116 protein-coding genes, 3 pseudogenes and 3 riboswitches (1 of these 122 cut by a window edge) are annotated in these 115,343 nt (G+C 43.4%); of the genes and pseudogenes, 84 read left to right on the top strand and 35 right to left on the bottom strand.

What is annotated here, in order from left to right; translation table 11 throughout:
* Positions 1-729: 729 nt before the first annotated feature.
* Entirely contained in the window at positions 730-1,641 is a 912-nt protein-coding gene (locus tag BBH88_RS16335) for a nuclease-related domain-containing protein (RefSeq protein WP_238323345.1), read from the bottom strand.
* Positions 1,642-2,090: 449 nt separating this feature from the next.
* Between BBH88_RS16335 and BBH88_RS16330 the strand changes: the two genes are divergently transcribed.
* Together BBH88_RS16330 and BBH88_RS16325 are read left to right on the top strand one after the other, a co-directional pair.
* Positions 2,091-3,389 carry an NCS2 family permease gene (locus BBH88_RS16330; protein ID WP_065536485.1) on the top strand — a complete coding sequence of 433 codons (1,299 nt, stop codon included), beginning with the start codon at positions 2,091-2,093 and terminating at the stop codon, positions 3,387-3,389.
* A gap of 95 nt (positions 3,390-3,484) precedes the next feature.
* Positions 3,485-3,670 carry a hypothetical protein gene (locus tag BBH88_RS16325; RefSeq protein WP_006831197.1) on the top strand — a complete coding sequence of 62 codons (186 nt, stop codon included), beginning with the start codon at positions 3,485-3,487 and terminating at the stop codon, positions 3,668-3,670.
* Between the two features lie 62 nt (positions 3,671-3,732).
* On the opposite strand, the gene BBH88_RS16320 is transcribed toward BBH88_RS16325, so the two are convergent.
* Positions 3,733-4,620, bottom strand: a complete 888-nt coding sequence (locus BBH88_RS16320) for a MerR family transcriptional regulator (RefSeq protein ID WP_006831196.1) — start codon at positions 4,618-4,620, stop codon at positions 3,733-3,735.
* 135 nt (positions 4,621-4,755) lie between these two features.
* Positions 4,756-5,958 carry an MFS transporter gene (locus BBH88_RS16315; RefSeq protein ID WP_006831195.1) on the bottom strand — a complete coding sequence of 401 codons (1,203 nt, stop codon included), beginning with the start codon at positions 5,956-5,958 and terminating at the stop codon, positions 4,756-4,758.
* Between the two features lie 409 nt (positions 5,959-6,367).
* On the opposite strand from BBH88_RS16315, the gene BBH88_RS16310 reads away from it, so the two are divergent.
* Together BBH88_RS16310 and BBH88_RS16305 are read left to right on the top strand one after the other, a co-directional pair.
* Positions 6,368-7,870 carry a succinyl-CoA:acetate CoA-transferase ScpC gene (locus BBH88_RS16310; protein WP_065536486.1) on the top strand — a complete coding sequence of 501 codons (1,503 nt, stop codon included), beginning with the start codon at positions 6,368-6,370 and terminating at the stop codon, positions 7,868-7,870.
* A gap of 97 nt (positions 7,871-7,967) precedes the next feature.
* The gene (locus tag BBH88_RS16305; RefSeq protein WP_006831193.1) at positions 7,968-8,612 is read left to right on the top strand and encodes a LytTR family DNA-binding domain-containing protein; all 645 of its coding nucleotides are present in this window, start codon (positions 7,968-7,970) and stop codon (positions 8,610-8,612) included.
* A 16-nt stretch (positions 8,613-8,628) separates the two neighbouring features.
* Here BBH88_RS16305 and BBH88_RS16300 read toward each other — a convergent pair whose 3' ends face one another.
* Complete coding sequence (locus tag BBH88_RS16300; protein ID WP_154669176.1) at positions 8,629-8,889, bottom strand: hypothetical protein; 261 nt, start codon at positions 8,887-8,889, stop codon at positions 8,629-8,631.
* Between the two features lie 180 nt (positions 8,890-9,069).
* On the opposite strand from BBH88_RS16300, the gene BBH88_RS16295 reads away from it, so the two are divergent.
* Positions 9,070-10,584 carry a succinyl-CoA:acetate CoA-transferase ScpC gene (locus tag BBH88_RS16295; RefSeq protein ID WP_065536488.1) on the top strand — a complete coding sequence of 505 codons (1,515 nt, stop codon included), beginning with the start codon at positions 9,070-9,072 and terminating at the stop codon, positions 10,582-10,584.
* A 456-nt stretch (positions 10,585-11,040) separates the two neighbouring features.
* Here BBH88_RS16295 and BBH88_RS16290 read toward each other — a convergent pair whose 3' ends face one another.
* Entirely contained in the window at positions 11,041-11,511 is a 471-nt protein-coding gene (locus BBH88_RS16290; RefSeq protein ID WP_006831713.1) for a VOC family protein, read from the bottom strand.
* A 156-nt stretch (positions 11,512-11,667) separates the two neighbouring features.
* On the opposite strand from BBH88_RS16290, the gene rlmN reads away from it, so the two are divergent.
* From rlmN to BBH88_RS16250, 9 genes and pseudogenes are all read left to right on the top strand, one after another.
* Positions 11,668-12,741 (top strand): dual-specificity RNA methyltransferase RlmN, encoded by a 1,074-nt coding sequence (gene rlmN / locus BBH88_RS16285; RefSeq protein ID WP_065536489.1) that lies wholly within the window; start codon positions 11,668-11,670, stop codon positions 12,739-12,741.
* Between the two features lie 145 nt (positions 12,742-12,886).
* Positions 12,887-13,057: pseudogene (locus BBH88_RS19705) on the top strand (IS1595 family transposase); the annotation flags it as partial.
* Positions 13,058-13,143: 86 nt separating this feature from the next.
* Positions 13,144-13,701 (top strand): hypothetical protein, encoded by a 558-nt coding sequence (locus tag BBH88_RS16280; protein ID WP_006831711.1) that lies wholly within the window; start codon positions 13,144-13,146, stop codon positions 13,699-13,701.
* 274 nt (positions 13,702-13,975) lie between these two features.
* Positions 13,976-14,079: riboswitch (TPP riboswitch) on the top strand.
* A gap of 414 nt (positions 14,080-14,493) precedes the next feature.
* Positions 14,494-15,177: a thiaminase II gene (tenA, locus tag BBH88_RS16275; RefSeq protein WP_065536490.1), complete on the top strand. Its 684-nt coding sequence runs from the start codon at positions 14,494-14,496 to the stop codon at positions 15,175-15,177.
* Between the two features lies 1 nt (position 15,178).
* Positions 15,179-15,964, top strand: coding sequence for a hydroxyethylthiazole kinase (thiM, locus tag BBH88_RS16270; RefSeq protein WP_065536491.1), 786 nt, complete (start codon positions 15,179-15,181; stop codon positions 15,962-15,964).
* Positions 15,961-16,806 carry a bifunctional hydroxymethylpyrimidine kinase/phosphomethylpyrimidine kinase gene (gene thiD / locus BBH88_RS16265; RefSeq protein ID WP_065536492.1) on the top strand — a complete coding sequence of 282 codons (846 nt, stop codon included), beginning with the start codon at positions 15,961-15,963 and terminating at the stop codon, positions 16,804-16,806. Before thiM ends, thiD begins: the two co-directional genes overlap by 4 nt.
* Positions 16,790-17,443, top strand: coding sequence for a thiamine phosphate synthase (gene thiE, locus BBH88_RS16260; RefSeq protein WP_269148238.1), 654 nt, complete (start codon positions 16,790-16,792; stop codon positions 17,441-17,443). Before thiD ends, thiE begins: the two co-directional genes overlap by 17 nt.
* Positions 17,440-17,928, top strand: a complete 489-nt coding sequence (thiW, locus tag BBH88_RS16255) for an energy coupling factor transporter S component ThiW (protein ID WP_006831685.1) — start codon at positions 17,440-17,442, stop codon at positions 17,926-17,928. The genes thiE and thiW overlap by 4 nt, the downstream gene beginning before the upstream one ends.
* A gap of 88 nt (positions 17,929-18,016) precedes the next feature.
* Complete coding sequence (locus BBH88_RS16250; RefSeq protein WP_006831686.1) at positions 18,017-18,826, top strand: YkuS family protein; 810 nt, start codon at positions 18,017-18,019, stop codon at positions 18,824-18,826.
* 1,301 nt (positions 18,827-20,127) lie between these two features.
* On the opposite strand, the gene BBH88_RS16245 is transcribed toward BBH88_RS16250, so the two are convergent.
* Entirely contained in the window at positions 20,128-21,405 is a 1,278-nt protein-coding gene (locus tag BBH88_RS16245) for an MFS transporter (protein WP_065536493.1), read from the bottom strand.
* A 422-nt stretch (positions 21,406-21,827) separates the two neighbouring features.
* On the opposite strand from BBH88_RS16245, the gene BBH88_RS16240 reads away from it, so the two are divergent.
* Positions 21,828-22,583 (top strand): exodeoxyribonuclease III, encoded by a 756-nt coding sequence (locus tag BBH88_RS16240; RefSeq protein WP_006829128.1) that lies wholly within the window; start codon positions 21,828-21,830, stop codon positions 22,581-22,583.
* A gap of 69 nt (positions 22,584-22,652) precedes the next feature.
* Here the strand turns inward: BBH88_RS16240 and BBH88_RS16235 are convergent, their stop codons facing one another.
* Positions 22,653-23,840 (bottom strand): CDP-glycerol--glycerophosphate glycerophosphotransferase, encoded by a 1,188-nt coding sequence (locus tag BBH88_RS16235; RefSeq protein ID WP_006829127.1) that lies wholly within the window; start codon positions 23,838-23,840, stop codon positions 22,653-22,655.
* A gap of 106 nt (positions 23,841-23,946) precedes the next feature.
* On the opposite strand from BBH88_RS16235, the pseudogene BBH88_RS16230 reads away from it, so the two are divergent.
* Positions 23,947-24,219 (top strand): annotated as a pseudogene (locus BBH88_RS16230) (catalase-related domain-containing protein); the annotation flags it as partial.
* A 106-nt stretch (positions 24,220-24,325) separates the two neighbouring features.
* On the opposite strand, the gene BBH88_RS16225 reads toward BBH88_RS16230, so the two are convergent.
* From BBH88_RS16225 to BBH88_RS16180, 10 genes are all read right to left on the bottom strand, one after another.
* A complete protein-coding gene (locus BBH88_RS16225; RefSeq protein WP_065536495.1) occupies positions 24,326-25,018 on the bottom strand; it encodes a P-II family nitrogen regulator in 693 nt (230 codons plus the stop codon).
* On the bottom strand, positions 25,008-25,745 hold the full coding sequence (locus BBH88_RS16220) for a DUF1538 domain-containing protein (RefSeq protein ID WP_006829125.1): 738 nt from the start codon (positions 25,743-25,745) through the stop codon (positions 25,008-25,010). The genes BBH88_RS16225 and BBH88_RS16220 overlap by 11 nt, the downstream gene beginning before the upstream one ends.
* Complete coding sequence (locus BBH88_RS16215; RefSeq protein WP_006829124.1) at positions 25,742-26,437, bottom strand: DUF1538 domain-containing protein; 696 nt, start codon at positions 26,435-26,437, stop codon at positions 25,742-25,744. Before BBH88_RS16215 ends, BBH88_RS16220 begins: the two co-directional genes overlap by 4 nt.
* A gap of 171 nt (positions 26,438-26,608) precedes the next feature.
* Positions 26,609-26,959, bottom strand: coding sequence for a Na+/H+ antiporter subunit G (locus tag BBH88_RS16210; protein ID WP_006829123.1), 351 nt, complete (start codon positions 26,957-26,959; stop codon positions 26,609-26,611).
* Positions 26,937-27,221 carry a Na(+)/H(+) antiporter subunit F1 gene (locus tag BBH88_RS16205; RefSeq protein WP_006829122.1) on the bottom strand — a complete coding sequence of 95 codons (285 nt, stop codon included), beginning with the start codon at positions 27,219-27,221 and terminating at the stop codon, positions 26,937-26,939. Before BBH88_RS16205 ends, BBH88_RS16210 begins: the two co-directional genes overlap by 23 nt.
* A complete protein-coding gene (locus BBH88_RS16200) occupies positions 27,218-27,703 on the bottom strand; it encodes a Na+/H+ antiporter subunit E (RefSeq protein WP_006829121.1) in 486 nt (161 codons plus the stop codon). Before BBH88_RS16200 ends, BBH88_RS16205 begins: the two co-directional genes overlap by 4 nt.
* 31 nt (positions 27,704-27,734) lie before the next feature.
* The gene (locus BBH88_RS16195; RefSeq protein ID WP_040852024.1) at positions 27,735-29,219 is read right to left on the bottom strand and encodes a Na+/H+ antiporter subunit D; all 1,485 of its coding nucleotides are present in this window, start codon (positions 29,217-29,219) and stop codon (positions 27,735-27,737) included.
* Positions 29,212-29,550, bottom strand: coding sequence for a Na(+)/H(+) antiporter subunit C (locus BBH88_RS16190; RefSeq protein WP_006829119.1), 339 nt, complete (start codon positions 29,548-29,550; stop codon positions 29,212-29,214). The genes BBH88_RS16195 and BBH88_RS16190 overlap by 8 nt, the downstream gene beginning before the upstream one ends.
* 3 nt (positions 29,551-29,553) lie before the next feature.
* A complete protein-coding gene (locus tag BBH88_RS16185; RefSeq protein ID WP_006829118.1) occupies positions 29,554-29,976 on the bottom strand; it encodes a Na(+)/H(+) antiporter subunit B in 423 nt (140 codons plus the stop codon).
* On the bottom strand, positions 29,963-32,365 hold the full coding sequence (locus tag BBH88_RS16180) for a Na+/H+ antiporter subunit A (protein ID WP_065536496.1): 2,403 nt from the start codon (positions 32,363-32,365) through the stop codon (positions 29,963-29,965). Before BBH88_RS16180 ends, BBH88_RS16185 begins: the two co-directional genes overlap by 14 nt.
* Before the next feature lie 319 nt (positions 32,366-32,684).
* Between BBH88_RS16180 and BBH88_RS16175 the strand changes: the two genes are divergently transcribed.
* Together BBH88_RS16175 and BBH88_RS16170 are read left to right on the top strand one after the other, a co-directional pair.
* A complete protein-coding gene (locus BBH88_RS16175) occupies positions 32,685-33,374 on the top strand; it encodes a universal stress protein (protein WP_006829116.1) in 690 nt (229 codons plus the stop codon).
* Between the two features lie 71 nt (positions 33,375-33,445).
* Positions 33,446-34,087 (top strand): pentapeptide repeat-containing protein, encoded by a 642-nt coding sequence (locus BBH88_RS16170; RefSeq protein ID WP_065536497.1) that lies wholly within the window; start codon positions 33,446-33,448, stop codon positions 34,085-34,087.
* Positions 34,088-34,540: 453 nt separating this feature from the next.
* Here BBH88_RS16170 and BBH88_RS16165 read toward each other — a convergent pair whose 3' ends face one another.
* Positions 34,541-36,037 carry a peptide MFS transporter gene (locus tag BBH88_RS16165; protein WP_006829114.1) on the bottom strand — a complete coding sequence of 499 codons (1,497 nt, stop codon included), beginning with the start codon at positions 36,035-36,037 and terminating at the stop codon, positions 34,541-34,543.
* A 433-nt stretch (positions 36,038-36,470) separates the two neighbouring features.
* On the opposite strand from BBH88_RS16165, the gene BBH88_RS16160 reads away from it, so the two are divergent.
* From BBH88_RS16160 to BBH88_RS16090, 15 genes are all read left to right on the top strand, one after another.
* Positions 36,471-36,827, top strand: coding sequence for a helix-turn-helix domain-containing protein (locus BBH88_RS16160; RefSeq protein ID WP_006829113.1), 357 nt, complete (start codon positions 36,471-36,473; stop codon positions 36,825-36,827).
* 181 nt (positions 36,828-37,008) lie between these two features.
* Positions 37,009-37,794, top strand: a complete 786-nt coding sequence (locus BBH88_RS16155) for an SDR family oxidoreductase (RefSeq protein ID WP_006829112.1) — start codon at positions 37,009-37,011, stop codon at positions 37,792-37,794.
* A 206-nt stretch (positions 37,795-38,000) separates the two neighbouring features.
* Complete coding sequence (recQ, locus tag BBH88_RS16150; protein ID WP_006829111.1) at positions 38,001-39,773, top strand: DNA helicase RecQ; 1,773 nt, start codon at positions 38,001-38,003, stop codon at positions 39,771-39,773.
* Positions 39,774-40,027: 254 nt separating this feature from the next.
* Positions 40,028-44,614 carry a glutamate synthase large subunit gene (gltB, locus tag BBH88_RS16145; protein ID WP_006829110.1) on the top strand — a complete coding sequence of 1,529 codons (4,587 nt, stop codon included), beginning with the start codon at positions 40,028-40,030 and terminating at the stop codon, positions 44,612-44,614.
* Positions 44,615-44,802: 188 nt separating this feature from the next.
* Positions 44,803-46,290, top strand: coding sequence for a glutamate synthase subunit beta (locus BBH88_RS16140; protein ID WP_006829109.1), 1,488 nt, complete (start codon positions 44,803-44,805; stop codon positions 46,288-46,290).
* Positions 46,291-46,654: 364 nt separating this feature from the next.
* Positions 46,655-47,116, top strand: coding sequence for a hypothetical protein (locus BBH88_RS16135; RefSeq protein WP_006829108.1), 462 nt, complete (start codon positions 46,655-46,657; stop codon positions 47,114-47,116).
* A 91-nt stretch (positions 47,117-47,207) separates the two neighbouring features.
* On the top strand, positions 47,208-48,116 hold the full coding sequence (locus BBH88_RS16130; RefSeq protein ID WP_065536498.1) for an HD-GYP domain-containing protein: 909 nt from the start codon (positions 47,208-47,210) through the stop codon (positions 48,114-48,116).
* 124 nt (positions 48,117-48,240) lie between these two features.
* Positions 48,241-48,891 carry a hypothetical protein gene (locus BBH88_RS16125; RefSeq protein WP_065536499.1) on the top strand — a complete coding sequence of 217 codons (651 nt, stop codon included), beginning with the start codon at positions 48,241-48,243 and terminating at the stop codon, positions 48,889-48,891.
* A 110-nt stretch (positions 48,892-49,001) separates the two neighbouring features.
* Complete coding sequence (locus BBH88_RS16120; RefSeq protein WP_197684177.1) at positions 49,002-50,459, top strand: circularly permuted type 2 ATP-grasp protein; 1,458 nt, start codon at positions 49,002-49,004, stop codon at positions 50,457-50,459.
* Complete coding sequence (locus BBH88_RS16115; protein ID WP_006829104.1) at positions 50,459-52,330, top strand: alpha-E domain-containing protein; 1,872 nt, start codon at positions 50,459-50,461, stop codon at positions 52,328-52,330. Before BBH88_RS16120 ends, BBH88_RS16115 begins: the two co-directional genes overlap by 1 nt.
* Positions 52,331-52,476: 146 nt before the next feature.
* Positions 52,477-53,922, top strand: coding sequence for a DEAD/DEAH box helicase (locus BBH88_RS16110; RefSeq protein WP_006829103.1), 1,446 nt, complete (start codon positions 52,477-52,479; stop codon positions 53,920-53,922).
* A 247-nt stretch (positions 53,923-54,169) separates the two neighbouring features.
* Complete coding sequence (locus BBH88_RS16105) at positions 54,170-54,736, top strand: 3D domain-containing protein (RefSeq protein WP_006829102.1); 567 nt, start codon at positions 54,170-54,172, stop codon at positions 54,734-54,736.
* A 260-nt stretch (positions 54,737-54,996) separates the two neighbouring features.
* Positions 54,997-56,523 (top strand): phytoene desaturase family protein, encoded by a 1,527-nt coding sequence (locus BBH88_RS16100; RefSeq protein WP_006829101.1) that lies wholly within the window; start codon positions 54,997-54,999, stop codon positions 56,521-56,523.
* A complete protein-coding gene (locus BBH88_RS16095; protein ID WP_006829100.1) occupies positions 56,520-57,977 on the top strand; it encodes a phytoene desaturase family protein in 1,458 nt (485 codons plus the stop codon). The genes BBH88_RS16100 and BBH88_RS16095 overlap by 4 nt, the downstream gene beginning before the upstream one ends.
* On the top strand, positions 57,974-58,807 hold the full coding sequence (locus BBH88_RS16090; RefSeq protein ID WP_040852020.1) for a phytoene/squalene synthase family protein: 834 nt from the start codon (positions 57,974-57,976) through the stop codon (positions 58,805-58,807). The genes BBH88_RS16095 and BBH88_RS16090 overlap by 4 nt, the downstream gene beginning before the upstream one ends.
* Positions 58,808-58,944: 137 nt before the next feature.
* Here the strand turns inward: BBH88_RS16090 and BBH88_RS16085 are convergent, their stop codons facing one another.
* The 4 genes from BBH88_RS16085 to BBH88_RS16070 are packed head-to-tail and all read right to left on the bottom strand — an operon-like array spanning position 58,945 to position 62,958.
* Positions 58,945-60,438, bottom strand: coding sequence for a phytoene desaturase family protein (locus tag BBH88_RS16085; protein ID WP_006829098.1), 1,494 nt, complete (start codon positions 60,436-60,438; stop codon positions 58,945-58,947).
* On the bottom strand, positions 60,435-61,535 hold the full coding sequence (locus BBH88_RS16080) for a glycosyltransferase family 2 protein (protein ID WP_154669175.1): 1,101 nt from the start codon (positions 61,533-61,535) through the stop codon (positions 60,435-60,437). Before BBH88_RS16080 ends, BBH88_RS16085 begins: the two co-directional genes overlap by 4 nt.
* A 2-nt stretch (positions 61,536-61,537) precedes the next feature.
* On the bottom strand, positions 61,538-62,212 hold the full coding sequence (locus BBH88_RS16075; RefSeq protein ID WP_065536501.1) for a lysophospholipid acyltransferase family protein: 675 nt from the start codon (positions 62,210-62,212) through the stop codon (positions 61,538-61,540).
* A complete protein-coding gene (locus BBH88_RS16070) occupies positions 62,209-62,958 on the bottom strand; it encodes a carotenoid biosynthesis protein (RefSeq protein ID WP_006829095.1) in 750 nt (249 codons plus the stop codon). The genes BBH88_RS16075 and BBH88_RS16070 overlap by 4 nt, the downstream gene beginning before the upstream one ends.
* A gap of 424 nt (positions 62,959-63,382) precedes the next feature.
* Here BBH88_RS16070 and BBH88_RS16065 point away from each other — a divergent pair, with 424 nt between their 5' ends.
* The 5 genes from BBH88_RS16065 to BBH88_RS16045 all read left to right on the top strand — a co-directional run bounded on the left by BBH88_RS16065 (position 63,383) and on the right by BBH88_RS16045 (position 67,142).
* Positions 63,383-64,225 (top strand): MurR/RpiR family transcriptional regulator, encoded by an 843-nt coding sequence (locus BBH88_RS16065; protein WP_006829094.1) that lies wholly within the window; start codon positions 63,383-63,385, stop codon positions 64,223-64,225.
* Positions 64,226-64,300: 75 nt separating this feature from the next.
* Positions 64,301-65,140, top strand: coding sequence for a transporter substrate-binding domain-containing protein (locus tag BBH88_RS16060; RefSeq protein WP_006829093.1), 840 nt, complete (start codon positions 64,301-64,303; stop codon positions 65,138-65,140).
* 29 nt (positions 65,141-65,169) lie between these two features.
* Positions 65,170-65,838, top strand: a complete 669-nt coding sequence (locus BBH88_RS16055) for an amino acid ABC transporter permease (RefSeq protein ID WP_006829092.1) — start codon at positions 65,170-65,172, stop codon at positions 65,836-65,838.
* A gap of 12 nt (positions 65,839-65,850) precedes the next feature.
* Positions 65,851-66,573 (top strand): amino acid ABC transporter ATP-binding protein, encoded by a 723-nt coding sequence (locus BBH88_RS16050; protein ID WP_006829091.1) that lies wholly within the window; start codon positions 65,851-65,853, stop codon positions 66,571-66,573.
* Positions 66,574-66,725: 152 nt separating this feature from the next.
* Positions 66,726-67,142, top strand: coding sequence for a CBS domain-containing protein (locus BBH88_RS16045; RefSeq protein ID WP_006829090.1), 417 nt, complete (start codon positions 66,726-66,728; stop codon positions 67,140-67,142).
* Between the two features lie 57 nt (positions 67,143-67,199).
* Here BBH88_RS16045 and BBH88_RS16040 read toward each other — a convergent pair whose 3' ends face one another.
* The 3 genes from BBH88_RS16040 to BBH88_RS16030 form a co-directional block, all read right to left on the bottom strand.
* On the bottom strand, positions 67,200-67,616 hold the full coding sequence (locus tag BBH88_RS16040; protein ID WP_065536502.1) for a hypothetical protein: 417 nt from the start codon (positions 67,614-67,616) through the stop codon (positions 67,200-67,202).
* 773 nt (positions 67,617-68,389) lie between these two features.
* The gene (locus BBH88_RS16035; protein WP_065536503.1) at positions 68,390-69,106 is read right to left on the bottom strand and encodes a DUF6904 family protein; all 717 of its coding nucleotides are present in this window, start codon (positions 69,104-69,106) and stop codon (positions 68,390-68,392) included.
* A gap of 12 nt (positions 69,107-69,118) precedes the next feature.
* Entirely contained in the window at positions 69,119-69,826 is a 708-nt protein-coding gene (locus BBH88_RS16030) for a pseudouridine synthase (RefSeq protein ID WP_006829087.1), read from the bottom strand.
* 209 nt (positions 69,827-70,035) lie between these two features.
* Between BBH88_RS16030 and adh the strand changes: the two genes are divergently transcribed.
* The 4 genes from adh to BBH88_RS16010 all read left to right on the top strand — a co-directional run bounded on the left by adh (position 70,036) and on the right by BBH88_RS16010 (position 72,886).
* Complete coding sequence (adh, locus tag BBH88_RS16025) at positions 70,036-71,556, top strand: aldehyde dehydrogenase (RefSeq protein ID WP_006829086.1); 1,521 nt, start codon at positions 70,036-70,038, stop codon at positions 71,554-71,556.
* A 52-nt stretch (positions 71,557-71,608) separates the two neighbouring features.
* Complete coding sequence (locus BBH88_RS16020; protein ID WP_006829085.1) at positions 71,609-71,971, top strand: DUF779 domain-containing protein; 363 nt, start codon at positions 71,609-71,611, stop codon at positions 71,969-71,971.
* Between the two features lie 143 nt (positions 71,972-72,114).
* The gene (locus BBH88_RS16015; protein WP_006829084.1) at positions 72,115-72,303 is read left to right on the top strand and encodes a hypothetical protein; all 189 of its coding nucleotides are present in this window, start codon (positions 72,115-72,117) and stop codon (positions 72,301-72,303) included.
* Complete coding sequence (locus BBH88_RS16010; RefSeq protein WP_065536504.1) at positions 72,296-72,886, top strand: Fic/DOC family protein; 591 nt, start codon at positions 72,296-72,298, stop codon at positions 72,884-72,886. Before BBH88_RS16015 ends, BBH88_RS16010 begins: the two co-directional genes overlap by 8 nt.
* A 41-nt stretch (positions 72,887-72,927) precedes the next feature.
* Here the strand turns inward: BBH88_RS16010 and BBH88_RS16005 are convergent, their stop codons facing one another.
* Entirely contained in the window at positions 72,928-73,731 is an 804-nt protein-coding gene (locus tag BBH88_RS16005) for an AAC(3) family N-acetyltransferase (RefSeq protein WP_065536505.1), read from the bottom strand.
* Between the two features lie 94 nt (positions 73,732-73,825).
* On the opposite strand from BBH88_RS16005, the gene BBH88_RS16000 reads away from it, so the two are divergent.
* Positions 73,826-74,302, top strand: coding sequence for an acyl-CoA thioesterase (locus tag BBH88_RS16000; protein ID WP_040852038.1), 477 nt, complete (start codon positions 73,826-73,828; stop codon positions 74,300-74,302).
* A gap of 51 nt (positions 74,303-74,353) precedes the next feature.
* On the opposite strand, the gene BBH88_RS15995 is transcribed toward BBH88_RS16000, so the two are convergent.
* On the bottom strand, positions 74,354-74,869 hold the full coding sequence (locus tag BBH88_RS15995) for a DUF421 domain-containing protein (protein ID WP_006829080.1): 516 nt from the start codon (positions 74,867-74,869) through the stop codon (positions 74,354-74,356).
* A gap of 433 nt (positions 74,870-75,302) precedes the next feature.
* On the opposite strand from BBH88_RS15995, the gene BBH88_RS15990 reads away from it, so the two are divergent.
* Positions 75,303-75,524, top strand: a complete 222-nt coding sequence (locus tag BBH88_RS15990; protein WP_065536506.1) for a hypothetical protein — start codon at positions 75,303-75,305, stop codon at positions 75,522-75,524.
* Between the two features lie 68 nt (positions 75,525-75,592).
* Here BBH88_RS15990 and BBH88_RS15985 read toward each other — a convergent pair whose 3' ends face one another.
* Positions 75,593-76,612: an SEC-C domain-containing protein gene (locus BBH88_RS15985; RefSeq protein ID WP_065536507.1), complete on the bottom strand. Its 1,020-nt coding sequence runs from the start codon at positions 76,610-76,612 to the stop codon at positions 75,593-75,595.
* Between the two features lie 272 nt (positions 76,613-76,884).
* Here BBH88_RS15985 and lepB point away from each other — a divergent pair, with 272 nt between their 5' ends.
* Entirely contained in the window at positions 76,885-77,418 is a 534-nt protein-coding gene (gene lepB, locus BBH88_RS15980; RefSeq protein ID WP_083387803.1) for a signal peptidase I, read from the top strand.
* A gap of 74 nt (positions 77,419-77,492) precedes the next feature.
* Here lepB and BBH88_RS15975 read toward each other — a convergent pair whose 3' ends face one another.
* Entirely contained in the window at positions 77,493-78,656 is a 1,164-nt protein-coding gene (locus BBH88_RS15975) for a pyridoxal phosphate-dependent aminotransferase (RefSeq protein WP_065536508.1), read from the bottom strand.
* Between the two features lie 85 nt (positions 78,657-78,741).
* Here BBH88_RS15975 and BBH88_RS15970 point away from each other — a divergent pair, with 85 nt between their 5' ends.
* The 4 genes from BBH88_RS15970 to BBH88_RS15955 all read left to right on the top strand — a co-directional run bounded on the left by BBH88_RS15970 (position 78,742) and on the right by BBH88_RS15955 (position 82,269).
* Positions 78,742-79,548: a carbon-nitrogen family hydrolase gene (locus tag BBH88_RS15970; RefSeq protein WP_065536509.1), complete on the top strand. Its 807-nt coding sequence runs from the start codon at positions 78,742-78,744 to the stop codon at positions 79,546-79,548.
* Between the two features lie 33 nt (positions 79,549-79,581).
* Positions 79,582-79,686: riboswitch (SAM riboswitch) on the top strand.
* Positions 79,687-79,754: 68 nt separating this feature from the next.
* A complete protein-coding gene (locus BBH88_RS15965; protein ID WP_065536510.1) occupies positions 79,755-80,768 on the top strand; it encodes a methionine ABC transporter ATP-binding protein in 1,014 nt (337 codons plus the stop codon).
* Positions 80,758-81,429, top strand: a complete 672-nt coding sequence (locus BBH88_RS15960; protein WP_006829073.1) for a methionine ABC transporter permease — start codon at positions 80,758-80,760, stop codon at positions 81,427-81,429. Before BBH88_RS15965 ends, BBH88_RS15960 begins: the two co-directional genes overlap by 11 nt.
* Positions 81,430-81,441: 12 nt before the next feature.
* Complete coding sequence (locus tag BBH88_RS15955; RefSeq protein WP_065536511.1) at positions 81,442-82,269, top strand: MetQ/NlpA family ABC transporter substrate-binding protein; 828 nt, start codon at positions 81,442-81,444, stop codon at positions 82,267-82,269.
* A 191-nt stretch (positions 82,270-82,460) separates the two neighbouring features.
* Here the strand turns inward: BBH88_RS15955 and BBH88_RS15950 are convergent, their stop codons facing one another.
* A complete protein-coding gene (locus BBH88_RS15950) occupies positions 82,461-83,024 on the bottom strand; it encodes a GNAT family N-acetyltransferase (RefSeq protein ID WP_065536512.1) in 564 nt (187 codons plus the stop codon).
* 93 nt (positions 83,025-83,117) lie between these two features.
* Here BBH88_RS15950 and BBH88_RS15945 point away from each other — a divergent pair, with 93 nt between their 5' ends.
* From BBH88_RS15945 to BBH88_RS15865, 18 genes are all read left to right on the top strand, one after another.
* On the top strand, positions 83,118-84,077 hold the full coding sequence (locus BBH88_RS15945) for a carbohydrate kinase family protein (RefSeq protein ID WP_065536513.1): 960 nt from the start codon (positions 83,118-83,120) through the stop codon (positions 84,075-84,077).
* The gene (locus BBH88_RS15940) at positions 84,074-84,523 is read left to right on the top strand and encodes an OsmC family protein (protein ID WP_006829069.1); all 450 of its coding nucleotides are present in this window, start codon (positions 84,074-84,076) and stop codon (positions 84,521-84,523) included. Before BBH88_RS15945 ends, BBH88_RS15940 begins: the two co-directional genes overlap by 4 nt.
* A 135-nt stretch (positions 84,524-84,658) precedes the next feature.
* Positions 84,659-86,233, top strand: coding sequence for an ATP-binding protein (locus BBH88_RS15935; RefSeq protein WP_065536514.1), 1,575 nt, complete (start codon positions 84,659-84,661; stop codon positions 86,231-86,233).
* Between the two features lie 18 nt (positions 86,234-86,251).
* Positions 86,252-86,926, top strand: a complete 675-nt coding sequence (locus BBH88_RS15930; protein ID WP_006829067.1) for a response regulator — start codon at positions 86,252-86,254, stop codon at positions 86,924-86,926.
* Positions 86,927-87,070: 144 nt separating this feature from the next.
* A complete protein-coding gene (locus BBH88_RS15925; protein WP_006829066.1) occupies positions 87,071-88,081 on the top strand; it encodes a tripartite tricarboxylate transporter substrate binding protein in 1,011 nt (336 codons plus the stop codon).
* A gap of 65 nt (positions 88,082-88,146) precedes the next feature.
* Complete coding sequence (locus tag BBH88_RS15920) at positions 88,147-88,605, top strand: tripartite tricarboxylate transporter TctB family protein (protein WP_006829065.1); 459 nt, start codon at positions 88,147-88,149, stop codon at positions 88,603-88,605.
* Positions 88,606-88,619: 14 nt separating this feature from the next.
* Positions 88,620-90,119, top strand: a complete 1,500-nt coding sequence (locus BBH88_RS15915) for a tripartite tricarboxylate transporter permease (RefSeq protein ID WP_065536515.1) — start codon at positions 88,620-88,622, stop codon at positions 90,117-90,119.
* 12 nt (positions 90,120-90,131) lie between these two features.
* Positions 90,132-91,124 (top strand): anion permease, encoded by a 993-nt coding sequence (locus BBH88_RS15910; protein ID WP_083387802.1) that lies wholly within the window; start codon positions 90,132-90,134, stop codon positions 91,122-91,124.
* A 27-nt stretch (positions 91,125-91,151) separates the two neighbouring features.
* The gene (locus tag BBH88_RS19700) at positions 91,152-91,514 is read left to right on the top strand and encodes a hypothetical protein (RefSeq protein ID WP_083387801.1); all 363 of its coding nucleotides are present in this window, start codon (positions 91,152-91,154) and stop codon (positions 91,512-91,514) included.
* 274 nt (positions 91,515-91,788) lie between these two features.
* Entirely contained in the window at positions 91,789-92,172 is a 384-nt protein-coding gene (locus BBH88_RS15905; RefSeq protein WP_006829061.1) for a DUF302 domain-containing protein, read from the top strand.
* A 148-nt stretch (positions 92,173-92,320) separates the two neighbouring features.
* Entirely contained in the window at positions 92,321-92,581 is a 261-nt protein-coding gene (locus BBH88_RS15900; protein ID WP_006829060.1) for a metal-sensitive transcriptional regulator, read from the top strand.
* Between the two features lie 140 nt (positions 92,582-92,721).
* Positions 92,722-93,204: a DsrE/DsrF/DrsH-like family protein gene (locus tag BBH88_RS15895; protein WP_006829059.1), complete on the top strand. Its 483-nt coding sequence runs from the start codon at positions 92,722-92,724 to the stop codon at positions 93,202-93,204.
* 31 nt (positions 93,205-93,235) lie between these two features.
* Positions 93,236-93,601 carry a rhodanese-like domain-containing protein gene (locus BBH88_RS15890; protein ID WP_006829058.1) on the top strand — a complete coding sequence of 122 codons (366 nt, stop codon included), beginning with the start codon at positions 93,236-93,238 and terminating at the stop codon, positions 93,599-93,601.
* Between the two features lie 14 nt (positions 93,602-93,615).
* Positions 93,616-93,912: a rhodanese-like domain-containing protein gene (locus BBH88_RS15885; RefSeq protein ID WP_065536516.1), complete on the top strand. Its 297-nt coding sequence runs from the start codon at positions 93,616-93,618 to the stop codon at positions 93,910-93,912.
* 42 nt (positions 93,913-93,954) lie between these two features.
* The gene (locus tag BBH88_RS15880; RefSeq protein ID WP_006829056.1) at positions 93,955-94,512 is read left to right on the top strand and encodes a sulfurtransferase TusA family protein; all 558 of its coding nucleotides are present in this window, start codon (positions 93,955-93,957) and stop codon (positions 94,510-94,512) included.
* Positions 94,513-94,551: 39 nt separating this feature from the next.
* Entirely contained in the window at positions 94,552-95,679 is a 1,128-nt protein-coding gene (locus BBH88_RS15875; RefSeq protein WP_006829055.1) for an MBL fold metallo-hydrolase, read from the top strand.
* 178 nt (positions 95,680-95,857) lie between these two features.
* Complete coding sequence (locus BBH88_RS15870) at positions 95,858-96,085, top strand: sulfurtransferase TusA family protein (protein ID WP_006829054.1); 228 nt, start codon at positions 95,858-95,860, stop codon at positions 96,083-96,085.
* Positions 96,086-96,144: 59 nt separating this feature from the next.
* Positions 96,145-96,921: a sulfite exporter TauE/SafE family protein gene (locus tag BBH88_RS15865; protein ID WP_040852012.1), complete on the top strand. Its 777-nt coding sequence runs from the start codon at positions 96,145-96,147 to the stop codon at positions 96,919-96,921.
* A 41-nt stretch (positions 96,922-96,962) separates the two neighbouring features.
* Here BBH88_RS15865 and BBH88_RS15860 read toward each other — a convergent pair whose 3' ends face one another.
* A complete protein-coding gene (locus tag BBH88_RS15860) occupies positions 96,963-97,640 on the bottom strand; it encodes an oxidoreductase (RefSeq protein ID WP_006829052.1) in 678 nt (225 codons plus the stop codon).
* Positions 97,641-97,777: 137 nt separating this feature from the next.
* Here BBH88_RS15860 and topB point away from each other — a divergent pair, with 137 nt between their 5' ends.
* The 3 genes from topB (at position 97,778) to BBH88_RS19450 (ending at position 101,897) form a co-directional block, all read left to right on the top strand.
* Positions 97,778-99,886 (top strand): type IA DNA topoisomerase, encoded by a 2,109-nt coding sequence (topB, locus tag BBH88_RS15855; protein WP_006829051.1) that lies wholly within the window; start codon positions 97,778-97,780, stop codon positions 99,884-99,886.
* 319 nt (positions 99,887-100,205) lie between these two features.
* Positions 100,206-101,429: a MalY/PatB family protein gene (locus BBH88_RS15850; protein ID WP_006829050.1), complete on the top strand. Its 1,224-nt coding sequence runs from the start codon at positions 100,206-100,208 to the stop codon at positions 101,427-101,429.
* A 270-nt stretch (positions 101,430-101,699) separates the two neighbouring features.
* Positions 101,700-101,897, top strand: a complete 198-nt coding sequence (locus BBH88_RS19450; RefSeq protein WP_006829049.1) for a hypothetical protein — start codon at positions 101,700-101,702, stop codon at positions 101,895-101,897.
* A 129-nt stretch (positions 101,898-102,026) separates the two neighbouring features.
* Here the strand turns inward: BBH88_RS19450 and BBH88_RS15840 are convergent, their stop codons facing one another.
* A complete protein-coding gene (locus BBH88_RS15840) occupies positions 102,027-102,722 on the bottom strand; it encodes a Na-translocating system protein MpsC family protein (RefSeq protein WP_006829048.1) in 696 nt (231 codons plus the stop codon).
* A gap of 629 nt (positions 102,723-103,351) precedes the next feature.
* Between BBH88_RS15840 and BBH88_RS15835 the strand changes: the two genes are divergently transcribed.
* A complete protein-coding gene (locus BBH88_RS15835; RefSeq protein ID WP_006829047.1) occupies positions 103,352-103,870 on the top strand; it encodes a DUF2243 domain-containing protein in 519 nt (172 codons plus the stop codon).
* A 55-nt stretch (positions 103,871-103,925) separates the two neighbouring features.
* Here BBH88_RS15835 and BBH88_RS15830 read toward each other — a convergent pair whose 3' ends face one another.
* On the bottom strand, positions 103,926-104,510 hold the full coding sequence (locus BBH88_RS15830; RefSeq protein ID WP_006829046.1) for a protein-L-isoaspartate(D-aspartate) O-methyltransferase: 585 nt from the start codon (positions 104,508-104,510) through the stop codon (positions 103,926-103,928).
* A gap of 172 nt (positions 104,511-104,682) precedes the next feature.
* On the opposite strand from BBH88_RS15830, the gene msrA reads away from it, so the two are divergent.
* The 7 genes from msrA to BBH88_RS15795 all read left to right on the top strand — a co-directional run bounded on the left by msrA (position 104,683) and on the right by BBH88_RS15795 (position 109,812).
* Positions 104,683-105,348 (top strand): peptide-methionine (S)-S-oxide reductase MsrA, encoded by a 666-nt coding sequence (gene msrA, locus BBH88_RS15825; protein WP_050977224.1) that lies wholly within the window; start codon positions 104,683-104,685, stop codon positions 105,346-105,348.
* 259 nt (positions 105,349-105,607) lie between these two features.
* Positions 105,608-105,802 (top strand): PLD nuclease N-terminal domain-containing protein, encoded by a 195-nt coding sequence (locus BBH88_RS15820; protein ID WP_006829044.1) that lies wholly within the window; start codon positions 105,608-105,610, stop codon positions 105,800-105,802.
* A complete protein-coding gene (locus tag BBH88_RS15815; protein WP_006829043.1) occupies positions 105,799-106,680 on the top strand; it encodes an ABC transporter ATP-binding protein in 882 nt (293 codons plus the stop codon). Before BBH88_RS15820 ends, BBH88_RS15815 begins: the two co-directional genes overlap by 4 nt.
* Entirely contained in the window at positions 106,677-107,462 is a 786-nt protein-coding gene (locus BBH88_RS15810) for an ABC transporter permease (protein ID WP_006829042.1), read from the top strand. Before BBH88_RS15815 ends, BBH88_RS15810 begins: the two co-directional genes overlap by 4 nt.
* A 167-nt stretch (positions 107,463-107,629) precedes the next feature.
* A complete protein-coding gene (locus tag BBH88_RS15805) occupies positions 107,630-108,046 on the top strand; it encodes a VOC family protein (RefSeq protein WP_006829041.1) in 417 nt (138 codons plus the stop codon).
* Positions 108,047-108,142: 96 nt separating this feature from the next.
* Complete coding sequence (locus tag BBH88_RS15800) at positions 108,143-108,967, top strand: metallophosphoesterase (protein ID WP_006829040.1); 825 nt, start codon at positions 108,143-108,145, stop codon at positions 108,965-108,967.
* A gap of 356 nt (positions 108,968-109,323) precedes the next feature.
* The gene (locus BBH88_RS15795) at positions 109,324-109,812 is read left to right on the top strand and encodes a GNAT family N-acetyltransferase (protein WP_006829039.1); all 489 of its coding nucleotides are present in this window, start codon (positions 109,324-109,326) and stop codon (positions 109,810-109,812) included.
* A gap of 108 nt (positions 109,813-109,920) precedes the next feature.
* Here BBH88_RS15795 and BBH88_RS18965 read toward each other — a convergent pair whose 3' ends face one another.
* Entirely contained in the window at positions 109,921-110,244 is a 324-nt protein-coding gene (locus BBH88_RS18965; protein WP_006829038.1) for a CHY zinc finger protein, read from the bottom strand.
* Positions 110,245-110,642: 398 nt separating this feature from the next.
* Positions 110,643-110,813: riboswitch (FMN riboswitch) on the top strand.
* Between the two features lie 62 nt (positions 110,814-110,875).
* Here BBH88_RS18965 and BBH88_RS15785 point away from each other — a divergent pair.
* From BBH88_RS15785 to BBH88_RS15765, 5 genes and pseudogenes are all read left to right on the top strand, one after another.
* On the top strand, positions 110,876-111,166 hold the full coding sequence (locus BBH88_RS15785; protein ID WP_006829037.1) for a hypothetical protein: 291 nt from the start codon (positions 110,876-110,878) through the stop codon (positions 111,164-111,166).
* Complete coding sequence (ribE, locus tag BBH88_RS15780; RefSeq protein ID WP_006829036.1) at positions 111,151-111,780, top strand: riboflavin synthase; 630 nt, start codon at positions 111,151-111,153, stop codon at positions 111,778-111,780. Before BBH88_RS15785 ends, ribE begins: the two co-directional genes overlap by 16 nt.
* A 17-nt stretch (positions 111,781-111,797) precedes the next feature.
* Positions 111,798-112,403: pseudogene (ribB, locus tag BBH88_RS15775) on the top strand (3,4-dihydroxy-2-butanone-4-phosphate synthase); the annotation flags it as partial.
* A 39-nt stretch (positions 112,404-112,442) separates the two neighbouring features.
* Positions 112,443-112,907, top strand: a complete 465-nt coding sequence (gene ribH, locus BBH88_RS15770) for a 6,7-dimethyl-8-ribityllumazine synthase (RefSeq protein ID WP_006829034.1) — start codon at positions 112,443-112,445, stop codon at positions 112,905-112,907.
* Between the two features lie 173 nt (positions 112,908-113,080).
* On the top strand, positions 113,081-113,611 hold the full coding sequence (locus tag BBH88_RS15765) for a histidine phosphatase family protein (protein ID WP_006829033.1): 531 nt from the start codon (positions 113,081-113,083) through the stop codon (positions 113,609-113,611).
* A gap of 50 nt (positions 113,612-113,661) precedes the next feature.
* On the opposite strand, the gene BBH88_RS15760 is transcribed toward BBH88_RS15765, so the two are convergent.
* Positions 113,662-114,285 (bottom strand): flavodoxin family protein, encoded by a 624-nt coding sequence (locus tag BBH88_RS15760; protein ID WP_006829032.1) that lies wholly within the window; start codon positions 114,283-114,285, stop codon positions 113,662-113,664.
* A gap of 304 nt (positions 114,286-114,589) precedes the next feature.
* Between BBH88_RS15760 and BBH88_RS15755 the strand changes: the two genes are divergently transcribed.
* Positions 114,590-115,343 carry the 5' end (the start) of an LTA synthase family protein gene (locus tag BBH88_RS15755; protein ID WP_006829031.1) on the top strand. The gene runs 1,067 nt beyond the window's last position, so only the first 754 of its 1,821 coding nucleotides appear in the window; the start codon lies at positions 114,590-114,592; its stop codon lies off the right edge, out of view.

The following is a 115,343-nucleotide window of genomic DNA, read 5'->3' as shown; positions in this document are numbered from 1 at the left end:
CGGTTTTTAGTGCTTTTCGCAAGCGAAAAGCGAGGCAACTAAGCCTTTAGTCGAGTGTGGCGGGGCAGAAGGAGCCTAGGAGCGGAGGAGATTGCGACTTACGCACGCTCCGGTTGCAATATGCCCGCTCCAGGAGTGCTATGCACGTTTGAAAAAGCTTATGCACGCTCAGAGAGACTTATGCACGTTCAGAGAAAAATACGCACGATCAGAGCGGAAAATCGGTTTTTAGTGCTTTTCGCAAGCGAAAAGCGAGGCAACTAAGCCTTTAGTCGAGTGTGGCGGGGCAGAAGGAGCCTAGGAGCGGAGGAGATTGCGACTTACGCACGCTCCGGTTGCAATATGCCCGCTCCAGGAGTGTTATGCACGTTTGAAAAAGCTTATGCACGCTCAGAGAGACTTATGCACGTTCAGAGAGACTTATGCACGTTCAGAGAAAAATACGCACGATCAGAGCGGAAAATCGGTTTTTAGTGCTTTTCGCGAGCGAAAAGCGAGGCAACTAAGCCTTTAGTCGAGTGTGGCGGGGCAGAAGGAGCCTAGGGACGGAGGAGATTGCGACTTACGCACGCTCCGGTTGCAATATGCCCGCTCCAGGAGTGTTATGCACGTTTGAAAAAGCTTATGCACGCTCAGAGAGACTTATGCACGTTCAGAGAAAAATACGCACGATCAAGAGCCAATTAGCGACACAAAAAAGCCTCGCACGCCAGTGAGAGGCTTACCGCATTATTCGTGGAAGTGGTAAGAGTAGGCTTTTGATTTTCCGATTCTCTTCAGATCCAGCTGACTCAGTAATCTTGTGGCTACTGCTCTGGATTCAAATCCACAAAACTCGCGAAGTTTTTGATTGGTGATATTTGTTTCAACAAAAGTTAAATACTCCTGGATCGCTAAAATATGCGCAGAAGCGTTGCGTACTCCACATTCAGTACAGATCCAATTTCGTTTGGCACGCTGCATCGTCAGGATTTTGCAATTTGGGCAATAAACCCCTGGATTCAAATCTTTCGGATCAATGAAATAGTATGTGCATAAAGGGGCTTGTTTGTAAGGGGTTTGATTGGTCAAAATCAATTTCTTGATTTTAGACAGTTTGATATTTTCGGCTTCGAGGGGGAAAGCCTGAAGAATTTCCAAAAGGTATTCGATCATTTGGTAGGTCTTGCAGATAGAGACGCCATGCGGTTTGGAGATGAATTCACAGTCCTTTGCGGTAAAGACAATCAAACCGGCTACCGACAAATTGATTTTTTTCATTTTAAAGAAATGTGTTAAAAAACGAATATGCTTATTGAGCTGGATTTTTGGATTTTCCATAACGGTCTTTTCTCCTGTGGGATTAACACGGAAAAATTCTCCTGTCTTTTCATCAAAATGAAGTTGACCACTGATGTTTTTGGACTCAATGATTATCGCGCAGTGCTCAGTCAGCAACAAACCATCCATTTGTACGAACCAGTTGTCGATTTTTAAGTTGACGTTCCACAGTGTATGGAACTCTTCCTCTTGATAAAATTCATTAAATTTCTTTCGAATCCGCTCTTCTCCGCGTTTGCCGGCGGTTTTCCAGTGAAGTTCCCGTTCAAGAAACGGCCGTTGCGGATGTTGATGATCGAGCCTTGCTAGTAGCAGCGCCAAGGCTTCTGTTTGGGGTAATAAACCAATTATTTTCGTTATGTGAATCCCTCCTCCATGTGAATTACTTGAATTATAGCATTCTCCGCTTTCTTGCAAAAGCTTATTTTCGAAACCCTGACTACCAGCTTTTCGCGAGCGAAAAGCGACCAAACCCCAGCTTGTTGTCTTATGCGCGTTCAGTCAGAAATACGCACGTACCAGCGACGTCATGCACGCTCCGAAAGAAATACGCACGTACCAGCGACGTCATGCACGCTCCGAAAGAAATACGCACGTACCGGCGACGTCACGCACGCTCCAGAGAAATACGCCCGTCCGCCACACGCCACTTCCGCCAAGTATATTTCCTTGACAGCGCCATCTTTTTAGATTACACTCCTATCTTGGCTTACCTATTTCGATAGGCAGAGCGGGTAGGGAGAGGGCTAATTTAATAGAAGGTTATGACTATGTTTAATTGGATGGACCAGTTTTTTGGTCTTCAGGAAAACGGTACGACGGTCAAACGTGAAATGACGGCTGGCTTGGTCGGATTTATTACGGTGATTTACATTATCGCCGTCAATTCGCTGATCCTGTCAGAAGCAGGCATGCCGCTTGAAGCGGCAATTGTCGCAACCATTGCGGCGTCGGTGTTTGGCTGTTTGATCATGGGATTTTGGGGCAATGCTCCGATTTTGCTGGTTCCTGGTATGGGAATCAACGCGTTGTTCTCTTACACGATGGTCCAGTCGATGGGCTTGTCGTGGCAGGAGGCGTTGGCGGTTGTTTTTGTTTCCGGCGTCATCTTTGTGGCGGTGGCATTTACGCGTTGTGCAAAAATGGTAAGTGCTGCGGTACCGCATTCACTGAAGGAAGCCATAACGGTGGGACTGGGATTATTCTTGATGCTGATCGGTCTTGAAAAAGGCGGTATCGTTGAGCGTGGGACGAGTTCGATCCTGGCACTTGGTTCGCTTGCAGAAGCGCAGGTGCTGGCGACAGTGCTGACCTTCCTTATCGCAATCGTGCTGTTTATCCGCAACGTACCGGGTAATTTCCTCATCACGATTGTGGTGGGAACGGCCATCGCTTCGTTTTTGGGGTTGATTGATTTCGGCAGTATGAATGAGTCGTCCATCAATGTAGCGGAAGCCTTTGCGGTATTTGGAGCATTGTCCTTTGGGAATATCCTGTCTATGACGTTTTGGGTCGCAGTCTTTTCGCTGACGATGGTGCTTGTGTTTGAAAACATCGGGCTCGTCCACGGGCAAGTGGCGTTCATCGAGCGTCCCGAGAAATTCGGCCGTGCTTTCCAGGCGACTTCTGTATCTGCGATGACTTCCGGCGTTTTCGGAACCAGTCCAACAGTGGCGACGGTCGAAAGCGCAGCTGGTATGACAGCAGGCGGACGGACAGGGCTGACCACCATTACGGCGGGATTATTGTTTTTGATTGCTTCGTTCTTCATTCCGGTTATCAAACTGATTCCCGACAGTGCGATTGCGCCGATCCTGATCATCATCGGAGGCTTGATGCTGCAAAATATCAAGAACCTCGATATGAGTGACTTGACCGAAAGCTTTCCTGCCCTGCTAATTGTGGCGTTGATACCGTTTACCTACAGCATTGCGGACGGCATCGCTATTGGATTCATTTTGTATCCGATTTTGAAAATTTCAACTGGCAGATGGCATGAAGTTTCACCGGTCCTGTATGTGATCGCCGGTTTGTTCTTGGCAAATTTCGTGTTTCACTATTTAGGCTGAAGCCGATAACTAGTAACGCACTCGCTGAGGCGAGTGCGCTTTTTTAGATGGCAGTGTACAATAAAGGCAAGAAGATCCAAAAGGAGCGGATAAAGATGAAATACACCAAATCTAAAATGGAACAGTTGGTCAGCGATCATCCGGAATTGAAAAAGCGGCTGAAAGTGTTGATGAAAGAAATGGAGCTTGAAAAAGGCTTTGCCTTAAAAGCGCTCTACCATTCGGAAGTAACGGACAATGGGCCTTACCAGAAGGATTATCAGGACCTCGACTGGCAATAAGATTATAATAACAGCATACAAAAACGCCCTCAATCTAATATTGAGGGCGTTTTTGTATGCTGTTAAAAATTTTGTTCATCGAGCCATTGCTGCCAGAACTTCACGTCGCTGCCGAGATACCAGCGGTTGCCTTCAATTTGTTCGCAATCAACGCCTTGGCCCCCGAGAATAAAATGCATTTCCGGGTTGGCTTTAGCCAAAGCATCAATATACTTATTGGCCAACGGCAGCATTCTACTTGTAGCGATCGACATGCACATTAATTTGAAATTTTGCTTAGTAACCATTTCCTCGAGACCTTCAAGTGGAGTATCTGGTCCGATGTAAACTACAGAAAAACCATTTTCCCGCAAGAATAAAGTGAATAGCAGCAAACCCAGCTGATGCTGCTCTCCACTTGGGCTTAGTGCAATGACCTTCGGCAAATTTGGAGAAACTTGGAAAATTCGGGAAAACTGATTAAAGCGTTGCTGGACAATATGAGTGATCATATGCTCATGGGCAACACTGATGGCGCCATCTTCCCAAGCTTCTCCAATACGCACCATCAGCGGCGCGATGATATAGAAAAAGACTGTTCGGTGATGAAATAAAGAAAAATGCAAGTCCAGCAAATAGTTGAAACGCTCAGTATCCATCTCCGCCGCAGCCTGAAAAAGTTGATCGATTTGTTGCTCGTATTCTAATGCCTCTTTTCGAAGCAGCTCGTCTTTTGTAACAATGAACTGCTTGCGTGAAGCGTGAAGTTTTTTTACGGCTTCACTAATTTTCACGCCATTATCCTGCACTTGTATTTTTAGCCATTTCAAATCTTCCAGATTTTGATCCGAATACAAGCGGTGTCCAGATTCTGTTCGAGCGGGAGTAATCGCACTATAACGTGTCTCCCAAGAACGGATTGTCACTTTCGGCATATCTAAGATTTTGGCAGCTGCTTTAATATTATACATAGCATTACCTTCATTCTTTAGATTTTATGGTTAGGTGTTGTACAAATATTATACAACGTATGTGCAGACCCGTAAAGCTGGAGACATTATTCGAAAAAAAATAGAATAACGGGCTCTCCTGAGAGAACCCGTTATTCATTGGACAGCTGTTGAAGCCTTTGCAGCACGTGAACGTTGCCAAGCCACTGTGATAAACATGGTAATCATTAACATGATGAGACCCAAAATGAAGGGGTATACAATGTTGATATCGTAAAGAACGCCTGCAAGCAAGGGACCGATGACATTGCCGATGCTCATATAAGCATTGTTCATGCCCATCGCAAAGCCTACTTCGCCGTCAGCCATTTTCGAGATCAAGGTATTCAAGACTGGGCGTAAAATGGAAGTGGCCAGGAAAATCACCAGTGAGACGGCAAAGAACATAGCGTAGCTTCCTGCAAACAAGGACATCAGGAAGCCAAATGCCGCCACGCCAAGGAACGAAATTAGGATGGCAACTTCTCCGTAACGGCGAACAATCCGGTCAACGACGAACAATTGGACAATAACACTGACGACTCCTGTTGCAGTGATCATAAAGGCGATGTCTTTTGCGGTCGAGTCGAACTGATTGTCTAGATACAGGCCAACCACTGATTCATATGCCAACAGGCCGAAGCTCATGACGAGTGTAATGATCAGTGGAATAAAATATGGCATTTTGGTAGAACGGCCAATCTTGGTAAACATGGATTCTTCATCGGTTAATTTGGCAGCCAGTGCAGGATCTGCATCTGTTGCATCGTGCTCTTTTAGCCAAATGATGGAAAAGAGGACTGCTCCCAAAGATACCAGTGTGGACACTAGGAACGGCAACTTTAATCCATAATCAGCTAGGAACCCACCGATACCGGGACCGACGACAATTCCGAGCGACATGGCGGCAGAAACCAAGCTGGTGCCTTTTGCACGCTGATCGAAGGTCGTGATGTCTGCGATATAGGCAAAGATTGCCGGAATCAACATAGCTGCTCCAACTCCACCAATGACACGCGATAAATACAATATCCAAATAGAGTCAGAAGCATAGAAAACGAACATGGAGATAGTTAAGCCCAATAATCCATAAATGATCATTTTTCGGCGTCCGTGTTGATCTGCCCATTTGCCAGCGATAGGCGAGAAGACGAACTGGGCAGCGGCGAAGATGGCAATCATCAAGCCTGCCGCCATGCCGCCTTGGTTGATTGAAACAAGATAGGAAGGCAGAATCGGAATAACAATTCCGAAGCTTGCAATCGCGATGAACATATTGATCATCAAGATGAAAATCTTCTTTTTTTGGTCTGCAGACACGGCAGGTACCCTCTTTTCGTCTATGTGTTTATGCGAATTTATTTTCTTCAACTTTTTTATGTTATTTGAGCGGCCATCTCTTGTCAACGGAACAGACTTGATATATTTTCCAACTTATGGATTTATAAAAAAGTGGTCATAAGTTAAGGATTATCCTTCAACGGTTGCTGGCAAAGTCTCAGCGTTTTGGCGGGCGATGGATAATTGGCATAAACGAAAAACCCTTTTCTTGATTGCAAGAAAAAAGCTTTAGGTCTGGGAATCTCTAGCCTATATTGTTGCAGGGATGTGAAAGGCTAAAGACGAAATCCCGTATTCCAGAGTCTGGTTGATTTTGGCCAGAAAAAGAATAAGGTATAATAAATATACAGGCAAACAAACTAATTAAAGCCTCTGAAAGGTGATAAAGGTGGACAATAAATTTCATCGTATCAAAGCTATTGAATTACAGGGACGGGTGGTCTCTGCTGATGAGGCAGCGTCTTGGATTAAAGACGGAATGACACTTGGGTTAAGTGGATTTACACGTGCAGGAGATGCCAAAGCGATACCTTATGCATTGGTTCGCCGTGCCAAAACAGAACAGTTTAAAGTGAATGTCTTTACTGGCGCTTCTTTAGGCTCAGATGTGGATAAACTAATGGCGGAAGCGGGAATCGTCCATAAACGGTTACCGTTTCAAGCAGATCCGGCTATGCGCAGAAAAATAAATAGCGGGGACATGCTATTTGTCGATCACCATTTGTCTCAGACCGCTGAATGGATCCGGGCAGGGGTTATTGAACCAATCGACTTTGCTGTTATTGAAGCATTGGAGATTACGGAAGATGGCATGATTATTCCAACGACTTCAGTCGGAAACTCGTCGGTTTTCGTCAAGCACGCCAAAAACGTTATTATTGAAATAAATCTTTCGCAGCTGGAATTGTTTAAAGGGGTGCATGACATTTACGAACCCGGAAAACAAGGTCAGCGCTCACCGATTCCTTTAACGCATGTCAGCGATCGCATTGGAACAATCGGAATACCGGTCGATCTTGAAAAGGTCCGAGCGATTGTCTTTACCGAGCAAGAAGATTCTCCTTCAACTATTTTGCAATCGGATGCTGAAACTGAAGTGATGGCTGGTCATCTACTGAATTTCTTGCGTGCTGAAGTCGCGTCAGGACGATTGACCAACCAACTCGCTCCTTTGCAATCAGGAATTGGCTCCGTGGCGAATGCCGTTCTACATGGTTTGATTGATTCGGAGTTTGAAGACATGGAAGTATATTCAGAGGTTCTCCAAGATGCTGTTTTTGATTTGATTGATGCAGGGAAAGTGAAGTTTGCTTCTGCTTCGTCGATCACGTTGTCTAAAGAGAAAATGGAACAGGTATTTGGAAACTTTGAAGAGTATCGCGATAAAATCATCTTGCGACCACAAGAAATCACAAATCATCCTGGATTGATTCGCCGACTTGGACTAATTTCCATTAATACGGCGTTGGAATTTGATATTTACGGCAATGTGAATTCAACTCACGTATCAGGCACTAAAATGATGAACGGCATCGGCGGTTCTGGCGATTTTGCCCGCAATGCTCGTCTATCCATATTTGTTACCAAATCGATTGCCAAAGGCGGTATCATATCGAGCGTTGTTCCGTTTGCTACGCACGTCGACCACACCGAACATGATGTTGACATCGTAGTGACCGAGCAAGGCTATGCGGATTTGCGCGGACTGGCTCCGCGTGAACGGGTGCCATTAATCATTGAGCATTGCGTTCATCCGATGTACCGAGATCAAATGCGCTCTTATTACGAAGAAGCCTTGCTACGTGGCGGACAAACGCCTCACGTGCTGGAAAAAGCTTTCTCTTGGCATGCAAATTTAGCGAATAACGGCACGATGCTTTTATCAGAGTAGTCGTATAAAACCAGTCCTTTTAAAGGACTGGTTTTTCTAATGGAAGAAAGGTATTTCGTGTATAATCGAAACGATGGGTTGAAACAGGAGGATTCTAATGGAAAGTTTTACACTAGGTTCGCTGTTGGACGTCATGGGTGAATTATTTTCCGATGAAATTTCAATAGCTGTGACAAATACAAAAGAATATATTTATTATCGTTCAAGTAAGCGAGTAGACTTGAAAATAAAACCGGGAGATCTGGTGAAGCCGGGAACCATTGCACACAAAGCCTTGCTGGCGAATCAGAAAACGTCTGAATTTATCAATCGTGAAATATTTGGAGTTCCTTATCATGGCATGGCTGTGCCATTTGAACACGAAGGAAAACTTCAAGGGTGTGTCATGGCCATATATCCCGCATTTACAGAAGGCAAATCGGTGGTCACCGTGAAAAGTCCCGATGGCTGGAAGCCAATTCCTTTCATGGAAGTGAAGTATTTGGAAGTCAAAGACCGCAAAACTCATGTCCATGCGGAAGGCTATTCGGGTACCAATAAAAACTCCCTTCAGGAATTCGAATTCCTTCTGCCACGTGAATCGTTTATTCGTTGTCATCGTTCATTCATTGTTAACGTGCATCATATAGAAGAAATTTATCCAGATACGCATTCCACATTTGTATTGGCGATGAATAACGGGGATCGAATCCCCGTCAGCCAATCCTATTCCAGCTACTTCAGAAAACTTCTTGGGTTCTAAGAGAAACGCAGGCAACCTAACTGGCAATAGCATCCTTTGCCATTTCCGGTAAGGCTGAAGCGACTCGAGGGACTGGCAGCCAGTCTGACAAAGAAAAGCGCAGGCGGCCAAAAGCAGAAGCTAACCTAAGACCGCGACTTCCTGTCGCGACGGTTAGCTGACCCGCATCCTGCGGGCCTCCGACAAGCGCTGGAAAAAGTGCTTTTTTTTCGTTGGTTTGAAAACTGCTGCTTGAGGCATCTTTTTCTCTGCTTGGCGGCATTAAACTCTTTTCCACTCCGCAAATCTCAATTCCGAAACAGAATAAGTTAAAGTTATCTAATAATTAAAAGATGATAGATAATGAAAAGCCTTACCCTTTTTGAGGAGACTGCGATTTTCTATTGAGCGCCCGCTCATGAAAACGCTTTATTAAAAAGAAGAGCTATTAAACTAACTTCGGAAGTGAGTGATAAGGATGGAAAAAAAACTTGAACGCATTCAAGCGAAACAGTTGCAGGACCGGGTGACCACACCAGAGGAAGCGGCTTCGTGGATACAGGATGGCATGACACTTGGACTTAGTGGGTTTACACGTGCAGGGGATGTGAAAGCGGTTCCTTTTGCCTTGGTGAAACGTGCGGAAAACGAAAGCTTCAAAGTAAATGTCTTCACAGGCGCTTCTTTAGGCTCAGATATCGACCGGTTATTTGCAGAAGCCGGAATCGTCAATAAACGTTTACCATTCCAGGCAGAACCGGCAATGCGCAAAAAAATTAACGAAGGTGAAATGCTGTTTGTCGATCATCATTTGTCGCATACAGCAGAGTGGATTCGTACAGGCGTTACAGAACCGATTGATTTTGCAATTGTAGAAGCTTTGTCTATTACAGCGGACGGCATGATCATTCCGACAACTTCTGTTGGAAACTCTGCAGTTTTTGCGAAACATGCTAAAAACATCATTGTTGAAATCAATCTGTCACAGCCTGAATTATTCGAAGGCCTGCATGATATCTATGATACAGGCAAACAAGGTGAGCGGTTGCCAATTCCATTGACAGCTGTCGATCAGCGTATTGGCACCATTGGAATTCCAATCGACATGGAAAAAGTGAGAGGCATTGTTTTCACCGAGCAATTGGATTCGCCTTCAACTATCGTACCGCCTGACGAAGATACAGAAATTATGGCAGGTCACTTGCTTGAATTTTTACGTTCTGAGATTCGCGCAGGCCGTTTAACAGAGAGCTTGGCTCCTTTGCAATCAGGTATCGGGTCTGTAGCGAATGCTGTTTTGCACGGTATGGTTGATTCGGAATTTAAAGATTTGGAAGTATATTCGGAAGTTTTACAGGACGCTGTTTTTGATTTGATGGATGCTGGCAAAGTGAACTTCGCATCTTGCTGTTCGATTACATTATCTGAACCGAAAATGAAACAAGTCTTTGGAGAATTTGAAAACTACCGCAACAAGATCATTATGCGTCCACAGGAAATTTCCAATCATCCAGAAATTATCCGTCGTCTCGGATTGATTTCGATTAATACAGCGCTCGAGTTCGACATGTATGGAAACGTTAACTCAACACATGTTTCAGGAACTAAAATGATGAACGGGATTGGAGGTTCAGGTGATTTCGCACGAAATGCTCGGTTGGCGATTTTTGTAACCAAATCCATTGCCAAAGGCGGAAACATTTCAAGTGTCGTACCGTTTGTATCCCATGTTGACCACACAGAACATGATGTGGATGTCGTCGTAACGGAGCAAGGCTATGCCGATCTTCGTGGACTGGCACCGCGCGAACGCGTAGAAGTCATTCTAGCAAACTGTGTACACCCGACGTACCACGCCCAATTGCGTGAGTATTACGATGAAGCGTTAACCCGCGGCGGACAAACTCCACACGTCCTGGAAAAAGCCTTCTCTTGGCATGCCGACCTAGCTAAAAACGGCACCATGCTCCAGAAAAAAGAACAATTGGTATAAAGAAAAGCGGAAGCAGCCGTATAGCTCCGACAGGCGTAAGGCGAGCTGGCGAAGTGGCGTTTTTTCAGCCACACAGCCAGAACGACTTACGACCCGAGGAGTTGGCTGCTGGAGCTAGACAATAAAGAAAAGCGGAAGCAACCTTGTAGATTCGACAGATGTAAGGCGAGCTGGCGAAGTGGCGTTTTTTCAGCCACACAGCACGAAAAGTAAAAGTGCCCGTTTAGCTCTGACAGGTGTAAGACAATCTGGTGAGGCGGCATGTTTTCAGCCGCGTAGCCAGAGTGGCTTACATCCCGAAGAGCTAGGCACTGCAACTAGACACAGAACGACTTACGACCCGAGGAGTTGGCTGCTGGAGCTAGACAATAAAGAAAAGCGGAAGCAGCCGTATAGCTCCGACAGGCGTAACTCAAAAAGACCAGGTTACCTTTTTTAGGTAACCTGGTCTTTTCATTACCGATTTCCGTAAATTTCAGATGTACTGCGTGTATACAATTCAATGATATGGCCGAAAGGATCCTCGGTATAAACGAGGTAATGTGGTTTACCTTTATTGATATTCCAAATCTTGCTGCGCTGCTTGCCGCCATGTTGAACGGCTCTTTCAATCGTCCCGACCAAGTCATCGACAATCAGACAGATGTGAAAGAATCCAGCATGAGGTGCATACTGTTCGGCGTGATATGTAGGATCCTGGAATTCGAAAAGTTCGATGCCGACACCGCTTGAAGACATCAAATGGACGTTGCGCATTTTTTTTAGCTCGGCGCCCTGTAGATCCAATGTCATCACTTCGGGATTTTCATCCGCTGCATTAAAGTCGAAAGGACCAGCTAAAATGTAGAAATCCAACACTTTCCTATACCAATCAATGGCTTTTTCCAAGTCTGGAACGGCAAGTCCCACATGGGTAATCGCACTCATGACATCAACTCCTCTTTCCCACTGTCTACCCCCGGAAACGTCATAGTAAGCAGGTTGTTAAGTCAGATTTTTCTGTCTAAACAAAAATAGTTGTTGTCAAGCGTTATTTTTAGTATTATAATAAGCAATTGTGAAATTTGAAATGAGGGTTCTAAAATGAAAAATTCCATCTATGGATTGACGATAGACCAGTTAAAAGATTGGTTTTTAGAAAACGGTCAGAAAAAATACCGTGCTGAGCAGGTATGGGACTGGTTGTATATCAAACGTGTCACTGAATTCGGCGAAATGAACAACCTTTCGAAGGATTGCATTCAGCTGCTTGGAGATAATTTTGTCATACGTACTTTGGAAGAAACAGTCAAACAGGAATCTGCGGACGGCACGATCAAGTTTCTTTTCAAAATGCAAGATGGCAACTTGATTGAAACGGTATTGATGCGCTTTAAATACGGAAATTCCGTCTGTGTAACGACACAGGTGGGCTGTAACATCGGCTGCAGTTTTTGTGCCAGCGGACTTTTGAAAAAGAGCCGCGATTTAAATGCGGGCGAAATCGTCGAACAAATCATGCAAGTACAAGCGCATTTCGATTCCCAGGAAAAAGAAGAGCGTGTCAGCCATATCGTCGTAATGGGTATCGGCGAACCATTTGATAACTATGCGAATTTAATGGGCTTCCTGAACATCGTGAATTCTCAAAAAGGCTTGGCTATCGGAGCACGCCACATTACGGTATCAACTAGTGGTATCGTACCGAAAATTTATGACTACGCTGACGAAGGTTTGCAAGTGAATCTGGCTATTTCAATTCATGCCCCGACCAATGAATTGCGTACACGCATCATGAAGATTAACAAAGCGTACCCAGTAGAGAAGCTGATGGCTTCTATCGATTATTATTTGGAGAAATCCAACCGTCGTATCACGTTTGAATACATTATGCTACGTGACATCAATGACCACGTAGAAGAAGCCAATCAATTGGCGAAGTTGCTCGAAGACAAGCGTCATTTGTCATACGTCAACTTGATTCCTTACAATTCAGTTGATGAACACGATCAATATCAACAAAGTACGCCGGAAGCAATTTCTGCTTTCTATGATGCTCTGAAAAAGAAAGGCATCAACTGTGGTGTACGTCATGAGCAAGGCGCCGATATCGATGCAGCTTGTGGTCAATTGCGAAGCAAGCAAATCAAAAAAGAGAAAAAAGTAGTAACAGTTTAATAAATCAAAAGCGTTCCTGAATTTTTCAGGAACGCTTTTTTTATTCGGTAGCTATGTTAACTGATTTTGTTGATATTGGATCTTAAGGAACGATTGTTCAAATGTGGAAAAAAGTATCGTCGAGCATGACGCTTCTAATTAACCCAGTCAATTAAAAGGCTGGATACAACCGTTCAATGGCGTGGCTACAAAATATCCTAAACATTTTTTGAATTGACTTTAATTTCTGGATATCGTAAAGCATGAAATGATAATAGAAAGATGCTTATTTTCAATTAATGAAACTTATCAGTCATTAAGAACGTATCAATCTTAAAGCTTTGAGTTATTCAACTAATGGAGTATTTTATTGAGTAAAAGTTGGGTTTTATAGCGAAATGTTATTAGAAAGGAGCGGGAATATTGAAGAGAATTCTGTTGGTAGGGATTTTATTTGGAACGATCGTGCTTGCTGGGTGTAGCGGCATTTCAAAATACGATGATAATGAAGCAGCGGCGATTGTAAAAGGTCAAGAGATTACAGTAGGTGATTTGCGTTTTTTATATCCTGATGATACTGCGTTAGATTATCTGGATTCAGCAATAGGGGTAGAATTGATAAAACAAGAGGTCAAGGAAATGAACCTTGATGTTTCTACCAATTTAAGTGATGAAAAAAACCGGGATGAATTTGAAAAGCTTCCTCTTGAAAATACAAAAGACGAAGGTGGAAAGCAAATTCGTAAGTATGCCATAGTTCAAGCTAAAAAACTAGATATGACACCAGAAGACTTCCAAAAAGAATACGCTAAAAAAATTAATGAACAAAATGCTTATATCAATGCGTACCTTGAGGAGAAATTAGGAGGAGGAGATGTTAATGATTCAAAATGGATGGATGAATTTGGTGAAGAATATCATAAACTACTAGAAAAACTAATAGATGAAAATAAAGATGAAATAAAAGTGTTAATTGATTAATATTTTAAGAATCAAAAGCGATTGTTGGGCAATTCGCATCAACTAACGAAGATAATAGATAAAGTGTATGGATGAGCGACAAGGTCTATTTCCGTGCCTTTTTATCTCTATTATTCTTTTATTAATAATTTCATTTACCAATACGTATTCTGTAAGAAGTTGTAGTGGCTACTAAATAAAACACACGATTCTTTCTACGGACATCAAGAGGTATTTTATAAAAGCTGTAGAATTATCAGAAACTATGCTATAGTGATTTCGAAAACATAAATAAAAACACCACTGGGGGAGCCGGATATCGGCTGAGACAAGCATTAGCTTGGACCCTTTGAACCTGATCTGGATCATACCAGCGGAGGGAAGTGGCGACCGTTTGCTATTTTCTTATCGACTGCATACGCCGCTTCCCTTTACTGGGAAGCGGCGTTTTTATTTTGTACAAGAAAAGTGAAAGTGCCTGTTTAGCTCTGACAGGTGTAAGACGCTCTGGCGAAGTGGCATGTTTTCAGCCGCACAGCCAGAGTGACTTACATCCCGAAGAGCTAGGCACTGCAACTGGACAATAAAGAAAAGTGGAAGTGCCTGTTTAGCTCTGACAGGTGTAAGACGCTCTGGTGAAGTGGCATGTTTTCAGCCGCACAGCCAGAGTGACTTACATCCAGAAGAGCTGGGCACTGCAACTGGACAATGAAGAAAAGTGAAAGTGCCTGTTTAGCTCTGAAACTGAAGACCAGAGTGGCTTACATCCCAAAGAGCTAGGCACTGCACTAAACCAAAAAAGGAGATGGAGAAATGACATTTTGTAAAGAAGTGAGAAAAGAGTGCAACAGCTTATGGCAAGCAAGTTTTGACCACCCGTTCGTTAAAGGAATTGAAGATGGGACGTTGCCAGTCGATATATTCCGTTTTTATGTCATGCAAGACGCTTATTACTTATCACATTTTGCGAAAATACAGGCGCTAGGAGCGTCTAAGGCAAAAGATTTAGAAACCACACAACGTTTTGCGATTCATGCAGCTCATACGTGCAGTGCTGAGTTATCTTTGCATGAGTCATTTATGGAGCTACTTGATGTGACAGAAGAAGAGTGGGCTGCGTTCGAGCCTTCTCCAACAGCCTATGCTTATGTGAACCATATGTACCGCGCATCACAAGGTGAATTGGCAGACGTACTGGCAGCTATTTTACCTTGTTACTGGCTGTATTATGAAATTGGGGAACGTTTAAAGGATGCCAAACCCGATCATTCGATTTACGATCGCTGGATTGAAACTTACGGTTCCGAGGAGTTTGGGGAACTTGTCAACGAACAAATTTCACGCATGAATCGGTTAGCAGAAAGATTGCCAGAAGCGCGCCGTAAAGAGCTAAAAGATCATTTCCGGAAAAGTAGTTATTATGAATTGAATTTTTGGGATCAGGCATGGAGAAAAGAATCCTGGTCTGTAGATTCCACCGATAAAGTGGGTGTCTAACATGTTCCAACAAATAAAACAAAAAAATCCGCTTGTTCATTGCATCACGAATCACGTAGTATCGAATTTTCAAGCCAACGGTCTATTGGCAATTGGCGCTTCTCCAATAATGGGAGAAGCGCCTGAAGAAGCAGCAGAACTTGCTGCATTAGCCCAGGCAGTCTCATTGAATATGGGAACTCTGCACACAGAGTCGCTAAAAAGTATGCTAATTGCTGGAAAGACGGCTAGCAAACTGGGGATTCCTGTAGTTCTGGATCCTGTTGGAGCAGGAGCAAGCAACTTCCGAATCAAGGCTGTTCGAGAAATTCTGGAGACAGTTGACGTCAGCGTCCTTCGCTGCAATGCAGGAGAGCTTGCAGCTGTAGCCGGTAAAGACTGGCAGTCTAAAGGCGTTGATGCCGGAGAAGGGACCCTAGACGTCAAAGAGCTCGCTATCTCTACTGCTAAACAATTGGGTTTGCTTGTAGTAGTTACTGGAAAAATAGATATTGTCACAGACGGAAGATCTGTTATTGAAATTCCTTTTGGAGATCCGATCATGGCTTCGATTACAGGGACGGGATGTTTACTAAGTAGTGTTGTTGCTGCAGGTCTTGCTGTTGAGTCTGGAAATCCGTTGAAGATAGTGAGCGACATTCTACGCTTTTATGCGATTGCTGGTGAACAGGCTAGTCAAACCGCTATACTTCCTGGTGATTTTCAAGTTGCTTTCATCAATAGGCTAGCAAGTTTGACGGATAGCGAAGTAGCCGAGCGAATTTATTCACAGGAGAGAGTGCTATGAAAAAAACACCACAAACTTTAACAATTGCCGGATCAGATTCTGGAGGAGGCGCTGGCATTCAAGCTGATCTAAAAACTTTTCAAGAACTGGACGTCTATGGCACCTCTGTTATTACTGCCGTGACTGCCCAAAATACGACGGGCGTCTCCGCCATTTATCCAATGTCACCACAGGCAGTACAAATGCAATTAGGGGCAGTGGGTAGCGATTTTGAATTAGCTGCTTTAAAAACAGGAATGCTTTTTAATTCGGAGATTATTAAAGAAGCCGTTGCAGCGATTCGGAAATTTGGGTGGGAAAATATCGTCGTGGATCCGGTTATGATGGCTAAAGGCGGTGCGGATTTGTTGCAGCAAGAAGCAGTCGATGCGCTGAAAACTCAACTGTTGCCACTGGCTTTACTAGTTACCCCGAACATTCCGGAGGCAGAAGCTTTGACGGGCATCACCATTACAAGCGCCGCTAGCCGTCGATATGCAGCTGAGCAGATTTTGGGACTAGGCGCAAAAGCGGTCGTCATTAAAGGTGGGCATGCGGTTAATGCAGAATACGCAGAAGATTATTTTCTGCAGACAAACGGAGAATCGGTCTTATACCGTTCAGTTCGAATTGTCACTGATCAAACGCATGGCACGGGTTGTACATTTGCAGCGGCCGTGACAGCAGAGCTGGCTAAGGGACAGCAACTAAAAGATGCCATTTTCACAGCAAAGCAATTTATCCAAGCTGCGCTTAGTGAACCATTAAATATCGGCAAAGGTCATGGGCCCACTAACCACGCTGCTTACAAAGCAGGGATGTTAGGAAAGAAGGAGGTAAATAAAATTGAGGTTTTCCAATAAACCGTCAATCTACTTTATCATGGGCTCCCAAAGTTCAGGAGCAAGAGACCCTTTCCAAGTATTAGAAGAAGCATTAAAGGGAGGCATCAGTCATTTCCAATTGCGAGAAAAGGGTGTTGGTGCATTAACGGGCTCAGCATTGCTAGAATTTGCTTTGCGCTGCCAGCAACTTTGCGGAGAGTACGGAGTGCCTTTCATTATCAATGATCAAGTCGAACTGGCATGCCGTATTGGAGCAGATGGCATTCATATCGGACAGGATGATGCAGCAGCATCGCAAGTTCGCCAAAGGATTGGCGAGGACAAAATTCTAGGCGTTTCTGTTCATTCTGTACAAGAAGCTGAAATTGCTAGTAAAGACGGAGCAGATTACGTCGGAATGGGCCCGATTTTCGGGACAATGTCAAAAGCTGATGCGAAAAAACCGGCAGGCGTCAAAAAAATCTTAGCAGTTAAAAATGAATTTCCCGAACTGCCGATTGTAGGTATCGGTGGAATCAATTCTGAAAATGCTGCCCAAGTTTGGCGAGCTGGCGTTTCAGGGATTGCTGTCATATCAGCCATCACAAAGGCAGAGAGTGTTGCCGAACGGATTTCCGCCCTGAAAGCTTCTCATAAAGAGGGTGGGGGAGAATGAAGACAAAAAAATTGGTTCTTATGGCGATGTTCGTCGCTATCGGAGTGGCAGGTTCCACTTTTGTTTATTTTCCAGCGGGAATTGCTCGTGCGTACCCTATCCAACATGCCATCAATGTCATTGCGGCAATTCTTTTTGGACCGGGCCCAGCCGTATTGATCGCCTTTTTGACTGGAGTCGTTAGAATATTGACGGGAACGGGATCGCTGCTGGCCTTTCCCGGTGGGATGATCGGAGCATTGCTTGCTGGAATCCTGTACGCCAGATTCGGTAAGGTACGGTTTGCAGCATTAGGAGAAGTAGTAGGCACTGGCATAATTGCTTCCTTGGTGGCCGTGCCTTACGCCCGGCTGTTCCTGGGTACAGAATTTGGAGCTTTATTTTTTGTTCCACCGTTTTTCATTTCCAGTTTGGCTGGCGCTATACTGGGCGCGGTCCTAGTAGCACGTCTCGCAAAGGTGGACTCCCTAAAAGTTTGGCAATAAATCGCTGAATTTTCTGGAAGGAGTTTATAATTTCATAAATGAGGGGAAACAAAGAAATATAGACTTTTGAAAAGGGAGTGGACAGAATATGGTAAAAATTGCAGTTGAGCATCCATTTACGTCAGTACGTGAAGCTTTAGAGAAAAAAGGGTACCAAACAGATATGTTGAATGACAAATCAGATTCTACAGATTACGATGTCATCGTTGTAAGAGATCAAGAAGATTTAGCTGATTATCACATGAGTGTTTCACTTGTTGAGGCTAAAGGCCGTACTTTATACGAAATCGTAGAAGAAGTGGAAGAGCGTCTGGTACGTGGCGGCAAAATTCAAGCGCCACAGACTACTGAAGCTGAACGCAAAGAAAACAGTGGCGGTGGTGGGGGCTTCCTGGCTGGTGCCGCAACTGGCGCAGTAATCGGAGCAGCAGCAGGATTGTTATTCGCACCAAAGAGCGGTAAAGAGCTTCAGGAAATTGTCAAAGAGAAAACAACTAGTCTAAAAGAAGAGAACGCTGAAGGTTCAGGCGGTGCGGTTGATCAGGTGAAGGAAAAAGCCAATCAGCTAAAAGAGAAAACTAGCGATATTACAGAAAAAGCTAAAGACAAAGCTGATGAACTCAAGGTGAAACGTGTAGAAAAACAAGAAGAAAAAGAACTTAAAAAGCAGGAAAAAGCAGTTGAAAAAGCAACTGAAAAAGAAGAAAAAGAGCAAGAGAAAGCTGAAAAAGAACATGAAAAAGCTGAAAAAGCAGTAGAAAAAGAAATTAAAAAAGCTAATAAGGAAGCCGATAAAGAAAAAGGCGGCATCGAAGTTGTTGAATTGGGTGACGCATCTGTCGAAAAAGACAGTACCGGCAACGTAACAGTAAAGGCTGAAGATAAAAATAAAAAATAATAATAGCAAAGGTGTCCGCCAATCCATCTGGCGGACACTTTTTTTGTATTGAGAGCAGGTAAGCAGTTGGATAGGCACTTCCGCTTTTCGGTGTCCAGACTCCGGCAGCCAGCCCCTCGAGTCGCTTCAGCCTTGCCGGCAATGGCAAAGAACGCCATTACCGGCAAAGCTTTCAGCGCTTGTCGGGGCTAAACGGCTGCCTCCGCTTTTCGGTGTCCAGACTCCAGTGCCTAGCTCTTCGGGGCATAAGCCAACCCAGCGATGTGGCAAAGAGCGCCACTTCGCTGATCTGTCTTATGCCTGTCAGAGCTGGATAGGCACTTCCGCTTTTCGGTGTCCAGACTCCAGTGCCTAGCTCTTCGGGGCATAAGCCAACCCAGCGATGTGGCAAAGAGCGCCACTTCGCTGATCTGTCTTATGCCTGTCAGAGCTGGATAGGCACTTCCGCTTTTCGGTGTCCAGACTCCAGTGCCTAGCTCTTCGGGGCATAAGCCAACCCAGCGATGTGGCAAAGAGCGCCACTTCGCTGATCTGTCTTATGCCTGTCAGAGCTGGATAGGCACTTCCGCTTTTCGGTGTCCAGACTCCAGTGCCTAGCTCTTCGGGGCATAAGCCAACCCAGCGATGTGGCAAAGAGCGCCACTTCGCTGATCTGTCTTATGCCTGTCAGAGCTGGATAGGCACTTCCGCTTTTCGGTGTCCAGACTCCAGTGCCTAGCTCTTCGGGGCATAAGCCAACCCAGCGATGTGGCAAAGAGCGCCACTTCGCTGATCTGTCTTATGCCTGTCAGAGCTGGATAGGCACTTCCGCTTTTCGGTGTCCAGACTCCAGTGCCTAGCTCTTCGGGGCATAAGCCAACCCAGCGATGTGGCAAAGAGCGCCACTTCGCTGATCTGTCTTATGCCTGTCAGAGCTGGATAGGCACTTCCGCTTTTCGGTGTCCAGACTCCAGTGCCTAGCTCTTCGGGGCATAAGCCAACCCAGCGATGTGGCAAAGAGCGCCACTTCGCTGATCTGTCTTATGCCTGTCAGAGCTGGATAGGCACTTCCGCTTTTCGGTGTCCAGACTCCAGTGCCTAGCTCTTCGGGGCATAAGCCAACCCAGCGATGTGGCAAAGAGCGCCACTTCGCTGATCTGTCTTATGCCTGTCAGAGCTGGATAGGCACTTCCGCTTTTCGGTGTCCAGACTCCGGCAGCCAGCCCCTCGAGTCGCTTCAGCCTTGCCAGCAATGGCAAAGAACGCCATTACCGGCAAAGCTTTCAGCGCTTGTCGGGGCTAAACGGCTGCCTCCGCTTTTCTTATTCCGATGCTACTTTGTCTACTGGTTCGTGGGGAGTTGGCTCGGGTACGCGAGATAGGACTACGAGTCCAATAACGAACAAAATAACGAGACTGAATACGCCCATGCTTGAATTGCCAGTTACCTGTGCAGTGACTGCTACGAGCAAGGGACCTGTGATTGCAGCAAACTTTCCGAAGATATTGTAAAAGCCGAAGAATTCATTGGAATTTTCTTTAGGCACAAGTTTGCCGAAATACGAACGGCTGAGTGCTTGAATTCCGCCTTGGCTAGTTGCCACAAGCATGGCCAAAATCCAGAAATCCGTGATGGTTTCTAAAAAGAAGGCATAAATACAAACCACAATGTATACGCAGATTCCGACATACAGCATTTTTTTGCCGGTAAATCGATTCGCCAAGCGGCCGTAAAGAATTGCAAAGGGAGCGGCCACTACTTGAGTAACAAAGAGAACAATCAACAAGTTGGTTGCGCTCAAACCCAAATCAGTGCCGTATGCAGTCGATAGGGAAATGATGGTGCCGACCCCATCAATATAAAAGAAGTAGGCAATTAAGAACAAAAATAAGGCGCGGTACTGGCGGATTTCTCGGATGGTTTTTCCGAGCCGCTTAAAACTTTGATGAACAGGATTTGGTTCCCGTTCAATAAAGTAACGCTGCTTGACGTGACGGAACATCGGAAGTGAAAAACAGGCCCACCAAACCGCAGTAATTAAAAATGCAATCCGGCTGGCAGTGGTAGTGGAAATCGGCAGCACTTCATTTTGGGCGAGCAGGATAATCGCAATAGAAATGATAAATGGAATGGTTGAACCAATGTAGCCAAGTCCGTAGCCAAATGCAGAAACGCTGTTCATCCGTTTTTCTGTCGTGACGTCCACAATAAAAGCATCATAGAACAAATTGGCACCGGTGGCTCCAAGTGCCGCAAAGATATAGCAGATCAGCATCAATAACCAGTTATCGCTTGGCACAAAAGCTAGTAATGCCGTAGAAATGGTACCCAACAGGAAGAAAGCTGTAAAAAATTTTTTCTTCATTCCCTCGTAATCGGCAATGGTCCCCAGTATAGGACCAATCATAGCCAATATAAAAGTGAATATGGCAATCGTATAGCCCAGATAAGCCGTCGAATCGGATAAACTGACGCCGGCTTCAGTGGCGGATGCTTTGTAGTAAATTGGAAAAACGGCTGTTGTGATAATAATTGAATACGCGGAATTCCCCCAATCATATAAAGCCCAGCTTTTTTCTTCTTTCGAAAACTTTTTCATGGCTCTATCCCCTTTGTTTTGCTTTGACTGCTAGTAATCAACTAGCGTTCAGTGGAATGAATCTCGAAAAGGATTGAATTTTCTCTTTATTGGATAACTTTATTGTACAAGAAGACTCCAAAAAATGATGCATATTGTTTAAAAAAATACAGAAATTTTACATATTTCAATTTGGGGAAAAGGTTGTTTGAGAGCTATCTTTACTGACAGGTACCGATGGGTTTTATAGGCAGGCTGCCGAGATTTCAACAGGTGAATAATACTTGTTTTGCATCGATCACCTATCTCGTCTACCCGAGCGGAGAAGAATGATGCTGCTCGCTGAACTTTTTCTTTATGAGAGATAGCAGCATCATCACATAGGTTGAGTGTGCTTTAACCTTCGTATAAACTTATAAGTGAAGAGAAAGTAGGGGTTGTTGTTGAAATTAATTTCATGGAATGTCAATGGCCTTCGCGCTGTTATGAAAAAAGGGTTCATGGATTTTTTTACTGAAGCAGATGCGGATGTATTCTGTCTGCAGGAAATCAAATTACAGGAAGGGCAAATAGAAATGGACCTTCCCGGCTATTACACATATTGGAATTATGCTCATAAGAAAGGCTATTCTGGAACGGCAATCTTTACGAAAGAGGAGCCTTTGTCCATTCAATACGGTCTGGGATCAGAAGAACACGATACAGAAGGGCGAATGATTGCGTTGGAATTTGACGGTCATTATGTCGTCACCGTCTATACCCCGAATTCTCAGCATGGCTTGCTTCGGTTGGACTATCGCCTATTATGGGAAGAAGCGATCTTGTCATTCGTGAAAACCTTGGATAATCAAAAACCGGTCATTTTATGTGGAGATTTGAATGTTGCACATGAAGAAATCGATTTAAAGAATCCAAAAGCCAATAAGAAGAATTCAGGGTTTACTCCTGACGAGCGAGGGAAAATGACGCAGTTTTTAACCGATGGATTTGTGGATACATTCCGCCACTTCCATCCAACAGAAACAGGCTTTTATTCTTGGTGGTCATACCGTTCCAATTGCCGTGAAAAGAATGTAGGGTGGAGAATCGATTATTTCATTGCCTCCCAAAAGCTGCTGCCGCGTTTGAAAAGCGCAAAAATCCATGCGGATGTATGGGGTTCTGATCATTGTCCAGTCGAATTGCAGATAGCACTATAAAAAAACACACTCAAAAATTTGAGTGTGTTTTAGCTTTATACCATCCGTTAATAGTTTCACGTGAAACTATTAGAGGTTCATGACTCGCTTCGTCAGGCGTTTGCAGTTATCTTGATCAAAGTAATCGATGTAGTCATTCGCTTGTGGATACCATTCGTTGTAAGTGATTTTCTCTTCAATAATTTTTTTCAGGTATTCATAGACATGATCGATTGAATCCGCTTTGTATCCATAGAGGTCCGTGTCCATATTTAAGTAAGCCCCTCTTCTTTCCAGATATTCCTGCTGGTCGAACATATAGAAGACGATGGGTTTATTGAGGTAAAGAAAATCCCAGGAAACACTGGTGATATCGGTCAGCAACATGTCGTTGTGATCTATTGAATATTCAATGGTTTCATGATTGAAGTCAAGGAATTTAATGCCGTGTTCGTTGTCTGTTAAATCTGTGAAGTAACTTTCGAACTTCTTCATGAATGGATGCAATGCAATATTCAAATGAATACCGTGCTCAGACAACAGTTTTTGAATACCTTCGTGCTTCAATAAACCTACTGTGCTTTTAAAATAGATGCTGTCGGTAAACTCATCTTTTGTCAGATCAAAAAGCCATTCGCGCCAAGTCATCATCATCAAAATGTTCTTAACTTCCTTAGAGGGCTGATTGGGTGGGTACCGGTCAAATCGTGGAAAGCCAGTTATAATCAGTTTCTGTTCAGGGATTTTCCATTCGTTCAGCTTCAGGTCGTACTCATATTGTGAAGCACAATTGAAATAATCTGTTCTCTTCAACAGCGGTACGTCTTCTTTTTGAATCAGTATTTTCTTGAAACCTTCAATTCCGTGGCTGACATGGGTAATGAGGGTTTTCCGGTTGAGGAAAAGAAATTTGTCGGCTGAGGGAACAATATCATATAGAAGAGAGTGTCCGTGGAACGTGTAATCAGCCTGGAAAAACAGCAAATAATTCTTGAAACTTCCAAGCGGAACAGCATTTTCGATTTTTTGATCCTTGGCGTAGGAGGTTTTAGGATCGTACATCCAATAGGCGGTTACTTGTTCCTTGTGGTTATTCAGTATGTATTTGTGATAAACCGCAGCGTTGTCTTCATACTTTTCTCCGAGGTTGCCCCCGACCAAGGCTATTTTCTTTCCATCTTTTTTCTTCGTGAAAAAGGCGAGGAGATATGCGGCTGAGACTTTTGAAAATACTTTCAAAGGATCCCATCTCCCTTTTTCTTTTAATTCTACACTCATCTAAAAGCCCTGCTTTCTACTAGTTGTCATTACTTTAGTTTTTCATATATTGCTGTCTTTGTCTATCTCCAGTTGAAAACTAATTGTTTGAACCAATAATTTTGGACAAGTGGGGCAAATATACCAAAGCTTCGAAGATTGGGAACGCGATGAACTAATCAATAATCTGGGCGACGCCTTATCGATTTGTGTTTCAAGAATACAAGAAGAAGTGGTTCATAATTTTGCTCGACCGGATGAAGACTACGGACGCCGCATACGAGAGAATGTGGCCCAGAAAATCAAAGCGATGAAAGAAAATGAAAGGCTCATGTATGGAGTTTTTGGTAAAAGGCGTTCGACAAAGTGGGGAGGGGGCATCGGCAAGAAGGCACGATAAGCCATATTAAAATTCAAAAAGGTACAGTAACGCCTCTGCTGCGTGCCTGTACCCTCTTTTTAAAAAATTCTATTAGTCGGATTCAGCCGCTATGCAGCTACTGATTTTAGCTGTCTAAAGAGGAGTGGTTCACGCCAAAAACATTTTCAACGTCAATGAGAAATGCTATTCCTTTTCCAGGGGCATTTAAATCGACAGCTTCTTCGATGCTCTTTACCACTTTTTCTGCGTAGCTGGTGGGAACAAGTATCAATACTACATCTTTTTCCGGATCGATTGTGAAGTTCAAAAACTTTTGCTGCTCGTTGACGCCGGTACCACGGCCATTCAAAATGGTGCCGCCTTCTGCTCCTGCTTTTGAAGCTGCTTTGACAACGGCTGCAGAGTCTCCCGAATTTACGATGGTTACAATCAATTGAAAATCCTTCATGGTTGATTCCAAATCTGTAACCCCCCTCTTCCTTTTTCTGTCATCCATCCGTTCGGAAAGATGCGGCACTCCCAGCAACTTACTTAGATGTACAGTAAAGCCCAACCCGTATCCCGATTTCCCCAACTTCCCTGCATCGGAGACAGCTTGTGCTACAGCATTTTCATGTTCGCCATCCAGTGCCAAGAAAATAACATCTTTCTCATGAGTTGCCGGTAAACCCAGGAAGGTAGATTTTTCATTTCTTCCTATTCCTTCTCCATATATGACAGTTGCCCCACTAACTCCAGCGTGTTTAGCAGCCGAAATTACTTCGCGTGAATGGCCTCTTTTAACGATGGCAATCATCAATTTGTGATTAAGAATCATTGGATTTTTTCCCACCTTTTCTAGTGAAGATCAGGCCCAGCAACAGGACAGCGATAATTGGGGTGAGGGCCACGAGGGCAATCATACCGAAGCCATCCGTCATAGGATCACTGCCCTCAATTGCGGTTGAAATCCCCACTGCCACAGCAACGATAAATGTAACGGTCATGGGCCCGGTCGCCACCCCGCCAGAATCAAAAGCGATGCCAATGAAGGTCTGAGTTGAAAAAAGTACAAGGATAAATACCAGCAGATAACCAGGAATGATAAAATACCATAACGACCAGTCCATTAATATTCTAAGCATGGACAACGCGATAGAGACGCCGACTCCCAAGGATAAAGTATAAAGCATCATTTTTTGTGAGATGTATCCTCCGGTTTCTTGATCGACCTCATCTGTCATGATACTGACTGCCGGTTCAGCAAAAGTTGCGGTAAAGCCAAGAACGAAACCGATTGGAATCAACAACCATTTATTTTCCCAGTTGCCAAGTTCTTCTCCCATCATTGTTCCAACCGGCATAAAACCGACATGGACACCTTGCAGAAAAAAGGAAAGGCCAAGAAAGGTCAAAATAAAACCGAGCCCCACCTGTAGAACTCGCTGCACAGGCAGTTTCAGCATGAAGATCTGAAAAGCAGCGAAGAAAACCAGAAGCGGGAGCAGCGCCATGCTGACTTCCACCAGTACCGTTTGAAATCCATCGAAAACATGAATATTCACCTGAATAGCACCCCCAGCACCATCACTGCCAGAATCGGCCCAATGGATGCCAGCCCGATTAAGCCGAATTTTTCACCGGAACTGTCATCCTCTGTGCGGAGCACAGAAGCCACGCCAATTCCAAGGGCCAAGATAAATGGAACTGCCATTGGGCCAGTCGTCACACCTCCGGAATCAAAGGAAATGGAGATAAAGGATTCAGGTACAAAAAAAGATAAGAGAAAAACCAGAGTATAACCGCCGATGAGCATATAGTGGAGGGGAATTCTAAAGATGGTGCGGATCATAGCCAGTGCGACGAAAATAGCCAAACCGAGAGATACTGAGAAGATGAGTATGCCTGCACTGACCGCTCCTGCTGATACTTCTTCAATTTGTTTTGCAAGAACACGGACATCGGGTTCGGCAACAGTAACTACAAGGCCCAGTAAAAAGCCGGTTGCAATAATAAATCCGGCTTTTTTTGTGCTTGGGAGCCTCCTGCCGATCATTTCGCCGATGGGTAACAGCCCGGCATTGACCCCGATAAGGAACAGGAAAAATCCGAGGCTGACAAAAAGTACCCCAACCAGAAATTGGATGACTGCTTCAAAGGGCACTCTAATAAAGACGAGCTGTAAAACAATGACGACTATAGTGACGGGAAGGATTGCGGCGGCAACTTCTTTAAAAGTGTCTCTCACATTTTCCATCAGTTGTCCGTCTCCATTCTTTTTTCTACTCCTATTCCCTACAAAGGAATTTATAAACTTTTGCTTTAATGATAAAAAAAGAGCATTGCAGCACTTCTTTGGAGTGACAATGCTCTCTATTGTGCAGTTTTGATAACTGTCTAGGATAGAAAAACTCAATAGGCTATAGTCTTATTTTTTTAATAACTCTTCCAATGCATCTTCTTTAGAAGAGTCAGCCAATTTAACATTTGAACGGTATGCAGCCCGTGTAATCAGATGACCAGAGACAGGTGCTGTTAAAAAGACAAACGTTATGCCCAACAGGAGACGGACGCTGATAAAGTTTTCGGATGCCCAAAAGTAAATAAAGGTGCCTAATAAGGACAGCAGAACTGCCAATGTAGAACTTTTGGTGGCGGCGTGTGAACGCGTGTAGACATCGGGGAGCCGAAGAATCCCGATGGCACTGATTACAGCCATAATGCTTCCAATCAGAATTAGAAAAACGCCGAAGTATTCACCGATGATGTTTATGTTCAACGATATCGCCCCTTTCAACAAAACGCGCTAAAGCGAGGGTACTGATAAATGCTAGAATACCGACAATCAAGATGACTTCGAGAAATGCATGGGTGCTGAGAACAACGGAGAATACAGCTACTCCTGAGATCAAATTGACCCCGATTATATCCAATGCGACTACGCGGTCCGGCATCGAAGGTCCGCGAATAATCCGGTAAAGCGCCAGAATGATGGCCAGTATAAAAAGGGATAGAGCGATTGTCAAAAGGGTATCGATCAATTTCTCGTCACCTCCATAATTGCTTTTTCAAAAACCTTGATGGACTTCAGTACGGAATCACGCGAACTTTCTATATCCATTGCATGGATATAGAAAATTTTCCCGTCCGGAGATACTTCCATTACGACAGAGCCCGGTGTAAGAGTCAGCAGGAGGGCAAGTGTGGTCAACTCGTAATCACCTTCCATGCTGTGCTCATAAGTGAAGATGCCGGGTTTTATTTTCAGCTTCGGGCTTAGAATCTGTTTCATGATCAGCAAACTGGATTGAGAAAGTTCCGAAATAAAAATCAGCAATAGTTTAACGGCAGAGTAGACTCGCAGTAAATAAAACTTGGTCCCAAAGAAACGGTGCATGAGGAAAAGAATTCCGATACCAATCAAATAACCAGTTAAAAAAGTTGGAATATAAAAAGCGTCTTCATCCATCAACAATGTCCACAGCAAAGCAATGGTGATATTTAACAGGAATTGAGCCGGCACTTGGATTCACTCCTTTCGATAGCGAATGGATTTACTGGATGATGCCTAAGACCGCATCGATGTAAATACCTGGATTCAGTAATGTTTCAGCAGCATCCGTAACATAAGGCGATAATCCTTCCGTGCCCAAACCAATGCTGATGGTCAGGAATACGAGCGCCAAACAAGGCAACAGGACGCCTCTGCGCAATGGCAGCTGCTCTTCCTTGCTAACAATTGTTGCTCCCCAGAAACAGTTTTTAAAGACGCGAAGCAGAGAGTAAAGCACAAAAATGCTAGATAACAGTGCCAGTGACAGCAGCACATAGGACCCGCTATCGATTGCCGCGCTAGAAATCAGGACTTTTCCGATAAAACCGCTGAGTGGCGGAATGCCAGCAAGCGATAGCATTGCGATGAAGAAAGACCAGCCAAGCAGTGGATAATTTTTCATGAGTCCGCTCATCCCTGCCATTTTTGAAGTGCCACTCAGCGTGATCATCGTACCGACAAGTAAAAACAGCAGTGCTTTGGCAACCATGTCGTGAATCAGGTAGTAAATGGACCCTTCAATAGCAGCAGGAGTGGCAATCGCCAAACCGACCAGCATGAAACCGACAGCAATTACCACGTTATAAGCTGCAATGCTGCGAAGGTCATTAAAAGCGATTGCCCCTAAACTGCCTCCGATCAAGGTCAGTGCAGCCATGATGCCGATGATGGTATGCGTAATTTCCGGCTGGTGGTAAAAGATCAGTGAAAAAACACGGAAAAGAGCGTAAATGCCAACCTTGGTCAATAAAGCGCCAAAAAGGGCGGAGGTCACAGCAGGCGGTGAACTATAAGATCCAGGAAGCCAGAAATACAGAAGCAATCCAGCCTTTAAACTAAAGACGGTCAAAAAGATGATGCTGATAGTGGTCAGCAGAGGGGTTTGGCCTACTTCTGCAACCCGTTCAGCCACATGCGCCATATTCAATGTACCAACTGCTCCGTAGAGGAAAGCCAAAGCCACTAGGAAGAACCAGGAAGAAACGATATTGATGGACACATATTTTATGGCTTCGCGCAGCTGGCGTTTGGAGTTTCCCAAAGTCAACAGTACATAAGAAGACAACAGCATCACTTCAAAACAGACAAACAAATTGAATAAATCGCCGGTCAAGAACGAACCGTTGACGCCGGCTGCCAGAAACAGCACAGTCGGATAAAAATACATGGTCTGCAGCTCTTTACTGGTGGAAATCAGTGCATAGCTCAAGCAAACAGCTGTCACAATGCTGGAGGTCAGAACCAGCAGAACGGCAAAGGAATCGGCGACGAATAAAATGCCGAAAGGCGGTTCCCAGCCCCCGAAATCCAAACGGAAAATGCCATCAGTCTGTACCGTATGCAAAAGATAGAAAGAGATGCCAGCAGTCACGACCATGGCGGCAATGCTTATCCAGGCTTGGATACGGCCATAGGTCCGGAGGAAAATCAGCAGTACACCAACAATAATCGGAAGAAGCATAGGGAGGACTAAGATATTATTCATCATCAGAACCTCTCATGGCTCCTACATTATCTGTACCCAGCTCCTGGTGAACGCGGTAGGCCAGCACGAGGACGAAGGCTGTAACAGCAAAGCTGATAACAATTGCTGTTAAAATCAGTGCCTGAGGCAGTGCATCCACGTAAGTTTCAGCCTCTTCACCGAGCAGCGGGACCGTACCCAGTTTCAAACCACCCATCGACAAGATCAGCAGATGGACAGCGTGCGACAAGATGGCAGTTCCCAATATGATGCGCACTACATTTTTGGATAATACGAGATAGATAGCGACCGTGGTAAGGACGCCGACCAAAATAATGATCAATGATTCCACAGGCTACTCATCCTCACTTATACTAAGAATAATATTCACGACAACGCCGATGACTGTTAATGCGATGCCGGCTTCAAATATGGTGACAGTGGCAAGTTCGGTTTTACCGAAGATCGGCAAATCGAAGTAGCCGAAGCTCTGAGCCAAAAAAGCACCACCAAAAAACATTGGAGCTACTCCGCTCAACGTGGCCAATAAGACGCCGAACGCAGACAGTTTCTTGAAATCAATCGGCAATGCGTCACTGACAGTTTCCGAATCATAGGATAAAAACATCAACACGAAAGCCGAAGCGATTACCAATCCGCCAATGAATCCACCACCAGGCTGATTATGTCCGGAAAGGAACAGGTAAATGCCGAAAGTCAAAATAATTAAGACGACAGCTTTTGACACAGTTTTTAAAATCACGTCATTGATGTTCATCTTTTTTTGGCCCCTTTCCAAGCTTTAAGCGGATCAATGTATAGACGCCAAGTCCAGCAATGAACAGAACAAGTGATTCCAGCATGGTGTCAAAAGCACGAAAATTCCCTAGAATGGCATTGACAATATTGTCTCCTCCTGTCAGTTCGTAGGAATCTTCAAAATAACCGGAGATGCTGTCAAATAATTTTCCGCTGTTGACGGTCAAACCAATCAGCGTGACCGTTAAACCTCCGCTGATGGCGATAGCCGCATTCCGGAGCTTTGTCCGTTTGGGAGAATCTTCTTTTGTCCATTCCGGTAAAAAGTTGAAGCACAACAGGAACAAGGCAGTTGTCACGGTTTCAATGACCAACTGTGTCAAAGCCAAATCCGGCGCCCGGAATAGCACAAAGAAAATGGCGATGGAAAAGCCTAGCACCCCATTCAGCAAGATGGCTGTAAGTCGAGACTTTGCGAATAAGATGGCGATAGCCGCGATTGCCATGGCAGCTGCTAGCATGCCTTCATAAAAACTGATGGGCGAATCGGCTGTCAGGTCAATCGACAATGCGCCGGTGAAAATAAGTACTCCTCCAGATGTCACAATGAAGAAAATAAAAGTATAGGCAAAATACGCAGGGAGATAGCCTGTCATGTAGCGGGTAGTAAACCAATTTGCTGCTTTTTTTAAATCCTTCAGGAAAGAATTGTAAAGCACGGTGAAATTCCATCCCGCTGGCTGGATGAGGTAAATCTTGTACCAGCTACGGAAAGTAAGGAAAAGAACTGTTCCAATTACTATAATTCCCAATGTCATAAATAATTCGGCATTAAAACCATGCCATGCCGAAATATGAGGGGCAGCTCCTGGAATTCCGGGAATGATGCCATTCAGAGCGGGTTTCAGTAAGTGGTCACCGAGCAGGTTGGGGGCAAAAAACAAGCCGACAATCAATACGCAAAGAATGGCCGGAGAAATGAGCATGCCAATTGACGGCTCTACCGGTTTTCGATCCAACTTCTTTAATTGAGGTGTACCAAAAAAAGTACGGAACACAAAAATCATACAGTAGACGAAAGTGAATACAGAAGCGACCCAGGCGACCACAGGAATCAGCAAGCCCCATGCCGAGGTTCCGAAAAGGGGAAGGCTAGTCGCATTGACCGTGGCTGTAAAAAACATTTCCTTACTCAAAAACCCGTTAAAAAAAGGCAACCCGGCCATTGAAAAGCTGCCGATGACAGCGAATGTAAAAGTGATGGGCAGAAACGACATGAGTCCCCCCAAGCGCCGGATGTCGCGCGTTCCAACCTGGTGATCGATGATGCCGATCACCATGAAAAGTGCTCCCTTAAATGTAGAGTGGTTGACCATATGGAACAATGCAGCAAATATGGCCAATCCATAAAGTTCACCTAATTCGCCATCGCCAAAATGTAAAGCGGCTGACCCCAGACCGAACAGACTCATGATCAAACCCAGCTGGCTGATAGTGGAATAGGCGAGTAAGGCCTTCAAATCTGTCTGACGGACGGCACAGAATGCTCCCCAGAATAAAGTGACAAGCCCCACGAGTGTGACTGTCCAGAACCAAGCAGCACTTCCTCCAAAAAGCGGGGTGAAACGAGCGACCAAGTAAATACCTGCTTTGACCATCGTGGCAGAGTGCAGATAAGCACTGACAGGAGTCGGTGCTTCCATCGCATCCGGCAGCCAGATGTGGAAAGGAAACTGTGCCGATTTGGTGAAGGCACCGAGCAGCACCAGAAACATTGCCGGATAAAACAAAGCATGTTCAGTGTACTGGCCAATGACAGCTGCAATTTCCCGAATGCTGAAAGTGCCTGTCATAGAATGCAGCATTAAGAATCCGGCAAGCATTCCGAAACCGCCGAATACGGTAATCAATAATGACTTTTGAGCACCATAGCGGGAATTTTTACGGTGATACCAGAAAGCGATAAGCAGGAAGGAAGAAATGCTGGTTAATTCCCAGAAGATGTACAGAACAAGGAGGTTGTCAGATAGGACAGCACCCATCATAGCGCCCATGAACAGCAGCAAGTAAGCGTAAAAATGTGGGAAAGAATCGGAAGATGATAAATAGTAGATGGAGTAAAGAACTACAAGGCTCCCCATACCGGTGATTAGTAGAACCATGATCAAGCTGAGGCCATCAAGATAAGCTGTAAAGTTAATGCCCATTGAAGGAATCCAGTTGACTGATTGAATCAGTTGTTCCCCATTTGATATAGTGGGGATCTGTATGACGAAAATAACAAACAAAGTGAAAGGGACCAAAAGCACGAGCCAGCCGATGTGCAGTGCTCCGATTCGTTTATGTATGAGCGGAATAAGGGCGGCGGCGATAAAAGGAATTAAGATAGCTAAGATCAGTGAGTACACAGCAGAACCTCCTGTTTTGGATTTGAAAATCAGTTGTGAATGGAAAAATCAAAGGATGGGTATATAATATAGGAAACAGGTTTCGCTTTGTTTGCAATATGATATGATAAGGGCTTGTAAAGCAACCAATATAAATTATACAGGAAAGCTAGGCGCTTTTCATTTGCCAGCAGGTGCTGGATCGAAAAAGGTCGGCAAGTCTTGCTGGATGGAAAACTGAGAGTAGACGAAAACCATTGATTTTCTATGAAAGAAGAAGTACAATTTCATAGTTTTGAATGTTAGGATATGAATTATATTTCCAGGGGGGTGAACATAAATGAAGAAAATCAGAGGACGAATGGATGAAAGCATCCTGGTATGTGTTTTTTATGGGCCGAATGGTGAACGTTTGATCAATCGGGGTAATAAACTTGCTACTATGTTGGATTGTCCATTGTATATTTTAACAGTGGATCAAAAGTCTATTGATGAATTTGACGCTGAAAAAGCATCCTATGTTGAACGATGGAGAGAACTTGCTGAAGAGTACGAAGCTGAAGAGTTTATTGTTCGTGATAGTGAAAAACGCCCCTCTGCAAAAGTGATTGCGGAAGTGGCTCATGAGTTCAATATTACACAAATTATTATTGGACAGACTGCAAGAAGCAGATGGGAAGAAATTACTAAAGGTTCGTTCCTGAATATGCTGCTGCGTGAAATTCCATTAGTCGATCTTCATGTCGTTTCTTTGGCTCGCACAGTCAAGGGTGTTGAAGGGGACGAGTTTGAAAAGGGTGTACGCTGTTACTTGGTAAAAGACGAAGACAGCTACAAGATCAATTTTACCCAATCAAAAAACTGCCAGCTTGAAGGGATTTTCTTTAAGGAAATCGGTACCGATTTTGATAACGGTATCTTCAAATTCATGCATGACAATAAAGTGTATCAAGTGGAAGTGACGGAAGACTGGATTGACTTACCTGAAATTATTGACGAATGCTTAGATAAAGAATTAGTGAAAAAGTAAATAACAACGACAAAAGGCTGCTTCGCCATCGGGGCAGTCTTTTGTTGACTAAAGGGGAGATTCAGTGAATTATGAAGAAAACCAAAAGGTTGGAACCGCTAATCCCAAAAGAACTAGAAACCCGTTCGTTTGCTGAGGTCATAGATGACAATTACATAAGCAATTGCAAGATTTCGCAGGAAACCATTGATTTTAGTACGGAAGAAGCACTTCATATTGACAAGGTAGTCTTTGAGAACGTCAACTTTTTAGAAACTAGTTGGCCGCGTTCAGAGTTTGTTGATGTCGTTTTTTTGAATTGTGACTTATCGAATGCGGACTTGAGTCGCACCGTTTTTCACCGGACTGAATTCCGAAACTCCAAATTGCTGGGTACTAATTTTGTTGAAGCGGGAATACGCCATACTCTTTTTGATGAGTGCGTCATGAATTACGCCACGTTCGGCTTTTCTTTGTGCAATACGGTAAGCTTTATCTCTTCTTCCATGCGTTTTGCGGACTTTTACCAGATGGAATTGAAGAGCAGCGAATTCCGTATGTGCGAGATGAATGATATTAATTTTACGGAAACCAGCTTGAAAGGCATCGACCTGAGCACCAATACTTTTGACAGCATTCAAGTGTCCATTGAAAAGTTACAGGGATGCAAGGTATCACCAGATCAAGCTATCGCATTTGCACGGCAAATGGGAATGATTGTAGTGAGCAACTAAATAGAAGAAACGCGAAAAAAAACCCAACAGTTTTGACTGTCGGGCTTTTTTTGATGGCTATAGGGCGCTTGCGCTTTTCTATGGATCCAGACTCCAGCGCCTAGCTTTTCGGGACATAAGTCAACCCAGCCGCGTGGCAAAGAGCGCCACACTGCTGGTCTGCCTTATGCCTGTCAGAGCTGACCAGGCGCTTGCGCTTTTCTAGAGATCCAGCTGCAATGGCCAACTCCTCGGGACATAAGTCACTCTGACTGTGCGACTGAAAACACGTCGCTTCGCCAGAGCGTCTTATGCCTGTCGGAGCTGAACGGCCATTTCCGCTTTTCCTTAGATCCAGACTCCAGCGCCTAGCTCTTCGGGACATAAGTCAACCCAGCCGCGTGGCAAAGAGCGCCACACTGCTGGTCTGCCTTATGCCTGTCAGAGCTGACCAGGCGCTTGCGCTTTTCTGTATTACCGGACACCTTTCATAAATCCTTGGATACGCGGTGCGAAGATGAATAATAGGATACTGAGGACGATGGAAACGCCCCCAATGATTCCGAAATACATCATTTCATTTTCTACTGTGTAGAACTTGACCAATTGCGCATTGATTGCTTGAGCGGCAGCGTTGGAAAGGAACCACAGGCTCATTGTTTGAGCAGAAAAAGCGGCAGGTGCCAATTTGGTTGTTGCCGATAATCCTACTGGAGAGAGACAAAGTTCACCAAGTACGACGATGAAATAACTAAGAACCAACCAAAGTGGGTTGACCAATGCTGAAGCGCCGCCGAAGTAAGCAGGCAATAGGATTACCAGGAAGGACAATCCGGCAAATAATAGGCCAAGAGAGAACTTTTGTGGAATAGATGGTTGTTTACTTCCAAGCTTAACCCACAGCCAAGCAAAGACTGGAGCCAGCATGATGATGAATAACGGATTTAAAGATTGGAACCATGCGGGAGAAATGCTGATTCCTGCAAATTCAAGGTCCGTACGCGTATCCGCATATGCGGCAAGAATTGTTGAACCTTGTTCTTGAATCGCCCAGAACATAACTGAGGCAATGAACAATGGAATATAAGCCAGTAAATGTGAGCGTTCCACTTCTGTCGTTTTTTTGCTGCGATACATCACTGTGAAATAAGCGACCGGAATCAGAATTCCGAAAATTCCGACAGTAGCTACGAAGCTATCAAAAGTTAGTAATCCAGTTGGAATCCCAATGGCAACAGCTGCCGCGATAACCAAGGCGCCGATTGTGAAAATTTTAATTGTCGTCTTACGTTCCGAAGGCAATAAAGGATTTGGCACAATTGTTCCAGCCAAGCCAAGATTTTTCTTTTTTGTAGCTAAAAATATGACCAAACCAAGGAACATGCCGACAGCTGCAATACTGAAACCTAAATGGAAGCTGATTCTCATCCCGACGGTACCGACAATTAACGGAGCGAGAAAGCCACCCATGTTGATCCCCATGTAGAAAATACTGAAGCCTGCATCGCGGCGATCATCGTTTTCAGCGTAAATTTCACCTACGACACTCGATACGTTGGGCTTCAAAAGTCCAGTACCTAGGACAATCAGCACCATGGAAACAAAGAACAAAGCGAGGTTTCCGGGAATCGCTAAAGCGATGTGTCCGAGCATAATAAGAACCCCACCATAAAAAACGGCCCTTGACGTACCGAATATCCGGTCGGCTAACCAGCCACCGATGATTCCAGACATATAAACAAGTGATCCGTATATAGACATGATGGATAACGCGGTCGTTTTATCTAGACCAAGACCACCTGCGGACATTTCGTAATACATATAAAAAACTAGAATGGCTCTCATTCCATAATAGGAGAACCGCTCCCAGAACTCTGTAAAAAATAACGTGAATAGCCCTTTGGGATGACCAAAAAAGCCTTTTTGAGGAACACTATTCACAATTTCTTGCCGAGAATACTTTTCAGACATCATACTAACCTCCAATTGTTTATTCTAACATAATACTTTTTTTAGTTGAAAAAATCAAAATTAATTTAAATGAAGAGTAATAAAAGCTTATTTTTGAAAAAAATAAAAATAAGCAAAATAAAAAAAGGAAATAAGTTTTTTAAAATAATTATTTAATTCTAATTTTTGTTTTTTATTAGTTTTTAAGTATGGCAGCATTTTTAGAAGGCTAACTATTCAAAGAGTCTAATTACCTGCTATTTTAAATATATTCCTTTATAGTAAATTAATTATGTATAAAATACTATAAAATTACCATATTAAGTAACTTATACTTAGTGTTCACTAATTATTCACACTTTTTTATATAATTATCCAAAAAAGATTGTGAAAAAGCTCAAGGTGCAGTATATTTAAAATACTTAGAATTTTAAATAGGAAGCAGGAGCATGCAATGAAACAGTTAAGCAAACGAATCAAGGACTTAAGAGAAGCTAAAGGACTATCTACTGAAGAATTGGCAGAAGAAATCGGCTTTGCAAAAAGTACGGTCTGGGCTTATGAAAGTGGAAAGAAACAAGTTTCTGTAGTGCATCTCGAAAGACTTGCCGATTATTTTGAGATATCAGTAGACAGTTTGTTGGATCGCAGCGAACGGACAATCAATGTGGATCTTCAAAACACTAGCTTCTTAAACGATTACAATTTAATGCTGGATGACCAGCCACTCAATCAGCATGAAATTGCTGAAGCTGCGTCTTTCATACAAGTTAAACGTCGTATGGGCAGTTATGGAGTTGCGACTTCTTAATTGCTGAAAAGCCCAATCGAAATGCCCATTCCTTGCCAAAGGAATGGGCATTTTTTTATGATGGAGAGATGTCAATGGAACCAGAGCGAAAAGATAAATACAGTTATGGGAAAACTGTTTATCTTATATTTCTATGGGAAAACAGGAAGTATAGCAAATGGATTATAGGAGGGTGATATTAATGACTAAAACAATATTTATTACAGGAGCAGGAAGCGGGCTGGCAAAAGGAACCGCATTCGGTCTGGCAAAGCAAGGGCATAAAGTCATTGCGCCGGTTGAAACGGCTCCGCAAGTGACGGCTTTGCGAGAGGAAGCTGAATCAAAAGGACTGGCATTGGAAGTTTTTAAGATGGATATCAAAAATCCTCAGGATTTAGCACAAATGCTCGATTATGATTTCGATATCTTTGTTGCCAATGCCGCAGTCAACGAAGGTGGACCACTTTCAGAAGTGCCGATGTCGAATTTCAGGGAATTATTCGAGGTCAATGTCTTCAGCACTTTGGAAACTGCACAGATTGCAGCGCGTAAATTTGTAGATAAAGGAAAAGGGAAGATCATTTTCATGTCTTCAATGGCTGGGATCATGGCATCGCCATACGTTGGGCCATACACTGCGACCAAGCATGCTATCGAAGCAATTGCGACAACGATGCAGAAGGAACTCGAAGGCCACGGCGTTCAAGTGGCAACCATCAATCCAGGAGCTTTTGCGACAGGCTTTAATGACCGCAGCGCAGAAGCGAAGTGGAAATGGTATGATGAAGCCATTCATTTTACGCGGAAAGAAGACATGGAAGAGGCTGATAAAGCGCTGGAAAATCAATACGATCCTGCAGACATGATAGAGAAAATGGTGGAAATCATCCCGCTTGATACACATCAATTCCGCACTGCCTTTCCTGAAGAAACAGAAAAACAGATGAAGCAAGAAGAAGCAAAGCGATGGGATATGAAAATTTGAAGAAGCAGTGAAGAATGAGCTTCAAGTAGTCTTTCTTCCTTTAGCTTAAAAAGCAAGAAAATAAGCAATCGTCCTGAAAGCGTCAGCTTGAAGGATGGTTGTTTTTGTCTCTATAAGGGAACGCTTTTTTGGTGTTTCATCAAAGAAAAAGACGAGGAAATGTGGTAAGCTAACTCATACGATACGAGTATTAGGAGTGTTCTATTTTGTTGGAAAGTGCAAAGAAATTACTGCAGTCCCATTTTGGTTACGAGTCCTTCCGGGTCGGCCAGGAGCAAGCCATTACGCAGGTATTTGAAGGGCATAATTCGATTTGCGTCATGCCGACAGGCGGAGGCAAGTCCATGTGCTATCAAATTCCTGCTCTTGTTATGGAAGGGACCACCATTGTCGTGTCGCCTTTGATTTCATTGATGAAAGACCAAGTAGATGCTCTATTAGCAGCCGGTATTCCGGCTGCTTATATAAATAGTTCCCTCGATTTTGATGAAGTGCGGGAAACGTTGATGGATGTTCAGCGTGGAGCAATTAAATTATTGTATATTGCACCAGAACGGTTGGATTCAGAGATGTTCCTTAATGAATTGCAGGGAGTCCATGTTCCGCTGATTGCCGTCGATGAAGCCCACTGTATCTCACAATGGGGCCATGATTTCCGTCCGAGCTACCGCTTGATTAGCCGCATGACAGAATTGTTTCCTAATAATCCGACGGTGTTGGCTTTGACTGCTACTGCAACTCCTCAAGTGCGGGAAGACATTTGCCGAATTTTAGATATCGAAGAACGGCATACGATTATGACTGGATTTGAACGGCCCAATTTGACGTTTTCGGTTATACGCGGACAAGATCGGGAGCGATTTGTGAAGGAATATGTAGCGAAAAACGATAAAGAAGCAGGTATTATTTACGCTGCCACCCGAAAAACAGTAGATTCGGTTTACGAGATGCTATTAAAAAAAGGCATCAAAGCGGCTAAGTATCATGCGGGGATGCCTGACAATGAGAGAAAGATCGGGCAAGAGCGTTTCTTGAATGACGAGGTGACTGTCATGGTGGCGACCAATGCATTCGGCATGGGCATCGATAAATCCAATATTCGTTTTGTCATTCATTATCAAGTGCCGAAAAACATGGAAAGCTACTATCAAGAGGCAGGGCGTGCAGGACGAGATGGTTTGCCGAGTGCATGTATTGTGCTATACGCCTCACAAGATGTACAAACACAACGCTTTTTAATTGATCAAGCTCAAGATCCTGGCCGAATTCCGGGTGAGCTTGTGAAATTGCAAGGAATGGTTGATTATTGTCATACAGAAAACTGTCTGCAGCAGTTTATTATCCATTACTTTGGAGATACCGCGGCCGAACCGTGCGGACATTGTGGCAATTGTTTAGATGACCGGGAAAGTATGGATGTTACGAAAGATGTCCAGATGGTTCTGTCTTGTGTCATCCGTATGGGACAGAAGTTTGGCAAGGCGATGACCGCCCAAGTGCTGACCGGCTCACGCAATAAAAAGGTGCTGGATTTCCGTTTTGATAAGTTATCGACTTATGGGATTTTAAAGCATCAAAATGCCAAGGAAGTTTCGAACTTGATTGAGTTTATGATTTCCCAAGAGCTATTAGCGGTGGAACAAGGTTCATTCCCGACTATCTATGTGCCTGACGGTGGAAGAGATGTATTGCTGGGCAAGCGCAAAGTGCTGAGAAAAGGTGCAGTTGTCACTAAACGGATTGCTTCAAATGATCCATTATTCGAAGAGTTGCGCATAGTCCGGAAAAGTCTAGCCGACGAAGCTGGCGTACCGCCTTTTGTTATTTTCTCAGATAAAACATTGCAGGATATGGTAGCGAGAAGACCAAGAGACGAAATGGAATTTTTAGAAGTCAATGGTGTCGGTGCGAACAAGCTCGAGAAGTATGGAGCAGCGTTTCTGCAGGCAATTCATTCTTTTGATGCTATAAACAACTGAATAAATATAAGTAGGAAAACCTCATATAAAATGGGGTTTTTTTATTTTAAATTGTCAGACTTGTATAATTATACACTCTATTATAATAAACATTCTCGTTCTTCCTAAAGATAAATGGAAGCGTTTTCAGCAGTACATAGGATTTTGGGCTTAGTATAAACATTTTTTTGCTCGGAGGAATTGTATATATATTCAGACTTATGATATACTATCAAAATATTATGACACAAGAGTGCAATGAAGGAGGCGGTTTGATGAGCAAGAAAGAATATCCAATCCCACAAGGACTTTATCATCCAGATCAAGAGCATGAGGCGTGCGGAATAGGGATGATCGCCAATATTAACGGGGAAAAATCACATGCAATCGTCCAAAATGCAATTAATATATTGTGTAACTTAGAACACCGCGGCGGACAGTCGTCTGATACAAGTACAGGAGATGGCGCAGGGATCTTAACTCAAATCCCTCACCGTTTTTTCTTGAAGCAATGCGAAAAAGAAGGTATTACATTGCCTGAAGAAGGCAAGTACGGAATCGGCATGCTCTTTATGCCGCAGGATTACGATCTTCGGATGAAGACAAAGGAAGTGATTCATCAGATCATCCAGGAAGAAGGGCAAATCTGTCTTGGCTGGCGTCCGGTTCCAGTAAATGATTCGTTTGTTGGCAAAGTCGCTTCAAAAACCAAGCCAGTTATCCGCCAAGTATTTATCGGGGCTGCGCACGGCTTGGAAAACCGGGTAGACCTTGAGCGTCGTTTGTATATTATCCGTAAGCGGATCGAACAGGCGATGGTCGGCAAAGAAGACTTTAAAGACGTGTATTTCAGTAGCCTTTCAGCAGGAACGATTGTCTATAAAGGAATGCTTATCCCGGAACAGCTGGATTCATTTTATATTGACCTCAACCATCCAGAATTCAAATCTGCATTGGCTCTCGTCCACTCTCGCTTCAGCACGAATACTTTCCCGAGCTGGCAGCGTTCACATCCTAACCGCTACTCAATCCACAACGGTGAATTCAATACCTTAAGGGGGAATGTCAATTGGATGCGTGCACGTCAGATGCTCTGTGCTTCCCATGCATTCAATGAAGAAGACCTTAAAAAAGTTCTTCCCGTCATCGATGAAACAGGTAGTGACTCATCTATGTTCGACAACTGTTTTGAATTTTTGCATTTATCTGGAAGATCTCTTGCGCATACAGCAATGATGATGGTACCGGAACCATGGGTTAATGACCCGACCATCAAACAAGAAAAAAGAGATTTCTACGAATACCATAGTACGTTGATGGAGCCGTGGGATGGTCCGGCTGCACTAGTCTTTACTGATGGGAAACAAATTGCGGCTTGTCTTGATCGAAATGGCCTTCGTCCCGCGCGTTATTATGTGACGAAGAGCGGTATGATCGTCATGGGTTCAGAAGTAGGAGCATTGGATATTTTTGCGGATGACATTATTTATAAAGATCGTCTGCGTCCAGGCAAAATGCTATTGGTGGATCTCGAAGAAGGCAAGATTATTCCTGATGAAGAAATCAAGCTTCAGATTGCAGGAGAATTGCCTTATAAAGATTTCATCGATAAAAACATGTTCGATCTGGCCGATCTGCCTGAGCCAGTAAAACCTTCAAACTCTGATGATACGCAACCCTTGATCAAACGACAGCTGGCTTTTGGATATACCATGGAAGAAGTCCAAAAAATTATCAAGCCGCTGGCAACTGAAGGCAAAGATCCTGTCGGTTCAATGGGCTACGATTCACCGTTGGCTGTTTTGTCGAAAAAACCGCAACTTCTATACAATTACTTTAAGCAATTGTTTGCTCAAGTTACGAATCCGCCGATTGATGCGATTCGGGAACATATTATTACAGCCGCACGGACAACCATCGGTGCAGAAGGGAATTTGGTTCAGCCAAGCCCTAGAAGTGCTCGTCACATCCGTCTGGAAACACCCGTTTTGACAGATTTGGAACTTGAGAAGTTGCGTCAGCAGAATATTGCGGACTTCAAAGCTGCGACGATTTCAATCCTGTTTTCAAAAAATAATGGTGCCGAAGCGATGGAACAAAAGCTGGAAGCGGTTTTTGCAGAAGCGGATCAAGCTCTTAAAGGCGGCGCGACGTTGCTTGTCCTATCTGATCGCGGTGTCAATGAAGATTACGCAGCAATTCCAGCTTTACTTGCCGTTTCAGGGCTTCACCACCATTTGATCCGTCAAGGCACTCGTACACAAATGAGCATTTTACTAGAATCTGCAGAACCTCGTGAAGTTCATCATTTTGCTGCTTTGCTTGGCTATGGAGCAGAAGGCATTAACCCCTATTTAGCTTTTGATACGATTCAGAATTTGATTGAAATTGAAGATATTCCTAATGCGAAGTTTGAAGAAGTGGAACAAACTTATGTGAAAGCTGTTACAGATGGCATCATCAAAGTTTTATCCAAAATGGGGATTTCAACCATTCAAAGCTATCGCGGCGCACAAATTTTTGAAGCTGTCGGTATTCATATGGACGTAATCGATAAATACTTTACCCGTACTTCTTCGCGCCTTGGCGGAATTGGTCTTGATATTATTGCCAAAGAAGTGCTTATGCGGCATGCAGCAGCTTACCCGACTGCTCAAGGAGATGATCAGGCACTGGATTCCGGTGACGAATTCCAATACCGTGAAAATGGAGAAAACCACCAATACAATCCAAAAACGATCCATATGCTGCAGCATGCATGCCGGACCAATAATTACGATGTCTTCAAAAAATACACCAATCTGTTAACTGACGAAAAGGCCAACCTTCAGTCACTACGTGGCTTGATGTCCTTTAAACAACAGACGTCAGTGCCGATTGAAGAAGTGGAAACGATCGAAGAAATCTGTGCACGTTTTAAAACAGGTGCCATGTCATATGGTTCCATCAGTAAAGAAGCGCATGAAGCTCTTGCGATTGCGATGAACCGCATAGGTGGAAAAAGCAATTCAGGAGAAGGTGGAGAAGAAGTTTCCCGCTTTATTCCCGACGATAATGGCGATAATCGCCGCAGTTCCATTAAACAGGTGGCATCCGGCCGTTTTGGTGTAACCAGCCATTACCTGGTGAACGCCGATGAAATCCAAATTAAAGTAGCGCAAGGAGCGAAGCCGGGAGAAGGCGGACACTTACCGGGCAAAAAAGTATATCCGTGGATTGCGGAAGTACGCGGTTCTACTCCGGGCGTTGAACTGATTTCACCGCCCCCACACCATGATATTTATTCAATTGAAGATTTAGCTGAACTAATCTTCAATTTAAAAAATGCAAATCCCGCTGCGCGTATTAGTGTCAAACTAGTATCAGCAGTTGGTGTCGGAACGATTGCAGCTGGCGTTGCAAAAGGCCGTGCGGATGTCGTATTGATCAGCGGCTATGATGGGGGTACGGGAGCAGCGCCGAAAACAAGCTTGAAGCACACGGGCCTGCCGTGGGAAATTGGCTTGGCTGAAACGCATCAGACTCTTCTATTAAACGGGCTGCGTGATCGGATTGTTGTGGAAACAGACGGCAAAATGATGACTGGACGCGATGTAGTGACAGCAGCTCTTTTAGGCGCTGAAGAATTCGGGTTTTCAACTGCCCCTCTCGTCGTACTTGGCTGTGTCATGATGCGCGTTTGTCATTTGGATACTTGTCCTGTCGGTATCGCGACCCAGAATCCGGAGTTGCGCGAAAAGTATGGTGGAGACCCAGAGCACGTAGCAAATTTCATGCGCTTTATCGCACGCGAAACGCGTGAATTGATGGCGGAACTGGGCTTCCGCACAATTGATGAGATGATTGGACGAACGGACGTCATTGAAGCCAACCAGGCAGTGGATCACTGGAAAGCGGGCGGTATTGATTTAAGTGCCTTATTGTATCAGCCAAACCTTCCTGAAAAAGTGGGACGTTATGCAACCATCAAACAAAATCACGAACTGGAAAAGACGCTGGACCATCAGGAACTATTGCCGCGTTGCCGTCATGCGATAGAAACCGGTGAACGCGTAGAAGTCGCGACAGCAATCCGCAATATCCACAGAGCTACAGGGACCATCGTGGGCAGTGCCATTTCAAAACGCTATGGTGCAGAAGGCTTGCCTGATGACACGGTCAATCTGAACTTCCAGGGTTCTGCCGGACAAAGTTTCGGCGCATTTATTCCAAAAGGCATGTCGATGAACTTAATCGGTGACGCCAATGACTTTGTAGGAAAAGGCTTGTCAGGCGGAAAAATCACGGTTTACCCGGCATTAGATTCAACATTCCTTCCGGAAAATAATATCATTATCGGAAATGTTTCATTCTACGGGGCATCTGCCGGTGAAGCTTATATCTACGGTGTCGCAGGAGAACGCTTTGCCGTTAGAAACAGTGGGGCAAAAATTGTCGTCGAAGGTGTGGGCGACCATGGCTGCGAATATATGACCGGCGGCCGCGTAGCAATTCTGGGGAAAACCGGCAAAAACTTTGCTGCCGGCATGTCTGGCGGGGTAGCTTATGTGCTCGATGAAGAAGGCACATTCAGTGCACACTGCAATGCGGAAATGGTGCACTTACAGCCGCTTGCCGATCCTGCAGAAATTGAAGAATTACGTGAAATGGTTCAGAAACATGTTCATTATACGAGCAGTGCCAAGGGAACCCGGTTATTAGCTAATTGGGATATTTATACAGCTAAGTTCGTGCGTGTTATCCCCAAAGCCTATCTTCAAATCAACGAACGCATCAACAAACTACAAAACAGCGGCATGGCAAAATCTGAAGCGGAAATGGCAGCTTTTGAAGAAAGTAAAATGGCCAGTGCTGGGAAATAGAAAAGTGTAAGTCCTGTTCAGCTGTGATAGCTGTAAGGCGTTCTGGGAAAGCGACTCGAGGGGCTGGTTGCTAGAGTCTGGACAATAAGAAAAAGATAGTAGAGTCTCGATAAAAAAATCCCAAGCTTTCGCAAACAGGCGAAAACTCTGCGGATTCAACATGAGAAATTGTGAGTAGGAGGGAAATGATGGGCAAACCAACTGGATTCATGGAATACGACAGACAAACAGTCAAAGAACGCCAACCTGCTGAACGGACAAAAGATTGGAACGACTATACAATCCCTCTATCAGATGAAGAAGTAGAGAAACAAGGTGCGCGCTGTATGGACTGTGGAGTGCCGACATGCCACACCGGAATGGATTTGGACAATGTGACGACCGGCTGTCCGGTGAATCATCTTATCCCTGAATGGAATGATCTGGTTTACCGCGGCCAATGGAAAGAAGCTTTACATCGTGAGCATCTGAAAAATAATTTCCCTGAATTTACTGGAGTGGCTTGTCCGGCACCTTGCGAAGGAGCATGCGTATTGGGTATCAACGAACCGCCTGTAGCTATCCGTACAGTGGAACGTTCCATCATCGAACGAGGGTTTGAGGAAGGTTGGGTTGTGCCGGAACCACCGAAAACACGGACCGGTAAAAAAGTCGCGGTAATCGGTTCAGGGCCAGCCGGACTTGCAGCGGCAGCGCAACTGAACAAAGCAGGGCATCTAGTAACCGTATTTGAGAAAAGCGACCGTGTGGGTGGCTTGTTGACATACGGAATTCCGGAGATGAAACTGTCCTACGATATGGTGCAGAGACGTGTCAATATTCTTGAGCAGGAAGGGATCACTTTTATCACCAATGTAGAGGTGGGGAAAAACTACCTTTCTTCAAAACTGAAGGATGATTTTGAGGCAGTCGTCATGTGCACCGGGTCAACTGTTCACCGCAATATCGATGTGGAAGGTCGTGAATTGGATGGCGTCCATTTTGCGATGGACTTCCTGCATGACAGCACAAAAAGTCTACTGAATTCGAATTTTAAAGACGGCAACTACATTTCGGCAACAGACAAGAACGTCATCGTCATTGGCGGCGGAGATACAGGAACTGATTGCTTAGCGACATCCGTCCGCCATGAATGTGCAAGCCTTGTTCAGTTTGATGTTTACGACAAAAAAGGTGCGATTCGCGACGAAAAAGGAAATCCGTGGCCTCAGTATCCGAAAGTTCACCGGATAGAATACGGCCATAAAGAAGCGGCTGCGACTTTTGGCGACGACCCAAGAGCTTATGCGGTCATGACAAAGAAATTTGTCGGCGATGAAAGCGGACAAATCAAAGAAGTGCATACTGTAAATGTGAAGTTAAAGATAGATGAAAAAGGCAACCGAATCCGCGAAGAAATTCCGGGCACTGAAAAGGTATGGAAAGCGGATCTTGTATTGATTGCCATCGGCTTCAGTGGACCTGAACAGGAACTGATTCAGCAGCTGGAGCTGGAAACAGAAGCGAATTCAACAGTGAAAGCGGAATATGGAAAATATACAACCAGCGTAGAAGGCGTTTTTGCAGCGGGAGATGTTCGTCGCGGTCAAAGTCTGATCGTTTGGGCTATCAATGAAGGCCGGGAAGCGGCACGTGAATGCGATCGTTTCCTGATGGGCACTACTGTATTGCCGTAAAAATGAAGAGTAGATTGTTTGTTTTAGTGAAAAACTGCGTGCAAACTCCATATGGGGTTTGCACGCAGTTTTTCTGTAGAAAGAGAATAGTGAATTTAGGACTGCGCTTACTCGAAGAAAAAACAAGTGCATTTTATTAATGAAAACTGATAATTAAGTGATTTCCAGTTGCTTTATTGAAGAAAAAATGTGTCTTTTATGTAAATGATGCAATGAACAGTTGTGCAAAAGACCTACTAAGTATATACTATAGAAGGTCGGATATGGAATTTTAAGTAAAAAATAGGTGATATGGTGCATATTCTCACTTGTAAAGAATTAAAATTTCCAGACCCTGCTAAAAAACAAAATAGGGGGAATATACATGTTGAAAAAGAGTGTGATTGCAGTATTATTTTCAGTGGTTATGGCATTAGGGTTGGGCACGAGCGTATTTGCAGAAAGTAATAATGAAGCTGTGAAATATGATGTTACAAATGAAATGACGCCAGAAGTTGCTAAAGCAATAGCCGAAGTTAATAAAACGAATGAAAAAATTTACGAAGAAATTAATAAAGCAGTAGATAAATCCGAAAAGATGTACGCTAAATATCAGGATGAAAAATCTAAGCATCAAGATGTAGCGAAGCAGGCTTTGTTGACTAAAGAATATGAAGAAAAATCTGCTAAGTTAATTAGCGAACTGAAAGTAAAAACTGAAAGCATGACACTCAAAGGAATAGAAAAAGCAGAAAAAGCTGGATTGATAATGGAAATAGAATGGGTATTAATCGAATTTGCCGATCGTGAAGAATTAATCGATCCAATGGTAGTAGTAGGTTGGTAAATCAGTTTGTATAATTGTCGGCTTATAGAGTACTATGAAAGTAGAGAATAATAATCTTTACTCTCATAGTTTTTTAAAAGGAAGTGAACTTATGAAGGGCTTAGATATATTGAAAAATGGATATCTGGAGAAAGTGAATAATGAGTCCACCTTTATAAGCCTGCTTGGTCGTGGTGATGGTCTTGAAATAATTAAACAAACAGTGATGAAGGATAAGCTAATTATTCTTTTTCCTGGTAAAGATGCATTAGTTCAAGAATTTTTTTATATATTAAATGGGGTTTTAGAAGTAGAAATTGATGGCAGGAAAATTCAAATAAAAGAAAATGATTTTATTTCTGCTAAAAATTTAGAAGAAACGGTTCATTTTACTGCTTTAACAGAAGTAAGCTTCTTATCTGTCTCTACTGCTCCTGTTTTTTACTACCTTAGTGAAGTTATTAATGAGCTTAAAAAAATAGGAGAGACTGTTGAACAAAAGGATCGTTACACTTTTAACCATAGTTCTCGTGTGGCTAATTATGCTGTAAAAACGGCATCTGAAATGAAATTGAGAAGAGAACATATGGAGAAGCTGTTTTTAGCTTCAATCCTACACGACATCGGCAAAATCAATATTCCAGAAGAAGTCTTGAAAAAGCCAAGCAAATTAACAAATGAAGAATTTGAATTGGTGAAAAAGCACCCGGGCGACGGGACTGCCATGATTCGTGATACACCTTACGCAGACATTGCAGATATCGTCGAACAGCATCACGAGCGTGTTAATGGAAGAGGGTACCCTCATGGACTAAAAGGCAATGAAATATTGATAGAAGCAAAAATTATCGGAGTTTGTGATACCTTCGATGCGATGACTGAGGACAGGGCATATCGATCTGCATTTTCTGCTGAATATGCAATGATTGAAATTAACAGCCTGATTGGGATTCAATACGACGAGGAAGTTGTTAGGGCTTTCGAGCAGGTTTTGAAAGAAGAAGGAAAACTAAGTGAATAGATGCTGAATTCGGACGCCACGACATTTCGAGATGTCTTTTATTTTGCTTGAAATGTTTAAAAACAACCGGTTTAGTCAATACTTTATACACAATGATTTACACAAATAAGGAGGAGAGATTCAAATGGCCAAAAATTCATCAGGTGGCATGTTCGGTAAACTTATATTAATCGGTCTCGGTGCGTTAATCGGTGCAGCAATGACGCAGCAAAGAACGGAAACAGGTAGAATGTCTGAAACTAGTAAAGCTGATATGAAAGCAAATATCAAAAAAGGTCTCGATCGCTTCAATGAACAATCGGGCGGCATGGTCGATAAAGTGAAGCCAACTGTCAACAAAGCGGTGGAAAAAGTGAAAACGGCAATTGATTCACAGCAGGACATGATGAATAAAGAGAAAGACGCATTGGATAAAGCCAATAAGACACTTCAGGATGATGTTGGTGGAAATGCTGATAATAGCAGCACTTCGACAGATAAATCCAAAGCGAGTTCTGCGAGTGGGGTTTCCACTGATAGCAACAAGCCAACAGGCGGAATTTATGGAGGAAGCACGGAGTATACGGAGTCTTTGAAAAAAGATGATTCATCTGATTTATCAAAAGAAGAAAGTTCAACGTTCGGTAAGCCAAACACTTCAGACAATCCCTCTTCTGATGCAGGCAAACCACTCGGAGGAAGCACAGAATATACAGATTCCCTGAAAAAGAATCTATCGGATGAATCATCGAAAAAAGACAACTCATCTTCAAATGATTCAACATTCGGAAAGTAAATTCGGTATAATAGAATGAAGATAAGCTATGCGCGTTTATAGAAACGGCATAGCTTTTTTCTTAATTCATTTTTTAACTGAATATTCTACGTATGAAGGGAGCTGCTCGTTTGTTTAAAACTTATGCAACAGGAGCATTTTTCGATGAGATGTTCACACCCCATGGAAAACCAAAATCGCATTATCGAAAATTTTTCGATGTACTTCAAAGTTTTTCAACAGAAGAACTGAGAGAAAAGCATGAAACAGCTCAGCTATCGTTTTTGAGACAAGGTATTACGTTTACGGTTTACAACAATAATGTAGGAACAGAAAGAACGATGCCTTTTGACTTTATTCCCATCATCATTCCCTCCGAAGAATGGGAAGTGGTAGAAAAAGGAATGATTCAGCGGGCGGAAGCGCTCAATCAGTTTTTGGAAGATGTCTATCAGGACAAGCGTATTCTGCGTGATGGAATTGTTCCAAGACGGTTAGTTGAGGAAAATCCGTATTACTACGATGAACAAGTCAAGGGCATTGATATTCCGCTGAAAAATCATATCTTTTTGGCAGGAATCGATTTGATTCGTGACGAAAACGGAAAATACCATGTGCTTGAAGATAATTTGCGCAATCCATCCGGGTTGTCTTATGTTTATCAAAATCGATACGTTATGCGTCAGGTTTATCCTGAGTTTTTCGCTAGCCAATCGGTTCATACTCTTGAGCACCAGCTTTCCCATTTGCACCAAGCGATACTCGATCATGCGCCAGAATCAAGAAAAGAGAAAGCTTTTGCCGTTTTGTTGACACCGGGAATGTATAATTCTGCTTATTATGACCATGTGTTTTTAGCACAGCAGATGGGAATGGATTTGGTCGAAGGAAGAGACCTGATCGTTAAAAAGAACATTGTCTATATGAAGTCGATTCGGGGCTTGAAGCGTGTAGATATCATTTATCGCCGAATTGACGACGATTATTTGGATCCTGAAGCATTTCTGGCTGAATCTGCACTGGGTGTTCCCGGTCTGTTGATGGCCTATAGAAAAGGCAACGTTGCCATTTTAAATGGTATTGGCAATGGCGTAGCAGACGACAAAGCGATTTACGCATATGTGCCGGACATAATTCGATATTACTTGGGAGAAGAGCCGATCATCGATAACGTGAAAACCTACTTGCTGGACAATCCGGAAGAGCGGGAATGGGTGCTGGATCACTTAAACGAATTGGTGGTCAAGAATGTTGGCGCTTCGGGTGGCTACGATATGTTGGTCGGACCGCACGCATCTGAAAAACTGATTGAGGAATTCCGTAAAAAAATCATTGAGACTCCTCACCAGTATATTGCCCAGCCTACCATCAAATTATCCAGGGCTCCAGCATATCAGGGAGAAGCATTTTATCCTTGCCATGTCGATTTAAGGGTTTTTGTGGTTCGCGGAGTGGATACACACGTTATGCCGGGCGGACTTTCCCGCGTCGCGTTAAAAGAAGGCTCGCTGGTTGTGAACTCATCCCAAGGCGGCGGAGGCAAGGACACGTGGGTGTTCAAGAAAAGAGAAGAAGAGGGGGACGACTGATGCTTAGCCGTGTAGCGAATTCTTTGTATTGGATGTCGAGAAACGTTGAAAGAGCCGAGAACAACGCCCGAATTCTAGATGTGCAATTATTGCAAATGATCGAAGCCTCTGATGAAGAGCTAATTCGGGACAGTGATTGGAAGCTGATTTATGAAATTTGTGCTTCAACTGAAACGATGAAACAAATTAAATCACTGCCAAGTTATCAGGAAGATCAGCTTGTCCATTATTTAGCTATGGAAGAAGCCAATTCTAATTCTGTAGCAAGCTGTGTGAAAATTGTTCGTGAAAATGCAAGAATCAGCCGGGATCACATTCCGGATGATTACTGGGAAGCCTGGAACGGTTGTTATTTAATCTTGATGGAAATAGATCAAAAAAGCTGTACAGTCAAAGAAATGCGCAAATTTCTCGAACAAGTTAAATTAACATCGCTCATTACCCAAGGGATTGTTGAATCTGCTATGTCTCGAGGAGTCTCATATCAAATTATCAAAATTGGTAAGTGGCTTGAACGTGCTGAAAAAACAGCGCGAATCTTAAATGTGGTATGCGAGCGGACAAGAGAACGTGTAGTAGAAGCTCAGTCTGAAGATTATTATTATTGGTTGGCTGCTTTGCGGATGACGAACGGTTACAATGCCTATTTGAAAATGAACCCTCCACAGATGAATCCGAAGAAAGTCTTGGCTTTCCTTATTGCCAATCCAAACTTTCCAAGGTCAATTCGTTACTGCCTGACGCATGTGCGTAAAGCAATCGATGAACTGGAGGGCGGTAAAATCTCTCATTACTCATGGGAGCTTTATGCAAAGTTAGACCAATTGCAGGAAGAGTTTGAAGAAATCAGTATAGATGAGCTAAACTCGGATGAAATCATGGATTTTCTAAATGATTTTCAGAATGGTTGTAATGAAGTGGGAGAAGTCTTTTCGAAAACCTATTATTTGAGCGATTCGGAGACGAACCCGATGGAGTTCAGCCAATCACAGAGCATGGGCACGAAAGGAATAACTTCGATGAAATATAAAGTAGAGCACACAAATATATTTGAATATGAAACCATTGTGGACCAAAGCATGAACTCAATTCGGCTAAAACCGAGAACAGATGAATGTCAGCGGTTGTTGTCTTATCGTGCGGAAATCACACCGGCTTCTCTCACAAAAGAACACATCGATATTTGGGGCAACCATGTTGAGACCTTTTTTATCGCGGAGCATCATCAACATTTGGAAGTAAAGACAACATCAATTGTCAGTATCCAAAAAAGTCCATTTATCCATCGGATTGATTATTCACCAGAAATGAACGCCATTTTTCATTCGCAATTATTTAGAGAGCATTATTTAGCATTTTTAAGCAACACCGCATATACGTATTTGACGATCGATCACATGAAACAAATTGACCGAGAGCTCGGTATAATGAAAAACCCTGTGCAATACGCTATTGATGTAATGGAATATATTCATCAACATTTTACCTACGATGGCGAATCAACAACCGTCGACACGAAAGCGGAGGAATCCTTTGATCTAAGAAAAGGGGTTTGCCAGGATATTACCCATGTCATGCTGGGAATTCTTCGCAGCAAGTATATTCCAGCCCGTTACGTAAGTGGGTATTTGTACGTTGGTGAAAACTCTGCACTCGTTGGAGATGCTGCAAGCCATGCGTGGGTGGAAGTGATGGTTCCAGGCATCGGCTGGGTCGGTTTGGACCCGACTAACAACGTAGAAGCACTGGAAAATCATATCCGAGTAGGTGTTGGTCGCGATTACAACGACGTTAGCCCGGTACAAGGAGTTTACCGGGGGGGAAGCCAATCATTGGATGTTAAAGTCTCTGTAAGCTTGATGGATCAATAGAAAAAAGTTCCAATCATGAAGATGATCTTCAACTTTCAAGGGTCATTAGAGCAGGATAAGTCTTAATAATCGTTTAACTTCAGAATTTTCAAATCCGTGCGATAATAGAAGAACCTGAAATTTTTGAACGGAGATGGAGAGTAATTATGGACAATAATAGATTTAGTGAATACGGAGTAAGTGAACCAATAGTAAAGGCTCTTGAAGGATTAGGCTACACAGAACCAACAGAAGTACAAAGAAAAGTTATTCCAGTCGCACTGTCCAAGACTGACTTAACAGTAAAGTCCCAAACAGGTAGTGGTAAAACAGCAGCATTTGGAATTCCGATTTGTGAATTGGTCGATTGGGAAGAAAACAAACCGCAGGCATTGATTTTGACGCCCACACGCGAACTGGCAGATCAGGTAAAAGAAGATCTGACAAACATCGGGCGGTTTAAACGCATTAAAGCCGCCGCTGTTTATGGCAAGCAGCCTTTCGCTTACCAGCAGGCTGAACTGAAACAGAAATGCCACGTGGTTGTCGGAACGCCTGGCCGTGTTTTCGATCATATCGAGCGCGGGACATTGAACCTGGAGCAAATAGAATATCTGGTTCTTGATGAAGCGGATGAAATGCTGAATATGGGCTTTGTGGAACAAGTGGAAGCGATCATCAACAAATTGCCGAAACAACGGACCACTATGCTATTTTCAGCGACTTTGCCTGAAAATGTTGAAAAACTGCAGAAAAAATATATGATCGATCCTCAGCATATCGAAATTGCTTCTGCAGAAAACCTGACTGCCCAAATCGACCATTCACTATTCGTCGTGGCAGAGCAGAAAAAATTTGCCTTATTGCGTGACGTGACCATCATTGAAAATCCGGATAGCTGCATCATTTTCTGTCGGACAAAAGACAATGTCGATTTTGTTATGGAACAATTGGAGAAGCATTATTACACATGTGACAAATTGCATGGCGGCATGCTGCAGGAAGACCGGACAGCGGTCATGAACGACTTTAAACGTGGTGAGTTCCGCTATTTGGTGGCGACTGATGTCGCGTCACGTGGAATTGATATCGACAGCATTTCGCATGTCATCAACTACGATCTGCCCATGGAAAAAGAAAGCTATGTGCATCGTGCAGGCCGTACCGGACGTGCGGGGAAAACAGGAAAGGCGATTTCATTCGTCACACCAAATGAAGACAAGTTTTTAGCAGAGATTGAAGACTATATCGGTTTTGAAATTCCACGCAGAACGTCACCTTCTACTTATGAAGTAGAAGAAGCGACGCTAGCTTTCACAGAGAAACTCGAAAGTCGTCCGAAGTTGAAGAAAAATAAAAATGAGCAAGTCAATAAGGACATTCTGAAGCTATACTTTAATGGTGGTAAGAAAAAGAAACTTCGTGCTTTTGATTTTGTCGGAACTTTAACAAGTATTCCAGGGGTTACAGCTGAAGATATCGGGATCATCAAAATTCAAGATACGGTGACGTATATCGATATTCTAAATGGCAAAGGTCCGATGGTGTTGAAAGCGATGAAAGACAAAACGGTAAAAGGAAAAACGCTGAAAGTGCATAAAGCGAATAAGTAAATGGAGAGTACAGGCTAATTAAAGCCTGTGCTTTTTTTATTTTCCAGGAATAAAAGGGTGTGAATCATATGATGTAGTATAAAAGTCTTTTGAATTTCCACTATTTAGGTTTTAAAATGTACCTGTTCATTACTTATGTCACAAAATGAAGCGGTATTGTAATGAAACATGCTCTTTATTGTTACGTGCCTGTAATATTCCCGTGCTATTTTAATTGTACTTACAAAAAGCAAAGGGGATAGCAGAATTGAAAAAACTATTGGCAGTCTTGAGTTTTGTACTGATTTTATTCCTAGCAACTTCGATTGAAAGTTCAGCCGCATCAAATGTATACACAGTAAAAAGTGGGGATACACTATATAAGATTTCCAAAACACAAAAAGTATCAGTCAGCAACTTGAAGATTTGGAACGGTTTAAAGTCCAATACAATTTATCCAAAACAAAAACTTCAATTAAAAAAACCGGCAGCTAAGACAGTATCAAAAAAAACCACTCCATCCCGTTCTACAAGCGGATCAGTAGTTAAAGAATTTACAGTTAGTGCAACTGCCTATACGGCATACTGCAAAGGATGTTCAGGAATTACCCGAACAGGACTTAACCTGAAGAAAAATCCGGGACTGAAAGTTATTGCGGTAGACCCGAAAGTCATTCCATTAGGAACGAAAGTTCATGTCGAAGGCTATGGGTATGCTGTTGCTGGTGACACAGGCGGTGCCATTAAAGGAAATAAAATTGATGTCTTCATTCCCACTCAAAGCAGTGCACTTAAGTGGGGACGCAAGAACGTAAAAATAAAAATACTGAAATAAGCAAAATCCAGCTCATAAAAATGAGCTGGATTTTTTTGTGCATAAATCATCAATTGTGAATGCTAATTTATAGAGGTTTTACAAGGTGGGAATTTTTCTGGTATCCAGTCAAAATTCAAAACGTAATTGCTGTGGTGGATAAATCACAAATATAGAAAGAAGGTAAATTCAAATGTATAGTCTTTTTTTGAGTTTGACGGTATAATATTTGTATAATAAATGTAGAATTTTTAGGGCTATTGGAAATGGAGGCATCTGTTATGTCGGAGAAGATAATTGTCATAGGAGCCGGACCTGGCGGCTTAGCTGCGGCTATGTTATTGGCCAGTAGAGGATACCAAGTAGATGTCTATGAAAAACAACCGTGGGTAGGAGGCAGAAACGCAGAGCTGCGCCTAGGTGATTTTACTTTTGATACTGGGCCCACCTTTTTAAGTATGCTGCATTTAGTGGAAGAATTATTTGAAACAACTGGCCGCAATTTAAAAGATTACATGAATGCAATTGAGTTAGACCCTATGTATGAATTGATCTTTGAAGATCAGAACCTGATAATGACACGTAATAAACAGGAAATGAAGAAACAAATCAATGAGAATTTCAAAGGCGACGGTGACGGATATGAACGGTTTATGAAAGAAACAGGAAAGAAACTAGAAGCTTTATCGCCAATGCTGCAGTCAAAGATGGACAGTTATTTCGACATGGTTCATCCGAAGGTCTTAAAAGCTTTACCGGAACTCGAGGTAAGTAAAACCTTGTATGAAGTTTTGTCCCGCTATTTTAAAGATGAGCGAATGAAGATGGCTTTTGCCTTTCAGTCAAAATACTTAGGCATGTCACCGTGGGAATGTCCTGGTGCTTTTTCAATTCTTTCTTACATGGAACACGCTTATGGCATTTATCATCCAATTGGTGGAGTAAATCAACTATCGCAGGCAATGGCAAAAGTTGTAGAAGAACTCGGCGGCACAATCCATACCAATACCGGCGTTAAAAAATTATGGATCGAAAATCGTAAAGTTAAAGGTGTAGACCTTGATAATGGCCAGCGCGAAGTCGCTGACGAAGTGATTATCAATGGTGACTTTGCCCATGTCATGAATCATTTAGTTGAACCGGGAATCCTGAAAAAATACACGCCAGAAAAACTGGCGAAGAAAAAATATTCCTGCTCAACATTCATGCTGTACTTAGGTCTTGATAAAAAGTATGATCTCTCGCATCACACTATCGTATTTTCAAAAGACTACAAGAAAAATGTTGAAGAGATGACGAAATCACGTATTCTTTCTGCAGACCCTTCCATCTATGTGCAAAACGCAAGCGTTACCGACCCGACATTGGCACCTGAGGGAAAATCGGCACTGTATATTTTAGCGCCTGTGCCAAATAACTTCAGTGATATCGGCTGGGAAAAAGAACAGCATGCGTTCCGGGAATTGGTTCTGGATATCATTGAGGAAAAGTCCGAGTTTAAAAATTTGCGGAACCATATCGAGGTAGAGAAAATGCTGACGCCAATGGGATGGCAGGAAGACTATTCAGTTTATCAGGGCGCGACGTTCAATCTTGGTCATCAACTAACACAAATGATGGTATTCCGCCCTCACAATAAATTCGAAGAATTAGGTAACTGCTGGCTGGTTGGTGGGGGAACTCATCCAGGAAGTGGATTGCCGACTATTCTGGAATCTGCCCGCATCACTGCTAACGGTATTCTTGAGCAGCACGGCAAAAAAGGAATACCGATTCTGCCTCTGCCTAAACTGGAGGGATTTGCATGAAAATAGCTATGATCGGCGGCGGCGTCGGCGGCATGATGGGGGCATTATATTTATCGAATATGGGATTTGATGTCACCATTTTTGAAAAAGAAGAAAAGCTTGGCGGCCGTTTAGCTTTCGTCGAAAGAGATGGCTTTAAGATAGATCAGGGTCCGACAATCGTCTTATTACCTGAAATGTTTCAAGATCTGCTTCAGCAAGCAGGAATTCCTGCGGAAGATATCGAATTGTTACTATGTGACCCGCTGTATTCTATTCGTTTTCCAGATGGTACCGTGTACACCAAATATCCGGATATCAACCGTCAGCTTGAAGAAATTGAAAATGTTTTTCCAGAAGAGAAAGACGGATTTCTTCGGTATATTTCAGAAGGGCGCAAGCGTTTTGAAATCGGAAAGTCATCTTTTTTAGAGCATTCATTTGTCAATAAAGCCGATTTTTTTACAGCTGCAAACATAAAAAAATTATTGAAACTAAAGCCTCAACAGTCCGTTAAAAAACTCACATCAAATTATTTTCGTGACGAGCGGCTGCAATTAGCTTATTCTCTGCAGTCACTGTATATCGGTGGAGATCCCTTCCATGCTCCGGCGATGTATTCGCTTGTACCTTTCAGTGAACATGAACATGGGGTATATTATTTAAAAGGTGGTTATGGAAGCCTAATTCCAGTTATGGAAAAAGCGCTGCGAGCACGCAATAACGTGACCATTAAAACAGATTGTCCAGTCAAGCGGATCGTCACAGAAAATCAGCAAGCAAAAGGGATTGAAATGGCAGAAGGCTTTGAAGCATTTGATGCCGTCGTCTATAATGGCGATTTTCCCGGCATCGAAAAAGTAGTGCCCGAGCAGAAAAAGAAGAGCTATACAGCGTCTTCGGGATGTGTGTTATTGTATTTTGGTTTAAATAAGGTATATGAAGAAGGCAATGTCCACCAATTTTTCATTGGCGACAGTTACGAAGACCATATGGATGATGTATTCGTGAAGAAGCGGAAGACCGAAAACCCAGCGATCTACACTTTTCATCCGTCGAAAATTGACGATTCGCTGGCTCCAGAAGGCAAAGGTGTCCTCTACGTACTGGTTCCGGTACCTTCAGGGACAGATATCGATTGGGCGAGCGATAAAGCATGGATCGAGAGAATCATTGATCGTATGGAAGAATTGGCTTTCCCGGACTTCCGGGAAGCCGTTGAATGGATGGAAATAAGGACACCAACAGAAGCAGAAGCTTTCGGTCTTTTTAAAGGAGGCAGCTTCGGAATTGGCCCAACCTTATTCCAGTCTGGTGTTTTCCGTCCCCAAGTCAAACCATTTAAAACAGATCGCTTGTATGCGGTTGGTGCTTCTGTCCATCCAGGAGGAGGAATTCCAATCGTCATGCAAGGCGCAAAGCTGCTGGCAGAGCAAATCCAAGGCGATTTTGTAAAGGAAAGGGGCAATGCATGATGAAGCTGAAAGATGCTTACACCTCCTGTGAACAAGTCATTGCTGCGCATTCGAAGAGCTTTTACAAAGCGTTTTCCTTATTGCCGAAGGAAAAACGTAAAGCTGTCTGGGCTGTTTATACGTTTTGCCGGACAGTGGACGATATTGTGGATGAAGGGCTCAATTCCAAAGAAGAGCTCAATCAATTTAAACTGGATTTCAACGAATTTCTGACGGGTATTTACGATGCTGAAAATCCCATGTGGGTAGCGTTAGCTCATGTATTTGAAAATTACGAAATGGACACAGAAGCATTTTCTGGTTTGATAACTGGACAAGAAATGGATTTGACAATTAATCGCTATCATACAATGGAAGAATTGCTAGACTACAGTTATCATGTGGCCAGTACAGTTGGTCTGATGTTGCTCCCGATTTTAGCTCCGGGAAAAACTGGAATCCTTAAAGAAGGTGCTATTTCGCTAGGGTATGCTATGCAAATCACCAACATTCTTCGGGACATAGGGGAAGATCTGGAAATGGGGAGAATCTACCTGCCAGAAGAAATTATGAAGAAATACGAATTGTGTGAAGACGAGCTGCGGACTGGAATTGTTAGTCCGCAATTTATCGCGGTGTGGGAAGAACTGGCAGAAAAAGCCGAGTTTCATTACAAGATAGCTTTCGAAACCATTCAGGACTATCCACTGTCCTCACGAGTACCCGTTAAAGGAGCAGCATTAGTTTATCGAGAAATTCTTGCTACCATTCGTACGAAGGAATACAATGTCTTCCGAGAAAAGCATTACGTACCAGAAGAGTCAAAACAAGCAATATTAGCTTGTTTGTAACTCGAAAAGTGAAAGTGCCTGGTCAGCTCTGACAGGCATAAGGCGGAACAGAAGTGTGGCGTACTTTGCCACGTAGCTGGGCTGAAGCGATTCGAGGCGCATACTCCTATATCGACAATCTACAAAAAGCACCTTCATCACTGTGATGAAGGTGCTTTTTTGAACTTCGCAATGATTTTGTTGGATACATTCAATCCGCTTAAGACGACCATTGGCGATCCACCGCCAGGATGAGTGCTGCCGCCGACGAAAAACAGATTACGAATATCGCGGCTGGCATTGGGTGGACGCAGAAAGGCATCTTTTGGCCGGTTGGACGAAGGGCCGTACAAAGCTCCGCGGAACGAACCGAACTTATCGCGGATAAAAGCGGGCGTGAAGATTTTCTCTTTAGCCAGATGGCTACGAATATCGACTCCATAGCTTAATAGGAAATCGTAAATTCGTTCCTTGTAGGTCTCTGGATCAATTTGAAGATGTCCTTCCTTGGTCAATGCAGGTGCATTGACCAAGATGAACAGATTGTCGCCATCTGGTGAAACCGAAGGATCCGTGTAGGAAGAATTGCTGATATAGACTGTTGGCTCATCGCTGTATGCGGAATTCTCGAATAAATCGCTGAATTCTTTCTGATAGTCTGATGAGAAAAAAACATTATGGTGTTTGAGGCTATCGAGACGGCTAGTTAAGCCGACGGTGATGACAAAAGCTGAAATCGATGGTTCAAAAGCAGCGACCTTAGCATCGCTTAAAGAAGGCCGTTCGGATTCTTCAACCAAAGCAGGAAAGGCTGATAATAGATCTCCATTTAAAATGACCAGATCTGCATCGATCCGCGTTCCATCTCCAAGCTCGATTCCCCGTGCTTCTCGACCATCTGTGATTATTTTTTTGACCTCCGCATGGGTGTGCAATTGAGCGCCTGATTTCCTAGCTACAGCAGCAAAAGCGTTGGCGATGCCGGTGTTTCCGCCTTTTGTGTAGTAGACACCTTCCACCAATTCCAAATAAGCAATCATGGAGAAAGTGGCCGGTGCTTTGTATGGTGAAGAGCCGATGTACGTGGCATACCGGTCGAACGCCTGAACGAGCAAAGGGTTTTTGAAATACCGCTGGAAAAAATGGTGCATCGATTCTGCCGGCCTTACTTGCAAGAGAGCGAAGCCGAGAGAAGGTGACAAATAATCTCGCCAGGATTGAAACGTTACCGGAAAAAAATAGCGTTCTGAGAAATAATACAAGCGGCTGATTTCTTTGATGAAGTCAGGGTATTTATCCGCAGCAGGGGGATCAAGGATTTTGAGCTGTTGAATCATCTGCTCTTGATCGCTAGTAAAGTCAAATGCACGCCCATCCGGAAAATGATTGCGGGTATGAACTTCCAAAGGGACGAACTCCAGGTAATCCTGTGGATTTTCAGCAGTCTGGGAGATGACTTTATTGAAGACAGCCGGCATCGTGATGGTGTTCGGACCGAAGTCAAAACGATAGCTCCCTAGTTCAACCGGCATTAGCTTGCCGCCCAGATGGCTATTTTTTTCAAAGAGTTCTACATCAAATCCTGCATGGGCAAGCGTTACTGCGGAAGAAAGTCCACCTAATCCGCCGCCTACAATGACGATTTTTTTCATGAATAATGTCTTCCTTTCCATGAATAAGACTGTTTTTTTAAAGATTTGCGCATCGATCCAACCAATACCGCAAGCATAGCGGCGGCTTGAAGGGGAATCAGAAAAGACAGGTACCAGCGTTGATTGGTTACCATGTCTACATACCAACGCTGAGCAACTGTCAGCGCGTATGGGAAAATCCACCAATAGAGCCCACTGAACAATCCGTAGAGAGCCAGGAACGGCGGAAGAATGTAGAAAAACGAATAGAATAGGATAAGACCTACTGCCATAATGGATGAGCGGCCGATTCCGGCGTAGCTGTTTTTCAGAAATCCTTCCCAAACCTCGGCATTGGTGTCATACATTCGACATTTTACGGACATCGTAATATTCGCTAACACGACTTTAAAGCCGTGTGCTTTTACTTCGCGTGCGATATGGACATCCTCGACCAGGGAACCGTAAACTGCGGCATGTCCGCCGATTTTATGGTAGCTGCCTTTTTCAAACATCATCCACATACCGTTGGCTGCTGTAGCCGCTTTGAATTTCGTGTAATTGGCTAATGCAATCGGCAGGTGGAATAAAATCACAAAATGCAGCATGGGGACAAGAAGTTTGCTCAGAAAAGGAGCAACATCAAAAGCTGGAAAGCCAGTGAGTAACTGTGCACCTTTTCGTTGCATCAATGCTAGCGACTGTTCGATTGCTTTTGGACGAAAACGAACATCAGCATCGACAAACAGTAAATAATCTCCTGAAGCGGCTTGCTGCAACTGGTGGCAGGCGTGCACCTTTCCGACCCAGCCTGTAGGCAATTTGTTGCCTTGCAGAATAGTGAAGCGATCGTCACCGGCAATCGTCCGCTCCAGCTCACCTTGAGTGTCGTCTGTCGATTGATCATTCAAAATGATAAATTCCGCACGGTCGTATGAGGAATTTTTTAAAGACTTTATTAGGACTTTAACATTGCGTTCTTCATTTCTCATGGGGACAAGAACAGATACCAAAGGTTCAGCTGAAAGTTTTGGTTGCTTCGGCAAGGCTGGAAGAAACAAGCGATTGATAATAATCCAGGCTAGAAAGAATAAATGGATTCCGATATAGATAGTCATCATCATTTTCTCCTTTTTCCGAGTGGTTGAAATACTTCGCTGTTTTCGCTGATAACAGCATTTCTTAAGGAATCTAGCTGTTCTGTACAAAGCTGTTGAAGATGCAAGGTCTTTTCTTTACGGGTCATATGTTTGACTGTACTAGTCAATATCGGCTGATGCTGTTGAATCCAGAGTTCAGGTTTTTGTTGATGTCCGAACGAGTAATAGAAGCTGAGCGGTACAATGGGAACTTCCGGGCAATGCTCCATCAAGTAAGCAGCACCCGCTTGAAAAGCAAGCGGCCTTGTTTCAAGATGAAATTCGTCTCCTTGAGGGAAAAGGACAACGGATTTTCCCTTCTTCAACAAAGCTTCTGCGTATTGAAGCGAGGTCAGAATTTCTTTTGGTTTTTTACGATTGATGGAAAATGCTCCGAGATAACGAAAAAAAGAATGTTTTTTAAGTCCTTCTTCATGCATCATCATATGGATATCGTGATGCCAGACTGTACGGTTCAAATAGAAAAACACTAGACCGTCCCACCAGGAACTGTGATTGGCAATAAACAACACCGGTTTTTCTGGAATGACTTCTACTCCTTGTCCAAGGATACGGGAAAAGGATGAGCGGATGAGCGGCGTCAAGTACATACTAAAACCAGTTTCGAACAAAGCGGATTTCTTTGCATCAATCATAAAGGTCGCCTCTTCCATGCCAACAGCACGATCGAAGCAGTCAAACTAGCGGTCAAGATAGCAGCCAGCCATAAACCGCCAATTGCCCCTAGCATAACAAACATGGCAATCATCAATACATATAGAAGGACCATTCGTTTTTCAGGTAGATTGGCAGTAATGACCATGGCTCGTTTTTTCATTACCAAGTCGATAACTAAATGGAGGACGAACGCTACGACGAACCAACCAAAAAAGTTGGTCCAAGGAATATTATAATAGAGGCCGGTGTCCTCCCAAATCCAATATTGTTTTATTTGATAAGCCACTGGATCGATGATCAAGTCAATAATTACTGCTCCGATGCCTCCGACGATGGCGTATAACAAGCCTCCACCAGGAACAATCCAGCGCGCCACTACATGAGTAGTAGCCATAACCATTAACCAGGCGAAACCAATAGCAATTGGAACACCGAAGATATTTGGCGCAAAACGATCAGTGTAATCATAGGAACCAAACAGGAATCCACTATCTGCCCCTGCCCATTCCACGATGAATGTCGAAAAAAAGATAAGAATGCCGATTGCTAATCCATTAGCAACGCCGAAACGTTTGAGGAAATACAAAAATCCGAGCGTACCAGCCAGCATTAAAAAGAATGCATTTGCCCATTCCAGCCAGGAAGGCAACAGGTCAAAGCCAAGCAAAATAATGCCGCAAACATACCAAAAAATAAAAAGTTTAAAAATTCGATTTTCCCACATCCAGAACAGCTCCTAATAAAATGACTTATACAAAGATTATACAGGAGTCAGGCTGAAATATGAAAACAAGAGCAGTTGCGTAAAGGCAATGAGGAATTACATAAAGAGAAAAAGGGTTGCTGTGTTTCAATTTTGCAAAAGAAGGGCATAAAAGCTTACATTCATTCTTCTAGAAAGTGTTTTTAGAAGATGCAAAGTATTTACTTCGTAGGTTGCATATGTAATACGAAGAGAATAAAAATTACCCCAATATATTTCTGCAGCTACCAGCTTGAGCCCTTAAGGCACGTGTCTTCTACTCATAATGAATTTATCTGATAATATTGTCAGCAATGAATTTTCTGTAAACTATTGCAGGATTTCCTGCATAATAGTATACTTTAGAAGAGTTAATGAGTGTGTTCTTCAAGTGGAGGCGTTAAATATGCAGGATTTACTGCGGAGTGTGTCTAATTCTTATCCGGAATTTAGTTCAGGCCAAAAAAAAGTCGGCGATTTGTTTTTTAAAGAACCCATTTTTTTAGCGTTCTCTTCTGCTCTTGAAGTCGGTAGGCGTGTCAATGTCAGTGAATCGACAGTGATTCGTTGGACACAAAAACTTGGATATAAAGGGTATGCGGAATTCCAGCAGGTTGTGCAGCGGAAATTGGCTGAAGAACGTTTGGAAAAGGCAGAGCAGAAAAGACCAGAACCAATTGTTGACCAATCCTTTTTGGAAAAGCTGCTCGATGCGGACATTTCAAGTATTGTAAAACTAAAGAAGTCGATTAACGAAGATGAACTTCTTCGAGTTGTCGATGAAATCAGCCAGGCAGATCAGGTTTATGTGACCAGCAACTTTTTTGATTATGGCATAGCGGATTGGTTCTCCAACTGGCTGAATCTTGCACTTGGCAATACGGAAATGATGCAGCCTTCAACTGGTAAATACTACACCCAAATCTCCAAATTGGGGAAAGGGCATTTAGTGATTGCTTTCGCTTTCCCGCGTTATACCAGATTGGTTATTGAAACCTTGAAGAGCGCGAAAGCAAAAGGAGCAGATGTAATCGTTTTAACTGATTCAGCGGAGTCTCCAGCAATTGCCTATGCAGATTATGTTCTGACTGTATCTGTGAATTCGAATTTGAACATTGATTCGTATACATCCGTCCATGCACTTTTGACTTCGATTATGCGATTTGTCTATGTCAAAGAACAAACAAAAATAAGCGGAAATTTGGCAAAGATCGAAGCTGACTACAAAGAACGGGATCTTTTTATTTAAAAGCATTCAATTTACTGGGAATTTCCGAAACGCCTTGGCGATTTGGTCAATTATAAACGAAAAGGGGAGAGCAAAATGAAAAAGAAATTATCATTTTTAGGTGTAGTTTTTTCTGCAGGAATGCTATTGGCAGCTTGTGGAGGAGATGACTCAACCAGTTCGGAAGAGGGATCAAGCACAGATAGTGAGAACAGTGATTTGAATTTGTTGGAAGAAGGAAAATTCACCACTGCATCAAGTGGACTTTACAAGCCATTCAACTATGAAGAAGGTGGCAACCTGACAGGCTTTGATATTGATATCGGCAACGCGATTGCTGAAGAAATGGGTCTAGAGCCGAATCCGGTAACAACGCCATTCGAAACAATTATTCAAGGTTTGACGACGAACCGCTACGATGCAGTTTTAGGATCTATGGCTATTACAGCAGAACGTGCTGAGCAAGTCGCTTTTTCTGATCCTTATTATTACTCTGGTGGCGTAATTTTTGTCCGTGAAGGAAACACAGAAATTACTTCAGAAGCCGATCTTGAAGGTGCAACAATCGGCGTTGTTGGACAAAGTACGTATGACACAGCCGCTCAAAAATACACAGATGATATTCAATACTACAGCAGTGATGTCGTGGCGTTGCAGGATTTGACAGTTGAAGGTCGCTTAGATGCTGTTATCACAGCTGACGTAGTAGGATTTGAAGCGCAAAATGCAGGTCTTGAAATCGAAGTTGTCGGCGATCCATTATGGATTGAACAAGCAGCTGTTGCTGTAAGACCCGACGACGAAGCTTTGCTTGAAGCGATTAATGAAGCTTTAGCCGCTATTATCGAAGATGGCACATATGATGAAATTTCTCAGGAATGGTTTGGTCGTAACCTCCTCGATGTAGATCTTGAAGGAATTGAAATTCTCAACTAAATAAGCTGAGATGGAGAGGAGTGGCGTTTATGCCAGAGATACTTGTAACAGTTTATGATGTATTTATGCGAACATACCCTGGATTTTTGGAAGCCACTGTCGTTACACTTCAATTGACAGCAATTGGTGTTATTTTGGGGACGGTCATCGGACTCGTTTTTGCACTGATGAAAATTTCAGGCTCGAAAATTTTACAGGCGATTGCCAATATATACATCACCATTATTCGCGGTACACCGCTAATCGTGCAAATCATGTTTCTATATTTCGGTATTGTTGAAATTTACACGATGTCAAACTTCTGGGCTGGAGCTATCGCCTTGGGTATCCATAATGGTGCCTATATTGCGGAGATTTTTCGCGGCTCGATTCAGGGGATTGATCCAGGGCAGCGGGAAGCTAGTATGTCACTTGGTATGGGGCGTCGCCAGACCATGAGCCGCATCGTCTTTCCACAGGCGCTGCGTCGCTCGATTCCACCGCTCGGCAACCAGTTTATTATTACATTAAAAGATTCATCACTTGTTTATATTATCGGGGTGGCAGAAATCTTCTCACTTGGAAACAGGGAAGCTGCGCAATCATACCAGCCATTTGAATCATTTATGGTTGTTGCACTCTACTACTTAGTACTTGTTATGATTTTCACATTCTTATTGCGTTTGTACGAAAATAAACTCGATGTCGACAAAGCCTAAGGAGGGACTAACATGATTATTGGAGAGAACATTCATAAATCCTTTGGTGACCTCGAGGTACTGAAAGGCGTAGACCTTCATGTTAAGCCTCAGGAAGTTGTTGTACTTGTTGGAGTCAGTGGCTCAGGGAAAAGTACACTTCTCAGATGTTTTAACTTTCTTGAAATGATTAATGATGGAAAAATCATTATTGATGGCCATACAGTAAATGCGAAAAAAGACAACTTAACAAAGATCCGTGCCGAAGTCGGCATGGTGTTCCAGCATTTCAACTTATTTCCTCATAAAACGGTATTGGAGAATGTAATAGAAGCACCTGTTACCGTTAAAAAGATAAAAAAGGAAAAAGCCAAGATTTTGGGAATGGAATTATTGAAGAAGGTAGGCTTGGAAGATAAAGCTGACGTCTATCCAAGTAAGCTTTCGGGAGGACAAAAGCAACGTGTCGCGATTGCTCGGTCACTTGCGATGGAACCGAAAGTTATGCTGTTCGATGAACCAACCTCAGCGCTAGATCCGGAACTGGTTGGAGAAGTGCTTCAGGTTATGAAACAGTTGGCTGAAGAAGGAATGACCATGGTCGTCGTTACTCATGAAATGAAGTTCGCCAAAGAAGTGGCGGATCGAATCATCATGATTGACGAAGGGACAATCATCGAATCGGCAAATCCCAAAGATTTCTTTGAAAATCCGCAAAACGAACGAACAAAGCAATTTATTCAACTGGTCGAATAGCCAACTGGCTAGTGGGTTGAAAATACTAAGTGGATAAGAAGGAGTCGGTTCAAATGAACTGATTCCTTCTTTCTTTTAATAATTGACGTTTGTTGTCCAACAAAACGGTTAAGGTATAGTAAGTAATGAAAGAACTTGAGGAGGCAGAAGGGATGAGAATCGAAGAAATCATGACGACAGACGTCGAAACGTGTAAACCCGAATCGACGCTTCAAGAAGTTGCCTCGAAAATGCGGGAAATAAATGTAGGATCCATTCCTATCTGTGAAGATGGACGTTTGGTTGGAATCGTTACAGACAGGGATATCGTCATACGCGGTCTTGCAGAGCAGATTCCGAGTGATGCCGCCATCGCGGAAATCTTATCAGCAGAAGTCATTACTGGAACGGTAGGTCTGACCGTTGAGGAAGTGGCTCAATTAATGGCAAATCATAAGATCCGCAGGCTCCCCATTGTAGCGAATGAACGCGTAATTGGAATCGTTTCTTTAGGTGATTTGGCTATAAAAGACCTTTCGACAAATCATAATGTGGAAAATACCATTATCGAAATCTCTGAGCTGGAATAACAGCAGGTAGGCCATGAAAAAAAGCCTTTCAACCTAGAAAGGCTTTATACATGGCGTTTATTCTAATTTTTCAATGATGGAAACAGAAATCATGGGCATATTTTCTTCGGCGCTGCCTTCATAGATACCATCCGCTGTAATGCTATCTCCTACCTCCACGGGTGTTTCTGCCATATTCCGAATGTAGATACGGTTTTCACCATCTGCAATGATAAATGAAGGAAAGGCGATATCATCTGCCAGTTCTTCAACGGTGCCCTGGACAGAAACTCCGATACCTTCTTCGATGTTTCCCGAAGCCAACTCCTCAAAGCTTACAAATTCGGCGTTTTCTGCCTCTTCTGGAGCAGTGGGGTCCAGCTCTCCTTCAGGGGCAGTTACTTCAGTCTGGCTTTCTTCAGTCGTTTCTGGTGCCTCTTCCCCACAAGCTGCCAATAGAAAAACCAGGCTAAGTGGAATAAAAAACTTGTACATAGAATCACGCTCCTCCAAAATTAAACACTGTTAGTTGAATATACCCTTTTCAAAAGCTCTCTAACACTCAGAATGTAGTTATCAACTTAGACAATAGACAAACCACGCATTGGGAACAACTAGAATTAATCACGTTTTTTACAGTTGAAGCAGTGAAAAAGAATAATTTGTCTTTTGTTTTTCCAGGTATATGGTTCGGGAAAGCAAAGAAATGAAGGGAAGAAGTTGTTTAGAACGCCTAATGTATTGAAGTAGAAAAACAAACACATCCAAAGAGCTTTAAGTTTCAGTAACACCAAAGTCGTTACCATGCAATTACAAGACTGGAGAAAAGATTACAGAGCATAATTCAGTGGCCAGTGTCGTCACTATTCGTAAGGAGTGGGAAATTTCTATTTCTCGTAGAAGAGCAGACGGTAGAAGTAAAACCTGGAAACATTCTGCATATAAATTCAAAAGAAAAAACAGTCTGACATCAATTGAACCAACTGATTTGTTGGTCCTGCAGATTACGTTATATAAAAAGCTCACGCCTGACGATTGCGTGAGCTTTTTTATGGGATGAAGATTTAATAAACTATGAGTCAGCCTTCACTTTTCTTTGTTGTCCAGCTCTAGCGCCTAGACTCTGGGGTCATAGGCCAACACAGGTGTCCAGCTGCAAGTGCCTAGCTCTTCGGGTCATAAGTCAACCCAACTGTGTGATAAAGACCACCACACTGCTGGTCTGCCTTACGCCTATCAAATTTACACGGACGCTTCTGCTTTTTTTGTTACCATTCAAGTTTTTCTGGGTACTCTGCTTGTATAGCAATTTCGTGAATCGGCTTTTTATGAGGAACGGCAGCGGCGAGGACTTGGTTACGGAAAGTTGTATAGTCTTGGTCTTGTACTGCAAGCTTCATAGCGATTGCCGATAGGCTTTGTTCGCGCTGCTGTCTGGTCATGCCGATGTATTTCAGATTTAAAAGATCTACGTACTGGATCGCGTAATCATTCACGGTAACCGGCTGGTTAAAGGCTTTCAAGATTGTATCGAATTCTGCTGTTGGGACATGTCCCTGCAGACAGTCGAGAACTAACGACTGAAAGCGGAAGATGACTGGCAGGTGGACATCCCAAAGTGGAAATTTTTTGTCTTGCTGATAGAATTTTACAAAATCCTTCAAGGCGACGGCAGCGTAGATCAATTCTGGCCACAGCACTTCGGTGGAAAAGTAAATATTCTTATCAGGGGCGATAAAACCATGCTGCTTCATGGTATGTTCGTGCAGGCCATTAAACACAAAATCCACATTACGGTCTCCTTGAGCGGCATGACGAATTTCATAGGAAATGCCCAAAATCCGCATCCGTGAGCCTGCGTAGCCATAATATTGATCTTCTTGGCCGATTACTCTGTAAATGGCCTGGTTTAGCTCATCCAAATCGAAATAATCACCACTTATTTTAACACCTGTATGGTTCGGCGTGCTTTTCATGGTCAGCATGCTAATGTCTCCTCAGCGTTTTGGTGTGTAATCAAGTTGGTTAAATAGCTCGTTGCGTTCTTCTTTAGTCAAGCCGCGCCATTCACCTACAGGCAGATCACCTAGCAGGATATTCATAATGCGAACCCGCTGCAAATTCCGAACTTCATAGCCGAGTGCCGAGCACATGCGGCGAATCTGGCGGTTCAAACCCTGCTGCAAGGTCAACTTAAACGTGTAGGTGGATAGTTTGTCGGCTTTTGCAGGAAGTGTCTTCGTATCAAGGATTTCCACACCTTCCGCCATTTTTGCTAGAAAGGATTCGGTAATCGGCATGTCGACTTTAACGATGTATTCTTTTTCATGCTCATTTTCGACACGAAGAATTTCATTGACGATGTCACCATCGTTGGTCAATAGAATGAGCCCCTCTGAATCTTTGTCTAGGCGCCCTATATGAAAGATGCGCTCGGGATGGTTGACAAAGTCGACGATATTTCCTTCAATATGACGTTCGGTTGTGCTGGTGATGCCGATTGGTTTGTTTAATGCCACATAAACATATTGCTGCTTTGGCTGTTCGATGAGCTTGCCGTCCACTTGGACTCTGTCTCCGGCTTCCACCTTGCTGCCGAGTTCGGCAAGTCTGTCATTAATGGTCACGCGTCCTGCCTCGATAAACTTATCGGCTCCGCGCCGGGAAGTGATGCCTGTCTCGCTTAAAAATTTATTGATTCGCATAGTAGATTCCTTTCGGTTCCGTATTTCCTAGTGTCACTCTTATTATACATGAACTGTTGAAGTGAATAAAAATTTCTGGTGTTTCACAGTTGCAATTTTTAGATTAGTTTGACAATATAGAAGGGAAGCTGTTGTTGATACGCTAACGAATATTCAGAGTGATGTAAGCGCGTACATAACGGTAAAACGAGTAAAGGGGAGATATGGGAATGGTCTATGCAATGCCGAACACAGAAGGTTCAAAAATTACGTTTAAAGACAAGTATGAGAACTTTATAAATGGAGAGTGGAAAGCACCGGTCAAAGGACAGTATTTTGACAATGTTTCACCGGTAACTGGCAAGAAGTTTACAGAAATTGCCCGTTCCACAGCTGAAGATGTCGAGTTGGCTCTTGATGCGGCTCATGCAGCAAAAGACGCCTGGGGTAAAACTTCAGTCACTGAACGTGCCAATGCGCTGTTGAAAATAGCAGATCGTATGGAGCAGAACCTAGAAATGCTGGCAGTTGCTGAAACATGGGATAACGGAAAGGCTGTCCGTGAGACATTGAATGCCGATTTGCCTTTGGCAATTGACCATTTTCGGTATTTTGCTGGGGCAATCCGAGCGCAAGAAGGATCGCTCAGTCAAATCGATAACGATACGGTAGCTTATCATTTCCACGAGCCGCTTGGTGTTGTCGCCCAGATCATTCCATGGAATTTCCCAATATTAATGGCTGTCTGGAAACTGGCTCCGGCGCTTGCTGCCGGCAACTGTGTCGTATTAAAGCCTGCTGAACAGACGCCCGCAAGCATCCTGGTGCTGGCTGAGCTGATCGGTGATATTCTACCTCCTGGGGTCTTGAACATCGTCAATGGCTTCGGTCTTGAAGCAGGAAAGCCGCTTGCTTCTAGTCCGAGGATCAGTAAAGTGGCATTTACAGGTGAAACGACTACAGGCCGCATGATTATGCAATATGCTTCTCAAAACCTGATTCCAGTAACACTGGAACTGGGTGGGAAGTCACCGAATATCTTCTTTAAAGACGTAATGGACCAAGACGATGCTTTTCTTGACAAAGCAATTGAAGGGTTTGTCATGTTCGCTTTAAATCAGGGCGAGGTATGTACATGCCCGTCCCGTGTATTGATTCAAGAAGACATTTATGATGAATTCATGGAACGTGCATTGCAGCGCGTAGCAGCAATCAAACTCGGAAATCCGCTTGATCCAGAAACGATGATGGGGGCACAGGCTTCCACAGAACAGATGGAAAAAATTCTATCTTACTTGGATATCGGCAAGCAAGAAGGAGCAGAAGTCCTTGCTGGCGGTGACCGCAACCATTTGGAGGGCGAACTGTCGGAAGGCTTTTATATTCAGCCGACAGTCTTTGCTGGCCATAATAAGATGCGTGTTTTCCAGGAAGAGATTTTTGGACCAGTTGTCTCTGTAACAACATTTAAAACGAAAGAAGAAGCGCTCGAAATCGCTAACGACACCTTATACGGACTAGGTTCGGGAATTTGGACACGTGATACCAACACGGCTTATCGCTTTGGCCGCGGCATCCAAGCAGGACGCGTATGGACAAACTGTTACCACCAGTATCCAGCTCACGCAGCCTTCGGTGGTTACAAAATGTCCGGCTTTGGCCGTGAAAATCATCTTATGATGCTTAACCATTACCAGCAGACAAAAAATATGCTTGTAAGTTACAGCGAAGACAAGCAAGGATTCTTTTGATTCTAGAAAAGATCCATAAGTGTTTATGTGAAACAAGAAAGTAGGGATAGCAATGGTCGAACGCGTAATTGCGACAGATGCTGCTATTGAATTGATCGAATTGCTGAAGAAAAAACACGGACCGGTCATGTTCCACCAATCAGGAGGCTGTTGTGATGGCAGTTCGCCGATGTGTTATCCGGAGGGCGATCTGTTCATTGGAGATCAGGATATTTTGCTAGGAGTTATCGGAGACAGCAAATTCTATATGCACAAAAACCAATTTGACTACTGGAGCCACACCCAGCTAATCATTGATGTCGTGCCTGGGCGCGGCGGAATGTTTTCTTTGGAAGGTGTGGAAGGCAAACGATTCTTGACAAGGTCAAGAGCGTTTACCACAGAAGAAACTAAGGAATTGCAGCAACAGATTTAAAAGGAGACCGGATGCAAATGCATCCGGTCTTTTGTTGTCAATTAATGCTAAGAACACCCTTAAACCCCTTATACATCAAGGGTTTAAGGTAGAATTCATGCTGGAAATATGGTATAATTTCAGCATGAAAGGTGGTCATCCAGTTGACGAAATTAGTGAACCGAGTTTCCCGCGAACAAGCCAATCACGCGATTTCCCGCGCTTCACATTCTCTTGTTACGGAAGGGTTTGATGTGACAAATGAGGATGAGAATTTCGTTCGGTCGGTATTGACTGGTGAACGGACGGAAGCACAATTCCATCAGGCCATCAAAAGGAAGTTTGATGTCTAAGTATCAGCATACCTCGATGTACTGCTACCCCGGAACTGATATATTGATCAATTTGTTCGATGTGAAGGATGAAGAGAAACTGAAGGAGCTCGAGAAAGTTTACTCCTTGCTCCGTCTTTCGGAACTGCAGCTACAGCAACCCGCAGACCCCCTGGATGTTCAAGCATTTCTGGCCATTCATCAAGTTCTTCTTCAGGATGTTTACCCGTTTGCTGGAGAGTTGAGGAAAGAAATGATTTCCAAAGGTTCTTCTTCTTTTGCTCATCCCAAACACATTGAGACGCATCTGCTAAAAATTTTTAGTGAATTAGAAGCAGAGAATTACTTGAAGAGATTTCCGCGAAATCAGCTGATTTCACGGCTTGCTTATTTTCTTTCGGAATTGAATGCTCTGCATCCTTTCCGCGAAGGTAATGGACGAAGTGTTCGAGAATTTGCACGTCAGCTGCTGCTGAATGCGGGTTATCGGTTGGATTGGGGAAAGATCCTTGAGCCCGCGGAAATTATTAATGCTTTTGTCGATTCTTTCAATAAGAACAATGATCGTCTGGAAAGTCTTTTGAACGAAATCATTACTCCATGAAAAATGCCAGCTGCTCCGAGAGTGCTGGCATTTTCTATGTTTTACAATACACGATGTTTCGAGAGCCAGTCGATTCCGAATTCGACAAGAGGCTTCATTTCGACAAGACGGGTTTTGGCTTGCCCTAAAAGGCCTTCAGAAATTTCGCCGGGAAAGGCTTTGGCGATTTCAGGAAACCGATCCGAATCCATATCCACACAGTCATAGGTTTGCCAAATTCGTTGTCCATCCTTTAAAATTGCTGCGCCTTGCGGTGAAGTAGAGCGGTTTTCCTGAACAAATTCAGCATAGTGCAGCGCTGTACACGAATCAAAGCCAACACCAATAAATAGGATTTTCACATCAGCTTGCAGCATTTTCGCGAGTGGCGATTGTTTTCCAAAGGAATCATCTATGGGCTGTTCAATCATCCAGTGAGCTGCCTGGCTACCCTGAGCGATAAAGGAATGCGAAGGGTGAGGGCTTCGAATGGTCATTGGGTGGCGATGGAAGCATTCCACGATTTTGCCCATGCCGCGCAGTCCGCTGAAATAAGGATCGAAGGCAGGAAGTTGTTCGCGGATCGGCTGATGCCAATTTTCGGGAACCGGTGGCTCCATCCAATAAACAGGGTCTGAGTTGTCCGCAGACTGGGCGGGCATAATTAAGGTGCCTCTTTCAGTAAGGGTTTCTATCAAAGCTTCTACCACTGCTTGAGCGCCTCCAGCGATCCATCCCATGGACTTTAGGGAAGAGTGGACCATTAATGCGTCTCCGGCAACAATGCCAAGCTGCCGAAGCTGACGCTTTATTGTCGCTTTTGATTGGAATTCAGGTGTGTTTAAAATATTCAATAACTCTGACATAAAGTAATCCCTCCAATTTCATTATATTATAAAGGAAAGCCTGCTGTTATGGGAAATCCCTTCTGGCATGGCAATAGAGAAAGGAATGATGGCAATGGACGCAAGACCAATGAAAGAATCGAGGACAATACAAACAAAATTGGTGCTCCCACCAGACACCAATCATATGAATTCCATTTTCGGAGGCAAGGTATTGGCTTATATCGATGAAATTGCCGGAATCACGGCCATGAAGCATGCGCGCCGCCAAGTTGTGGTGACGGCATCGATCGACTCAGTGGATTTTCTGTCTTCTGCGCGTGTCGGGGATGTCCTGGAGCTTGAAGCGAATGTCACGTCAACCGGACGGACTTCCATGGAAGTCTATGTTCGAGTAAAATCGAAAAACCTTCAAACAGGTGAAGAAAAGCTGACGACGGAATCGTTCTTGACGATGGTTGCAATGGGAGACGATGGAAAGCCGACTCCTGTGCCTCCTGTTCTGCCGGAATCGGAAGGTGAAAAGCGATTTTTTGAGACGGCTCCTGCCAGACGTGAACACCGAAAAATGAGAGTGAAAACACCAAGGTGATAGCGAAAGGTGCGTGGAATAAAATCCACGCACCTTTTGAAACGGCAATTATTAACTGGGTGAGTCAAGGTTTGACTTCACGTTCTCTAAAGAGTTGCCTGTTTCGCTGCTTATGACAGAAAGGCTACCATCCGTCTCTAATACAACGGCTTTCACTTTCTCAGTAGAGCCGAAACCGCTGTTACGGATCGCCTGTAGAATTTCAATTTCTTTGATGCGTTCCTTTTTCATGGCGCTTCTCAAAAATTGTCCGTCCAGAAACAGCAGGCGGGGTTCCGACTTGATAATGTTGTTAAACCAACTGGAATGGACAGACAGCAGGGTGAATACATACTGCAAAAATATTAATAAGGCAAACGCAGTCATTCCTTCGAGCAGGCTAATGCTGTTGTTCAATAAAATAGTCGCCAATGTTGAACCTAAAGCTACGGTTACGACTAAGTCAAAAGCGTTCAGTTTGGTTAACGTGCGTTTTCCTGAAATGCGTAAAAAAACAATTAAGCCCACATAGGCCAGAAAGCCAACTGTCACAATCCGAATAAAACTGTCGAGCGTAATTTCAAACATGGTATGCCTCCTTTTGTTGTATTTTTATGAATTTATCCACATGTTGATAAGTTTTTTATACAGGAATATCAACAAAATTCAAACACCTTATCCACATAGCACACAAAAATAGCATTTTACTGTGTATAAAGGGAAGGAATTGGAGAATTGTGATTAACAATCTATACAAGTTGAACGAAAGAAGTATCCTATTAAAAATGGCTTCGGTTGCTTTGAGTATGGCGCTCGCCCGCGGCAAGCGGAGCTGTTTTGCGGCATATCGATTATGAATATTCACTAGTTCAACTTATATAGTATTTCCCTGTTGTTCTCTATGATTCCCGCTAGAGTTATCAACAAACAAAAATCAAGCGGAAAAACAGTGGAAAAGATTGTTGTTTTTTCAAAAAGGGAATAGTACTATTACTTTATCTTTGAGCGGGGAGCGATTAGAATGGAATCTTTCCTGAAACTGATCCGTTATGCCGGATTACTGATTTTTGTTGTAGGAATCTTGCTGTCTATTGTGACTTTCATCAACTTCATTTTCAGTTTGACCGATGTTTGGTGGCTTCAGATTTACTTTATTCGTCTGTATTTATTGTTGTTGGTTTCAGGAATTCTGCTGTATATCCTCATTACTTTTCGCAAAAAAGACGACGAAAAAAAGGAGTAGCCGCGGCTACTCCTTTTTTCTGTTTCAATGCTGGGTAGGATGAAAATATCCTCCCGGATGACTAAAACTTATTTTTTTGCCAGTAATTCTTCGAAATAAGTGCCAAATTCTTTTGAACGCTTCAAAATCGTACTTGAAGACACGGCGAATTTTTCACTTAAGTCTTTTGCAGACAGCATCGGACCTTTGATTAGTTCGTGATCCTGCAAGAATCTCCAGTATCCGGCTACAAGAGCTTCCGGTTTTTGGACAGTTGGCTGCTGGCTGACAAGATAGCTGTTTAAGATGCTGGTGATATTGTTGATTGTCTCTTCATCAAAATCTGCCTGCTCGATATGCTTGTCAAGTTCTGTCATAACCGAATCGTGTTCTGGAGAAAGCTTGATGCTTTCTTCTACGCTGCTAGTTGAATACTTGACGATTTGTTCAACAACTGCTAAGTAATTATCGCGCAGATAACTTTCATCCTGTGAAGCATTTTCAGCAGCGATTTGTGTTTTCAGCTGCTCAAAGAATGGAGCGAATTCCCCAACGACCGTCAAGTAGCCATTAAGGAACAGGACGCCTTCTTTTCCGACACGGGAGTCCGGCAGAAGAATTGCCAGTAAGCCTTGTCCGTTTTCCATATCGGTTGGCGGCTGATCTGCTATTTGAAGCGTTTCACCCGTAAAGATGTCTGTGAACTGAGCTGTTTCTGTATTGCCTTCGATGTATTGGCCAAGGAATACTTTTACATTTTTCCAGTTTCCAAGCACTTCTTTAGTTGAAGGGCGTTGGGATAGCTCAATTTGTTTAGCCAAAAAGTCTTCCCATAGTTCTGGCTTTTTCATGAACAGGAAATTCTCGATAACAAATGCTTGCGCATCGTTTTCAGCCATGGACTGCATCAAGCGTGGCTGCCATGCCTGTTGAAGTTCACGAAAATCGGCGAGTTGCTCCTGATTCGGATTTTCCGAGAAGAACTGCTGGCGTACTTTGAACAGTTCTTCATTCACCAAATCATTGATGGACACAGTTTGCTGTTTTCCGTGACATTTTTTGTATTTTTTGCCGCTGCCGCATGGACAGGGTTCATTTCTTCCTACCATTCTAATCACCTACATTTTTTATTGAGTGTAACATATAATTGCGACGGGCTCAAAAGTCTGACGATTCAGACGCCAGTGGACTATAAAGAAAACGGATAAGCGGGTTGGAATGGTGATTGATAAAATGGGATGCCACTCTTTTCAACTTTCAAGATGCTCTTGCGCTCATCTTTTCGGAAAGTGGTCATTGGAATCGTGAAACACCAAAAGTATGCATGAAGTAGAAGTCGTATTATAATAAAAAGAATTAGCAACGAGTAGGAGGGAACAATGTGTATGAAGATCCGGTAAAAGAATCTATTTCCTGGATGCGGGTCATCTTTTTGACAGTGCTCATTGTTCTGATGTCACGGCATTTCTTGTTTGAACCCGTGGCTGTTCACGGCGAATCCATGATGCCCACATTCGAAGATGATGACAAGGTCGTACTGATGAAAATTTATACAATAGAAAATTTTGATATGATTGTCTTCACCGCACCAAATGGAGTCAATTTTATTAAGCGGGTAATTGGTGTTCCAGGTGACCGCATTTCCATGGAAGACGATCAACTATTTGTCAATGGTAGGGCTGAAGCTGAGCCTTATTTGGATAAGAACCGAAAAATAGTGGAGCAGCAGGGAACTGTAAGACTAACTGAGGATTTTGAGGAATTTACCGTGCCTGCTGAATTCTATTATGTTTTAGGGGATAATCGTCTGAATAGCATGGACTCCAGGGTGTTGGGGTTTATTTCCAAGGACTCGATCGTCGGTGAAGTGAAAGTTAGGCTTTCTCCTCTTGAGCATGTTGGGATTGTAGAATGACGAAAAAACAGTTTATCGTTCCGAAGCGGAAAAAAGACAGTTGCTCTAATTTGGGCAGCTGTCTTTTGTGCATTTTAGAATAAGTTTAATTTATCGATGCGGTCTATCGCTTCGATGATGCGGGTTTCATCAACCAATAATCCGACACGGATAAACCCTTCTCCACCATCGCCGAATCCACTGCCTGCAGCAACGGAAATATCTGCTTTGTCAAGAAGGAAGTCAGCGAACTCTAGACTCGTAAAGCCTTCTGGAATCGGTAGCCAAGCAAAGAAAGAGCCAAGCGGTGCTTTAATTTCCCAGCCGATGCGTGAGCATTCTGTGACGAGGACATTACGGCGCTTTTCATAAAGGTCCACCAACTCGTCTACGCATTGCTGATCAGCATTCAGTGCTTCAGCTGCAGCCAATTGGACAGCGGGGAATAAGCCGGCAAATAAATGGTCCTGGACTAAGTTTAACGCTTCAATCATTTTAGCGTTGCCGGCAGCAAATCCGATACGCCAGCCGGCCATATTATAGGTTTTCGATAAAGTATACATCTCGACGCCGACTTCTTTGGCTCCTTCGGATTGCAGGAAGCTCACTGGTTTTTTTCCTTCGAATCCGACAGCTCCGTAAGCGAAATCATGGACAACCGCAATGCCATTGTCTTTTGCGAAAGCAACTGTCTCATCAAAGAAATCTTTATTTGCTACTGCGCCTGTTGGGTTGTTGGGATAGTTCAAGTACATCAGCTTTGCTCGCGTTCGGACAGATTCCAGCAGTTTGCTGTAGTTCGGCAAATAGCCGTTTTCAGGGTCTAGCCACATCAGCTCATAGTCAATGTCTGCAAGTGGAGCACCTGACAGGTAATCAGGATAGCCAGGGTCCGGCAGCAGCAAGAGGTCTTGTGGATTCAGCAATGCTAACGGCAACTCGACAAGGCCAATTTTTGTTCCTGCCAAAATGGCTACTTCTAAATCGGGGTCGATGTCTACGCCGTATTCACGTTTGTAGAAATCCACTGCAGCTTGACGCAATTCTGAAATTCCACGGAAAGGTGAATACTTATGCGTTTTTGGATCAGCTGCGGCAATTTGCAGCGCTTTGACGATATGGTCAGGCGTCGGCTGGTCGGGATTGCCCTGGCCAAGGTTAATGACGTCACGGCCTTCGGCTATGGCTTTGCTTGTTTTGGCAACCAGTGATGCAAAAAATTGTGGGGGCAGGTTTTGCAGGCGATTTGAAAATTCCATAAGATTCTCCTTGTTTTCGAAATAATTGCACATCTACTCCGAATCTTATAGAATTTAAGTTAGCTTGTCTACTGGAGGAGAAAATATGAAAATTGCATGTGTTCAGATGGATATCGTATTCGGAGAGCCCGAACAGAACTATCAGCAAGTCATGAATTATTTAAAAGAGGCAACCGCGAACGGGGCGGAGACAATCGTTTTGCCTGAAATGTGGAACACAGGATATGCATTGACTGAACTCAGCGCTTTGGCAGACAGTACTAACCGGACAGTAGAGTTGCTGAAAAGTTTTGCAAAAGAACACGCTGTGAATATTGTTGGGGGCTCTGTTTCAACAGAGAAAAATAACAGCTTTTATAATACGATGTATGTTGTCGATAAAAACGGTGAGCTTGTTTCAGAATACGACAAAGCACATCGCTTCGGTTTGATGGATGAGCATATCCATCTTGAAGAAGGAGATACACTTGGTACCTTTAAACTGGACGACACTGTTTATGGCGGAGTTATTTGCTACGATATCCGTTTTCCCGAATGGATTCGTGCTCAGGCGCTGAACGGCGCAAAACTTGTTTTTGTGTCAGCGGAATGGCCGGAAGCACGGATTGACCATTGGCGTATTCTGCTGCAGGCACGCGCCATCGAGAACCAATGCTTTATCGTTGCAGTGAACCGCATCGGCAGCGACCCGAACAATGAATTTGGCGGCAGCACGATGGTAATTGCTCCCTGGGGAGAGGTTCGTTTGGATATGAAGAAGCAAGAAGGCGTAGGTTACGTGGAAGTCGATTTGGCTGAAGTAGAGGAAGTCCGGAAACGAATTCCGGTTTTCGATGATCGTCGCGAGAAATTGTACGAAAAATTCAAAAAGTCGATTGACACTCCGCAGTAATGTCTGTAACATAAAATTCAATCAAATAACAAGAACTTATCAAGAGAGACCGAGGGTTAGGCCCTATGACGTCCGGCAACCCCCGAATGGGAAGGTGCCAAGTCCTGCGGAACACACAAATGTTCCGGAAGATAAGTCGAGAAATTAAACTTTTTGATGTCTCTTTCTTGATGAAAGAGGCATCTTTTTGTTGGCGGGAGGAAGCTATGATACAGATTCAGAAATTGACAAAAACATATACAACTAAACATGGCACCGTCACCGGAGTGGACAATGTTTCATTGGGTGTCGGAAAAGGCGAAATTTTTGGCATCGTCGGTTATTCAGGCGCCGGCAAAAGCTCGCTGATCCGATGCATCAACCTGCTTGAACGGCCAACCTCAGGCAGCGTGACAGTAGATGGCAAAGATTTGACCAAACTGAACGGAGGACAGCTGCGAAAAGCGCGTTTGAAAATCGGTATGATCTTCCAGCATTTTTACCTGATCAGCCAAAAGACAGTTTACGACAATATCGCTTTTGCGCTCCGAGCAGAAGGCACCCCCGCGAAAAGCATTGAAACCCGTGTAGAAGAGCTGCTGGAAATGGTCGGTTTATCCGACAAACGGGATGTCTATCCAGCCCAGTTGAGCGGCGGTCAAAAGCAACGCGTCGGTATCGCGCGGGCATTGGCCAACAATCCGGCAGTGTTGTTGTGCGACGAAGCAACATCTGCACTTGATCCCAATACGACTTTATCTATCTTGCGGTTATTGAAAGACATCAACCGCAAATTGAACATCACGATTGTGCTGATCACCCATGAAATGAATGTAGTTAAAGAAATCTGTGACCGAATGGCAGTCATGCAGGGTGGACGCGTCATTGAAGAAGGACAGGTATACGACATTTTTGCAGAGCCCCAAAAAGATTTGACGAAGGAATTCATTTCCAGTGTCGTATCATTCAATGTTCCAGAGCATATCCTGAGCGAATTTACAGGGACCCTGGTGAAAGTGCTATTCAAGGGCACTGTAGCAGGAGAAGGTGTAATTTCTGACATGCTGCAGCATTATCCGATAAAAGGTAATTTTTTGCACGGAGCAATCGAATACATTCAAGAACGGCCTCTTGGCATTTTCATCATGGAATTGAAAGGGACTTCGTCCGCTGTGATGGATGCATTAAAGTATATGGAAAGCAGGTCAGCAATCGTGGAGGTGATTCCGAATGGGCATTGAATGGGGACGAATTATCGAGCTATGGCCGGAAATACAGACTGCATTTTTTCAAACGTTAACGATGATTGGCATCTCATTATCTGTGGCATTAATCGTTGGTTTGCCACTGGGAATTTTGCTGTTCATCACTGACCGCGGCTTGTTTCTTGAAAATCGTCCAGTGAATTCCGTGGTCGGTTTTATTGTTAATATCGTTCGCTCTATTCCGTTTATTATTTTATTGGTGGCACTTATCCCGTTGACGAAATTCATTACGGGAACGACAATTGGCCCGATTGCGGCAAGCGTATCCTTATCGGTTGCAGCCATTCCTTTTTTCGCACGGATTGTGGAAACCTCACTCCGTGAGATCGATAAGGGTGTTATCGAGGCAGCAATTGCAGTAGGGGCCACACCCTGGATGATTATTAAAGACGTTCTGCTGCCAGAAGCGAAAGCGAGCATTATCCAAGGCGTTACATTGACGATCATCAGTTTAGTGGCCTATTCTGCCATGGCCGGCGTTGTAGGAGGCGGAGGCATTGGAGATTTGGCCATCCGCTTCGGTTATTACCGGTACGATAATACCATCATGATTGTCACAGTCGTCATTTTGATTGTGCTGGTCCAATTGATTCAACTGGCAGGAGATTATACAGCGAAAGCCATCGATAAACGATAAGGGGAGAATGACATGAAAAAACCAGGATTGATAGTGGCAGCAAGTGTGCTCGCTTTGGCAGCATGCGGCAGTGGAGAAGAAAATGAATCGGCAGGGACAGAACAAGCTTCAAAAGACATTAAATTAGGTGCTACTGCGGGGCCTTACAGTGATATGCTGAGCCAGGCAATTGTGCCAAGCTTGGAGGAAAAGGGCTATACGGTCGATATTGTGGAGTTCAGTGATTATATCCAACCGAACGTGGCGCTTGATGGCGGCGATATCGATGCCAACCTGTTCCAGCACACCATTTACTTGGAGAATTTTGAAAAGGAGCAGGGCATGGACCTGTCAGCATTAATCACAGTACCGACAGCACCTATGGGCATCTATTCAAACCAATTCGATTCATTGGATGCTATTGAGGATGGAGCGACCATCGCGATTCCGAATGATCCGGTGAACGGTGCACGTGCATTGCTTATGCTTGAGGACGAAGGCTTGGTCGAGCTGGATCCTGAAGCTGATGTCTTGCAGGCTTCAGAACGGGACGTTGTCACAAATACAAAAAACCTGGTTTTCCAGCCAATCGAAGCGGGTCAGCTGCCGCGTGCAGTCGATGGCTCTGATTTAGCCGCTGTACCCGGAAACTTTGCACTGGCAGCCGAAATGGATTTGCTCGATGCATTGGTTCTGGAAAACATGCCGGATCAATACCGCAATGTTGTAGCGGTTACTGCTGAAAATGAAGACAGTGATTTGGCTAAGGACTTAGTGGAAATCGTGGAATCGGAAGAGTTTGAAGCTATTATCGATGCGGAATTCGAAGGTTTCGGCAAGCCTGAATGGATGGCCGAATAAAAGAAGCATCTTCCACTTGAAATTTTTTCGTGAAATGGTCTAAGATAAAAGCCGCCCCAGATAAATTCTGAAGCGGCTTTTATCAATGTTAAGTGGTTTTCTTGTTAAACAACGATTCTTACGCAGGCGTTTAATCAATTCACCAAAATCAAATGGACTTTCATTATATGAGAGTCCATTTAGCTGCTTTCTCAGGAAATCACTTTAACCATATGGTGAAAAGGCTCACCGATGATAGTCCACGGTTCCGAAACGGAATAGCCGAGGCGCTTATACAGGCGGATAGCTCCTTTTTTACCGATATCTACGTTCAACGAAAGCTTGGCGCCTTTCTGAGAAGAAACCAGCGTCTCGGCAAATTCAAATAATTTTGAGCCGATTCCCTGACCTTGGTATGCCGGGTCGACTGAAACGGTGTCGATATACCATTCATCGGTATGAGCTTCAGGTTCAATTGTCCGTTCATGACCTTGCTTTTTGAGTTGTTTAATCAAATAGCGGTCCAGCGCATCGGCTTGATTGCCATGATAGATCACCAAAGCTCCGGCGATATCACCATTTACTAAAGCCGTATAAGTATAGTGGTAGCTATGACGTGTGTGCTCACCGCGGATCATGTCCTCTACTTTTTCCAATACAGCTTCAGGTTCTTTTTGCGCGGTCATATGGTTAGCGATATCGCCGATTGCATTGATAATAAGCGGCGCCACTTTTTCTGCGTCTTCCGGCCGCGCTTGTCTAATGATGACATTCATTGGAATCTACTCCTTTTGCTTGCATTAAGTCTGCTTTGACTGAAATAATAGTATATCAATGAAACAGTCCTTTAACACGAGGGAGGTCAAAACATGGAGAACACAAAGTACATCTTGACCTATGGAGATGCATTTGTGGACTATATCGCAGCGAATACCAAAAACGATGCGTTCAATCGTCACCTAGGAGGCGCGACAGTGAATGTTGCCGCGGGTGTCAGCCGTTTAGGCATACCCTCAGGATTCATTACGATTACGGGCGATGACGAAACCTCTGCTTTTGTCCGGAACGCACTGCTGAGGGAAGGTGTAGATTTAACCCACGCTATTGTGGTTCCAGAAAAACGGGTGAGCGGTGTGTATATTCACTTGACGGGGGAGTTCGACCGCGTGTTTTCGGATTATGTCAATGAAACGCCTGATCTTCAAGTGATGAGACATGAACTGAAATTAGAAGCTTTTGAAAGTGCCAGCATTTTTCATTTTTGTTCGGGGACTCTTTTTCATCCGGAAGCGCGAAAAACTACTCGCAAAGCCCTTGAAATCTCTAAAGAGTTTGATGTCCTTTGTTCGTACGATGTCAATATCCGTCCATTACGCTGGGAAAGTGAAGAGCTCTGCCGTGAAACTGTCCTCGGATTTTTGCCTATGGCGGACATCGTCAAGCTAACGACAGTAGAACTGGCTTTTTTAATGGCAACCGAATCCTTGGAAGAAGGAATTTCCCGATTGTCTCGTTTTGACATCCCTTTGGTGTTTGTGACAGATGGTGAAAACGGCACTCATGCTGTTTTTCAGAGCCAAACTCTTCATGTTCCCGTTATTCCTGTACAGCCAGTGGATACAACCGGGGCAGGAGATGCCTTTATGGCAGGGGTTATCCGACATATCCACATGCTGGGCTTGCCTGAAACACAGCAGGCAGTTATTGACTGTGCTGATTTTGGCAATAAATTAGGAGCGCTTTGCGCGACAAAAGCAGGAGCTTTGACCGCAATGCCAAAGCTCGAAGAAATAGAAAAAATCATTAATCAGAGGAGTGGGGAATTATGACATTACACAGCTTTCATTTAACCGCAGATTGGCCAGGCCTGCGCAACGACGTGGGAGATATTGAAGTAGGCAGTTTAAAAACCCAAATTTCAATTCCTGCTGAAATGGATGGTCCGGGAATCGGCACCAATCCGGACGAAATGCTGCTAGGCGCAGCAGCGACCTGCTACATCATTACGCTTGCCGCTATGATGGAACGCAGCAAATTGGAAAAGCAGTCCCTAAATATGGAGTCGGAAGGCTTAGTGGAAGTGGAAAAAGGCGTAATCACCTATAAGCGCATTATCCATAAACCACAAGTGGTCTTGAAAGCAGGTGCTACTGAAAAAGACTTAGCATTGGCGCAGAAGCTGGCTGAAAAAGCTGAAAGTTCCTGCATGATTACGCGTGCTATCAAAGGCAATGTGGAAATTGAGTTGCAGGCGGATATCAGAACAGAAGTATAGATTTTTTCAACAAACTTCACCCCTTTTCAAAATGGGTGAAGTTTTTTTGAGCTGTCTAAAGAAACGACCATTTTCTTTACGTGAAGTGTGATAGACTCTAAATATTAAAAATTCAGTGTTTTAGGAGTATCCAATATGCGGAATCTATCACTTCAAACGAAAATTATCTTATTGAACATGTCATTGATCTTATTTGTCACCGCTGTTTTTGGAGGAATTGTCACCTACAACGAAATTGGAGATACTAAGGGAAATGTTGGAACGCGCGCATTGGAAACCGCAATTGGTATTTCGATAACACCTAGCATCGTAGAGGCAATGAACGATGAAAACCCCGAAGCAGTTATACAGCCGTTAGCTGAATATATGAGAAAACAGGTAGGTGCAGAATTTATCGTAGTCGGCAATCTGGAAGGGATCCGTTACTCTCACCCGGATCCTACGCAAATTGGCAAAAGAATGGTCGGAGGCGACAATGATCGTGCATTGGCAAATGCCGAGTTTTATACATCTGAGGCACGGGGTTCATTAGGGCCGAGTTTGCGGGGGAAAGCACCAATTTTTGATGGGAACGGAAATGTTGTGGGGCTTGTTTCGGTTGGTTATTTGCTGGACGATATTCAGGAAATTATCGTAGGAAATGTTTTGGAGATGCTTCAGTTTGTTCTGCTGGTTTTAGCAATCGGGATCATCGGCAGCATTCTACTGGCCAAAAACATTAGAAAAGAAACTATGGGACTGGAGCCGAGGGAGATTGCGGCGATGTACCGTGACCGTGAAGCTTTGCTTTCTTCGATAGTTGAGGGAGTTATTGCTATTGATCATCGAGGGAAAATCACAGAAATCAATCAGTCCGCAGAAAAAATGATTGGACTTACACAAGCGTCGATCAATTCTGATATTGCTGATGTTATTCCTCAGTCGAAAATGACAGAAGCATTGCAATCCGAAAAAACGATCCGCAACGAAGAAATGCTGGTTGGCAATAAGCTGCTTATCATCAATCGTACGCAAATTACACACGAAGGCCAAGTTGTTGGCGTGGTTTCAACTTTCCGCGAGAAAACGGATATTCAGGAAGTATTAGAGACCTTGTCGGAAATCCAACAATATTCAGAAGGGCTACGCGCTCAGACACATGAATATTCCAATAAGCTGTATGCCATATCAGGATTGTTGCAACTCGGACAAAAAAACGAAGCTATCGACTTGATTCAACGTGAAACCCGAATTCACGAAAACCAGACAAAGCATATGCTGGACCATATCCAAGACAAAAAAGTTCAGGCTATTTTACTTGGAAAAATGGGGAAAGCATCTGAAAATAAAGTGAATCTGATAATTGATGAAAATAGTTCATTAGAGGTCCTTCCTAAACATTTCGATATTGCCAAACTCATTCACATTCTAGGGAATCTAATAGACAATGCCATCGAAGAAGTAGCTCAGCAGTCTAAGAGAGAGGTTTCGTTTTTTGTTACCGATCTGGGCCGTGATTTAGTTATTGAAGTGGAAGATACAGGCCGTGGGATTCGGGAAGAATATATGAAAGATTTGTTTAATCTAGGGTTTTCAACCAAGCTTGGAAAAAAAGATCGGGGTTATGGCTTGGCAATTGTCCAGCAAGCGGTTGAAGAGCTGAAAGGGACAATCGAAGTCGATTCGGAATTAGATCGGGGCACAGTCTTTACGGTCTTTTTACCGAAATAAGAAAGTGAGGAGATATGATTGATAAAAGTATACATTGCTGAAGATGATTTTCGTGTGGCAAATATTCATGAACAATTCCTTCAGAAAATCCCCGAGGTGCAGCTGCTGGGAAAGGCAGGCAACTGCAAAGAAACGTTAAAAGCGGTAAAAAAACATAAAATTGACCTTGTTATTCTAGATAATTACATGCCTGATGGTCATGGTATCGATTTGATTGATGATATTTATAGTTTGAGTCCTCAGACAGATATCATTCTCGTATCAGCTGAAAATGATAAAGCATATGTTGAAACCGCCATCCGAAAAGGTGTAAAGGGCATTATTATCAAGCCAGCCACTTTGGAGCGGTTTGTATCAACAATTATTAAATATATGGAAAATAAAAAGAATCTGCAACATGCCAACCAAATCGATCAGGACTTTCTGGATGATTTTTTTGGTGTAGGGCGTATTCAAAAACCAGCTGTCGTTGCGAAGGGAATCGATCCGCTGACTTTGCAGAAAGTAAGAGATGTCTTAATGGATCACTCGTCCGGTATCACGGCCGAAAAGATGGGGGAGCAGATGGGCGCTTCGCGGACGACAGCCCGACGTTACCTGGAACACCTTGTGGCTATTGATGAATGCTTTGCAGAATTGGCTTATGGCATTGTCGGGCGGCCAGAACGGCATTATTATATGAAAAAAGACTGATTCCAGCAATCAGTCTTTTTTTTGCGTGAACTTTATGAACAAAAAATATTCTAAACTCTTTATAAGACTTATTTTGTAAACGGTTACATTCTGAAAATTCGAAGTTATACTCAGGTTAATTAAAAAACACAAGGAGGAAGTCAAATGAAAAAGGCGATGCTTACAACAATTCTAGCGGCTAGTGCTTTCGTATTTGCTGGATGCAACTCAGAAGAATCCGCGAAGGGAGAAACAGGTGAAGGTGGAGCATTTGAACCTTCACAAAATATCGAAATGGTAGCACCCGCCGGAGCAGGTGGTGGCTGGGACACAACAGCACGCGAGGTGGCAAGGGTCTTTGGAGAAACAGAAATTATTGATGAGAACATGACAGTAGTGAATAAAGAAGGTGGCGGGGGCGCGATTGCCTGGGCTTACATTCACGGACAAGATGACAGTCCTTACAATTTGTTTGTGGCATCTCCTCCATTAATGTTTGTTCCTTTAAATGGACAATCTGAATATGGTCATGAAGACTTCACACCATTAGCAAACATGATTGCAGATTACGGTGCATTTGCGGTAAGTGCAGATAGTGAATGGACTGACTTGAACGACTTGTTTGATCAGATGAAAAAAGATCCGGAGAGTGTGACGGTCGTAGGAACGTCAGCACCAGGAAGCATGGATCATATGCAATTTGTCCGCATCGCGAAGGCAGCAGGCGTTGACCCGACAAAGATCAAGTATGTGTCTGACCAGGATGGAGGCGCATTGACTTCAGTTTTGAATGGATCGGTTGATGTGTTTTCTACAGGCGTAGGTGAAGTGGTTGAGCAAGTGCGTGCTGGAAACATCAAAATTCTCGGTATAACAGCGGAAGAACGTTTAGAAGGTGAAATTCTTTCGGACTTCCCTACAGCTATTGAACAGGGTATCGATGAAAGCTTCATCAATTGGCGCGGATTCTTTGGACCACCAAATATGGACCCGGCAGCAGTAGAATTTTATGAAGCGAAATTCAAGGAATTAAGTGAATCTGAAGAGTTTGCTGAAGTGCGAGAAAAGTATGGATGGAACAAGATGTACTTAAGTTCGGAAGAATATAAGGATTTTTTGAATGAAGAATACAAAGAGATCGAAGTTCTTTTGGAGGAAATCGGGTTAGGAAACTAGAGAAATCAGAAGCCGAATAATGAGTATTCGGTTTCTTTCTTTTCAGTCTGAAGGAGGCGTTCCATTTGCTGTCAACAATCAATCAACGAATCGGTCTTATCCTATTTATCATTGCAGCTATTTACTTGTTCCTGAGCTTTCAGTTGCCAAATTATCCATACGCACCTATAGATGCAGACGTTATACCCAAAGGCTTGGGTGTCCTGATGCTCGTCCTGTCTGCCGCTCTGTTTTTTTCTAGAGCCATTGAGACAGAAGCTGAAAAAGAAAAGCGCAATATTCCCAAAAAAGAATTATTAGTATTATTGGCTGTCTTTGCCATGATTTTTTTCTACATTCTACTGTTTGAAATAATTGGCTTTGTCGTCATGACAGCTGTCTTTATTTTTTTCAGTTCCTGGTTTTTGGGATATACCAAATGGAAAACCAATATCATCGTTTCAATTTTATTTCCTTTAGGCATGTATGCGATTTTTGTTTTTGCGTTAGGAATCTCGCTGCCTAAAGGCATTTTACCAATATAGGGGGTGTGGATTTCATGAATGCTTTTGACGGAATGATAACAGGTTTTCAAGTCGCACTAAGCTGGGAAGGAATCTTGTTTGTTTTAATTGGGGTGATTGTCGGGACGTTAATCGGGATGATGCCAGGTCTCGGGCCCATCAGTGCCATCGCAATTATGATTCCCATTACATATGGAATGGATCCTGCACCGGCATTGGTAATGATGGCTGGTGTATATTATGGAGCCGTATTTGGCGGTTCGACTTCTTCGATTCTATTGAATGCCCCTGGGATATCAGGAACCGTTGCAACTGCTTTTGACGGCTACCCGATGGCACAACAAGGTAAGGCCGGGAAAGCACTAGCCATTGCAGCAATTGCTTCGTTCTTCGGTGGAACTGTATCAGTCATCATGCTGATGTTGCTGGCCCCTGCACTGTCCAGCGTGGCGATTTCTTTTGGGCCACCTGCTTATTTTGCTTTAATGCTTATGGGCTTAACGGCTATCTCCAGCTTGTCTGAAGGATCCACTATAAAGGCCATGATCTCTGCAGTAGCCGGAGTGATGGTCGTCACGATCGGAATTGATCCGCAAACCGGTACACAGCGATTCACTTTTGGAAATGTGAATTTGTTCGAGGGCTTTGACTTTTTGATTATTGCACTCGGCTTATTTGCCATAGCAGAAGTATGTATGCTAGTCCTTAATCGAAAAAATCGTAGCCTGAGCGATGATCAAAAGCTTGGAAGTCTAAAAGTAACACGTGCGGATTTGAAAGAGATGAGCGGTCCGATGACACGCCAGTCATTTGTCGGATTTATCTTGGGCGTACTGCCGGGTGCCGGTGCAACAATCGCTTCTTTCATTAGCTACATTTTCGAAAAGCGGATTTCAAAAAATCCAGAGGAATTTGGAAAAGGATCCATCAAAGGATTAGCTGCTCCAGAAAGTTCCAACAACGCAGCAACAAGCGGCGCATTTGTACCGCTGCTCAGTCTTGGTATTCCAGGTTCAGGGACAACAGCAGTCATGCTGGGAGCATTTCTGGTGCTGGGCGTCCAGCCGGGTCCGCTTTTGATGACGGATCGTCCTGAAATATTTTGGGGAATTATCGCAAGTATGTACTTAGGGAACATTTTCCTGTTGGTGTTAAACTTGCCGCTTATTCCATACCTTGCTAAAATCCTCAGTATCCCAAGACCGTTACTAATTTCATTGGTCATCATGTTCAGTTTGATCGGTGTCTATTCAATCAGCTTTAATGTGTTCGATCTCTATATGCTGCTAGTTTTTGGCGCATTGGGATTTGCTATGCGGGTCTTTTCTTTTCCAGCTCCGCCGTTTATCCTGGCATTTATCTTGGGTGGCATGATGGAGCAGGCATTTAGACAATCTATGACGATTTCAAATGGCAGCTTAGCGATTTTTGTTGACAGTCCACTGCCTTTGTCATTAATTCTCATTGCTTTCTTGTCACTTGTTATTCCGAGTATTCTAAAATGGAGAAGCCGCCGCAAGCTGGCTAAAATGTAAGGAGGAGAGTGTGTGAGTTTTTCTGAACTTCGTCCATGGCTTATCATGCTGTTGTTCAGCTTAGCTGCATTTAGTTTCTTCTATACGAATATTGCATCTGCCTATTCACTCCAACAGCTATTAACACTACTGCTGCTCGGGGTTGCAATCTATTTCTGGACACTCAGTCCGCTGCCTATTGCAGCCTCAAGTTTAGTATTGGTTGGATTGATATTGCTGCTTGGCGTTGCAGAAAAGCCGGAAGAAGCCTCCAGTGGGTTTTTACCGAATGCCATTTACTTCATCTTAGTGCTATCACTTATTTCAGCCGCTTTAGTAAAGGCTGGAGTAGATCGGGTATTTGCTCATATCATCATAAAATTCAGCAGAGGCGGAATCCGGGCGATTTTACTGGGTTTGCCTCTGCTAATTGTATTTATGGCTGTATTCCTGCCTTCAGCAGTCGCGCGTTTTCGAATACTTGAACCGATTGTCGAACAGGTAAATGGTCGGTTTGGTTTTGGGCAGGAAAGCCTGTTTCGCAAATATTGCATGTACGTGATCGGGATGCTTAATCAGAATTCGACGATGATTGTATTGATGGCTGGCGGATTTCCGATTTTGGCAGCGCAATTGCTGAAGGACTTCGGCGGCATCCAGATTTCGAGGCTTGGGTGGTTTTTGCGTATTGCTCCTCCTTTATGGCTGGCGATGCTGATTATAAGCTTTGGTGTCTGGTTTTACTTTAAGCGGAACAGCGCTCTTCTAATCACTGCTCATTGGAAAATCCCTGAAATGGAGGCTGGTGTGCTTCCACCAAGGTTTTGGTGGATTATGCTACCTTTTGGAATGATGATTATTAGTTGGATTGTTTTAGATCATCAACAAGTTCCACTGATTTTGGACCCACTTCTATTGGTTGGCTACTATACTATGCCAATCAATGGACTAATAACGAATAAAACAGTGAGGACCTATGATTGGGAGAATTTTCTGCTTCTTGGTTCTTCTTTTTCTCTTGGTTAATTAATTGAGGAGAACGGGACTGCATTTGTGTTAGCTGAGCAGTTGATGAGTTTTCTGCCTGATGGATTCGATGACTTCGGAAACATTGTCTACATCGCTTGTTTTACCTTTGTCCTCCGCTTTCTGTTTGTGGTTCTTTCAACTTCGATGATCATCATTTTTCCTATCGTTATGAACTATGCAGATATTTTGGATTTGTCTGTCATGTCTTCTGCGTTTTTAGTCATCATGATTATTGGTGGTGTCACTATTTTGCCAATCCATTCATCTACAACATTTCTGGCTTTTCAAAAAAATGCGTTTTCTTTAAAAGAGCAAATCATCGTTGGCAGCTATTCGAGCATTGTCATTCCTGTCATTGCAATCACATGGGCAACTCTTATTTGGTGACTTATTGTTGAATGAAAGAATTAGCTTTTAAAAGTCGATAAGAAAGAAGAAAAGAAGAAATCGCTCCAGGCGGACGCAGCGTTGAGCATCCTCGTCGCAAGCTCCTTTGGGGTCTCATGGATACCGCTCCACTGCAGGAGCAGTTGGGTTTTTGCTGGCTTCCACTCTTTCCCCTCAGCGTCTTTGAATAACGACTTTTTCTCTCGTATGTTTAGCTGAATCTATACCGGGTAGGGTACTTATAGAGCGAAAAAATCAGAGGAGGAACTACAATATGTTTAATTACACAGTAGATACATCAAAAACAGTGAGCGAGGCTGTTAAAGACTTAGAGGAAAATTTAAAAGCAGAGAAATTCGGTGTTCTGTGGAATTTCGATTTGACTGCGAAGCTTCAAGAAAAAGGAGAAGATTTCGATACCCCCTATACTATTTTAGAAGTCTGCAACCCGAAAGAAGCGAATCGTGTGTTATCGGAAAACTTGATGATCGGCTATTTCTTACCTTGTAAAATCGTTGTCTACAAAGAAAGTGACGGAGTGAAGATTGGAATGCCTAAGCCTACTGCCTTGATTGGCATGGTGGAAGACCAAAACATCAAGTCGATTGCTGAAGATATTGAAGAACGATTAATCAAGTGTATCGATCAGTCAGCATAAATAAAGTCGGACATTTTTTATACAGATTAACCCCCGTAGTTTGATATAAGTTTTGTGATAAGCCAATCTATTGACTTAATACCCTTGGGGGTATACTGTTAGGGTAAGCAAAACATCCTTTATATTATTAATAGGAGGCATCATTGATGTGAAATACGATAAACTTGTTGAGAATCGATTGAAAAGAATAGAAGGTCAGCTTCGGGGCGTTATTAAAATGGTTGAAAATGACGGAGAGTGCAGAGACGTCGTTATGCAACTTTCAGCAGTAAGGAGTGCAGTGGATCGTGCCATTGGCGTTATTGTTAGTGACAACCTTGAAACGTGCGTACGTGAAAGCATAGAGAAGGGCGAAAGCACTGAAAGCATCGTAAAAGAAGCTGTAGACTTACTAGTGAAAAGCAGATAAAAAATTTTTGTTTGACATTCAGAAACAGTTGCTTTAACATACCCTATAGGGTATAAAGAAAGTGCGGCGCCACTATAAACCGCTATTTTTTTTGGCAATAAAATATACCCCTATGGGTAATTTAAAATGGAGGCAATACAATGGCACAAGAACAAAAGAAAACAACGATCGTATTATTCAGCGGTGACTATGATAAGGCAATGGCAGCTTACATTATTGCCAACGGTGCTGCGGCATACGATCACGAAGTGACAATCTTCCACACTTTCTGGGGATTGAATGCATTACGAAAAGAAAACCCACCAGCTTTGAAAAAAGGGCGTCTGGAAACTATGTTCGCGAAAATGATGCCAAGAGGCGCAGATAAACTTGGTTTATCAAATATGCAGTTTGGTGGAATGGGACCTAAAATGATTAAACAAGTCATGAAAAAACACAATGCACTATCTTTACCACAATTAATTGAGATGGCAGAAGAGCAAGATGTAAAAATGATTGCCTGTACAATGACAATGGATCTTCTTGGTTTGCAACAAGAAGAATTGCTTGATGGAATCGAATACGCTGGTGTTGCTGCTTATCTCGGAGATGCGGAAGATGGCAACGTTAACTTATTTATTTAACCGTATTTGGAGTAGAAGGGAAGAATGCAACATGGAATGGACTACATGGCTTTTAATTGGAGTGGTTGTTCTTTGGTTGGTTTATCGGTTCACTTCACCTGCTAAGGGAATTCAATCGATTTCTACAGAAGAAATGAAAACGCTGCTCAGCAAGAAAGATGAGCAGTATATCGATGTACGGACCCCCGCCGAATTTAAAGGAAATCATGTTAAAGGATTTAAGAACATCCCTTTAAATGAATTACCAAAGCGTATGAATGAACTGTCAAAAGACAAAGAGATACTGGTCATTTGTCAAAGCGGAATGCGCAGCAGTAAAGCCAGTCAATTATTGAAGAAGAATGGGTTCACCGCAATAACAAACATCAGAGGCGGCATGAGCAGTTACCGCGGATAAAGGAGAAATCTGTTATGAAAACAATGACAACTCAGCAGGTTCAAGAATTAGTAGAAAGTAAACAAGCGATCCACTTAATCGATGTTCGCGAAACAGACGAAGTTGCAGCAGGGAAAATTCCTGGCGCTATTAATATTCCGTTAGGGTTATTAGAATTCCGCATGAGTGAACTCGACAAAGCTTCAGAGTATATCATGGTTTGCCGTTCAGGTGGACGCAGTGGACAAGCTACCCGTTTTCTTGATAATCAGGGATACACAGTCACCAACATGGATGGCGGAATGTTGGATTGGAACGGCCAAACTAACTAATAGCCTGCTAAAGAACAGGTAAATTTTCAAGGAGGAAATTAAATGGTACAGACAGACTTAACATTAGATGCAAAAGGACTAGCATGTCCGATGCCAATCGTAAAAGCGAAAAAGACGATGAAAAGCATGGATTCAGGTAAAGTATTAGAAATTCAAGCAACGGATAAAGGTTCTACGGCCGATTTTCAAGCATGGGCAAAAAGTTCAGGGCATCAATATATCGGAACTGAAACTGAAGGAGATGTGTTGCGTCATTTTCTCCGCAAAGATGGAGCAGGAGCTCCTGAAGAAACGATTACAATACCTGAAATTTCATTGACAGATTTCACTCGGAAAGTTGAAAGCGGTGAAGCGATAACGATTTTGGATGTCCGCGAAAAAGATGAATTCGAGGAAGCTCATATTCTTGGCGCAGTCCACATCCCCTTAAGTGAAGTAGAAACGCGAATGGATGAATTGAAAAAAGAAGACACGATTTATATCATTTGTCATTCTGGTAGAAGAAGCGGCATAGCAGGAGATATAATGGCCAAAAATGGTTTTGATAGCCTATATAATGTAGTACCAGGTATGAACGAGTGGACAGAGAAAACGGAGTAAAAAATTTTTAAAATATATACCCCTGGAGGTAATTTAGGAATGATTGTAAAAGCAATGAAGGCAAGTGAAGTAGCAAAAAAAGTAGTAAATAACCAGCCGTTGTTCATCTTAGATGTACGAAATGGTGAAGCCTTCGCAGATTGGAAAATCGAAGGTGGCAATATCCACTATTTGAATACTCCTTATTTCGATTTATTGGACGGCGTCGAAGAAGTGGTTTCAGAATTGCCAACAGACAGAGATATCTTAGTGGTCTGTGCAAAAGAAGGGTCGTCTGTCATGGTAGCAGAAATGCTATCCGAAGAAGGTATTCATGCAGCTTATCTTGAAGGTGGCATGAAATCTTGGAGTGAGCATCTGGAACCAGTAAAAGTCGGTGAATTGCAGGGCGGCGGCGAATTATATCAGTTTGTCCGTCTCGGCAAGGGATGTCTTTCCTATATGGCCATCTCTGATGGGGAAGCCGCTGTTATTGATGCAACCCGCATGGCAGATATCTTCTTGGACTTCGCGCAGGAAAAAGGCGCAACAATCAAGCATGTGTTTGATACGCATTTGCATGCTGATCACATTTCAGGAGGGCGTGCGATTGCAGAAGCGACGGGCGCAAGCTATTATTTACCGCCAAAAGATGCAGAAGATGTCGCATTTGAATACGCAGCTCTGGAAAATGGCTTGGAAGTAGCAATCGGAAGCTCAGAAATTGAAATTGAAGCTCTTTATTCACCTGGGCATACAATCGGCTCTACGTCATTTATCGTGGATCAGCGCTATTTGATGACCGGCGATATTTTGTTTATCGACTCCATTGGGCGACCGGATCTTGCAGGTCTCGCGGATGACTGGGTAGGCGATTTAAGAGAATCCCTTTACAAGCGCTATCAGGAATTAGCAGATGAGCTTGTCGTTCTTCCAGCTCATTTCATGATCATCGAAGAGTTGAACGAAGATGGCAGTGTCGCTAAAAAACTTGGGGACCTGTTCAAGGAAAACCACGGACTGAATATTGCAGACGAGCAGGAATTCCGCGACATGGTCACAAAGAATTTGCCGCCGCAGCCCAATGCATATCAAGATATCCGCAAAACAAATATGGGGAAAATCGTACCGGATGAAGAAGTGCAGCGTGAAATGGAAATCGGACCAAATCGCTGTGCAGTACGTTAAGTAAAAGATATAAGTTGAACGAGGTGTTATTTCAACTAAGTTAGAGGGAGGAAACGAAGAAAGTGCTCCAGACGGACGCTTTGGACCCGAAAGCGGAGCTGGTTTGCGGAATATTCACAGGAGAATAATAAATAATCATTTCAATATATATAATAGACAACCCAAAGGAGAGATTTTGATGAACGCAGATAAAGTATTGGATGCAAAAGGGTTGGCATGCCCGATGCCGATCGTAAAAACAAGAAAAGAAATGAAGGAAATGGAAATTGGACAGGTTCTTGAAATCCTGGCAACCGACAAAGGTGCGAAAGCAGATTTGGCTGCATGGGCAAAATCCGGTGGCCATGAGCTGTTGGATTCACAGGAAACCGGGGATGTCTTTACATTCTGGATAAAGAAAGGCTAAGAGTTGGATCAAAGGGTATCGCCGTGATGCCCTTTTCTCTTTTAGGAAGGTGAAATAAAATGAGCTTGGATTTTATCATTGTTATTTTCATCATCGGATTTGTAGGATCCTTCATTTCGGGAATGGTGGGGATTGGCGGATCAATCATCAAGTATCCGATGCTACTTTATATACCGGTAATGCTCGGGTATACGGCTTTCAGTGCCCATGAAGTATCAGGCATCAGTGCAATTCAGGTCTTTTTTGCGACCATCGCAGGTGTCTGGGCATACCGTGGCAGCGGTTATTTAAATAAAACCTTGATTGCTTATATGGGCAGCGCCATTTTAGTGGGCAGCTTTATCGGTGGCTTCGGCTCCACTTTGATGTCGGAGCAGGCAATCAATATTGTCTATGCGGTATTGGCGACCATCGCTGTTGTGATGATGTTCATGCCGAAAAAAGGAGTCGATGACATTCCGCTTGATCAAGTTACCTTCAATAAATGGCTAGCAGCGGGATTGGCTTTTGTTGTCGGAATAGCCGCCGGAATCGTTGGAGCAGCAGGTGCCTTTATTCTGGTGCCGATCATGCTGATTGTGTTGAAAATCCCAACCCGGATGACCATTGCGACTTCACTTGCTATCACATTTTTGTCGTCCATCGGTGCGACAATCGGAAAAATTGTTACAGATCAGATCTTATACGGTCCGGCAGCAGTAATGATTGTCGCAAGTATACTTGCAGCTCCTCTTGGAGCGAAGCTGGGGCAAAAAATGAACACGAAATATCTGCAATGGATTTTGGCTTTACTAATTTTAGGAACAGCCATTAAAATCTGGACAGATATTCTTTAATGCAAAAAGAGAGGGTGCCTTTTAAAAGGCGTTCTCTCTTTTTATCTGTCAGCGCTTTGAGCACTTATTATTTCGATTCGGTCCGATGGGTAGGTGTAGTTGCCGGTCCGTTCAATCTGAGCGACTTCATACATCGCCAATGCGACATCTCTCGCTTCAACAGGCTTGTATTTTTTCATCTTTCCCTGTAGCAATTTGCTGATGATCGGACTTAGGACAGTGGCGGCTTTTTCGCCTAAGCGAAATTCCTGGCGTTCTCCAAGCAGCAAAGAGGGCTGGAATACATGCAACGCAGTCAATCTGGTTTTCTTCAGGCGTACCTGCAGTTGTCCTTTAGTGCGGCTGTAAAAGACTTTTGATTCAGCGTCCGCGCCAAGTGCCGTAATAATCAGAAATTTCTTCACTTGTTGCAACTTTGCCATTTCAGCCATTTTCAGAGGATATTCATAATCGACTTTTTTGAATGCATCCTGTGATCCAGCTTTTTTGATAGTGGTGCCGAGACAACAAAAGACATCGTCAACGTCAAAGTGGTGGGCGTAATGATCCAGCTTATCGAAATCGGTGACCACCTGTTCGAGTTTTTCATGTGCCATGTCCAGTGGACGGCGAACCAGGATTTTCACCCGGCTGTAATAGGGGCTGTCTAAAAGGATATGGAGCAATTCGTTGCCGACCAGTCCGCTTGCTCCTGCCAGTAGAGCAGTTTTGTTGTTCATTGTGAACGACTCCTTTTTCTTTGTCTTCTTCCTATAAAAACTACTATACCCCAATATACAGAGAATTGTCTTTTTGCTTTGAATCTTTGGCTGAAGGAGTACAATAAGAGTAGCAACGAAAGGAAAGGAAGAAGCGCATGAAACCAGTGATAGTCGCTGAAAAGCCAAGCCAAGCCAAGGCCTACGCTGAAGCGTTCAAAACCACGAAACGTGATGGCTATATTGAAGTCGCACCCGATGCGATTTTTCCAGAAGGTGCCTATATCACATGGGGAATCGGCCATCTCGTGGAATTAAAAGAACCGAAGGCTTATGACCCGAAATGGGGTAAATGGTCACTGGCAGCGCTACCGATTTTGCCGGATAGCTATCAGTTTCAAGTGGCAAGAGGCAAGGCACAGCAATTTGGCATTATCAAGAAATTGATTTTTCAGACCGATACGGTCATCAACGCCTGTGATGTGGACCGGGAAGGATCCAATATATTCTATAGCATCTACTACCATACGGGTGCCAAAAACAAGAAAATTCAGCGATTGTGGATCAACTCACTAGAAGCTGATGAAGTTAGAAAAGGTTTTCAGGAACTGCGTGACAATCGACAGGATTTGTTATTGTACCAAGAAGCAAAAGCCCGTCAAATTAGCGATTGGCTCGTTGGGATGAATGGTTCCCGTTTGTATTCCCTATTGCTCCAAGAAAAAGGCATACAAGAAGTTTTTGCTATCGGAAGAGTACAAACACCGACCGTTTTTCTAATCTATCAGCGCGAAAAAGAAATTGAAGCATTTGTTCCAGAACCTTTTTATGAAATTGAAGGCATTTTTGATGCGGAAAAAGGACGCTACAAAGGAAAAGTGAAGCTAAGGGCAAAAGAGCGGAAAGAAGCGGAAGAACTGTTGGCAAAACACGCGGTTTCCGCTAAAGAAGAAGGCATCGTGACGCATGTGAAGACCACAGAAAAACGCACACCACCGCCACAGCTGCACTCCTTATCGACTTTGCAGGCAGCAGCTAACCGGAAGTGGAAATACAGTCCAGCGAAGGTGTTGTCTGTCATGCAGGGATTGTATGAAAAAAAGCTTGTCAGCTACCCAAGAACCGATACGCAGCACATTACGCCAGGTGAGTTTAGTTATTTGGCAGGGCAGGTTGAAAAATACCAACTGCTGATCGATGCGCCATTTCCCATAGCTTCAAAAGTACCGAAAAAACGGTTTGTCGACAGTTCCAAAGTCCAAGAACATTATGCCATCATTCCAACGAAAACCATACCGACAACGAGAAAACTAGAAGGCCTGGCAAAAGACGAACGCAATTTATACGAAGAAGTTTTGCGTACGACATTAACCATGTTCCATAAAGATTACCGCTATGCTGAAACGAAAGTGACGACAGATGTTAAAGGTTTGGCTTTTTTCACAACCGGTAAAACCGAACTTGAAAAAGGCTGGAAAGGGCTATTTCTTGTCAGCAAAGAAGCGAAAGAAGAACCGTCTCTTCCAGCGCTGCATGAAGGGGAACGAGTAAAAAGTAAGGTCGATATAAAAGAAAGCATGACAACAGCGCCAAAGCCGTATACCGAAGGACAGCTGATCGCCATGATGAAAACTTGCGGAAAGTTTGCAGAAGATGTAGAGGATACTGAAATCCTTAAGGAAATTGAAGGACTTGGAACGGAAGCGACGAGAAGTGGCATCATTGAAACAATCAAACGCCATGAATACATTTCAGTTACTAAAAATATCGTTTCAATCACGGGAAAAGGTCGTATTCTCTGTCAATCCATCGAAGGCAATTTATTGTCGAGTCCGTCAATGACTGCCAAATGGGAGACTTATTTGAAGAAAATAGGTAAAGGCGAAGGTTCAGCTGAAGTGTTCTTAGCAACCATCGGCAAGTTTATCCAAAAGCTACTCGACGAGGTACCGGGGCAAATGCTGAAAAATGGATTGCCGGAACAAATGGCGACACCTGATGCCAAAGATGAGATTGCCCTTTGCCCAAGGTGTAAAACCGGCATGATTGTATCTCGAAGAGGCTCTTACAATTGCACTGAACACGCCAATGGCTGCAAACAATCCTTTCCTGCCACTTTTCTGAAAAAACGATTGACGGCCAAGCAAATCGAATACTTATGCACAAAAGGAAAGACACCAGTTATTAAAGGCTTTGTTTCGAAAAATGGCAAGAAGTTCAATGCCAAACTGGTGTTGGAAGACGGTAAATTAAAGATGGAATTTTGATTTTTTTATAATAAGTTAGACTAAAGACACCGGCTTTTCGATACTACGCCAGGTATGGCTTCCGCTATGAGTTGAGAAGACCACTCGGCTCGTAATCTCGCTTAGTCACTGGGTGCATCGGCACTGATTTAGTTTATTGAAAACAAAAAACGTTAAACTTTACTGGTATCTTATGGAATATAAGCAGACAAGAATCATTAGTTCGACATATAAAGAAAGGCAGGAATCCAAAAGCTTGTTTGGTTGCAATGGTTCGGGTCTTTCTTTGATAATGAATACTAACGGCAAAGTAAAAAATCTGCAGGAAAGGGAGTTTCGTATGAAATATAATTTCGATGAAATTGTCAACAGAAGAGGCACTTACTCCATGAAGTGGGATGGTGGAGAACTGATCAAGCAATTCGGACTGACTGAAAGATATGATGAAGACACGATTCCTTTATTTACTGCCGATATGGATTTGCCGGTTCCCCAACCATTAGTTGAAGCTTTGCACAAAACAGTGGATCATCGGATTTACGGTTACTCGGTTTTTCCGGATGAGTATTTTGATGCCATCCAGTCGTGGCTGCAAAATCGGCATGGCTGGAAAGTAGAAAAAGAGCAGATCGTCTACAGTCCCGGAACAGTTCATGCACTGAATATTGCTGTTAAGGCTTTTACAAATCCCGAAGAAGGCATCATCATCCAACGCCCTGTATATCCTCCTTTCACTTCGGTAATTGAAGGGAATGGCCGGAAAGTGGTGAATAACGCGCTAGTAATAGACGGCGATGGCTATTACTCAATCGATTTTGAAGATTTTGAAGCTAAAGCAAAGGATGACCATACGACAATGTTCATCTTGTGCCATCCGCATAACCCGACAGGCAGAGTTTTCAACGAAGAAGAGTTGAAAAAGATGGCTGCCATCTGTCATGAAAACAATGTATTAATTGTAGCTGATGAAATTCATGGCGATTTACTCCGCCGCGGAAAAGAGTTTATTCCAATGGCTAAAATAGCCGACCACACCGATCACCTCATCACGTGCACGGCCATCAATAAAACTTTCAATGTTGCCGGTTTGCATTGTACCAATGTCATCATCTCTGATGAAGAGTTGCGGACCAAATTCGCCACTGAAATGGGCATGCAGTTGGCATCTCCTTTTGCGATTGCTGCTTTGATTGCCGTTTATAACGAAGGTGAAGACTGGCTAGAACAGCTGACGGATTATGTCGATGGAACGATGGCTTATATTAAAGAGTTTTTAGCTGAAAATATGCCTGAAGTAAAGGTATCTATTCCGGAAGGAACGTATATCATGTGGCTGGATTTCAGCGGCTATGGCATATCAGCGAAAGAGATTCATGACCGTATTTACAATAAAGCCAATGTCTTGCTGGAAGATGGCAGTATGTTCGGTGAAGAAGGAGAGTTCTATCAACGGATTTGCACACCGTCTCCGCGGCCGCTTATCCGGGAAGCTTTGGAAAGAATAGCTTCTGAGTTCGAAGATATCTCCCATAAGAATGTGATGGAAAATGCCGGCAATCAATAATTTGTCTGAAATAAGATGCAAGTTAATCCTGATTACTACCTTTACCTTAGGTGCGAAATTTAGTATAATAGAGAAACTTGGAAAACAATAGCGTTTCCGAATGGGTATAAAATTCATTTATCAATTACGATCGATGTCCATACAACACTTAATTTTATATCTTGGTTAAATATTTCAGACAATAGCGCTGACATAAAAACCGAAAAGAATGCCTTAAAAAGGGCGTTTCTTTTCGGTTTTTTCTGTTTCTGAAAAAGAAGGGAAGCGATTGTGCTGTATTACTTCGTAGATCACAAGAAAAAGAAGATTCACAAACGTCAATTTGCCGGAGATCGTTGCGGATTTATAGAAACACCCGTGGAAAACAGAGAATTTACTGATCGAGCTGATTATATCGAACAGTTGGAGAAAAAGGATTCGTATGAGTACTGCCTCCACTGCCAGTCGGTTCTCACCATGAGCAGCTAGAAAAGGCTTTAGTCTAACAAGTAAAGTGGTTGAATTTGTCTAGTGAACTTCATACGAAAATCAGAGACAGCTCAAGTGACTTGAGTTGTCTCTGGCCGTGGAAGTCAGCTGAAAAGCTGGCTTTTTTCGTTATTTGGCAATTTCCAGCAACACCAAAGTATAGCCTTTGTCTGTGATGAAATTCCAGTCAAGAAAGACTTCCATAATTGGTTGTTGTAAAATGACTTCGATTCGGGTCTGCAATAACAATCTTCTTTCTAAAGGACGTTTGACCAATTTCAATTCTTCAATAAAACCTCCATTAATCAGCTCTTTTTCGATTTCAACAAAAATTCCCGACCGCTCAATCAACAGTGTGCGATTGTTTAACCAGTATAACTCAGTTGATTCGGGTGTTTTTTGAGCTTTTCGACTGGCTTCATTCACTTCAGCGCAAATCTTTTTTTCTTCAATATCCGAGTCCCATTCAAAATCTTCAGCAGGTGATTTGTCCGCCATGACCGCTAAGATCATGCCTGTGTGGGTGTCTAAATTCCAGTCTGCGTATATCTCTGAAACTTCGAGTTTCCCAATTTTCCATAAATGCAATTTAATATCCGCGGCCAACTGATTCATCAATAGGTCCCGTGTTTCTAGAACTCTTCGGTGCTCTTGCTGCCTCAGTAGAATTTTTTCAGTAGGAGCTAAAAAACCTCGAAGGTGGATGGAAATAAAAGGGGGGTTGACTGTCACAAATACTGATGTGGGGCCCTTTCCAAAATTGTCTCGCAGTAAAGTGGAAATATAACTGCCGACTTCAGTGTGTATTGTTTTTTCATTTGACATGAGTAGGTCTCCTTCTGTACTTCAGCTGTGGCCAATTTGGCCTGTTAACTATATTGGTGCGTATCGCTATATGTCCCAGTTACCTAGTTAGAACAACATCATCGATTCCTGCGGTCAGGGGTAGATTCGGTAAAAGACATTCAGTTTAATTGGCTTAATTACACGGGGGTTCTGCCGCTTTTTAAAGAATTGAATAAAAGATGTTGGGATTTTGATGTCTGATTCATTTATTTGGAATCAAATAGAAGGTCAAGTAAATAAAATCGGTCTTATTGAATCAGGTTTCAGGTTTTTCTTCTAACTTCTTTGTTTTATGTCAGTAATAAAAGGGTATTATTTGGGAAAAGATACAATAGCTTTTACTTATTTTGAAAGAGTCGATTTAACTATATATGGTGGACTAAAGAATTAGCTTTTTCAACTTAACTAGTATGAAGAAACGAAGAAATCGTTCCAGGGCGGACGCTTTCTTATTAGTAGTCAAGCCTTCTTCTTCTTGATTTTCCGAGGAAATCGAATGAGTAAGGCGCTTTAAATGATTGCTTGGCGTTCCTGTGCTCGCTTTCCGCCGGCGTCTCCGCTGTTTTCTCCCTATCTTTTAGTTCTACTTATATAGAAAGGAGCAACCCATGCCTTCACCTACAGTCAAAACCACGGACTATACAAAAGAAAAAAACCGAAGAGTCCATGCCAAAAGAAATGTCTGGTCAGGACTCTTGTTCGGAATCGGATTAGTGGCGTTCATTGATGAGACGATATTCCATCAGTTGCTGCATTGGCACCATTTTTATGATCGGTCTACCGCGGACGCAGGATTGGTTTCAGATGGCTTTTTTCATGCCTTCAGCTGGTTTGCGACCGTAGCCTCTTTGTTTCTTTTTGCTGATCTTCAGCGCAGAAAAGCCTGGTGGCCAAAGCGTTGGTTAGGCGGCGTGCTGCTCGGTGCCGGAGCTTTTCAGCTTTACGATGGCATTATTCACCATAAATTATTGGAGCTTCACCAAATCCGTTACGGAGTGGATTTGTTGCCCTATGATCTTGCTTGGAATGGAGCAGCGGTGGTTTTCATTTTAGTCGGTATGATTTTGCTTGGGCAAACCCCCAATACACCGGTAAAGCCCAATGGCAACCGTGAAGAAAACACCTAATTCAGCTGTCAGGAGATGTGTTCCGCTATGTTTAAAGCCAAGTGGAGTGTATCATTTATTTTTCATACTTACCTTTTAAAGGCACAAATAACACTTCATTCAATAGAGTGGTGTGAACCTTGCCAGCATTATCCTTCTCGATTAATCGCAGTTCCTGGCTGAAGGAGCTGCCCACAGGAATGACCATCTTTCCATCTTTACTCATTTGCTCAAGAAGCTCTCTCGGTACTTCAGAAGCCGCGGCTGTGACCATGATCCGGTCGAAGGGAGCCTGCTCTACCCAGCCTTCACTTCCATCGCCCAGTTTAAAATAGATGTTGCGGAAGTCTAATTGACCGAGCCGCTCCTGTGCGCGCTTGTGCAATTCGTCAATCCTCTCGATGGTGTAGACGGAACCGGAAAAAGCCGCAAGCAAAGCGGTTTGAAAGCCTGAGCCTGTCCCAAGTTCCAACACCTTCTGTCCAGGCTGAAGGTCGAGCGCCAGCGTCATTTCGAGAACCAGTGAAGGCTGTGAAATGGTTTGTTCAAATCCAATCGGCAAGGCCTGGTCAAATACGGCCAAGTCTTTATTGGAGTCCATGAAAAAACTGCGGTCCATCCTCTTGAAGTAGGAAATGATTTCTTTTCTTCGACTCTTCATTACATACACCCACTTTCTTTTGTTGTAGATTTGCCAAACGAAAAATCTGAGTCATGCATTTTCTGAGTAGTCTTGTTACATTAATTCTAAGGAAATAACAGCAAATTGTATAGTAATTGCAACGAAATCGATGGGCAAAGAAGGAGGAATGATGAAGGTGGAGTTTCAGCAAATGACTATTAAGCAAATTGAAGAAGGTCTCCATCAAAGTGACAGACGATTGGAACTTGCCACTTTTGGGATGGGTTGCTTCTGGGGACCGGAGGCGCGATTCGGAGGCATGCCTGGAGTAGTAAGAACCCGTGTCGGTTTCGCAGGTGGAACGGAGCTGAATCCCACTTACCGGCAAATGGGTGACCACACGGAAACAGTCCAAATTGAATTCGACCCACTGGTAATCAGTTACACAGATGTGCTTAGGGAGTTCTGGCAGAACCATTACCCAAATCGCGATAATTATAAAGGGAGACAGTATATTTCGTTATGGCATTACCATACAGAGCAGCAGCACCAGACGGTTGAGGCTATCAAAAAAGAAATGGAAGCGAAATTGGGCGAAACAATTGAAACAGAAATTACACCCTTTAGCGGGTTCACTGCAGCTGAAGAACGTCATCAAAAATACTACTTGAAAAGATATCCCAAGGCATTGGAGCAGTTGGCAGAACTTTATCCGGACAGAGAATTGCTGACAGACTCAACTTTTGCTGCTCGACTAAATGGATTTGTGAAAGGTTATGGCACAAAAGACAGTGTGCGTGAAGAAATCGCACAATGGAACATGGAAGAAGTCGAACAAAAATTCTTGATTAAACTCTTTTCAAAAATGAAATGGTAGTGGGAAAAGCTGTTCTACCTCATGGAGTACAAGAACCAAGAGGAATATTAGAAAGTCATTTGCGGTAAAAACTTATTGGCTTGTAATTTCATCTTAAAATTGAACGAAGAAACTGCGTTGTCATGAGAAGTAGAAAACAAACACCGAATGGGCACTGCCTTCGGTGTTTTTGCATTTCGTAATAGAGGAAATGGGCGGGAATGCAGAGAACATAATCTATAGGATCTTTTACAGGAAAACAAAGAAGAGGTGACGTTTGATGGATCAAACAACATTAATATTGGCTCTGCTGCCGATTATCATTATTCAATTTGCCTTAATGATTTTTGCATTAGTGGATTTGATAAAAAACCCTAATCCATACGGACCTAAATGGATGTGGGGCGCACTTATTGTTGTTATCAATATCATTGGCCCCCTTTTATACTTTGTTATTGGGAGGAGAAACTATTGAGTAGAGCAGAAGTGGAAAGGCTGACGAAACACTATGGACAGGAAAATGTGGTGGAAGAACTTTCCTTTGTATTGGAGAATGGGACTGCTACGGCTTTAATTGGACCTAATGGAGCGGGAAAAACGACAAGCCTGTCGATGCTGGCTGATTTGCTGTCTCCGTCAAGCGGTATTATTACAATGGCTGAAGGAACTACAATCGGTTTTCTTCCTCAGTATCCGCAATTCTTTCCTTGGCTGACGGCACTTGAGTTTTTGGAGATGGCTGCGAAAATTAGCGGTATTGAGGCTAAGAAAGCTAGGCTACAGGCAATCCGCACTTTGGAATTCGTGGGACTAGCAACTGCCATAAATAAAAAGACCGGTGCTTTTTCAGGAGGGATGAAGCAACGTTTAGGTTTGGCACAGGCAATTGTCCATCAGCCAAAGCTTCTTCTTTTGGATGAACCGATTTCAGCATTGGATCCGACTGGCCGACGAGAAATTATGACTTTGTTGAAGACGTTGCAACAGGATACAACCATCCTATACTCTACTCATATTTTAAATGACGCGGAAGAAATGACCGATCAGCTGTTGTTTATGAAAGATGGGCGTTTGATTGAGCAGGGTTCTTTGAGTGAAGTCAAGAATCGGCATGCCGATCCACATATAAGAATACGGTTTCCAAATCATAACCAAGCGGCATCGTTTGTTGGAAGACTGCCATGGAAACTTGAACTTAAAGGAGATGCGATTTTTCTTCCTGTTCAAAAAAGCAGTCCAACCATGCAGCAAGTTCTCCAAGTTCTGGCTTTTGAAAACCAGGATATCCTGGGAATCGATTTTCAAACAGTGTCTCTGGAAGAAATCTTTATGAAGGTGGTCGCTGCCAAATGAACCAATTCAGCGTTCTCATGCAAAAAGAGTGGCGGGAAAACATGCGTAATTATAAGATTTACTGGATACCTGCCATTTTCATTCTTTTGGGGATTACAGAGCCTGTGGTGAATTACTTTCTGCCGCAGATAATAGAGTCATCTGGTGGACTGCCGGAAGGGGCAGTATTTGAATTCCCGACACCAGCACCTGAACAGATTTTAATCGCAGTCATGGAACAATTTCAAACTATCGGAATCGCGGTGCTGATTCTGGCTTATATGGGAACTGTTGCTGGAGAACGTAAAAGTGGAACAGCTACTTTATTGTATGTGCGTCCACTTTCTTTTCCGGTATACTTTCTCAGTAAGTGGGTGATGGCATCTGCTATTTCTTTATTCAGTGTTTGGCTTGGATTCCTGGCGGGGTATTATTACACGCTATTATTTTTTGGAACAGTTGAGTTCGGCATGCTTCTTCAAATGGTGGGGACCTATAGCATCTGGGTGATGCTTATCGTTTCCATTGTTGTGGCGGCGAGTGCTGCTATGCCAAATGGTGGGCTTGCAGCGGCTGTTGCATTTGCCATCTATGTCATTCTTCAGCTGGCTGATGGTTTATTCGGAACGAGTTGGGCCATCTCTCCAGTAAAGCTGCCTCAATATGCAACAGCCTGGTTAACTGGGAGTTCGGATAGCGCTAGCTTAGCAGGCGCAATCGGAGTTGCTGTTCTGATCATTGTAGCTTTATTTGTTCTTGGTAGCTGGGCATCTCGGAAAAACAAAGCAAAAACCAAAGTTTAGTCTGAAGATTCGGGGGAGTAGTCGAATTTAAATTAGCTAACGGTTCTGATTCCTTGTTTCAGAGTTACGAGAGAACTTGGCTATGTAACAAAAAACATGACTTAGCTAGGCTTTAAAAAGAAGACTTCTTTAGGAGAATGTAAAAATGTGAAAAAGGAGATTAGCAAATGTTGCATCATGTTGAACTGAACGTATCAAACTTAACAGAGTCGAGATCTTTCTATAGCGAGCTGCTGCCGCCGCTTGGATATGCATTGTTTCAGGAATGGCAACAAGGCTTCAGTTACAAGTCAGGTCCTACGTATATTGTTTTTGTGCAAACTGAAGAGAAATTTCTTCAAACGCCTTTTCATCGCAAAGAAACAGGATTGAATCATTTAGCGTTTCATGCGGATTCACGCGTACAAGTGGACGAAATGACTGAAAAAATGAGACAATGGGGAGCGCGAATCTTATATGAAGATCTTCATCCATATGCAGGCGGTCCAGATTATTATGCGGTTTTCCTGGAAGGGCCCGATCGCTTAAAGATTGAGATTACAGCCACAGAAACAGTGTATGGCGATGCAGAGAGAAAAAAATGACTCACTTTTTATCTTGCCGCGCGTCTGGTTTGGTAAAAAATGACGTGAATTAGAAACCCGATTGACTTAATTAAAATCGAATAGAGGTTACTTTTCATGAAGAAACTTACAGTATTTATTCTGATAGTGCTATTGATATGGAGTGGAATTTGGATCAGTAATAAGTGGGTGCAAACCACTGAATATACGGTAACTTCTGAGAAGCTGCCGGAAGCTTTTGACGGGACAAGAATTGTTCAAGTATCGGATTTACATAATGCCACGTTTGGAAGAAATCAATCGTCGTTGATAGAAAAGGTCGAAGCGGCTGGTCCCGATGCTATCTTTTTGACGGGGGATCTTGTTGACAGCAACCGTTATGACCTGGGTGCGAGCTTGGTGCTGGTCGACGCGCTTGTAGAGATGAGTAGTGTTTATTATGTTACTGGAAACCATGAAGTGGCTTCCAATCAGGTTGCAGAAATTGCATCTGCATTACGTGAACGGGGTGTTGTGGTCTTGGCAGATGAGTCGGTAGAATGGGAAAAAGCAGGGGCAACAATCCAGGTTGCAGGAATTGACGATCCTTTGATGGTTCCTGATATACATGAGGACGAAGCTACGCAGAACAGCCTTGAACATGCACAGCTGACAGATGACTTCACGCTGCTGCTGGCTCATCGTCCGGAGTATCTATCCGTTTATGCCGAAGAAGAAGTAGATGTCGTCTTTTCCGGACATGCTCACGGCGGCCAAATTCGCATTCCCGGACTTGGCGGTTTGATTGCTCCAGGACAAGGGTGGTTTCCAAAAGTAACAGAGGGAATCTTCGAAAAAGATCAAACGGAAATGGTCGTCAGCCGAGGGCTTGGTAATAGTACGTTTCCTGTCCGTATTTTTAATCTGCCCGAAGTTGTCGTGGTAACACTGGAAAAAGAGTAAGACAGTCGCATAGAGTATAGAATTGGTGACTCCTATGCATCCATCTACTTGTCATTAGATTTGGTAGCTATACAAGTTGATCTAACGACTCTTATCAAGTGATCTAACGTAAGATAGTAGCGAGATTTTACGTTTTTTATTTTCAATCGACTAAATCAGTGCTAGTGCGTCCATGGGATAAGCCCATAGCGGGAGTCAGCGGGATCAAAGGGAAATCCTGACTCCGTACTGGAGAAGAGCTTGCGCAGGAGTAATCGTCTTGCTCTATCCAAAGCGGTGTATAAAAGGATGATTTTTAAGGTCAACACATAATAGTTGCTGTAGACAGCGAAAGTAAATAAGGAGGTTGTTATAGCTTGATTAAGAAAAGAGAAGTTACATTGCATCGTTACTCCTCAAAAGGGTCAATCGATTACGATTTGCCATCAAACCAACTAGAGTTCACGCGGTTGCCTAAAGAAATCATCGAAAAAGATGCTAAAGATCCGCTAAAACATTTTATTATCATCAAAGCAAGAGGTGAGGATGCGGGTTTTTTCGAACTGGATGAATCGGAAGATCGGAAGAAACATTCAGATAACCCCAGAGCTTTGCTGTTAAGAGGGTTTTCCGTGAATCCCAAATATCAGGGAAGAGGAATCGCGACAGGATCTATCTATGCGCTGCCGGAATTCTTGGAAATGGAGTTTCCAGATTTCGATGAAGTGGTTCTCGGGGTTAATGCCCGGAATATACCCGCGCAGCGCTTGTATCAAAAAGCCGGATTTAAAGACACAGGCCGGCGAATCATGCGCTCGAAAGGTGAGCAATATGTAATGTCACTGCCTATTAATAAAGCCATGTGAGAGTAATCATTCTCTCACATGGCTTTATTTCGTTTATTCGGCTATTACAGTCAGTAAGTCTCCTGCTTCAATCAGGAGAAGGGGAATCCTGCATTGATTGAAATTTTTTTATTCGAAATAAAGATGCCTGTGTATGCTGCAGCCGGGATTGAACGATGAAGAACAACTCGGACAAATGGATGCGCAGGCTAAATATTCAACGACAGACAGTTCATATCCGCAAGTCCCACATAAAACTGCCTTTTCTTGGAACCGTTCTTTTGGCCAAACCTTTTGTTTGCCGCATCCGATGGCTTCATGGCATTCGAAACACGGAAAGTATTCTTGGCAGCAGAAAAATTTAATGGCAATCCGATCGATAGGTGAATGATAGTGAGCACAGCGTGTTTCGACATCAACCCCGATGCCTTTTACTACTTGATGATGGGGCATAACAAATCTCCTTTTCTGAAACGAAACGATATAAGGTGAATTAATAAACCTTCGTAGCAGGTATTCCGCAAACCAGCTGCGCTTGTCGCGGACGAGCGCCAAGCCTCCTCAGTCGCGTTGCTCGATATCTGTAAGTTAGCGAAGAAATAGTAGTTCTTATTAAGTGAAGTGGCTCTCTTAGCGGCGGCGTGTCCATGGGCTGGGCTCCTGCCAGAAAACGGACCAGGCATTCCCGGGACCTCATTTGCGACGAGCTTGCGCAGGAGCAATCGTCTGTGCTTTACCCAAATCGGCCGACGCAGTTTACAATATGATGATTCTTAAGTTCAACTTATATAGCTCAACTTATATGGTTTGCTTTCTTTCTATGCTACTATGAAAGGGACGAAACTACGAATCTAATTCTTCGGGGCAAGGTGAAATTCCTTACCGGCGGTGAGCAGGAAACTGTAAGTCCGTGACCCGGTTGGATGAAGGCAGGCATAGGCCTCTATGCAATGCGCTTCTAAACGGTGGAGCTGGTGAAATTCCGGCACCGACAGTTACAGTCTGGATGGGAGAAGAATGTAGAGATCGGCTTCGTTATGTGCCTCTTCTTTTCAATGAGTTAGAATTGAAAGGAGGAATTTGTATGACCAAAAAACCTTACGAGGGACCAGTCCCTAAAGTCGCAAGGCGACCATCTTTAATCCGGCTCCTTTCCTCCGTGGAAAAAGAGCTTTTTCAAGGTACTAAAAACTGCCGAGCAATCGGCAATCTTGATAAAGAAGTAGGGCACATGCACAGAATAACCTTCAGAATGTTCTTTTCCTCACCACCCATACGCCCCGTGGTGGAAAATACCCAATTACCCGTACGAACTCAATTAAATCTATTCTCACGACTGGAATGGAGGAGTGTGAAAAAATGTTTACAGGCATAGTCGAAGAAGTTGGACACGTTGCTTCAGTCCGCGCTAAACCGCAGGCGATGGAGTTGACCATCTCTTGTGCCCTGATCTTAGAAGACATCAAGCGTGGAGACAGCATCTCCATTAACGGAGTTTGTTTGACTGTCTCGACATTCAACTCTCATACGTTCACAGTTGATGTCATTCCGGAAACGGTCAAGTCCTCGACAATGATCGGATTAAAAGCAGGAGCACGAGTGAATTTGGAACGCGCGATGCCCGCCAACGGGCGTTTCGGCGGTCATTTTGTCAGTGGCCATATCGATGGCGTTGGCATGATCCGTTCAACAAAAAAAGAAGCAAACGCTGTGACCAAAACAATTGAACTTGAACCTCGGCTGATGAAGTACGTGATGCTAAAAGGCTCCATCGCAGTCGATGGTACTTCGCTGACGATTTTTGCGCTTGGCCATAATACGGTGACCATTTCGCTTATTCCGACTACGCAGGAAGATTCGCTATTAGGAGAAAAAGGCATTGGCGACAAAGTCAATATCGAATGTGATTTATTGGCGAAGTATACCGAACGTATTCAAACAGCAGAACCGAAACTCAGCAGAAGCTGGCTGGCAGAAAACGGATTTTAAAGGGAGGCGCAGTAGAGATGTTCTACACTGTAGAAAAAGCCGTTGAAGACTTAAAAAATGGCAAAGCTATTATCGTCATTGATGATGAAGACAGGGAAAACGAAGGCGATTTTATCGCTTTAGCTGAGTTTGCTTCACCTGAAATCGTCAATTTGATGGCGACTGAAGGAAGAGGGTTAATTTGTGTACCGATTGCCCAGTCAATCGCACGAAATTTGCAGATTGGTCTCATGACTGATGACAACACGGATGAATTTGGCACTGCTTTCACAATCAGTGTTGACCATAAAGACACAACTACTGGAATCAGTGCTTTTGAACGCTCCCATACAATCACCAGTTTAGTGAACCCGGATGCGAAAGCAACAGACTTTAAACGTCCTGGTCATATTTTCCCGTTGATTGCAAAAGATGGCGGCGTACTTGACCGGACAGGGCACACCGAAGCAGCTGTAGATTTGGCCAAGCTTGCAGGATCGCCTCCAGCTGGGGTTATATGCGAGATTATGAATCCCGACGGCACAATGGCACGCGTAGATGATTTGCTGAAAGTGGCGGAACGGCTAGGACTTGGCATTCTCACAATTAAAGACTTGGTATCGTATCAGCAAGAAAAGTCAAAATATGACGGCTTACTAATCGACTAGAGGAGATGGAATTGCATGACGGTTCATTTTGAAGGATATTTAAACGGTGAAGGACTGCGGATCGGCATAGTTGTCGGACGCTTTAATGAATTTATCACAAGTAAATTGCTAGGCGGCGCGGAAGACGCGTTAAAGCGCCATGGAGTTGGAGCGGACGATGTCTCAATTGCTTGGGTTCCGGGAGCTTTTGAGATTCCGCTTGTAGCAAAAAAAATGGCGATGAGCGGAAACTACGATGCAGTCATCACGTTAGGGACTGTCATCAGAGGCGCTACGCCTCATTTCGATTATGTCTGCAGCGAAGTTGCAAAAGGTGTATCAAGAGCCAGTGACCAAGCAAATATTCCGGTCATTTTTGGAGTCTTAACGACGGATTCGATTGAACAGGCGATCGAGCGTGCAGGAACAAAAGCAGGCAACAAAGGCTGGGAATCAGCAGCCGGTGCTATTGAGATGGCAAATCTCATGAAAAAATTATAATAGTCAGCTCCTGGGCTTTTGCTCAGGAGTTTTTTCAAGGTTAAAAAAATGGATTTAGGGGAATGTGGTGTATAACTACATTGGGTCCGCCAAATTACGAATAAGGTGAATATAGAATAGAAACTGTTCTAACTTGTACATTAAGAGATAAAATCGAATTAAGGTGGGAAATTATGAACAAAACGATTTTTCTGATTAGACATTGTCAGGCGACCGGGCAGGCGCCCGATGCAGAATTGACTGAAATGGGAAAAAAGCAGGCAAAAGACTTGGCGGAATTTCTGCAAAAACGCCAGGTGATTCATTTTATCTCTAGTCCACTGACACGCGCCATCCAATCCATCGAACCGGCAGCAGACTGTCTGGGTTTGCCGATTAGAATTGATGATCGATTGGCTGAACGTGTATTAAGTTCTGAAGATTTACCGGACTGGATGGAAAAGCTGGAGGAGTCGTTTGATGATGCGGATTTGAAGTTCGCTGGAGGCGAATCTGGAAAAGAAGCAACTGACCGCGCAATGGAAATATTGAACGAAATGGAAGACAGAACCGCAGCGGTGACTCACGGAAACTTATTGGGATTGCTACTGAAACAGATCGATGCGAGCTATGGCTTTTCGGAGTGGCAAAAGCTAACCAATCCGGATGTCTATGAAGTGGAAATAAAAAGCGGCGATGCCTCTGTAAAGCGTGTGTGGAGCTGAGTTACTAAAAAAGGCCAGCAGCTGATTTGCTGCCGGCCGATTGGTCCTTATTATTCAAGTGTATTTCCGGAATCTGGTATCGGATTATTTTTAAGCATACCGGCTAAATGATAAGTGTTATAGGCAAGTCGTTGAATAGCTGATTTGGTAAATTTATTGTCCCGTCCTGCATCCATATAGGAGTCGCCGGGTCCTGCTTCACCAACCCAATAGGCATCAACGTTCGGTGGAATGACGAAACCGATATGGGAAAGACCATACAGAATAGAAGCAGCCGAATGCTTGGCTCCGTCTTCGTTACCTGTGATGGCAACACCCCCGACCTTATTATAGAAAATGGCTTGTCCTTTATCATTGGTTACGCTGCTACTGCCGTACAGACGCTCGATAGCTTGTGTAGCCAGTGAACTTTTTTCCCCGAGCCAGATAGGGGTGCCGATAATAAGAATATCTGCAGCCAATACCTTTTCAAGAATTTGCGGCCACTCGTCTCCTTCACCCATATCGTCCTGAACACCGTATGCTATGTTGTAATCTGCCAAACGAATAATTTCAGATTCCACGCCTAGTTGATTAAAATGAACTCGCACATCATGGATGAATCCTTCGGTATGAGAAGGTTCTGTTGAACTTTTTAATGAAGTGTTAAGAAAAATTGCTTTTAATGTTTGCATTGTATCGCTCCTTCTGATAATCAGGTTATATAAGTTGAGTTAATACGTCAGCTTCCTGCTCTGCTTAAAGCGTGGAGGCGGGAGACGTCAATCCAAACAGAAGTATTCCGTTCTTTCTTCTGCAGGTCTACTGTGGCAATCGCAGTTGAATTTTGGAATAAGCATCTATAGAAAACCATCGGAAAGTATATGTCCACTTCTGATTCGTTTTAATTCAACCTATTATAATTCTCTATTCCCTTTTAAAATAAATCTATGCAACATCTGTTTTAATATATTCGTCTGTAGAAAAGAGGTGTTCTGGATGAAAAAAGCAGACGCGCTGCCTTATACGTGGATCTTTCTCTTCTTATTAATTAAAGTAAGTGCTTTTCGCATGCTTGTTTTTGACGCGAAATCAATTTTGCATATTGCATTGATTGAATTTCCGGTGTGGGCTTTCTTGCTATCGGTTGTTTTACTGGTTGCTAAAAAAAATCTGTGGCGAGCAGTCTGGATTTTCAACTTGCTCACTTCCGTCATCTTTTTCGTAGTCACACTTTATATTCGCTATTATTCTACAATTCCTTCTTATTATGACTTGCAGCAACTTGCGCAGTCTGGTTCTGTCAGCAATACGATTACGATGCTGGGAACTCCGTGGGACTTTCTTTTTTTTGTGGATGCCATTTTGCTGGTATTCCTTGCACGCCGCTGGAAACAGCCAGTGAGACTAGCTGCAATGAAGTACGTTGCGGTCAGCATGGCCGCGGTATGTACAATAACGGTCGCTTACGCTCTCCAGCAGCCCATCATCGATGTTTCCTATTTTGCGAAAGAAAATGGATTTTTGCAGTCCCAACTGGTTCAATTGTATAACCGCTCGACTGAAACTGCACATGCCTCTTCAAGCAAATTGTCGGCAAAAGAGTTGGAGGAGCTCAAAGGCAATAAGTATGTGAAAGCTAGTGAACAGGAAAGCTTCGGAATTGCAGAAAACCGCCATCTTTTCATCATTCAAGTAGAGTCTCTCCAGAATTTCGTCATCGGGCGTTCCCTGAATGGTCAGGAAATCACGC

This window comes from Planococcus antarcticus DSM 14505, assembly GCF_001687565.2.
Taxonomy (GTDB): domain Bacteria; phylum Bacillota; class Bacilli; order Bacillales_A; family Planococcaceae; genus Planococcus; species Planococcus antarcticus.
This window is presented reverse-complemented; position numbering and strand designations above follow the sequence as displayed.

Coding starts and splice junctions, on each gene's coding strand:
- BBH88_RS16330 (WP_065536485.1), top strand. CDS start 2,091: ATGTTTAATTGGATGGACCAGTTTTTTGGTCTTCAGGAAAACGGTACG.
- BBH88_RS16325 (WP_006831197.1), top strand. CDS start 3,485: ATGAAATACACCAAATCTAAAATGGAACAGTTGGTCAGCGATCATCCG.
- BBH88_RS16320 (WP_006831196.1), bottom strand. CDS start 4,620: ATGTATAATATTAAAGCAGCTGCCAAAATCTTAGATATGCCGAAAGTG.
- BBH88_RS16305 (WP_006831193.1), top strand. CDS start 7,968: ATGGAAAGTTTTACACTAGGTTCGCTGTTGGACGTCATGGGTGAATTA.
- BBH88_RS16295 (WP_065536488.1), top strand. CDS start 9,070: ATGGAAAAAAAACTTGAACGCATTCAAGCGAAACAGTTGCAGGACCGG.
- BBH88_RS16290 (WP_006831713.1), bottom strand. CDS start 11,511: ATGAGTGCGATTACCCATGTGGGACTTGCCGTTCCAGACTTGGAAAAA.
- rlmN (WP_065536489.1), top strand. CDS start 11,668: ATGAAAAATTCCATCTATGGATTGACGATAGACCAGTTAAAAGATTGG.
- tenA (WP_065536490.1), top strand. CDS start 14,494: ATGACATTTTGTAAAGAAGTGAGAAAAGAGTGCAACAGCTTATGGCAA.
- thiM (WP_065536491.1), top strand. CDS start 15,179: ATGTTCCAACAAATAAAACAAAAAAATCCGCTTGTTCATTGCATCACG.
- thiD (WP_065536492.1), top strand. CDS start 15,961: ATGAAAAAAACACCACAAACTTTAACAATTGCCGGATCAGATTCTGGA.
- thiW (WP_006831685.1), top strand. CDS start 17,440: ATGAAGACAAAAAAATTGGTTCTTATGGCGATGTTCGTCGCTATCGGA.
- BBH88_RS16250 (WP_006831686.1), top strand. CDS start 18,017: ATGGTAAAAATTGCAGTTGAGCATCCATTTACGTCAGTACGTGAAGCT.
- BBH88_RS16245 (WP_065536493.1), bottom strand. CDS start 21,405: ATGAAAAAGTTTTCGAAAGAAGAAAAAAGCTGGGCTTTATATGATTGG.
- BBH88_RS16235 (WP_006829127.1), bottom strand. CDS start 23,840: ATGAGTGTAGAATTAAAAGAAAAAGGGAGATGGGATCCTTTGAAAGTA.
- BBH88_RS16225 (WP_065536495.1), bottom strand. CDS start 25,018: ATGATTCTTAATCACAAATTGATGATTGCCATCGTTAAAAGAGGCCAT.
- BBH88_RS16215 (WP_006829124.1), bottom strand. CDS start 26,437: ATGGAAAATGTGAGAGACACTTTTAAAGAAGTTGCCGCCGCAATCCTT.
- BBH88_RS16195 (WP_040852024.1), bottom strand. CDS start 29,219: ATGAATAATATCTTAGTCCTCCCTATGCTTCTTCCGATTATTGTTGGT.
- BBH88_RS16185 (WP_006829118.1), bottom strand. CDS start 29,976: ATGAACATCAATGACGTGATTTTAAAAACTGTGTCAAAAGCTGTCGTC.
- BBH88_RS16175 (WP_006829116.1), top strand. CDS start 32,685: ATGAAGAAAATCAGAGGACGAATGGATGAAAGCATCCTGGTATGTGTT.
- BBH88_RS16170 (WP_065536497.1), top strand. CDS start 33,446: ATGAAGAAAACCAAAAGGTTGGAACCGCTAATCCCAAAAGAACTAGAA.
- BBH88_RS16165 (WP_006829114.1), bottom strand. CDS start 36,037: ATGTCTGAAAAGTATTCTCGGCAAGAAATTGTGAATAGTGTTCCTCAA.
- BBH88_RS16160 (WP_006829113.1), top strand. CDS start 36,471: ATGAAACAGTTAAGCAAACGAATCAAGGACTTAAGAGAAGCTAAAGGA.
- BBH88_RS16155 (WP_006829112.1), top strand. CDS start 37,009: ATGACTAAAACAATATTTATTACAGGAGCAGGAAGCGGGCTGGCAAAA.
- gltB (WP_006829110.1), top strand. CDS start 40,028: ATGAGCAAGAAAGAATATCCAATCCCACAAGGACTTTATCATCCAGAT.
- BBH88_RS16140 (WP_006829109.1), top strand. CDS start 44,803: ATGGGCAAACCAACTGGATTCATGGAATACGACAGACAAACAGTCAAA.
- BBH88_RS16135 (WP_006829108.1), top strand. CDS start 46,655: ATGTTGAAAAAGAGTGTGATTGCAGTATTATTTTCAGTGGTTATGGCA.
- BBH88_RS16130 (WP_065536498.1), top strand. CDS start 47,208: ATGAAGGGCTTAGATATATTGAAAAATGGATATCTGGAGAAAGTGAAT.
- BBH88_RS16125 (WP_065536499.1), top strand. CDS start 48,241: ATGGCCAAAAATTCATCAGGTGGCATGTTCGGTAAACTTATATTAATC.
- BBH88_RS16115 (WP_006829104.1), top strand. CDS start 50,459: ATGCTTAGCCGTGTAGCGAATTCTTTGTATTGGATGTCGAGAAACGTT.
- BBH88_RS16110 (WP_006829103.1), top strand. CDS start 52,477: ATGGACAATAATAGATTTAGTGAATACGGAGTAAGTGAACCAATAGTA.
- BBH88_RS16100 (WP_006829101.1), top strand. CDS start 54,997: ATGTCGGAGAAGATAATTGTCATAGGAGCCGGACCTGGCGGCTTAGCT.
- BBH88_RS16095 (WP_006829100.1), top strand. CDS start 56,520: ATGAAAATAGCTATGATCGGCGGCGGCGTCGGCGGCATGATGGGGGCA.
- BBH88_RS16090 (WP_040852020.1), top strand. CDS start 57,974: ATGATGAAGCTGAAAGATGCTTACACCTCCTGTGAACAAGTCATTGCT.
- BBH88_RS16085 (WP_006829098.1), bottom strand. CDS start 60,438: ATGAAAAAAATCGTCATTGTAGGCGGCGGATTAGGTGGACTTTCTTCC.
- BBH88_RS16080 (WP_154669175.1), bottom strand. CDS start 61,535: ATGACTATCTATATCGGAATCCATTTATTCTTTCTAGCCTGGATTATT.
- BBH88_RS16075 (WP_065536501.1), bottom strand. CDS start 62,212: ATGATTGATGCAAAGAAATCCGCTTTGTTCGAAACTGGTTTTAGTATG.
- BBH88_RS16070 (WP_006829095.1), bottom strand. CDS start 62,958: ATGTGGGAAAATCGAATTTTTAAACTTTTTATTTTTTGGTATGTTTGC.
- BBH88_RS16065 (WP_006829094.1), top strand. CDS start 63,383: ATGCAGGATTTACTGCGGAGTGTGTCTAATTCTTATCCGGAATTTAGT.
- BBH88_RS16060 (WP_006829093.1), top strand. CDS start 64,301: ATGAAAAAGAAATTATCATTTTTAGGTGTAGTTTTTTCTGCAGGAATG.
- BBH88_RS16055 (WP_006829092.1), top strand. CDS start 65,170: ATGCCAGAGATACTTGTAACAGTTTATGATGTATTTATGCGAACATAC.
- BBH88_RS16050 (WP_006829091.1), top strand. CDS start 65,851: ATGATTATTGGAGAGAACATTCATAAATCCTTTGGTGACCTCGAGGTA.
- BBH88_RS16045 (WP_006829090.1), top strand. CDS start 66,726: ATGAGAATCGAAGAAATCATGACGACAGACGTCGAAACGTGTAAACCC.
- BBH88_RS16040 (WP_065536502.1), bottom strand. CDS start 67,616: ATGTACAAGTTTTTTATTCCACTTAGCCTGGTTTTTCTATTGGCAGCT.
- BBH88_RS16035 (WP_065536503.1), bottom strand. CDS start 69,106: ATGCTGACCATGAAAAGCACGCCGAACCATACAGGTGTTAAAATAAGT.
- BBH88_RS16030 (WP_006829087.1), bottom strand. CDS start 69,826: ATGCGAATCAATAAATTTTTAAGCGAGACAGGCATCACTTCCCGGCGC.
- adh (WP_006829086.1), top strand. CDS start 70,036: ATGGTCTATGCAATGCCGAACACAGAAGGTTCAAAAATTACGTTTAAA.
- BBH88_RS16020 (WP_006829085.1), top strand. CDS start 71,609: ATGGTCGAACGCGTAATTGCGACAGATGCTGCTATTGAATTGATCGAA.
- BBH88_RS16010 (WP_065536504.1), top strand. CDS start 72,296: ATGTCTAAGTATCAGCATACCTCGATGTACTGCTACCCCGGAACTGAT.
- BBH88_RS16005 (WP_065536505.1), bottom strand. CDS start 73,731: ATGTCAGAGTTATTGAATATTTTAAACACACCTGAATTCCAATCAAAA.
- BBH88_RS16000 (WP_040852038.1), top strand. CDS start 73,826: ATGGACGCAAGACCAATGAAAGAATCGAGGACAATACAAACAAAATTG.
- BBH88_RS15995 (WP_006829080.1), bottom strand. CDS start 74,869: ATGTTTGAAATTACGCTCGACAGTTTTATTCGGATTGTGACAGTTGGC.
- BBH88_RS15990 (WP_065536506.1), top strand. CDS start 75,303: ATGGAATCTTTCCTGAAACTGATCCGTTATGCCGGATTACTGATTTTT.
- BBH88_RS15985 (WP_065536507.1), bottom strand. CDS start 76,612: ATGGTAGGAAGAAATGAACCCTGTCCATGCGGCAGCGGCAAAAAATAC.
- BBH88_RS15975 (WP_065536508.1), bottom strand. CDS start 78,656: ATGGAATTTTCAAATCGCCTGCAAAACCTGCCCCCACAATTTTTTGCA.
- BBH88_RS15970 (WP_065536509.1), top strand. CDS start 78,742: ATGAAAATTGCATGTGTTCAGATGGATATCGTATTCGGAGAGCCCGAA.
- BBH88_RS15965 (WP_065536510.1), top strand. CDS start 79,755: ATGATACAGATTCAGAAATTGACAAAAACATATACAACTAAACATGGC.
- BBH88_RS15960 (WP_006829073.1), top strand. CDS start 80,758: ATGGGCATTGAATGGGGACGAATTATCGAGCTATGGCCGGAAATACAG.
- BBH88_RS15955 (WP_065536511.1), top strand. CDS start 81,442: ATGAAAAAACCAGGATTGATAGTGGCAGCAAGTGTGCTCGCTTTGGCA.
- BBH88_RS15950 (WP_065536512.1), bottom strand. CDS start 83,024: ATGAATGTCATCATTAGACAAGCGCGGCCGGAAGACGCAGAAAAAGTG.
- BBH88_RS15945 (WP_065536513.1), top strand. CDS start 83,118: ATGGAGAACACAAAGTACATCTTGACCTATGGAGATGCATTTGTGGAC.
- BBH88_RS15940 (WP_006829069.1), top strand. CDS start 84,074: ATGACATTACACAGCTTTCATTTAACCGCAGATTGGCCAGGCCTGCGC.
- BBH88_RS15935 (WP_065536514.1), top strand. CDS start 84,659: ATGCGGAATCTATCACTTCAAACGAAAATTATCTTATTGAACATGTCA.
- BBH88_RS15925 (WP_006829066.1), top strand. CDS start 87,071: ATGAAAAAGGCGATGCTTACAACAATTCTAGCGGCTAGTGCTTTCGTA.
- BBH88_RS15915 (WP_065536515.1), top strand. CDS start 88,620: ATGAATGCTTTTGACGGAATGATAACAGGTTTTCAAGTCGCACTAAGC.
- BBH88_RS15905 (WP_006829061.1), top strand. CDS start 91,789: ATGTTTAATTACACAGTAGATACATCAAAAACAGTGAGCGAGGCTGTT.
- BBH88_RS15895 (WP_006829059.1), top strand. CDS start 92,722: ATGGCACAAGAACAAAAGAAAACAACGATCGTATTATTCAGCGGTGAC.
- BBH88_RS15890 (WP_006829058.1), top strand. CDS start 93,236: ATGGAATGGACTACATGGCTTTTAATTGGAGTGGTTGTTCTTTGGTTG.
- BBH88_RS15885 (WP_065536516.1), top strand. CDS start 93,616: ATGAAAACAATGACAACTCAGCAGGTTCAAGAATTAGTAGAAAGTAAA.
- BBH88_RS15880 (WP_006829056.1), top strand. CDS start 93,955: ATGGTACAGACAGACTTAACATTAGATGCAAAAGGACTAGCATGTCCG.
- BBH88_RS15875 (WP_006829055.1), top strand. CDS start 94,552: ATGATTGTAAAAGCAATGAAGGCAAGTGAAGTAGCAAAAAAAGTAGTA.
- BBH88_RS15870 (WP_006829054.1), top strand. CDS start 95,858: ATGAACGCAGATAAAGTATTGGATGCAAAAGGGTTGGCATGCCCGATG.
- BBH88_RS15865 (WP_040852012.1), top strand. CDS start 96,145: ATGAGCTTGGATTTTATCATTGTTATTTTCATCATCGGATTTGTAGGA.
- BBH88_RS15860 (WP_006829052.1), bottom strand. CDS start 97,640: ATGAACAACAAAACTGCTCTACTGGCAGGAGCAAGCGGACTGGTCGGC.
- topB (WP_006829051.1), top strand. CDS start 97,778: ATGAAACCAGTGATAGTCGCTGAAAAGCCAAGCCAAGCCAAGGCCTAC.
- BBH88_RS15850 (WP_006829050.1), top strand. CDS start 100,206: ATGAAATATAATTTCGATGAAATTGTCAACAGAAGAGGCACTTACTCC.
- BBH88_RS15840 (WP_006829048.1), bottom strand. CDS start 102,722: ATGTCAAATGAAAAAACAATACACACTGAAGTCGGCAGTTATATTTCC.
- BBH88_RS15835 (WP_006829047.1), top strand. CDS start 103,352: ATGCCTTCACCTACAGTCAAAACCACGGACTATACAAAAGAAAAAAAC.
- BBH88_RS15830 (WP_006829046.1), bottom strand. CDS start 104,510: ATGAAGAGTCGAAGAAAAGAAATCATTTCCTACTTCAAGAGGATGGAC.
- msrA (WP_050977224.1), top strand. CDS start 104,683: ATGACTATTAAGCAAATTGAAGAAGGTCTCCATCAAAGTGACAGACGA.
- BBH88_RS15820 (WP_006829044.1), top strand. CDS start 105,608: ATGGATCAAACAACATTAATATTGGCTCTGCTGCCGATTATCATTATT.
- BBH88_RS15810 (WP_006829042.1), top strand. CDS start 106,677: ATGAACCAATTCAGCGTTCTCATGCAAAAAGAGTGGCGGGAAAACATG.
- BBH88_RS15805 (WP_006829041.1), top strand. CDS start 107,630: ATGTTGCATCATGTTGAACTGAACGTATCAAACTTAACAGAGTCGAGA.
- BBH88_RS15800 (WP_006829040.1), top strand. CDS start 108,143: ATGAAGAAACTTACAGTATTTATTCTGATAGTGCTATTGATATGGAGT.
- BBH88_RS18965 (WP_006829038.1), bottom strand. CDS start 110,244: ATGCCCCATCATCAAGTAGTAAAAGGCATCGGGGTTGATGTCGAAACA.
- BBH88_RS15785 (WP_006829037.1), top strand. CDS start 110,876: ATGACCAAAAAACCTTACGAGGGACCAGTCCCTAAAGTCGCAAGGCGA.
- ribE (WP_006829036.1), top strand. CDS start 111,151: ATGTTTACAGGCATAGTCGAAGAAGTTGGACACGTTGCTTCAGTCCGC.
- ribH (WP_006829034.1), top strand. CDS start 112,443: ATGACGGTTCATTTTGAAGGATATTTAAACGGTGAAGGACTGCGGATC.
- BBH88_RS15765 (WP_006829033.1), top strand. CDS start 113,081: ATGAACAAAACGATTTTTCTGATTAGACATTGTCAGGCGACCGGGCAG.
- BBH88_RS15760 (WP_006829032.1), bottom strand. CDS start 114,285: ATGCAAACATTAAAAGCAATTTTTCTTAACACTTCATTAAAAAGTTCA.